The 115,343-nt window shown below is 54.1% G+C and carries 108 protein-coding genes and 1 pseudogene (2 of these 109 cut by a window edge); 52 read left to right on the top strand and 57 right to left on the bottom strand.

Annotated elements, in window-relative coordinates:
* Both bglF and G163CM_RS10125 read left to right on the top strand, forming a co-directional pair.
* On the top strand, positions 1-984 hold the 3' portion of the coding sequence (gene bglF / locus G163CM_RS10130) for a PTS beta-glucoside transporter subunit IIABC (RefSeq protein WP_231828357.1). Its footprint begins 885 nt before the window's first position; 984 of the gene's 1,869 nt are visible here — the last part of the coding sequence; the start codon falls outside the window, past its left edge; it ends in the stop codon at positions 982-984.
* 16 nt (positions 985-1,000) lie between these two features.
* The gene (locus tag G163CM_RS10125; RefSeq protein ID WP_231827959.1) at positions 1,001-2,398 is read left to right on the top strand and encodes a glycoside hydrolase family 1 protein; all 1,398 of its coding nucleotides are present in this window, start codon (positions 1,001-1,003) and stop codon (positions 2,396-2,398) included.
* A 66-nt stretch (positions 2,399-2,464) separates the two neighbouring features.
* Here the strand turns inward: G163CM_RS10125 and G163CM_RS10120 are convergent, their stop codons facing one another.
* The 4 genes from G163CM_RS10120 to G163CM_RS10105 form a co-directional block, all read right to left on the bottom strand.
* Positions 2,465-2,854 (bottom strand): DUF1090 domain-containing protein, encoded by a 390-nt coding sequence (locus tag G163CM_RS10120; protein ID WP_231827956.1) that lies wholly within the window; start codon positions 2,852-2,854, stop codon positions 2,465-2,467.
* Positions 2,855-2,866: 12 nt separating this feature from the next.
* Complete coding sequence (locus tag G163CM_RS10115) at positions 2,867-3,433, bottom strand: hypothetical protein (RefSeq protein WP_231827954.1); 567 nt, start codon at positions 3,431-3,433, stop codon at positions 2,867-2,869.
* A 402-nt stretch (positions 3,434-3,835) separates the two neighbouring features.
* Entirely contained in the window at positions 3,836-4,099 is a 264-nt protein-coding gene (gene mcbA / locus G163CM_RS10110) for a DUF1471 family periplasmic protein McbA (protein ID WP_231827953.1), read from the bottom strand.
* Positions 4,100-4,258: 159 nt separating this feature from the next.
* Positions 4,259-4,876 (bottom strand): flavin reductase family protein, encoded by a 618-nt coding sequence (locus G163CM_RS10105; RefSeq protein ID WP_231827947.1) that lies wholly within the window; start codon positions 4,874-4,876, stop codon positions 4,259-4,261.
* A gap of 94 nt (positions 4,877-4,970) precedes the next feature.
* On the opposite strand from G163CM_RS10105, the gene rlmF reads away from it, so the two are divergent.
* A complete protein-coding gene (rlmF, locus tag G163CM_RS10100) occupies positions 4,971-5,897 on the top strand; it encodes a 23S rRNA (adenine(1618)-N(6))-methyltransferase RlmF (RefSeq protein ID WP_231827945.1) in 927 nt (308 codons plus the stop codon).
* Here the strand turns inward: rlmF and ybiO are convergent.
* The 6 genes from ybiO to rhtA all read right to left on the bottom strand — a co-directional run bounded on the left by ybiO (position 5,894) and on the right by rhtA (position 12,501).
* Positions 5,894-8,113, bottom strand: coding sequence for a mechanosensitive channel protein (gene ybiO, locus G163CM_RS10095; protein WP_231827943.1), 2,220 nt, complete (start codon positions 8,111-8,113; stop codon positions 5,894-5,896). The two genes, rlmF and ybiO, sit on opposite strands and share 4 nt — an antisense overlap.
* A 160-nt stretch (positions 8,114-8,273) precedes the next feature.
* On the bottom strand, positions 8,274-8,996 hold the full coding sequence (gene glnQ, locus G163CM_RS10090) for a glutamine ABC transporter ATP-binding protein GlnQ (RefSeq protein ID WP_015965207.1): 723 nt from the start codon (positions 8,994-8,996) through the stop codon (positions 8,274-8,276).
* On the bottom strand, positions 8,993-9,652 hold the full coding sequence (gene glnP / locus G163CM_RS10085; RefSeq protein WP_015965206.1) for a glutamine ABC transporter permease GlnP: 660 nt from the start codon (positions 9,650-9,652) through the stop codon (positions 8,993-8,995). The genes glnQ and glnP overlap by 4 nt, the downstream gene beginning before the upstream one ends.
* Before the next feature lie 108 nt (positions 9,653-9,760).
* Entirely contained in the window at positions 9,761-10,507 is a 747-nt protein-coding gene (gene glnH / locus G163CM_RS10080) for a glutamine ABC transporter substrate-binding protein GlnH (RefSeq protein WP_015965205.1), read from the bottom strand.
* 362 nt (positions 10,508-10,869) lie between these two features.
* Entirely contained in the window at positions 10,870-11,373 is a 504-nt protein-coding gene (dps, locus tag G163CM_RS10075; RefSeq protein ID WP_015965204.1) for a DNA starvation/stationary phase protection protein Dps, read from the bottom strand.
* 240 nt (positions 11,374-11,613) lie between these two features.
* The gene (rhtA, locus tag G163CM_RS10070; protein ID WP_231827940.1) at positions 11,614-12,501 is read right to left on the bottom strand and encodes a threonine/homoserine exporter RhtA; all 888 of its coding nucleotides are present in this window, start codon (positions 12,499-12,501) and stop codon (positions 11,614-11,616) included.
* Positions 12,502-12,855: 354 nt separating this feature from the next.
* On the opposite strand from rhtA, the gene ompX reads away from it, so the two are divergent.
* Positions 12,856-13,368 (top strand): outer membrane protein OmpX, encoded by a 513-nt coding sequence (gene ompX, locus G163CM_RS10065; protein WP_015965202.1) that lies wholly within the window; start codon positions 12,856-12,858, stop codon positions 13,366-13,368.
* A 136-nt stretch (positions 13,369-13,504) separates the two neighbouring features.
* Here ompX and G163CM_RS10060 read toward each other — a convergent pair whose 3' ends face one another.
* A complete protein-coding gene (locus G163CM_RS10060) occupies positions 13,505-15,088 on the bottom strand; it encodes a phosphoethanolamine transferase (RefSeq protein WP_231828356.1) in 1,584 nt (527 codons plus the stop codon).
* Between the two features lie 281 nt (positions 15,089-15,369).
* Positions 15,370-15,495: a manganase accumulation protein MntS gene (mntS, locus tag G163CM_RS10055; RefSeq protein ID WP_015965200.1), complete on the bottom strand. Its 126-nt coding sequence runs from the start codon at positions 15,493-15,495 to the stop codon at positions 15,370-15,372.
* 181 nt (positions 15,496-15,676) lie between these two features.
* Here mntS and mntR point away from each other — a divergent pair, with 181 nt between their 5' ends.
* The 4 genes from mntR (at position 15,677) to G163CM_RS10035 (ending at position 19,486) form a co-directional block, all read left to right on the top strand.
* Positions 15,677-16,150 (top strand): manganese-binding transcriptional regulator MntR, encoded by a 474-nt coding sequence (gene mntR / locus G163CM_RS10050; RefSeq protein WP_015965199.1) that lies wholly within the window; start codon positions 15,677-15,679, stop codon positions 16,148-16,150.
* Positions 16,147-17,265 carry an anion transporter gene (locus tag G163CM_RS10045; protein ID WP_231827934.1) on the top strand — a complete coding sequence of 373 codons (1,119 nt, stop codon included), beginning with the start codon at positions 16,147-16,149 and terminating at the stop codon, positions 17,263-17,265. Before mntR ends, G163CM_RS10045 begins: the two co-directional genes overlap by 4 nt.
* Positions 17,266-17,372: 107 nt before the next feature.
* Entirely contained in the window at positions 17,373-18,749 is a 1,377-nt protein-coding gene (locus G163CM_RS10040; RefSeq protein WP_231827932.1) for a glycoside hydrolase family 1 protein, read from the top strand.
* Between the two features lie 20 nt (positions 18,750-18,769).
* The gene (locus tag G163CM_RS10035) at positions 18,770-19,486 is read left to right on the top strand and encodes a GntR family transcriptional regulator (protein WP_015965196.1); all 717 of its coding nucleotides are present in this window, start codon (positions 18,770-18,772) and stop codon (positions 19,484-19,486) included.
* Positions 19,487-19,546: 60 nt separating this feature from the next.
* Here the strand turns inward: G163CM_RS10035 and ldtB are convergent, their stop codons facing one another.
* A complete protein-coding gene (ldtB, locus tag G163CM_RS10030) occupies positions 19,547-20,467 on the bottom strand; it encodes a L,D-transpeptidase (RefSeq protein WP_231827931.1) in 921 nt (306 codons plus the stop codon).
* A 217-nt stretch (positions 20,468-20,684) separates the two neighbouring features.
* On the opposite strand from ldtB, the gene G163CM_RS10025 reads away from it, so the two are divergent.
* Positions 20,685-22,277 carry an ABC-F family ATPase gene (locus G163CM_RS10025; protein WP_231827929.1) on the top strand — a complete coding sequence of 531 codons (1,593 nt, stop codon included), beginning with the start codon at positions 20,685-20,687 and terminating at the stop codon, positions 22,275-22,277.
* A gap of 210 nt (positions 22,278-22,487) precedes the next feature.
* On the top strand, positions 22,488-24,398 hold the full coding sequence (locus G163CM_RS10020) for a M48 family metallopeptidase (protein ID WP_231827927.1): 1,911 nt from the start codon (positions 22,488-22,490) through the stop codon (positions 24,396-24,398).
* A 56-nt stretch (positions 24,399-24,454) separates the two neighbouring features.
* On the opposite strand, the gene G163CM_RS10015 is transcribed toward G163CM_RS10020, so the two are convergent.
* From G163CM_RS10015 to G163CM_RS10005, 3 genes are all read right to left on the bottom strand, one after another.
* A complete protein-coding gene (locus G163CM_RS10015; protein ID WP_231827916.1) occupies positions 24,455-24,979 on the bottom strand; it encodes a hypothetical protein in 525 nt (174 codons plus the stop codon).
* Positions 24,980-25,340: 361 nt separating this feature from the next.
* Positions 25,341-27,710, bottom strand: a complete 2,370-nt coding sequence (locus tag G163CM_RS10010; protein WP_231827914.1) for a glycoside hydrolase family 31 protein — start codon at positions 27,708-27,710, stop codon at positions 25,341-25,343.
* A 14-nt stretch (positions 27,711-27,724) separates the two neighbouring features.
* Positions 27,725-29,026 carry an MFS transporter gene (locus G163CM_RS10005; protein WP_231827910.1) on the bottom strand — a complete coding sequence of 434 codons (1,302 nt, stop codon included), beginning with the start codon at positions 29,024-29,026 and terminating at the stop codon, positions 27,725-27,727.
* 299 nt (positions 29,027-29,325) lie between these two features.
* On the opposite strand from G163CM_RS10005, the gene G163CM_RS10000 reads away from it, so the two are divergent.
* Positions 29,326-30,429 carry a LacI family DNA-binding transcriptional regulator gene (locus G163CM_RS10000; RefSeq protein WP_231827908.1) on the top strand — a complete coding sequence of 368 codons (1,104 nt, stop codon included), beginning with the start codon at positions 29,326-29,328 and terminating at the stop codon, positions 30,427-30,429.
* Here the strand turns inward: G163CM_RS10000 and G163CM_RS09995 are convergent.
* The 5 genes from G163CM_RS09995 to G163CM_RS09975 form a co-directional block, all read right to left on the bottom strand.
* Positions 30,396-31,661, bottom strand: coding sequence for a DUF1479 domain-containing protein (locus G163CM_RS09995; protein ID WP_231827905.1), 1,266 nt, complete (start codon positions 31,659-31,661; stop codon positions 30,396-30,398). The genes G163CM_RS10000 and G163CM_RS09995 overlap by 34 nt on opposite strands.
* A 163-nt stretch (positions 31,662-31,824) precedes the next feature.
* Positions 31,825-32,640, bottom strand: a complete 816-nt coding sequence (locus G163CM_RS09990) for a Cof-type HAD-IIB family hydrolase (RefSeq protein WP_231827903.1) — start codon at positions 32,638-32,640, stop codon at positions 31,825-31,827.
* 96 nt (positions 32,641-32,736) lie between these two features.
* A complete protein-coding gene (locus G163CM_RS09985) occupies positions 32,737-33,639 on the bottom strand; it encodes an Rpn family recombination-promoting nuclease/putative transposase (protein ID WP_231827902.1) in 903 nt (300 codons plus the stop codon).
* A 232-nt stretch (positions 33,640-33,871) separates the two neighbouring features.
* Positions 33,872-36,304 carry a formate C-acetyltransferase/glycerol dehydratase family glycyl radical enzyme gene (locus tag G163CM_RS09980; RefSeq protein ID WP_231827898.1) on the bottom strand — a complete coding sequence of 811 codons (2,433 nt, stop codon included), beginning with the start codon at positions 36,302-36,304 and terminating at the stop codon, positions 33,872-33,874.
* A gap of 4 nt (positions 36,305-36,308) precedes the next feature.
* On the bottom strand, positions 36,309-37,208 hold the full coding sequence (locus G163CM_RS09975) for a glycyl-radical enzyme activating protein (RefSeq protein WP_231827896.1): 900 nt from the start codon (positions 37,206-37,208) through the stop codon (positions 36,309-36,311).
* 133 nt (positions 37,209-37,341) lie between these two features.
* Here G163CM_RS09975 and fsa point away from each other — a divergent pair, with 133 nt between their 5' ends.
* A complete protein-coding gene (gene fsa, locus G163CM_RS09970) occupies positions 37,342-38,004 on the top strand; it encodes a fructose-6-phosphate aldolase (RefSeq protein ID WP_231827895.1) in 663 nt (220 codons plus the stop codon).
* A gap of 165 nt (positions 38,005-38,169) precedes the next feature.
* Positions 38,170-38,655 (top strand): hypothetical protein, encoded by a 486-nt coding sequence (locus G163CM_RS09965; RefSeq protein WP_231827894.1) that lies wholly within the window; start codon positions 38,170-38,172, stop codon positions 38,653-38,655.
* A 55-nt stretch (positions 38,656-38,710) separates the two neighbouring features.
* On the opposite strand, the gene G163CM_RS09960 is transcribed toward G163CM_RS09965, so the two are convergent.
* Positions 38,711-40,702, bottom strand: a complete 1,992-nt coding sequence (locus G163CM_RS09960) for a heparinase II/III domain-containing protein (protein WP_231827893.1) — start codon at positions 40,700-40,702, stop codon at positions 38,711-38,713.
* Between the two features lie 19 nt (positions 40,703-40,721).
* Entirely contained in the window at positions 40,722-41,951 is a 1,230-nt protein-coding gene (locus G163CM_RS09955) for an alginate lyase family protein (RefSeq protein ID WP_231827892.1), read from the bottom strand.
* 502 nt (positions 41,952-42,453) lie between these two features.
* On the opposite strand from G163CM_RS09955, the gene G163CM_RS09950 reads away from it, so the two are divergent.
* The 6 genes from G163CM_RS09950 to G163CM_RS09925 all read left to right on the top strand — a co-directional run bounded on the left by G163CM_RS09950 (position 42,454) and on the right by G163CM_RS09925 (position 48,862).
* A complete protein-coding gene (locus tag G163CM_RS09950) occupies positions 42,454-43,743 on the top strand; it encodes an ABC transporter substrate-binding protein (protein ID WP_231827891.1) in 1,290 nt (429 codons plus the stop codon).
* A gap of 110 nt (positions 43,744-43,853) precedes the next feature.
* Entirely contained in the window at positions 43,854-44,693 is an 840-nt protein-coding gene (locus G163CM_RS09945) for a carbohydrate ABC transporter permease (protein WP_420851440.1), read from the top strand.
* Positions 44,694-44,702: 9 nt separating this feature from the next.
* The gene (locus tag G163CM_RS09940) at positions 44,703-45,542 is read left to right on the top strand and encodes a carbohydrate ABC transporter permease (protein WP_231827889.1); all 840 of its coding nucleotides are present in this window, start codon (positions 44,703-44,705) and stop codon (positions 45,540-45,542) included.
* A 10-nt stretch (positions 45,543-45,552) separates the two neighbouring features.
* Positions 45,553-46,644, top strand: coding sequence for an ABC transporter ATP-binding protein (locus tag G163CM_RS09935; protein ID WP_231827888.1), 1,092 nt, complete (start codon positions 45,553-45,555; stop codon positions 46,642-46,644).
* 10 nt (positions 46,645-46,654) lie between these two features.
* Positions 46,655-47,806: an alginate lyase family protein gene (locus tag G163CM_RS09930; RefSeq protein ID WP_231827887.1), complete on the top strand. Its 1,152-nt coding sequence runs from the start codon at positions 46,655-46,657 to the stop codon at positions 47,804-47,806.
* Between the two features lie 375 nt (positions 47,807-48,181).
* Positions 48,182-48,862, top strand: coding sequence for an oligogalacturonate-specific porin KdgM family protein (locus tag G163CM_RS09925; RefSeq protein WP_231827886.1), 681 nt, complete (start codon positions 48,182-48,184; stop codon positions 48,860-48,862).
* A 156-nt stretch (positions 48,863-49,018) separates the two neighbouring features.
* Here G163CM_RS09925 and moeB read toward each other — a convergent pair whose 3' ends face one another.
* Both moeB and moeA read right to left on the bottom strand, forming a co-directional pair.
* Positions 49,019-49,768: a molybdopterin-synthase adenylyltransferase MoeB gene (gene moeB, locus G163CM_RS09920; RefSeq protein WP_231827885.1), complete on the bottom strand. Its 750-nt coding sequence runs from the start codon at positions 49,766-49,768 to the stop codon at positions 49,019-49,021.
* Positions 49,768-51,003: a molybdopterin molybdotransferase MoeA gene (gene moeA, locus G163CM_RS09915; protein ID WP_231827884.1), complete on the bottom strand. Its 1,236-nt coding sequence runs from the start codon at positions 51,001-51,003 to the stop codon at positions 49,768-49,770. Before moeA ends, moeB begins: the two co-directional genes overlap by 1 nt.
* Before the next feature lie 163 nt (positions 51,004-51,166).
* Here moeA and iaaA point away from each other — a divergent pair, with 163 nt between their 5' ends.
* From iaaA to G163CM_RS09885, 6 genes are all read left to right on the top strand, one after another.
* A complete protein-coding gene (gene iaaA / locus G163CM_RS09910; RefSeq protein WP_231827883.1) occupies positions 51,167-52,105 on the top strand; it encodes a beta-aspartyl-peptidase in 939 nt (312 codons plus the stop codon).
* Positions 52,106-52,116: 11 nt separating this feature from the next.
* A complete protein-coding gene (gsiA, locus tag G163CM_RS09905) occupies positions 52,117-53,964 on the top strand; it encodes a glutathione ABC transporter ATP-binding protein GsiA (protein ID WP_231827882.1) in 1,848 nt (615 codons plus the stop codon).
* Positions 53,965-53,996: 32 nt separating this feature from the next.
* Complete coding sequence (gene gsiB, locus G163CM_RS09900) at positions 53,997-55,535, top strand: glutathione ABC transporter substrate-binding protein GsiB (protein WP_231827881.1); 1,539 nt, start codon at positions 53,997-53,999, stop codon at positions 55,533-55,535.
* Between the two features lie 40 nt (positions 55,536-55,575).
* The gene (gene gsiC / locus G163CM_RS09895; RefSeq protein WP_015965178.1) at positions 55,576-56,496 is read left to right on the top strand and encodes a glutathione ABC transporter permease GsiC; all 921 of its coding nucleotides are present in this window, start codon (positions 55,576-55,578) and stop codon (positions 56,494-56,496) included.
* Positions 56,497-57,408 carry a glutathione ABC transporter permease GsiD gene (gene gsiD, locus G163CM_RS09890; protein ID WP_015965177.1) on the top strand — a complete coding sequence of 304 codons (912 nt, stop codon included), beginning with the start codon at positions 56,497-56,499 and terminating at the stop codon, positions 57,406-57,408.
* A 416-nt stretch (positions 57,409-57,824) separates the two neighbouring features.
* Positions 57,825-59,060 (top strand): hypothetical protein, encoded by a 1,236-nt coding sequence (locus G163CM_RS09885; protein ID WP_231827880.1) that lies wholly within the window; start codon positions 57,825-57,827, stop codon positions 59,058-59,060.
* Between the two features lie 132 nt (positions 59,061-59,192).
* Here the strand turns inward: G163CM_RS09885 and G163CM_RS09880 are convergent, their stop codons facing one another.
* The 3 genes from G163CM_RS09880 to G163CM_RS09870 form a co-directional block, all read right to left on the bottom strand.
* Positions 59,193-59,732, bottom strand: a complete 540-nt coding sequence (locus G163CM_RS09880) for a DUF2058 domain-containing protein (RefSeq protein ID WP_231827879.1) — start codon at positions 59,730-59,732, stop codon at positions 59,193-59,195.
* Positions 59,733-59,777: 45 nt separating this feature from the next.
* Entirely contained in the window at positions 59,778-60,260 is a 483-nt protein-coding gene (locus G163CM_RS09875; protein ID WP_231827878.1) for a cold-shock protein, read from the bottom strand.
* 157 nt (positions 60,261-60,417) lie between these two features.
* Entirely contained in the window at positions 60,418-61,401 is a 984-nt protein-coding gene (locus G163CM_RS09870; RefSeq protein ID WP_231827877.1) for a GlxA family transcriptional regulator, read from the bottom strand.
* A 111-nt stretch (positions 61,402-61,512) separates the two neighbouring features.
* Here G163CM_RS09870 and G163CM_RS09865 point away from each other — a divergent pair, with 111 nt between their 5' ends.
* Complete coding sequence (locus tag G163CM_RS09865; protein WP_231827876.1) at positions 61,513-62,154, top strand: HD domain-containing protein; 642 nt, start codon at positions 61,513-61,515, stop codon at positions 62,152-62,154.
* 93 nt (positions 62,155-62,247) lie between these two features.
* Here G163CM_RS09865 and G163CM_RS09860 read toward each other — a convergent pair whose 3' ends face one another.
* From G163CM_RS09860 to rimO, 3 genes are read right to left on the bottom strand one after another with little or no spacing between them, the layout of a single operon-like run.
* Complete coding sequence (locus G163CM_RS09860) at positions 62,248-63,180, bottom strand: zeta toxin family protein (RefSeq protein ID WP_231827875.1); 933 nt, start codon at positions 63,178-63,180, stop codon at positions 62,248-62,250.
* Positions 63,181-63,218: 38 nt separating this feature from the next.
* Positions 63,219-63,893: a HEAT repeat domain-containing protein gene (locus G163CM_RS09855; protein WP_231827874.1), complete on the bottom strand. Its 675-nt coding sequence runs from the start codon at positions 63,891-63,893 to the stop codon at positions 63,219-63,221.
* A gap of 46 nt (positions 63,894-63,939) precedes the next feature.
* Positions 63,940-65,247 (bottom strand): 30S ribosomal protein S12 methylthiotransferase RimO, encoded by a 1,308-nt coding sequence (gene rimO, locus G163CM_RS09850; protein WP_015965173.1) that lies wholly within the window; start codon positions 65,245-65,247, stop codon positions 63,940-63,942.
* Positions 65,248-65,475: 228 nt separating this feature from the next.
* Here rimO and G163CM_RS09845 point away from each other — a divergent pair, with 228 nt between their 5' ends.
* Together G163CM_RS09845 and G163CM_RS09840 are read left to right on the top strand one after the other, a co-directional pair.
* Positions 65,476-65,859, top strand: coding sequence for a biofilm formation regulator BssR (locus tag G163CM_RS09845; protein ID WP_015965172.1), 384 nt, complete (start codon positions 65,476-65,478; stop codon positions 65,857-65,859).
* 107 nt (positions 65,860-65,966) lie between these two features.
* The gene (locus tag G163CM_RS09840) at positions 65,967-67,079 is read left to right on the top strand and encodes a PQQ-dependent sugar dehydrogenase (RefSeq protein WP_231827873.1); all 1,113 of its coding nucleotides are present in this window, start codon (positions 65,967-65,969) and stop codon (positions 67,077-67,079) included.
* On the opposite strand, the pseudogene G163CM_RS09835 reads toward G163CM_RS09840, so the two are convergent.
* Positions 67,076-68,365: pseudogene (locus tag G163CM_RS09835) on the bottom strand (ABC transporter substrate-binding protein). The gene G163CM_RS09840 and the pseudogene G163CM_RS09835 sit on opposite strands and share 4 nt — an antisense overlap.
* Positions 68,366-68,390: 25 nt before the next feature.
* Complete coding sequence (locus G163CM_RS09830; RefSeq protein WP_231827872.1) at positions 68,391-69,479, bottom strand: glycoside hydrolase 5 family protein; 1,089 nt, start codon at positions 69,477-69,479, stop codon at positions 68,391-68,393.
* 142 nt (positions 69,480-69,621) lie between these two features.
* Between G163CM_RS09830 and G163CM_RS09825 the strand changes: the two genes are divergently transcribed.
* Positions 69,622-70,632: a LacI family DNA-binding transcriptional regulator gene (locus G163CM_RS09825; protein WP_231827871.1), complete on the top strand. Its 1,011-nt coding sequence runs from the start codon at positions 69,622-69,624 to the stop codon at positions 70,630-70,632.
* Positions 70,633-70,638: 6 nt separating this feature from the next.
* On the opposite strand, the gene G163CM_RS09820 is transcribed toward G163CM_RS09825, so the two are convergent.
* On the bottom strand, positions 70,639-71,265 hold the full coding sequence (locus G163CM_RS09820; protein WP_231827870.1) for a glutathione S-transferase family protein: 627 nt from the start codon (positions 71,263-71,265) through the stop codon (positions 70,639-70,641).
* Positions 71,266-71,506: 241 nt separating this feature from the next.
* Between G163CM_RS09820 and dacC the strand changes: the two genes are divergently transcribed.
* The 3 genes from dacC (at position 71,507) to G163CM_RS09805 (ending at position 73,308) form a co-directional block, all read left to right on the top strand.
* Positions 71,507-72,709 carry a serine-type D-Ala-D-Ala carboxypeptidase gene (gene dacC / locus G163CM_RS09815; RefSeq protein ID WP_015965166.1) on the top strand — a complete coding sequence of 401 codons (1,203 nt, stop codon included), beginning with the start codon at positions 71,507-71,509 and terminating at the stop codon, positions 72,707-72,709.
* Between the two features lie 177 nt (positions 72,710-72,886).
* Positions 72,887-73,099 (top strand): DUF4177 domain-containing protein, encoded by a 213-nt coding sequence (locus G163CM_RS09810; protein ID WP_015965165.1) that lies wholly within the window; start codon positions 72,887-72,889, stop codon positions 73,097-73,099.
* Positions 73,096-73,308: a hypothetical protein gene (locus G163CM_RS09805; RefSeq protein ID WP_015965164.1), complete on the top strand. Its 213-nt coding sequence runs from the start codon at positions 73,096-73,098 to the stop codon at positions 73,306-73,308. The genes G163CM_RS09810 and G163CM_RS09805 overlap by 4 nt, the downstream gene beginning before the upstream one ends.
* A gap of 71 nt (positions 73,309-73,379) precedes the next feature.
* On the opposite strand, the gene deoR is transcribed toward G163CM_RS09805, so the two are convergent.
* Together deoR and ybjG are read right to left on the bottom strand one after the other, a co-directional pair.
* Positions 73,380-74,138 carry a DNA-binding transcriptional repressor DeoR gene (gene deoR, locus G163CM_RS09800; RefSeq protein WP_231827869.1) on the bottom strand — a complete coding sequence of 253 codons (759 nt, stop codon included), beginning with the start codon at positions 74,136-74,138 and terminating at the stop codon, positions 73,380-73,382.
* Positions 74,139-74,207: 69 nt separating this feature from the next.
* Positions 74,208-74,816, bottom strand: a complete 609-nt coding sequence (gene ybjG / locus G163CM_RS09795; RefSeq protein WP_015965162.1) for an undecaprenyl-diphosphate phosphatase — start codon at positions 74,814-74,816, stop codon at positions 74,208-74,210.
* A gap of 267 nt (positions 74,817-75,083) precedes the next feature.
* On the opposite strand from ybjG, the gene G163CM_RS09790 reads away from it, so the two are divergent.
* On the top strand, positions 75,084-76,319 hold the full coding sequence (locus G163CM_RS09790) for an MFS transporter (protein ID WP_231827868.1): 1,236 nt from the start codon (positions 75,084-75,086) through the stop codon (positions 76,317-76,319).
* Positions 76,320-76,353: 34 nt separating this feature from the next.
* On the opposite strand, the gene G163CM_RS09785 is transcribed toward G163CM_RS09790, so the two are convergent.
* Positions 76,354-77,166 (bottom strand): Cof-type HAD-IIB family hydrolase, encoded by an 813-nt coding sequence (locus tag G163CM_RS09785; protein ID WP_231827867.1) that lies wholly within the window; start codon positions 77,164-77,166, stop codon positions 76,354-76,356.
* A complete protein-coding gene (locus G163CM_RS09780; protein ID WP_231827866.1) occupies positions 77,163-78,371 on the bottom strand; it encodes an MFS transporter in 1,209 nt (402 codons plus the stop codon). Before G163CM_RS09780 ends, G163CM_RS09785 begins: the two co-directional genes overlap by 4 nt.
* 75 nt (positions 78,372-78,446) lie before the next feature.
* Between G163CM_RS09780 and G163CM_RS09775 the strand changes: the two genes are divergently transcribed.
* Positions 78,447-78,989 carry a TetR/AcrR family transcriptional regulator gene (locus G163CM_RS09775; RefSeq protein WP_231827865.1) on the top strand — a complete coding sequence of 181 codons (543 nt, stop codon included), beginning with the start codon at positions 78,447-78,449 and terminating at the stop codon, positions 78,987-78,989.
* 2 nt (positions 78,990-78,991) lie between these two features.
* On the opposite strand, the gene G163CM_RS09770 is transcribed toward G163CM_RS09775, so the two are convergent.
* From G163CM_RS09770 to G163CM_RS09760, 3 genes are all read right to left on the bottom strand, one after another.
* Entirely contained in the window at positions 78,992-79,333 is a 342-nt protein-coding gene (locus G163CM_RS09770; RefSeq protein ID WP_231827864.1) for a HigA family addiction module antitoxin, read from the bottom strand.
* Between the two features lie 53 nt (positions 79,334-79,386).
* Complete coding sequence (locus G163CM_RS09765; RefSeq protein WP_231827863.1) at positions 79,387-79,692, bottom strand: type II toxin-antitoxin system RelE/ParE family toxin; 306 nt, start codon at positions 79,690-79,692, stop codon at positions 79,387-79,389.
* 284 nt (positions 79,693-79,976) lie between these two features.
* Positions 79,977-81,662: an aspartate:alanine antiporter gene (locus G163CM_RS09760; RefSeq protein WP_108474643.1), complete on the bottom strand. Its 1,686-nt coding sequence runs from the start codon at positions 81,660-81,662 to the stop codon at positions 79,977-79,979.
* A gap of 274 nt (positions 81,663-81,936) precedes the next feature.
* Between G163CM_RS09760 and G163CM_RS09755 the strand changes: the two genes are divergently transcribed.
* Positions 81,937-82,344 (top strand): inner membrane protein YbjM, encoded by a 408-nt coding sequence (locus G163CM_RS09755; RefSeq protein ID WP_015965156.1) that lies wholly within the window; start codon positions 81,937-81,939, stop codon positions 82,342-82,344.
* Here the strand turns inward: G163CM_RS09755 and G163CM_RS09750 are convergent.
* Positions 82,341-82,604, bottom strand: a complete 264-nt coding sequence (locus G163CM_RS09750; protein ID WP_015965155.1) for a GrxA family glutaredoxin — start codon at positions 82,602-82,604, stop codon at positions 82,341-82,343. The two genes, G163CM_RS09755 and G163CM_RS09750, sit on opposite strands and share 4 nt — an antisense overlap.
* Positions 82,605-82,786: 182 nt before the next feature.
* Here G163CM_RS09750 and G163CM_RS09745 point away from each other — a divergent pair, with 182 nt between their 5' ends.
* From G163CM_RS09745 to G163CM_RS09690, 12 genes are all read left to right on the top strand, one after another.
* A complete protein-coding gene (locus G163CM_RS09745; RefSeq protein ID WP_231827862.1) occupies positions 82,787-83,077 on the top strand; it encodes a DUF1418 family protein in 291 nt (96 codons plus the stop codon).
* Positions 83,061-83,783: an oxygen-insensitive NADPH nitroreductase gene (nfsA, locus tag G163CM_RS09740; RefSeq protein ID WP_231828354.1), complete on the top strand. Its 723-nt coding sequence runs from the start codon at positions 83,061-83,063 to the stop codon at positions 83,781-83,783. The genes G163CM_RS09745 and nfsA overlap by 17 nt, the downstream gene beginning before the upstream one ends.
* A 162-nt stretch (positions 83,784-83,945) precedes the next feature.
* Positions 83,946-84,848: a 30S ribosomal protein S6--L-glutamate ligase gene (gene rimK / locus G163CM_RS09735; protein WP_015965152.1), complete on the top strand. Its 903-nt coding sequence runs from the start codon at positions 83,946-83,948 to the stop codon at positions 84,846-84,848.
* A gap of 118 nt (positions 84,849-84,966) precedes the next feature.
* Positions 84,967-85,449: a type III secretion system chaperone family protein gene (locus tag G163CM_RS09730; RefSeq protein ID WP_231827861.1), complete on the top strand. Its 483-nt coding sequence runs from the start codon at positions 84,967-84,969 to the stop codon at positions 85,447-85,449.
* Positions 85,450-85,855: 406 nt separating this feature from the next.
* Positions 85,856-86,968, top strand: coding sequence for a spermidine/putrescine ABC transporter substrate-binding protein PotF (gene potF / locus G163CM_RS09725; protein WP_015965150.1), 1,113 nt, complete (start codon positions 85,856-85,858; stop codon positions 86,966-86,968).
* A gap of 106 nt (positions 86,969-87,074) precedes the next feature.
* Positions 87,075-88,208 (top strand): putrescine ABC transporter ATP-binding subunit PotG, encoded by a 1,134-nt coding sequence (potG, locus tag G163CM_RS09720; RefSeq protein WP_015965149.1) that lies wholly within the window; start codon positions 87,075-87,077, stop codon positions 88,206-88,208.
* A gap of 9 nt (positions 88,209-88,217) precedes the next feature.
* Positions 88,218-89,171 (top strand): putrescine ABC transporter permease PotH, encoded by a 954-nt coding sequence (potH, locus tag G163CM_RS09715; protein WP_015965148.1) that lies wholly within the window; start codon positions 88,218-88,220, stop codon positions 89,169-89,171.
* Positions 89,168-90,013, top strand: coding sequence for a putrescine ABC transporter permease PotI (potI, locus tag G163CM_RS09710; protein ID WP_231827860.1), 846 nt, complete (start codon positions 89,168-89,170; stop codon positions 90,011-90,013). The genes potH and potI overlap by 4 nt, the downstream gene beginning before the upstream one ends.
* Positions 90,014-90,034: 21 nt before the next feature.
* A complete protein-coding gene (locus G163CM_RS09705; protein WP_051051043.1) occupies positions 90,035-90,559 on the top strand; it encodes a YbjO family protein in 525 nt (174 codons plus the stop codon).
* A gap of 42 nt (positions 90,560-90,601) precedes the next feature.
* The gene (gene rlmC, locus G163CM_RS09700) at positions 90,602-91,735 is read left to right on the top strand and encodes a 23S rRNA (uracil(747)-C(5))-methyltransferase RlmC (protein WP_231827859.1); all 1,134 of its coding nucleotides are present in this window, start codon (positions 90,602-90,604) and stop codon (positions 91,733-91,735) included.
* Between the two features lie 73 nt (positions 91,736-91,808).
* Positions 91,809-92,516, top strand: a complete 708-nt coding sequence (locus G163CM_RS09695; RefSeq protein ID WP_015965144.1) for a response regulator transcription factor — start codon at positions 91,809-91,811, stop codon at positions 92,514-92,516.
* On the top strand, positions 92,513-93,991 hold the full coding sequence (locus G163CM_RS09690; RefSeq protein WP_231827858.1) for a sensor histidine kinase: 1,479 nt from the start codon (positions 92,513-92,515) through the stop codon (positions 93,989-93,991). Before G163CM_RS09695 ends, G163CM_RS09690 begins: the two co-directional genes overlap by 4 nt.
* An 89-nt stretch (positions 93,992-94,080) precedes the next feature.
* On the opposite strand, the gene artJ is transcribed toward G163CM_RS09690, so the two are convergent.
* The 6 genes from artJ to G163CM_RS09660 form a co-directional block, all read right to left on the bottom strand.
* A complete protein-coding gene (gene artJ, locus G163CM_RS09685) occupies positions 94,081-94,812 on the bottom strand; it encodes an arginine ABC transporter substrate-binding protein ArtJ (protein ID WP_108474629.1) in 732 nt (243 codons plus the stop codon).
* A gap of 181 nt (positions 94,813-94,993) precedes the next feature.
* Positions 94,994-95,662, bottom strand: a complete 669-nt coding sequence (artM, locus tag G163CM_RS09680) for an arginine ABC transporter permease ArtM (RefSeq protein ID WP_231827857.1) — start codon at positions 95,660-95,662, stop codon at positions 94,994-94,996.
* Positions 95,662-96,378, bottom strand: a complete 717-nt coding sequence (artQ, locus tag G163CM_RS09675) for an arginine ABC transporter permease ArtQ (RefSeq protein WP_015965140.1) — start codon at positions 96,376-96,378, stop codon at positions 95,662-95,664. Before artQ ends, artM begins: the two co-directional genes overlap by 1 nt.
* 6 nt (positions 96,379-96,384) lie before the next feature.
* Positions 96,385-97,116, bottom strand: coding sequence for an arginine ABC transporter substrate-binding protein ArtI (gene artI, locus G163CM_RS09670; RefSeq protein WP_041686492.1), 732 nt, complete (start codon positions 97,114-97,116; stop codon positions 96,385-96,387).
* A 20-nt stretch (positions 97,117-97,136) separates the two neighbouring features.
* Positions 97,137-97,865, bottom strand: a complete 729-nt coding sequence (gene artP / locus G163CM_RS09665) for an arginine ABC transporter ATP-binding protein ArtP (RefSeq protein ID WP_015965138.1) — start codon at positions 97,863-97,865, stop codon at positions 97,137-97,139.
* A gap of 362 nt (positions 97,866-98,227) precedes the next feature.
* A complete protein-coding gene (locus G163CM_RS09660) occupies positions 98,228-98,743 on the bottom strand; it encodes a lipoprotein (RefSeq protein WP_041686281.1) in 516 nt (171 codons plus the stop codon).
* A 181-nt stretch (positions 98,744-98,924) separates the two neighbouring features.
* Here G163CM_RS09660 and G163CM_RS09655 point away from each other — a divergent pair, with 181 nt between their 5' ends.
* Positions 98,925-99,248 (top strand): heavy metal-binding domain-containing protein, encoded by a 324-nt coding sequence (locus tag G163CM_RS09655; RefSeq protein ID WP_015965136.1) that lies wholly within the window; start codon positions 98,925-98,927, stop codon positions 99,246-99,248.
* Entirely contained in the window at positions 99,245-100,075 is an 831-nt protein-coding gene (locus G163CM_RS09650) for an N-acetylmuramoyl-L-alanine amidase (protein WP_231827856.1), read from the top strand. The genes G163CM_RS09655 and G163CM_RS09650 overlap by 4 nt, the downstream gene beginning before the upstream one ends.
* Positions 100,076-100,152: 77 nt before the next feature.
* Here G163CM_RS09650 and G163CM_RS09645 read toward each other — a convergent pair whose 3' ends face one another.
* The 8 genes from G163CM_RS09645 to aqpZ form a co-directional block, all read right to left on the bottom strand.
* Positions 100,153-101,172, bottom strand: coding sequence for an NAD-dependent epimerase/dehydratase family protein (locus G163CM_RS09645; protein WP_231827855.1), 1,020 nt, complete (start codon positions 101,170-101,172; stop codon positions 100,153-100,155).
* 85 nt (positions 101,173-101,257) lie between these two features.
* Positions 101,258-102,700 carry an SDR family oxidoreductase gene (locus tag G163CM_RS09640; protein WP_231827854.1) on the bottom strand — a complete coding sequence of 481 codons (1,443 nt, stop codon included), beginning with the start codon at positions 102,698-102,700 and terminating at the stop codon, positions 101,258-101,260.
* 10 nt (positions 102,701-102,710) lie between these two features.
* A complete protein-coding gene (gene ltaE, locus G163CM_RS09635; RefSeq protein WP_231827853.1) occupies positions 102,711-103,712 on the bottom strand; it encodes a low-specificity L-threonine aldolase in 1,002 nt (333 codons plus the stop codon).
* 36 nt (positions 103,713-103,748) lie between these two features.
* Entirely contained in the window at positions 103,749-105,467 is a 1,719-nt protein-coding gene (poxB, locus tag G163CM_RS09630) for a ubiquinone-dependent pyruvate dehydrogenase (protein WP_231827852.1), read from the bottom strand.
* A gap of 160 nt (positions 105,468-105,627) precedes the next feature.
* The gene (gene hcr / locus G163CM_RS09625) at positions 105,628-106,596 is read right to left on the bottom strand and encodes an NADH oxidoreductase (RefSeq protein WP_231827851.1); all 969 of its coding nucleotides are present in this window, start codon (positions 106,594-106,596) and stop codon (positions 105,628-105,630) included.
* A 10-nt stretch (positions 106,597-106,606) separates the two neighbouring features.
* Positions 106,607-108,259 (bottom strand): hydroxylamine reductase, encoded by a 1,653-nt coding sequence (gene hcp / locus G163CM_RS09620; RefSeq protein WP_231827850.1) that lies wholly within the window; start codon positions 108,257-108,259, stop codon positions 106,607-106,609.
* Between the two features lie 146 nt (positions 108,260-108,405).
* Positions 108,406-109,305, bottom strand: a complete 900-nt coding sequence (locus G163CM_RS09615) for a LysO family transporter (protein WP_015965128.1) — start codon at positions 109,303-109,305, stop codon at positions 108,406-108,408.
* A gap of 195 nt (positions 109,306-109,500) precedes the next feature.
* Positions 109,501-110,196, bottom strand: a complete 696-nt coding sequence (gene aqpZ / locus G163CM_RS09610) for an aquaporin Z (RefSeq protein WP_015965127.1) — start codon at positions 110,194-110,196, stop codon at positions 109,501-109,503.
* A 482-nt stretch (positions 110,197-110,678) separates the two neighbouring features.
* On the opposite strand from aqpZ, the gene G163CM_RS09605 reads away from it, so the two are divergent.
* Positions 110,679-112,337, top strand: a complete 1,659-nt coding sequence (locus G163CM_RS09605; RefSeq protein WP_231827849.1) for an ATP-dependent endonuclease — start codon at positions 110,679-110,681, stop codon at positions 112,335-112,337.
* Here the strand turns inward: G163CM_RS09605 and G163CM_RS09600 are convergent.
* The gene (locus tag G163CM_RS09600; RefSeq protein ID WP_015965125.1) at positions 112,334-113,284 is read right to left on the bottom strand and encodes a VirK/YbjX family protein; all 951 of its coding nucleotides are present in this window, start codon (positions 113,282-113,284) and stop codon (positions 112,334-112,336) included. The two genes, G163CM_RS09605 and G163CM_RS09600, sit on opposite strands and share 4 nt — an antisense overlap.
* A gap of 162 nt (positions 113,285-113,446) precedes the next feature.
* On the opposite strand from G163CM_RS09600, the gene macA reads away from it, so the two are divergent.
* Positions 113,447-114,562, top strand: coding sequence for a macrolide transporter subunit MacA (macA, locus tag G163CM_RS09595; RefSeq protein WP_015965124.1), 1,116 nt, complete (start codon positions 113,447-113,449; stop codon positions 114,560-114,562).
* Positions 114,559-115,343 carry the start of a macrolide ABC transporter ATP-binding protein/permease MacB gene (macB, locus tag G163CM_RS09590; protein WP_231827848.1) on the top strand. It continues 1,156 nt past the right edge of the window, so 785 of the gene's 1,941 nt are visible here — the first part of the coding sequence; the start codon lies at positions 114,559-114,561; its stop codon lies off the right edge, out of view. Before macA ends, macB begins: the two co-directional genes overlap by 4 nt.

The raw sequence follows: 115,343 nt of genomic DNA, 5'->3' as shown, positions 1-115,343 counted from the left end.
GGTCTGTGGCAGGTGTGCGTGATTTTTGGCCTGCACTGGGGGCTTATCCCGCTGATGATGAACAACATGGCGGTCTTCGGTCATGACCCGATGCTGGCGATTTTGCTGCCTGCGGTGTTTGGTCAGGTCGGTGCGGCGCTGGGCGTCTTCCTGAAAACACGCGAACAACGCCTGAAGGCGCTGTCCGGTTCGGCAACCATTGCCGGTATTTTCGGTATCACTGAACCTGCCGTTTACGGGGTAACACTCCCGTATCGTCGTCCCTTTATTTTTGGCTGCGTGGGCGGTGCCATCGGCGGCGCGGTTGTAGGCTTCAGCCTGAGCCAGGTTTACTCCTTCGGCCTGGCAAGCATCTTTACGGTGGCGCAGATCATTCCACCAACGGGAATCGACTTTACCGTCTGGGGCGCGATGATTGGCGTGGCCATCGCCTTTATCTTCAGCTGCGTGATGACATTTTTTGCGGGTCTTCCTGCGGTGAAAATCGCAGAGGATGCCAAACCGGTCAGCGTGAGCGCGGTTGTCGATGAAAACACCGTGCTGGCTCCGCTCAGCGGCGTAAGTCTGCCGCTTGATGAAGTGCCGGATGCCACATTCGCCAGCGGTTTGATGGGCGCAGGTGCTGCCATTATTCCATCGGAAGGGCGCGTCGTCGCACCTTTCAGCGGCGAAGTCGCCAGCCTTTTTGCCACTCGCCACGCGATTGGTTTACTCAGTGACTCGGGAATTGAAATTCTCATTCACGTTGGTATTGATACGGTAAAACTCAACGGTGAACACTTCACCGCACACATAAAAGAAGGGGACAAGATAGCGCCTGGCGATCTGCTTATTACCTTCGATCGTGATGCCATTCTGGCAAAAGGTTTTGACCTGTGTACGCCGGTCATTATGAGCAATAGCGATGACTATCAGGGGCTGGAGCAGAAGAACGAAACCCCTTATGTCAACGCGGGCGATCCTTTCCTCTCTGTGAAACGCTGAAATTAAGGTAGATAAAATGAACACAACATTTCCGGAAAAATTTTTATGGGGCGGTGCGCTGGCCGCTAATCAGGTTGAAGGTGCATGGCAGGAAGATGGCAAAGGTATTTCCACCTCTGACATGCTGCCGGAAGGCATTTTCGGCGAGCCGGTGAAAAGCCGCGAAGGTATCAGCAGCATTAAAGATGTCGCCATCGATTTTTATCATCGCTACCCGGAAGATATTTCCCTGTTCGCGGAAATGGGCTTTACCTGTTTGCGCGTGTCGATTGCCTGGACGCGTATTTTCCCGATGGGCGATGAAAATGAGCCGAATGAGGCGGGCCTGGCGTGGTATGACAAACTGTTCGATGAGCTACGGGCGCATAATATTCAACCGCTGGTCACGTTGTCGCATTATGAAATGCCGTGGGGGCTGGTGGAAAATTATGGCGGTTGGGGAAACCGTAAGGTTATTACGTTCTTCGAACGTTATGCCCGGACGGTATTTACCCGTTATCAGCATAAAGTCAAACTGTGGCTGACCTTTAATGAGATCAATATGTCGCTGCATGCACCGTTAACCGGTGTCGGCCTGCAAAAAGGTTGCAGCAAGGCGGAAGTCTATCAGGCGATTCATCATCAGCTGGTCGCCAGTGGCCTGGCGGTGAAAGCCTGCCACGAAATTATCCCTGACGCCAAAATCGGTAATATGCTGCTGGGCGGTTTAATGTATCCGCTTACCTGTAAACCTGAAGATGTCTTTGCCACATTACAGGATAATCGTCAGTGGCAGTTCTTCGGCGATGTGCAATGTCGTGGACGTTATCCGGGGTATATGCAGCGTTATTTCCGTGAAAATGACATCGCGCTAAATATCACCGAAGAAGATAATGCTGCGCTCAGCCATACGGTTGATTTTATCTCTTTCAGCTATTACATGACCGGCTGTGTCACGGCAGACAGCGAGCTGGTTGAAAAACTGAAAGGGAATATTCTGGATATGGTACCCAACCCGCATCTGGAGAGTTCGGAGTGGGGATGGCAAATTGATCCCATCGGTCTGCGTACGCTGCTTAATGTATTGTGGGATCGCTATCAGAAGCCGCTATTTATCGTGGAAAATGGGTTAGGTGCGCAGGATAAACCGGATGCCAACGGCGAAATCAACGACGATTACCGTATTAGTTATCTGAACGATCATCTGGTGCAGGTCCAGGAAGCTATTCAGGATGGTGTTGACGTCATGGGATACACCTCGTGGGGGCCGATTGATATCATCAGCGCTTCTAAAGCGGAAGTGACTAAACGCTACGGGTTTATCTACGTCGATTTAGCGCAGGACGGTTCCGGCACGCTTAACCGCAGTCGTAAGAAAAGTTTCTACTGGTATCAGAAAGTCATTGCGACGCGCGGTGGCGCTTTGCAGCGATAATCGTTGTTCGCAGAGATAATAAAATACCCCCTTCGTACTACGATGGGGGTATTTTTTTTGGGATGGTTATTTATTTAATGCTGCACGCGCTTCGGCAAGTTCAGCTTTCGCTTCTTCCAGTTTTTTACTTTTTTTGCCGATTTTTTCCTGGTTACCCGTTTCGCGGGCTTCCTTTAATTCCTCAGTGCGTTCTGCAACTTTTCGCTCTTTTTCCTGAATTTTATCTTCGCGATCTTTACGCAAAGAACTCTCGGTACAGTTACGATTAACCTCACTCAATGCTGTTTCAAGACCATTGACGCGGTGCTGGTTGCCGTGGGCTTTGGCGTAATCGATCTGTCTTTCAATTTCCTGTTTTTTGGCCGCACAACCGGTTTGCGCTGCGGCATGCGCGGTGGTAGCAAAAAGAGGTGCGATAAGAAGTAATGCAGGGATGAATTTTTGGGTAGAAAACATTGTTATGTGCCTTTATGACGTTGAATAAATAAATTCTTTGTGCAGGAAGTATATAAATTCTTTACCTGAACGTAAATGCAATCGCGAGGCGGCGGTACCCGCATGGTGATAAAGTTTTTTTTCATTAATGTTTAATTTACTGGCCGCTCTTTTTATCGTCTTTTCTCTGCGAATCGCATAGGTTAAATGGAGCTCTTCTCGGGTTAACTTTGTCAGGCTTAGGTGCTGAGCAATGTAACGTAATAAGCTTTCCGGCTGATAAATGACGGCGGTTAATTGTTTAATATTATTAATGGATTCTTTCAGGGAGAGGGTGCTGAGTTCTGAAAGTAGGCGGGAACAAAGATCATTACCGCTAAGAATAAGAATTCGGTAGTCCTGCGTGATCTCACTTTCAACAATGGCGGTGCGTATCGCTCTCAATGATGGATAAGAACTGGGATCTAAAATAGCTAAATGCTGGCTAAGCGTAGAGTGGGGGAAAATGGCTTTACAGGCAATGTGCAGATAGGCGTTATTGCTGAATACGAGCAACTTCATTGACTCTGGATCTCCATACTTTTCTTTTTCCAGCCTCATTTTGAGTAACCCCCCGTGTGGAAGACGCAGGAATTCTATGTCTCTGCTCAAAACCCTGCAATCAGAGGGGTTTGTCAACGCGTTATTCTGACGATGGCGTTTTGGCAGGATTAATAAACGTGAGGAGGTTAGAAGTTGCGTAGAATGTCTGCAATGGTGTTTTTCTGAACATAATTTAACATACGCAGATGCACATATTTTTGGATATCCTGGCGCGTAACACGAGATAAATACAGCTATGCGTTAAAACCAAAATACTTTCATGGAGTTAGCTTTATACTCATTTTATTTTTTTTTGCATACCAGGAATATCCTAATCAAAAGCCTCTCAATGGGGGTGATATGGAGATGAAACTGCCCGATGCGAACGCTACCGGGCAGGGAAGTGGATGTGTGAAGCCATTATTTATAAATGGTCGCTGTACCAAACATCTTGTTATTGCCGCTCGCGGATTCCACAACGAAACCTTTTGCCCCCTCTTTCTGGGCTTTTTCCGCGAGTTTTGCTTCCAGATCGTCTAGCGAGCTGGCACCTGAGGCAGAAACCGTACCGGCCGGGCGGAGTTGCCCGGTGTTATCACCATCAAGAGGTTGCGGAGCGGCGACGGCTGAGAAGGTAACGACGGCAAACGCGCCTGCCACAAGCAGGGCGAGACTCTTCTTCATAAGAACATCCTCCAGTTACGACGGGGTAACCCAGTAAGTGTAGGCGGTGGTGAAGAGGCGTTATCCGCAAAAAATCGCGCAAGACAGGTGGCTTTTTTGAATGAATTAAGTTGACGAAATACTGACAAATCAGCCACATACAAGTGGCTGATTTTAAAGCTATCGGCGAGCGTCCGGGCGGATGAGATCGAAGCGATGCGCTTCATCAATGGTGTAGTAGGCGGAGGGCCCGCCGGCGCGTAGCACCGGTTTTGCACGGGCTGTTTGATAGATGCCCTCTTCGAGCAGGGACTCAGCGATATGAATACCGACCACTTCGCCCAGCACCAGCCAGGTGTCAATGGCTGCGCCGTCGGCGGAGGTCAGCTGAATGCACTGTGATAACCGACACTCGAAATTGACCGGGCTTTCTGCCACGCGCGGGGCGTTAACGAGATGGCTGGGCGCGGCGGTTAAGCCCGCGCGAACAAATTCATCTTCCCCGTGCGGCAACGTGGCGGAGGTTTCATTCATGGCGACGGCGAGATCCTGCGTGGTCAGGTTCCAGACGAACTGTTTGGTTTCCATGATATTCTGCACGCTATCTTTCCAGCCGCTGCTGGCGAAGCCGATAATCGGCGGGCGATAGTTAAAGCAGTTGAAGAAACTATAAGGCGCGAGATTACGTTTTCCCTGCGCATCCTGCGAGGATATCCAGCCGATTGGGCGTGGCCCGACGATGGCGTTGAGCGGGTCATGCGGCAGCCCGTGTCCCTGTGAGGGTTCATAGAAATACATAGCGTACCTGTTATTTGCAAAGGTATTCCAGACTCCCTTATTTACCGCGCCGCCGTCAACGGGTATCTTACGCCGCTTAAGACAGGAGAAAGTCATGAATGCCCAAAAACCGGGTCTACACCCGCGTAACCGTCACCATAATCGCTACGACCTTACCGCACTGTGTCAATCGTGCCCGGAACTGCGTGAATTTATCACCCTGAATCCGGCTGGTGAGCAGACCATTAATTTCGCCGATCCGCAGGCGGTGAAGACCCTGAATAAAGCGCTGCTGGCGCATTTCTATGGCGTCAGTTCGTGGGATATTCCTGACGGTTTCCTGTGCCCGCCGGTTCCGGGGCGTGCGGATTACATCCACCACCTGGCCGATCTGCTGACAGATGAGAGCGGTAACGTGGTGCAGGGCGCGAACGTGCTGGATATCGGCGTGGGCGCAAATTGTATTTATCCGCTGATTGGCGCGCATGAGTACCGCTGGCGCTTTACCGGCAGCGAAACGCATCCCCAGGCGTTTGCCAGCGCCCAGGCGATTGTCAGCGCCAACCCGTCGCTGACCCGCATGATCCGCCTGCGCCGTCAGAAAGATAATGAATCCATGTTCAACGGCATTATCCATAAGAATGAGCAGTATGACGCCACGCTGTGCAACCCGCCGTTCCATGATTCCGCCGCAGCAGCGCGTGCAGGTGGCGAGCGTAAGCGCCGTAATCTCGGCCAGGATCGCAACGATGCGCTGAACTTCGGCGGTCAGCAGCAGGAGCTATGGTGTGAAGGCGGCGAAGTGGCGTTTATCAAGAAGATGATTGCCGAAAGCCGCGACTATGCCCGCCAGGTGATGTGGTTCACTTCGCTGGTGTCGAAAGGGGAAAACCTGCCGCCACTTTACCGCGCACTGACTGACGTCGGCGCGGTGAAAGTGGTGAAAAAAGAGATGGCTCAGGGGCAGAAGCAGAGCCGCTTCATTGCCTGGTCCTTTATGAACGACGAGCAGCGCCGCCGCTTCCTGACGCGTAAACGCTAGAGCGTCGGTTCAGCGGGCGGCAGCCCCGCATCCGGCGGGGCCGTGTTCGCGGGTGCGGGGAGCACCTGATAGGTCTGCACCGGCGGGCGCACGCCCGCCAGATCAAAGTGTTTTTTCACCATGCTGTCCAGCGCGAAGCGCACCGACCACTGTTTCAACGGCAGCGTGGTAAAGGTGACGCGCAGCGTAAAGGCGGTATTGGTGAGCCCGACGATCCCGGCAAACGACGGCTCGCCAATAATCAGACCGCGAATATCCTCCATCTGCATTAACTCATCCACCGCATCCTTCAGGGCCTGATTGGCTTTCTCAGTTTCTTCATGGCGGTCAACATCGTAGTTCGCTACCACGGATCCAATGCCGCGCACAAAGTTGGCGAAGGTAGTGATAGAGGACCACGGAATAATGTGATACGCCCCGGTATCCTGACGCACGCCCACAGAACGAATCGACATGCGTTCAACGGTGCCGGTAAGCGGCCCGATGGTCACCAGGTCGCCGGTGTTCATGCCATTTTCAAACTGAATAAATACCCCGGTAATAATATCCTTCACCAGGGTTTGCGCACCGAACGAAATAGCCAGGCCCAGTGCCCCGGCACCGGCTAATAGCGGTGCGATGTTAACGCCTATCTCAGAGAGCAGGATCATCACCGTGATGGTGCTGATTACTACCGCCAGCGCGTTACGGAACAGCGTCAGCAGTGTACGCGTGCGCGCGCTGGGCAGCGGACGACCATGAATATCCGAGGCCAGTCGGTTCTCAATCAGGCTGGCAAGCACCGTCCAGCCGACTGCCGAGAAGAAGAGAATTAAGGCGATGCGGATCAGCACATCCACCGTTTTCTCGCCTGTGCCCTGATGCAGCCAGCTCCAGAAATCGAACAAGCCCCAGGCGCTGAGCAGCAGCATGACTGCCACACAGACAACCAGCGTGCGCGCGGTTTTCAGCGCGCCGGATAACCAGCCGTTAAGCCGCTTTTGCAGTTCCGGATAATTTCGCTGTGTCTCCGGCGAGAGGGTGATGGTTTTGGCTATCCAGCGCGACAGAATGCCAGAAATAAAAGCCGCAATGCCCATGATTGCCAGGCTTTTCACCGATGCGCCCATCATAAATTTCAGGCTGTTGCCCGGATCGAACAGGGAAAAGAAGAACAGCACAATGAAGTAAGCGCTCGCCAGCCAGTGCCAGACCAGCGCAAACGCGCGAATGAACAGGCTGAAAAACGCCAGCGAGCGGTCGGCAACTTGTAGTAAGCCGTCGGTAATTGCTTTTTTGTTATGAAAAATCAGATACAACGCCCACAGCGTAATGGTCAGCATAATCACCACGTTCGCCATCGCGCCCGCCTGTACATTGACCTGGTTGGAGATAATCGGCACGGCGACCACCAGCCCGTAACCAATTAAACTGCTCAGCGCGCTAAGGCGTAAGTTCCAGTAATGCGCGGTTTGGTCGGTGATGGCAAAAGGGCGAAGATCCGGCACGCGCGGGCAGAAAATGAGGCGCAGCAAGGCTTTGAAAAACTCAATCAGCGCAAAGGCGTTGAGGAACAGACTCTGCTGGAAAGCGATGGTGCTGTTTCCGCCATTTAAATTGTCGCTCAGTAGCTGACCGATAAACAGCGTCAGCGCCAGCAGCAGTAAATCGATAATCAGCGCGCCGGTGATCATCGCCGGAAGCTGCAACCAGTTGCTGCGGTCACGGTTCTTGTGCCGCCCCCAGCGCCCCATTTTGCGATACAGCGGCAAGGCGCACAGACGCACCAGGCCATAAAAAGCAAAGACCAGCGCCGCCAGCATCAGAAAATGGGTGACGGCATTGAAGAAGGTCGCCGTGTGAAACGGTTTATGTGGCGCGGTCGAGATGTTGCGCCATAGCTGGGCGAAACGGGTCGAGAACTCGCCGCCGTAGTGACGCGTTATATCGGTCACGTTCTCCAGCACCGTTTTTTCCTCTTTCACATCGGGTGGCGTCAGGGTCGGCGCGGCTTCCGGAGGGGGCGTGGCGGCAGCGTGGCGTAGCTGTTCAATCAGCTCTTTGCGCGACGCGTCGTTTTCCAGTACATCGGCAAGCGCAGAATAGGCCGCTTTTTTCTGCGCGGCGTCGGGCTCGCTGGCGGTAGTATCGCTGGTGGTCGATGTTACGCCGGGGATGGTTACCGCATGCAGCGGTGCGCTGATAAGAGCGAGCAAAAACAGCAGGATGTATGGCACGAGTCCCTCCGAAAGCAACAATCACAAAGGGTTAAGTATAGATTGCGAGGGGAAGGGGGAGGGATTTTGAGAGAAATACGGGGCTCGGACAGTTCCCTCTCCCTTGAGGGAGAGGGCCAGATGAGGGGGAAAAGCCCGCACGCTTGCGCGAGCTTAAGCCTCAAGAAACGTGCTGCAAAAACTCCTGCAAACGCTGGCTCGGTGGATTTTTCACCAACACCTGCGGGTCGCCATCTTCGGCAATACGGCCTTTATCGATAAAGATCAATCGCGATGCCACTTTCTCGGCAAAGCCGATTTCATGGGTCACGATAACCATCGTCATGCCTTCTTCCGCCAGATCCTGCATTACTTTCAGCACTTCATGACGCAGTTCCGGGTCAAGGGCCGAGGTCGGCTCATCAAACAGCATCATCTTCGGTTTCACCGCCAGCGCACGGGCAATCGCCACGCGCTGCTGCTGGCCGCCGGAGAGCTCAGACGGGTAGTGATGCGCGCGTTCCGCGAGGCCCACTTTCGCCAGCAGCTCTTTCGCCAGTTTTTCCGCCTCTGCCTTTTGTGTACCGCGTACGCGCAGTGGGCCGAACATCACGTTCTCCAGCGCCGTCAGGTGCGGGAAGAGATAGAACTGCTGGAACACCATCCCGGCTTCCTGACGAATCAGGCGCTCATCCACTTTCGGGTCGTTGACCTTCAGCCCATCGACAATCAGATCGCCGCTGGTGATCTCTTCGAGCTTATTAATGCAGCGCAGCAGCGTGGATTTACCGGAACCGGACGGCCCGATAATCACCACCACTTCGCCCTGTTTCACGTTGAGGTCGATATTGTGCAGCACCTGGGTTTTGCCAAAGTGCTTGGAAACGTTTTTAAATTCAATCACAGGATTTTCATCCTTCTTTCAAGAATGCGAAGCACGATGTTCAGTACCTGAGTAATGATCAGGTAAATCACACCGACGGCGGTCCAGATTTCCAGCGCGCGGAAGTTACCGGCGATAATTTCCTGGCCGCTGCGGGTCAATTCGGCCGCGCCGATAACGATAAACAGCGAGGTATCTTTGATGCTGATAATCAGCTGGTTACCCAGCGCAGGCAGCATGCGGCGAACCGCCAGCGGCATAATCACATGGCGAATGGTCTCGCGACGAGACAGGCCCAGCGCCAGCCCGGCTTCGCTGAAGCCCTTATGAATCGACAGCACGGAACCACGGGTAATTTCCGCGATATAGGCGCCGGAGTTGATCATGATGGTGATCACGGCGGCGGAGAAGGTATCGATGCGAATATCCGGGAAGGCCATCGGCAGGGCGAAGTAGATATACATCACCTGTACGACGATTGGCGTGCCGCGAATCACTTCGATAAAAACAAGGGCAATGTGGTTTGAAATCCAGCCGCCATAGGTACGGGCTAAACCGGCCAGCAGACCGATAACAATACCCCCGGCGAGGCCAAGGACCGAAATCCACAGAGTCATTTTGGCGCCATCCAGCAAAATTGGAATGGCCGGCCAGATGACGCTCCAGTCAAACTGCATAATGTGTTCCTGTTACCGTGGTGGAAGAACAATAGCTCACTAAAAGGGTGCGCTAAAAAACGTGCCCGGTGCGCAGTGCGCAACCGGGCACGGTAATCTCAGTCAATCTTATTTAGGCTCAGTACCGAACCATTTTTTGTAGATTTCGTTATAGGTGCCGTTTTCACGCAGGGTTTTCAGCGCGCCGTTCACTTTTTCACGCAGTTCGTCATTGCCTTTGGAGAAGGCAATGCCGTAGTCCTGTGCTTCCAGTGAGTCACCTACCGCTTTAAACTGGCCGTTGCCTGCGGTTTTGATGAAGTAAAGAATATTCGGGGTATCGTGCAGCACGGCGTCAGCGCGGTTGGTGCCGAGTTCCATGTACGCGTTATCGATGTTCGGGAACTGACGCAGATCTTTGGTTTTGATATTGGCTTTCGCGTAATCCACGGAGCCGGTACCGCTCTTCACGGCAACCACTTTACCGTCCAGATCTTTCACGCTTTTCACGTCGTTGTTGTTGGCTTTGACCATCACCAGCAGGCCGCTTTTGTAGTAACCGTCAGAGAAGTCGACCGCTTTTTTGCGCTCTTCCGTGATGGTGATACCGGCCAGCGCCAGGTCAACGTTTTTGGTTTGCAGTGCCGGGATGATGCCGCTGAAATCCATTGGTTTCAGGGTGTAGTCCAGTTTCAACTCTTTGGCGACAGCGGCCCACAGGTCAACGTCGAAACCGACGTATTTATCGCCCTGTTTGAACTCAAACGGAACGAACGCCGTATCGGTTGCCACAACCAGTTTCTTCTCAGCAGCCTGAGAGGAGACGGCAAACGCCAGGGTAAGTGCAGCCAGGGAAACTTTAAACAAAGACTTCATAACATTTCCTTTTATATCCACGGGGCAATCCCCTGCGAGAACGTACGAGCTATGAAAGAATCATGCCAACTTTTCAACTTATTGTTTTTCAACAAAAGAGAAAGCCAGTGATGCACGATTTCGGCGACTGACAGACCCGATTGCACCATGATGGGGCTTTGTGATGGTGCAGTATGCCTGTTTCGCAATTCATGCTGTTTTTTAACGCAAGTGGCGGTGATAAAACAATCTTTTATTAACGATTGTGTGAAGTGATTATTACAAATAGTTTACTTAGGCGAGGGTTTTTAACAGAAGGGCGCACCCGGATGGTGCAAACCCCCTCATCTCCCCGATGAGGGGGTAATAAGAATAACCTATGGTTATTCGATGTTAGCTTCGATGAACCACAGGAATTTATCCAGATCGCGTGAAGCCGCAGTTAAGATATCCGCAGTGTCTTCATCTTTCGCTTCTTCGATGGCTTTACGCACGTCGTTAGCGACGATTGCGTAACGGTCAGCCAGCTCTTTCAGGTGATCCTGAACGGTGTGGATGTCCAGCGGGTAGCTTTTCAGCGGGGTTTTGCTGTTGATGACCTGGGTTGTACCCAGCGCCACGCCGCCCAGCTGTACGGCACGTTCAGCCATGGTATCCAGATGATCGGTAAGCGCAGTCCTGAAGCCATCCAACATTTCATGAACGGCAATAAAGTTAGCTCCGCGCATATTCCAGTGGGCCTGTTTGGTAATCAGAGACAGGTCAATGAACTGGATCACCTGGCGATTCAGCAACTCGACAGTGGCTTTTTTCTCGCTGTCAGCGACATCGTTGCGGGTATAAAGCAGATTGGATGCTTTTGATTTGACCAGTTTAGCGGTACTCATAATCTCATATCCTCTTGATGTTGTGCGTTCCAGTATTAACTGGCAATAAGTATAGCACCGACTTCCGGATAGAAAATTCTGACTCTGCCTATCGGTCTAATAGCGACATTAAGCTTTAACTTACATACCCGTCATACTTCAAGTTGCAGATGCGTTGGCTGCGTTCGTTCACCCCAGTCACTTACTTGAGTAAGCTCCTGGGGATTCTCTCACTTGCCGCCTTCCTGCAACTCGAATTATTTAGGGTACATCTACTTTCTGAATTTTTGTTTCGCGACGCATGGTGAGCGTTGACCCCATCGACGCGGCAATAATGGCCGCCAGCGCCAACGTCTGCGTGCCCGTCAGCGTTTCGCCGAGGAAGATCATCCCTGAAATAGCAGCCAGGCCGGGTTCGAGGCTCATCAGGGTGCCGAAGGTGCGCGTCGGTAAGCGGGTCAGGGCCAGCATTTCGAGTGAATAGGGCAGGGCAGTTGACAGCACGGCAATGGCCAGGCCGACCGGCAGAATAGACCAGTGCCAGCTCACATCAACAGACTGCAATACGCCAAGCGGCACAAAAATGACGGCTGCAATTAAAGAACCCATCGCCACCGTCGCCGGGCCATGTTCCGCACCGGCGCGTTGGCCGCTTAATATATAGATGGCCCAGCCTGCGCCTGCGCCAAGCGCCAGCAGCGCGCCGGTAAGATCGACATGCGCCACGTCCTGACCCAACGGCAGCAGGAACCAGAGGCCGAGCACGGCGAGGATAACCCAGATAAAGTCCACCGCGCGGCGAGAGGCGAACAGCGCAACGGCCAGCGGCCCGGTGAACTCCAGGGCAACGGCAATCCCCAGCGGAATGCGCTGAATAGAGAGATAGAACATATAGTTCATTGCGCCCAGCGATAGCCCGTAGAAAAGCAGCGGCAGACGTTGCTCTTTAGCAAAACGCAGTCGCCACGGCTTAAAGACGATAACCAGAATCAGCGTGCCAAGCGCCAGACGCAGGGCGGTGACACCCGGTGCGCCAATTAACGGAAACAGCGACTTAGCGAGTGATGCGCCGCTCTGGATGGAGAGCATCGACACGATGAGAACAAACACGGGCATCCATGCGGGAGATTTGCGGAGCAAGCCAGACATCTTTTTCCTGTCAATTTGTGTCAAACGGAGTAAAAAAAGCAGTGTAAATGAAATACCAGGCTACGGTTGAGGAATTGTTGAAAAAAATCCGCCCGCGAAACGTTAGAATGTCCTTAGTCGATGGATTATTAATCTGTCAAACTAGGAATTATCTGGAATAATGTGATGAAATCACTGTGTGATACTAGTCTGGTATTCCGGGAAAACCTGTGATGTTTGAAAGAGATAACCCTGCCCGGAAATTTTTAGTTACATCAAAGGCAGGTTTAGACATCACAAGTTCGAAAGAGTTTCCTAACAATTTTTGATATATTTAAAACTTACGGATTTACTTGAAGCACATTTGAGGTGGTTATGAAAAAAATTGCATGTCTTTCAGCACTGGCCGCTGTTCTGGCTGTATCCGCAGGTACCGCAGTAGCTGCAACTTCTACCGTTACTGGCGGTTACGCTCAGAGCGATATGCAGGGCGTTGCTAACAAAGCTAACGGTTTCAACCTGAAATACCGCTATGAAATGGACGACCAACCGCTGGGCGTTATCGGTTCCTTTACTTACACCGAAAAAGACCGTAGCTCCAGCGACAACAACTACCATAAATCACAGTACTACGGCATCACCGCAGGTCCTGCTTACCGTCTGAACGACTGGGCAAGCATCTACGGCGTAGTAGGTGTTGGTTACGGTAAATTCCAGACTGCTGATCTGCCGAACAAACACGACACCAGCGATTACGGTTTCTCTTACGGTGCGGGCCTGCAGTTCAACCCGATCGAAAACGTTGCTCTGGACTTCTCTTACGAGCAGTCTCGCATTCGTAGCGTTGACGTCGGCACCTGGATTGCCGGTGTTGGTTACCGCTTCTAATCACTTCGGTGATATGAAAAATCCGCCCTTGTGGCGGATTTTTTTTGCCTGTTTTTTTGCCGGGGGCGCTGCGCTTGCCCGGCCTACAACCGCATCGATTCGTAGGCCTGATAAGCGAAGCGCCATCAGGCATGGGTTAACGACTCTTCGTTGTAAACAGGTCCGTCCCCAGATGGTTGTAATCTACCTTCTGCAACTGGAAGTTGGTGATGTACACCGGCCCTGCCTTCTGTTCTGAGATAAAACGATAGCGCTGGCTAATTTCTTTCGCTTTGATGCCCGTCCATTGGGCGAAGAACCCAAGGAAATCATTCGCTGAACGTCGCGCCTTAATGACCTTATGCGCCTTGTCATCGCTCGACAGCACCATAAAGGGCACCTGGAAATTCTGCTGGAATTTATCGTCGTGCGCCAGGTACTGCACCTCTTTTCCGCGCTCTTTAAACGCCAGCCCGTGATCGGAGAAGTACACCAGCGAGAAGCTGTCGCCGCTGTTGCGTAGCTGATCGTACAACTGGCGCAGCAAGTCGTCGGTTTGCGTCATGGTATAGAGATAGCAAGACGTCTCTTTCGATTGCACAAACACATCATACTTGCCGTGCGTGCGGTCGCAGGCCTGCGGGTGAGAACCCATCAAATGCAGCACGATGAGCTGCGGCTGAGTACGCTGCGACGCGAAGACCTGCGCGGTCATCTTCAACAGCGCCGTGTCCTGGGTGTTTTTATCCGCTTCAAAGTCGCCGCTTTTGAGGAACTGCACTTCATCTGCGCGTTTGGCGATGCTGGCGATGGCGGTGTCATACTCACCGATTTGCCCCTGGTTGGAGAACCACCAGGTCTGGAAACCTGCGCGGTTAGCGAGGGTAACAAAGTTATCCTGATACTGCGGTTTACCATCGACGACGCGGTTAAGGGTCAGCCCCAGCGATTTCTGCGTTGAACCGCTGGCGGCGATGTAATCGTTAAACAGATAGCCATTCACCGAACTGGCAAACGGCGTGTTGTCCCAGTGGCCGCCAAATGCGCCCATCGCATCGCGACGCGCGCTTTCACCAATCACCACCACATAGGTGTGATATTTCGGCTTCACGGCGGTCACCGTCCAGGTATCCTTCATTTGCGCGAACTGCGCCATGCGCTGCTGCTCGTCAATCACTTCGTTATTGTTAACGATGACGTCTTTCACGAAGCGAAATGCCGGGTAGCCGGTATCTTTGAGCTTAAAGACACCGCCCCACGCCAGGTTTTGAATCGGCTGCACGAAGAAGGTGCCGACGCTGAAGATCAGGCACAGGGTTTCCATTTTACCCCAGCGTTTTACCGGGCTTGCCTTGCGGCGCACGGCAATGACGCCAAGGGCAAAAATAAACAGCGCCACCAGATAGCTGTACCACGGGAAGATGGTAAACATCTCGGTGGATTCTTCGACGTTTGTCGAATGCAGCGCCAGCAGGGTATTAAAGTTCGGCGCGCCGTAAGCCTGGCTGAACGGAAAATAGAGCGCGGCCACCAGAGAATAAAGACCCAGCACCACTTTCTGGACTTTTGGCGCGGCTCGCCACACTAAATGGAGCACGCAGGTAAATGCCACCGCATACAACAGGCTGAAGGGGTAGCCCAGCGCCAGGTTGATCAGCAGTGATTGCAGGAAATAGAGTCCCGTCCACGGGCTCAGGGTGATTCCACGGGCGGCGAGAGTTTCTTTCAGCGTGACATTCATAAATCGCAACTATAAAAACGCCATGTGCGTCCCCTGGCGTCAAGGGGCTTTTTTGCCGGACATTATTGCGTAAAGAGAAGGGGAAGCTCCGCAACTGCGAGCCGCAAAAGTGCAGGGCCGCACGAAGATAAAGCGCGCGCTGTTTTTGGTCAACTACCCATAACGAAATGTTTTGCGAAGGCGATTACAAAAGCGGAAAAAATGTGGGGTTTTTGAGCATGACAGGGAAGTCTGCCAGAGAAAAATGACAGAAAAATGAAGCGGCGTACCGCGACGCCGCATTAGTTAGGTTTGTTGTCCTGCTGGGGTTTGCTGTTGATCATGTCGCACAGCATGTTAACCAGCATTAAGCGGACTTTAAAAGGAGAGTGACTAAACACGCGTAAACACCTCTTGAATTCGTTCATGGTAACCTCCTGCTTTTGCGCTCGTCGTTCCGTGATGAGTGATTGCATTACATACAGATATAGCACAGGCTATATTTTATAGCTATGGCTAAACGTTAAATTTTTGTACTCAGAGCACGATCCATTACAATGGGGGCAATTTATAAGATGCTTTGACGCGTCACACCGATGAGGAAGTGCTATGAACCGCCGCGCAGGTAAGCCAACAACAAAAAAAGTGACGCAGCTGGTGAATGTGGAAGAACACGTTGAAGGCTTCCGTCAGGTGCGGGAAGCGCATCGCCGCGAGCTGATTGATGACTATGTTGAGCTGATTTCCGATTTGATCCGCGAAGTGGGCGAGGCGCGTCAGGTGGATATGGCCGCGCGGCTCGGCGTGTCACAGCCAACTGTCGCGAAAATGTTAAAACGTTTGGCAGGCGTGGGACTTATCGAGCAGATCCCGTGGCGCGGCGTTTTCTTAACGCCTGAAGGCGAGAAGCTGGCTCAGGAGAGCCGCGAGCGTCATCAGGTCGTCGAGAGCTTTTTACTCGCGCTGGGCGTCAGCCAGGACACCGCCCGCCGTGATGCCGAAGGCATTGAACACCATGTCAGCGAAGAGACGCTGGACATGTTCCGCCAGTTTACCCAAAAACATGGGCAGTACGTTGAATGACACCTCCTTTTATTCGGTCGCTGGCGCGCGATCGTTTTCTGCATCTGTTGCTGCTCATCGGCGTCATCCTCACTTTTCTGGTTCCGTTTGCGCCGGCGCGTTGGCCCGCAGCGATTGACTGGCACACCATCATCACCCTGAGCGGTTTAATGCTGCTCACCAAAGGCGTTGAACAGAGCGGCTATTTTGATGTGCTCGGGCGTAAGATGGCGCGGCGTTTCGTTACCGAACGACAGCTGGCTATCTTTATGGTGCTGGCAGCGGCGCTGCTATCGACCTTTCTGACCAACGATGTGGCGCTGTTTATCATTGTGCCGCTCACCCTGACGCTAAAAAAATGGTGCGCCATTCCGGTTAACCGGTTGATTATTTTCGAGGCCCTGGCGGTGAACGCCGGTTCACTGCTGACGCCCATCGGCAACCCGCAGAATATTTTGCTGTGGGGCCGATCCGGCCTGAGCTTCCCGGCCTTTACGTTGCAAATGTTGCCGCTGGCGCTGGCGATGATGGCGACGCTGCTCGTGCTGTGCTGGTGCTGTTTCCCGGCGAAAAAACTGCAATTTCAAAGCAGCGATGCCACACCGTCATGGCGGCCAAAGCTGGTGTGGTGCTGCCTGGCCTTCTATCTGGTTTTTCTCGCGGCGCTGGAGATGAAGCTCGAACTATGGGGGCTTGTGTGCGTGGCCGTGGGCTTCCTGCTGCTGGAGCGGCGTGTGGTTTATAGCGTCGACTGGACCCTGCTGCTGGTCTTTATGGCGATGTTTATTGATGTGCATCTGCTGACGCAACTGCCGGCATTGCAGCATTCGCTGCATGGCGTCGGGCAACTGTCGGACGGTTCTTTGTGGCTTACGGCGATCGGCCTCTCGCAGGTGATCAGCAACGTGCCGTCAACGATTTTGCTGCTGAACTATGTGCCGCCTTCTGTTCTGCTCGCCTGGGCGGTGAACGTCGGCGGTTTTGGCCTGTTGCCCGGATCGCTTGCCAACCTGATTGCGCTACGTATGGCGAACGATCGCCGTATCTGGTGGCGCTTCCATCTCTATTCTCTGCCCATGCTGCTGTGGGCGGCGTTGACAGGTTACGGCCTGCTGCATCTCCTCGGTCACCTTTAATCTTTCGGACAGGCTCACAAAACGTGAGCCTTTTCGTTGCGCCGCGCGCCGCTTTCTAATATGACTAGTCATATATGTTATTTGACTAGTCATATTTTGAGGGCGTCATGATGAATACACTGCCAGCTAATTTTCTTTGGGGAAACTCTGTTTCCAGCATGCAAACTGAAGGCGCATGGAATGAGGGCGGGAAGGGGATGTCGGTGTATGACATTCGCGAGCCGAAAGAGAACGCCTCTGACTGGAAGGTTGCCACCGATAGCTACCATCGCTTCGAAGAAGATTTTGATTTAATGCAGGATTTGGGCATGAACTGCTATCGCTTCCAGATCGCCTGGAGCCGCGTTTGCCCGGACGGCGACGGTGAGTTTAATGAAGAAGGTATCGCGTTTTATCAACGCTTTATCGATGGGCTTATGGCGCGCGGCATCGCGCCGATGATTTGCCTCTATCACTTCGACATGCCGCTGGCGCTGGCGGAAAAATACAACGGCTTTACCGATCGTCGGGTGATGGACGCATTCATCCGCTACGGCAAAAAAATGATCGACTGCTTTGGCGACCAGGTGACCTGGTGGCTCACCTTCAATGAACAGAACCTTTACCATATGCCGGAAGCGTTTTTGATTTCCGGTTATATGCAGGGTGAGAAAACGTTGCGCGAGCTTTACCAGATTCAGCACCACGTGATGATGGCGCACGCGCATCTCACGCACTATCTGCATGAAACCAAACCCGGAAAACTGATGGGCGGCATGTTGGCGCACGCCCAGGTGTACCCGGCAACCTGCAAACCGCGCGATGTGTTCTGCGCCCGTCAACTCGACGAATTCTTCAACCAGAATCTGCTACGCGCGTTTGCGGGGCAGGGCTACAGCCCGGAAGTGATGGCGTTTGTCGAACGCGAAGGTCTGCGTGATATCTATCGCGAGGAAGACCTCGCCGCGCTTGCGACGCTCAAAAATGATTATATGGCCTTCAGTTACTACGCCAGCCGTACGCTGAGCAGCGATCCCATCCCGCAAGGTACTGCCGTCAATAACTATATGCTGTTTGGCGATACGCCCAACCCACACCTCAAAGCCACTGAATGGAACTGGCAAATCGATCCGCTTGGGTTCCGCAGCATCATTACGCGATACTATAACGACTGGCGTCTGCCGGTCTTCCCGATAGAGAACGGCATCGGGGTGATTGAATCCTGGGACGGCGAAACGCCCGTCGCCGATGATTACCGCATCGCCTATCATCGCGACCACATCAATGCTATGAAAGAGGCCATTTTTGAGGATGGCGCACAGGTGATAGGCTATCTGGGCTGGGGGTTAATTGATATTCTCAGCTCCCAGGGCGACATGCGTAAGCGTTATGGCGTGGTGTATGTGAACCGGGAAAACCATGATTTGAAAGATTTGCGCCGCGTGCCGAAGAAAAGCTACGCGTGGTTGAAGCGGGTGATTCACAGCAACGGCGAAGAGATGTAACACCCATTAAGGAGCGGAAGATGGCGGCGAAGTACCTCTCCATCGCACAGGAAATTAAGCAGCGTATTCAGAGCCAGCGTTATCCGGCGACGGAGCCGCTGCCCGATCAGCTGGCGCTGGCGGCTGAATTCAACACCAGCCGCATGACCATTCAGCAGGCGATGCGCCAGCTGATTGTTGAAGGCATTATCTACGCGCGTCAGGGGCAGGGGACGTTTGTGCGTAAAAACTTCCGCCAGCTTTCGCAGTGGGATGTCGCGGGCAGCGACTACTTCGGCGCAACGGAAACCTGGCGGCACCTCGGCGAGGTGACAAGCCAGGTGATTGCCTTTGAGGTGCGCTTCCCGAATGAAAAAGAGCAAGCCTCGCTGCTGATGAGTGCCGATGCGCCGGTCTATGATTTTATTCGCTTGCGTTTAGTGAACGGTGAACCGATTTCGCTGGATATGACGGTGATGCCGGTTGCGCTGGTGCCGGGGCTCAATAAATCACATCTGGAAAGTTCGGTATTCCGCTACGTGCGCGAGACGCTGGGCTTGAAGATGATGGGCTCTTATCGCGTGGTGCGAGCCTGTAAGCCGGATGCTCGCGACAGAGAGTATCTCAACTGCGACGAGACCGATCCGGTGCTGGAGCTGGAGCAGGTTATTTATCTGGAAGACGGTACGCCGCTGGAGTATGCGCACTGCCATTATCGCTATGACCACGGCGGGTTTGTGATGGTGAATAATGGGTGAGGGTATTACCCCAAAAAAATGGCGAAGCATCAGCTTCGCCATTTTTGCATCTGAACCGAATCAGTTCAGACGAATCGGAATACCGGCACGGCTCTGAATCGCCTGGTTCAGCACGTCCTGGTCTACGTCAGACTGAGAGGTCACTTTCTGCACAGAAGAGTTCAGCGTAACCGGAACAGTTTCACCGCCTTCGAACTGTGCTTCGGTCGTAGACAGTGGGTTGTGAACTTCGATGAAGCGGCTGCCATCCGGTTCGGTGGTCGCTTTCACCGGCTCATCAATAAACTGAACGCGGGTGCCGACCGGCACACTTTCGAACAGGAATTTGATGTCTTCGTTACGCAGACGCACACAACCGTGGCTCACACGCAGGCCGATACCAAAGTTGGCGTTGGTGCCGTGAATCGCATACAGGCGGCCAATATACAGCGCGTAAAGGCCCATCGGGTTATCCGGGCCAGCCGGAACCACTGCCGGCAGCGGGTTGCCTGCTGCGGCATATTCTGCGTGCATTTTTGCCGTCGGCGTCCATGTCGGGCCTGCTTTCTTACGCTCTACTTTGGTGGTCCAGTTGATCGGGGTGTCTTTCCCCAACTGGCCAATACCGATTGGCAGCACGATCACGGTATTCGTGCCTTTCGGATAGTAGTACAGACGCATTTCCGCGCTGTTGATGACGATACCCTCATGCACGGTATCCGGCAGAATCAGCTGCTGCGGAATGGTCAGCACGGTGCCGCCTTTCGGCAGATACGTATCCACGCCTGGGTTCGCTTCCAGCATATTGGAAAGACCCATCTGATACTGCGCCGCAAAGTATTCCAGCGGCTGCTTGTTATTTTCAGGGATGGTGATCACCTGATTCTGACCAATGACACGACTACCATCCGTCGGTAACGGATATGTCACTGCGGATGCGGTTTTACAGAAGCCAACGACTGCAAGCGCCGCAGCGAAAAGTGTTGTTAATTTCATGTTCATGTTGTTCGAGATATCAGTGCCACTCAGGCTGTGGTTGGAAAATCGGATGTATGATGGAAGCGCATTATATGTGCATTCCCGGCAACAGGGAATTCGGATGTGTACGAAATCACATTTTTTTCACTTAGGTGACAGTTTAGCGCGTTACGAAGGCGGGCGATTTTAATTCGGAATTGTGGCATAATAGGCGGTTTGTCACATTCCTCAGGATACTTCCGTGTTAGTTACCAGCAACGTTACCATGCAGTTTGGCAGTAAGCCGCTGTTCGAAAACATCTCCGTCAAATTTGGCGGCGGCAACCGTTACGGCCTGATTGGCGCTAACGGGAGCGGCAAATCCACCTTTATGAAAATCCTCGGCGGCGACCTTGAGCCGACGCTGGGCAACGTCTCTCTCGACCCGAACGAGCGCATCGGTAAGCTGCGTCAGGATCAGTTCGCCTTCGAAGAGTTCAGCGTTCTGGATACGGTCATCATGGGACACGGTGAACTGTGGGAAGTTAAACAAGAACGCGATCGCATCTACGCGCTGCCGGAAATGAGCGAAGAAGATGGCTATAAAGTGGCCGACCTCGAAGTGCTCTACGGCGAAATGGACGGTTATTCCGCCGAAGCGCGTGCCGGTGAACTGCTGCTGGGCGTGGGGATTCCGCTGGAACAGCATTACGGCCCGATGAGCGAAGTCGCACCTGGCTGGAAACTGCGTGTGCTTCTGGCGCAGGCGCTGTTCTCTAACCCGGATATTCTGCTGCTCGATGAACCGACCAACAACCTGGACATCGACACCATTCGCTGGCTGGAGCAGGTGCTGAACGAGCGCGACAGCACCATGATCATCATTTCGCACGACCGTCACTTCCTGAACATGGTCTGTACCCACATGGCGGATCTCGACTACGGTGAGCTGCGCGTCTACGCCGGTAACTATGACGAATACATGACTGCCGCGACCCAGGCGCGTGAGCGTCTGCTGGCCGATAACGCCAAGAAAAAAGCGCAGATTGCTGACCTGCAATCCTTCGTCAGCCGCTTTAGCGCCAACGCCTCTAAATCTCGCCAGGCAACGTCCCGCGCGCGCCAGATTGATAAAATCAAACTCGACGAAGTCAAAGCGTCCAGCCGTCAGAACCCGTTCATTCGTTTTGAGCAGGATAAGAAGCTGTTCCGTAACGCGCTGGAAGTGGAAGCGCTCAGCAAAGGCTTTGATAACGGCCCGCTGTTTAAAGGCGTTAACCTGCTGCTGGAAGTGGGCGAGAAGCTGGCGATTTTGGGGACCAACGGCGTCGGTAAATCCACGCTGATGAAAACCCTGATGGGCGATTTAACGCCGGATCACGGTACGGTGAAATGGTCCGAAAACGCGCAAATCGGCTACTACGCGCAGGATCATGAATTCGAATTTGAAAATGACCTGACCGTCTTCGAATGGATGAGCCAGTGGAAACAGGAAGGCGACGACGAACAGGCGGTGCGCAGCATTCTTGGTCGCCTGCTGTTCAGCCAGGACGATATCAAGAAACCAGCGAAAGTACTTTCCGGTGGTGAGAAAGGTCGCATGCTGTTCGGTAAACTGATGATGGAAAAACCGAACGTGCTGGTCATGGATGAACCGACCAACCACCTGGATATGGAATCCATTGAATCGCTGAACATGGCGCTGGAAATGTATCCGGGCACGCTGATCTTTGTTTCCCACGACCGTGAATTTGTGAGCTCACTGGCGACGCGCGTGATTGAAATTACGCCGGAGCGCGTGATTGACTTCACCGGTAATTACGAAGATTACCTGCGTAGTAAGGGTATCGAGTAATATAAGGGCTGGAAGCGCAGAGAGTTATTTGTGTTTCCAGCCACTTTTTTTCTTCCGTTTCAACTCTTTTTTATTATAGAAAACAAAGTTTAATTTTAATCTATTGCTGATATACAATGAATTTTGCAAGGTGGTTTATTTATTAAATACATAAAGCACTGCAATTAAATTGATCAATAATATTCTTAATTTAAATGGATGACGTTTTCTATGGAAAGAAAAAGAGTGCTTAATCTTTTTTATACCCCTCTGTTTCTCTTTATATATGGATTATGGAAATGCTGGCGGGCAAGTGATAATGCTGACGATATAGAAATTATCCAGTTTGGATTAGCCATGCTGGCGCTTCTCTTAAGTCTGGTGGCGATGTTTATTCTGGGAAGCGCGGTGATGGTATGTAAGGCCAGTGCACGCACTTCGCGACGTTCCCAGGATGTACTCATCCAAAAGTTTAATTTCTGCCGACGACTACTACCCTTCATGATGGTTGGCGAAATTCTTTTTTGCGGCCTCGCGACCGTTGCCTTAGTGCTCTCAGAAATTATCTGGACTATGGGTCACGTAGAGATGAATGGTGGCGGTCTGAAATTGCTGTTCGCCATGGTGATAGCGGTATTTGCCATATTCTGGATGATCATTAAAAGTTTCTTTTCTGTGCGTAGATGCTTTGCCCTGTTTAATCCTGAAGATTCGCGGGTGATAGGTGTCAATCTGCCGGAAATGCAGGCGCCCGAACTCTGGCAGTGGGTTCGGGGCCTTACCTCTCAGGCGCAGCTTACGCCACCGGATAACATTGTCGCGGGGTTTTTTGACTGCTTTTATGTCACGGCCAACCCCGTCCAAATTGAAAAGGGCGAGCGCTTAACGGGGAATACACTCTATTTACCGCTGACGTATCTGTCACTCCTTAACGAAGCGGAGATTGCCGCTGTCGTGGGGCATGAATTAGGTCATTTTACCGGTGAGGATACGCAGTATAGCCTGCGTTTCGCGCCCCTCTACGCGGGCATGCAAAATAGCCTGCAACAGATGGCCAAAAACATGCAGGATGCCTGGATAGACCGCCTGGTACTCTATTCCGCTCTGGATATGGCGATGTGGTTTTTACAAACCTTCCATGAGACGGTGAACCACTGGAGTCGCATCCGGGAACTCGCCGCCGATGAAACCGGGGCTCGCGTATCCTCCTCTTCGGCCTTTGCCTGCGCATTGCTGAGAATATCGGCGCTGAGTGAGCCCGTTGAGCACTTTCTGGAGGACGTTCTTCGCGGGCGAAAGAGCAGTGACAATTGGACAGAAGGTCTGATCTCTGCGTTGCAAAAGCTGGGGCCGCTTGATGTCCTTGCCAGCATCGACAGTGAAATTGCACATCCCATGGATAGCCATCCCACGACCCGCACGCGTATCACAGCCCTTAATCTTTCACTCGATGAAGGACTGCTGATACAGGCCTCTCGTGCCGTTGCGCCAGAAGAGAACCTCTTCTTCCCCGCGTTATTCGCGCCCGTTGCCAGCGCATTATCTTGTGAGATATCTCAGGAGATTGAACCAGTGCGCGCCGAGATACGCGAGGAAATCGAGGCAGAAGCAGCACTGGCGACAGAAACTAAGGCTATATGGTCTTCCTCATCGATGGCATGGACCATGATGATCGTGGGTATTGTGTTGATGTTTGGTGGGGGCTATCTGGTGCTCTTTCAACACCTTAGCGGGATATGCTGGCTGTTTACGCTGATTGGTCTCCCGCTGGGTATGCTGGGGAACGTGGCATTACAACGGTCTCGTCAGTCGTTGTTCACATTGACATCGCAAAGCATCACCAGCATCTATCTTCCGCAGCCACTCCCGCTCGAATACGTTGAACGTTATGAGGTAGTCGTCATCTCCGGCGTCGCGATGCTCCATCTTTATGTGCGCAATGGCGATAGGCTGAATATCACCACCAAACGCTGTATGCAGGTATTCCGTTATGAACCTCAGGAAAGCCGGGTCGTCGTCGTTGTCAGCAGCCCTTGCTGCGAAGAAGAGGGGAAAAAAGTTAAACTCGATGCTGTAACGATGTCACAGATCGTTGGGCAATATATTTCATCTGCACATGCGCGCGCGGAATTGAGTAAATAGAAGATTTGTTGTTGCTATGATGCCGGACTGAGTCCGGCAATTTTTTTAATTTGTCATTAATGATACGCAGACCAGCTAGCGATTGTGATTTTAATGTTATGCGCTTTTGCAAATTTTTCTTGTTCTTTACTTAACATATCGGCTGGCTGACTGATTTCCTCAAAAGATTGTGTGAGTTGTTCTTTTTTTGTCTGGAATTCATCATCTTTAATATTTTTATCACCTGCCAGTACAGTGAGCGCCTCCAGGCTTTCATCTGTTTTAACGACTTGTTCTAAATAACGATAAGTTGCATTTTGGAGATCTTTAGCATCATCGGGTACACCCTTTTTTTCTTCCATTTCATGCCATATCTTCAGACGGTCCTGGACACCTTTTTTATGGCGAAGCACATTATCATTGTAATCCGCAAGAAACTCGCGCGAGTCATTGCTTGATATTTGCGTAATCATGTTTTCAATATCACTAATGGTCGTATTCCACATTGCAATGTTTTCGCCAAGATAGGCTTTCGGATCGGGCCCGCATCCTGTCAACCACAGACATGACAGGCTAATTAATAATATTTTTAGGTATTTCATTAAAATAAATTTCTTTTATTTATGGGTTGATTAAAATAGCAGCATGATAAAGTGATAGATGTTATCCTGATAAAGATAAATTTTTTAAATATTAACTGCGTTGATGAATTATAACTTTCCGTTTTTTATTTTCAATTTCTATTTTACCCGCCATGCTTGAGATAAAGAGGAGTAATTAGTGTTATTGTTTGTATTGTTTTTTTATATAACTTTGTCCCTGACCAGGGCAAATCACTACCCCCGTGCCTTATCTCCAGAAAGATGGTGAGCGTTAGTTAATACCTGAGATTATGGGTGGGGAAAAATGAAGGGTAGTGATAAGAGAACGACCCATCATCGGGCCGCGCTCTCTTTTACAGCTTTATTCCGCGAATTTCCATGCGTCAATTAACTGGCCGTTGATACGCAGGTGACGTTTCTCATCCTTCGGCAGAGAAATTGTTAACGTTTTCCATGCCGGGCGATAGTCGCCGCGGGTGTTAATCGTGAGATCGATGGTGGTGCCATTGCACGTCATTTCCCATTCTACCCACAGCGCATTCCCGTTCTGATAACCCCACGACTCACCGTCATCTTCGAACAACAGGCCGGATGTGGTGCCCACACCTTTTACCGGGAAGAGTTTCAGTTCACGTGTATCATCGTCTTTGGCGCTGACAAAAGTGATGCGCTCGCTCACCGGCAGGGCGGCCCCGGCGCGGACCAGCAGCGGCAGTTTTTCCAGCGGCGCATCGCGGGTTATCCACTGCCCGCCGGAGAACCACTCTTCGGTGTAAAAATCGTACCAGCCGGTTTCGTTATCAGGCAGCCAGACGCGGCGCTCGCGCTGTCCGGGTTCAACCACGCTTGCGACCAGTAAATCGCGCCCCAGCAGGAAGTCATCGCACTCCTCGAAAGTTTGCGCGTCGTGCTCGTGGTCGAGGAAGGTCGGGCGCAGCATCGGTTCGTCATCTGCGTGAGATTGCCACAGCAGGGTGTAGAAGTACGGCAGCAGGCGATAGCGCAGTTCAATGGCGCTGCGAATCGCCGGGGTAACTGCCGGATACATCCACGGTTCGTTGACCGTGTGATCGTCATTCCATGAGTGAATGGTAAAGCGTGGGTGCATCACCCCGTTCTGGACCCAGCGGACAAACAGCTCCGGGTCTGGTTTATCGCCGGAGAAGCCGCCGACGTCATGGCCCAGGTTATAGAGGCCAGAGAGGCTCATCCCAAGGCCCATCCGCGTGTTATAGCGTAGGGTGTCCCAGTTGGTGCGGTTATCGCCGCTCCAGGTTTGTACGTAACGCTGCATCCCTGCGCAGCCGGAGCGAGAGATAAGGTAAGGGCGCTTGTTCGGCGCAAACTGCTGCTGCGCTTCCAGCGAGGCGCGCATCATCAGCAGCGGCATCACCGGGCGGATGTGTTTGATGGCGATTTGCTGGCCGAAACCGTGGCAGCGCGCTTCCCCGTCCCACACTTCAAATTCGTTGTTGTCATTCCAGGTGGAGTCGATCCCCATCTCCAGCAGCTGTGTGGTGACGCCGTCTTTCCACCAGTTAACGGTTTGTGGGTTGGTGAAATCGAGGTGGGAACCTTCGTCATCCCAGAAACTGGAGCGTTCCGGCGCATCGCTTTCAGAATCACCAATGAACAACCCTTTTGCCGCCACCTCTTCATAACGCGGATGATCCTGCAACAGACACGGTTTGATGTTGGCCGCCAGATGCAGCCCGGCATCGTGAAACGCCTGGCTCATCACTTTCGGCTGCGGCACCTTGTCATAGTTCCAGTTGAAGACGTAGCGCTTACCGTTGATCGAGGTATAGCCGGACGAAAGCTGGAACGAGTCACACGGAATAGCGTGCTCGTTGCACAGGCGGATAAAGTTCATCAGCTGATTTTGCGCATCCGGCGCATCGGTGTAGTGCATAGTGGAACCGCTGTAACCCAGGCTCCATTTCGGCCCGAACAGGGTTTTGCCAGTCAGGCGCACAAACGCTTTGGTGACGTCGAGCACGCGCTCGCCGGTAAAGATGTAGTAATCGATATCGCCCGCTTCCGCCTGCCAGCGACGGTACGCGGTGTGGTAGTTATCGATCTCATTACCAAGGTCCAGCCAGCAGCTGCTCAGGTTGTCGTAAAACAGGCCGAAACTGATATCGTCGCGGCGCGTAATGGTGAACGGAATATGTTTGTAGAGCGGGTCGGTGCTGACGGCGTTGTAGCCCATCGCGTCCAGGTTACGCATCTCATAGCGTTTACCGTTGCGTTGCAGGTCGCCCGCTTTATCGCCCAGGCCATAAAAACGCTCATCTTTGCGACGGCTTTGATAGTGCGCCACGCCGTCGCCGTGGGCGTTCAACAGATAGGCGCTGGTGGGGCGATCGTTGACTAACGGCTGCCATTCGCCTTCGGCATTGCGATAGTGCCACTCCAGCCACAGCGGCTGGTGGACGGTCGCGCGCAGGGAGTCGGTGGCGACGATGACGGTGCCATCCTGCTCGGTCAGCGTCCAGCCGGGCAGGGTAAAGCCGCTGAGATCTTCGCGATGTCGCCCTTCCCACGGTACATCCTGCTGGGGAGCGATGCTCCAGGTTCTGTCCAGCGCCAGCTCGCCTTTGCGTTTAATCAGCACGCGGAACAGATTCTCTTCCAGCACGTACACACACAGGGTGTGCTGGCTATCGACCAGCAGTTCAACGTGGTGGTCAGATTGCTTTTGCAGGGTCCAGTTTTTCAACGTTTTCATTTTTACATCCACTCTCAGGCGCGTTTAGCGCGACGTTCAGCAATAAATGCCACCAGGAAACAGGCGCCGATCAGGTCGAAGATACCCATGGCGACAAACAGCGGGTTAAAGCCGATTTTGTCGGCGGTCACCCCGATAATCAGGGAAAAGAGGAAGCTGGCGATCCAGGCCGCCGAGCCGCGCATGCCGTTAACGGTTGCCATCTGGCCTTTATCGAAAGACTCGACCACCAGGGCGCTGAGCATGCAGGAGATGATCTGGTGACCGAAGCCGCCGATGGACATCAGCACCACGGCTATAATTGGATCTTTCGTGATGGCGACTACCGCCAGCGAAATCATCATGAATGCGCCGGTGACGGAGCTGGCGACGGTGGAGTTGACGCGGGAGAAGCCAAACAGACGCTTATAAAGCCGGGTTAAATAGCCGCTCGCCACGCTGCCGAGATCTGCCGCCAGAAACGGCAGCCAGGCGAAGAGGGCGATCTGCTTGAGATCCATGTTGTACTGTTTTGCGAAGTAGAGCGGCATCCAGAAGCTGAACACCGCCCAGGCCGGTTCGGCCATAAATGCAGGGATGGCGATACCGTAAAAGCGTTTGTTTTTGCCGACAGTTTTCAGCGCGGTAAAGAACGGGAGTTTGACCGGCGGCGCTTCGTTATCCTGACGGATATACTCCAGCTCGCTTTTACTCAGATTCGGATGTTTTTCCGGGTTATGGTAGAACGCCCACCACAGCACCACCCACAGCATCGCCAGCACGCCGGTAAACATAAACGCGCCCTGCCAGCCAAACGACGCGTGCGCAAAATAGATAATCGGCGGCGCCAGCATCGCGCCAATGGAGAAGCCCACGCCAGCCCAGCCAGAGGCAATCGGGCGCTCGGTTTTCGGGAACCATTCGCCAATCGTTTTGGCGTTGGCGGGCGTCGCTGCCGCTTCCGCGCCACCCATAAAGAAACGCAGTATCGCCAGATGCAGCCAGCTTCCGGCCCCGGCGTGCAGCAGGCAGGCCAACGCCCAGAGGGATGCGCAAATCATAAAGCCGAGCTTCAGGCCGATAACGTCGATTAACCATCCGCACAGTGGCTGGAAGAGGGTATAGGCAATTTGGAATGCGCCGACTATCCAGGAGTATTGCTCGGTGGTGATGCCGAGGCTGGTTTTCAGTTCAGGCGCCAGAATACCCAGCGAATTACGGGTGATGTAGTTGACGGTTACGCCAAGTAAAAACAGGATCAGCATCCACCAGCGCAGGTTTTTCACCACCCGACGGGTTTTGCTGACGGTCATATCGTTATTGATGCCCTGACTCATAGGGATCTCCACAGAATTTTGTAGGGTAAGGTGGGGCAACTCCGTGGAGAGTTGTCACACCAATCTAATTAACCGTTTGATATACTTATTATTTAGTTTTAGACACTTCCGCTATGCTTGTATGGAAGTTGTTCTACCAATTCAGACTAAGAGACAAAAAAAGCCAGGGAAAGCGGGTTTTGTGCACGTTTTTTCATGAGTGGCTGAGATACATTATGAATGCCTGTCTCAGGCCTTATTACATAGGGTTTCTGCCCTATGAAAATTCTTTCATTCGCGAATTTGAGTCGGATCACAAAATGGAAAAGAAGCTGAAAATTGCCGAAATTGCCCGGCGCACCGGGCTTTCTGCCAGTACCGTTTCGCGTGTGCTGGCAGGAAAAGCCAACACCAGCCCGCGCGCGCGTGAGCTGGTACTGAACGCGGCGCGCGAACTGGGGGTGATGGACGGCATGGCTGCGGGGCGTTTGCTGCTCAACAGTCTGATGGTCTTTGCGCCGCCGCGCGCTTTCGACGAACGTTCGGATATCTTTTACTACCGCGTGATCCAGAGCATCAGCAAAGCGCTTGCCCCGCACGAAGTCCGCCTGCGCTACTGTCCGCTGGAAGAAAATGACAGCGACCCGACGCTGTTTCTCTCGCGGATGAACGAAGCGGAAACCCAGGCGGCGATCCTGCTCGGTATTGACGATCCGCATATCCACGATCTGGCCGCCGATCTTGGCAAACCTTGTGTGTTGATCAACTGTCGCGATGAGCGCATGCGTTTGCCGGCGATCGCGCCGGATCACCGCATGATTGGCGCATTTGCTGCCCGCTATTTGTTTGAAATGGGCCATAGGGAAGTGCTGAATGTGATGTGCCTGCGCCGTTACACCATGGAACAGCGGCTGGCGGGCATTCGTGAATCCTGGGCGCAGCATAATCTGCATTTTCAGCACGACAGAGACCTGCTGAACATCAACAGCTTCAGTGCCAAAGCCACGGAAGAGCGAGTAGGTGAGTGGCTGGATACGCGTAAAGGGCAAAACCTGCCGACAGCGTTGCTGGTGGGGAGTGATTTTATGGCGGCCGGGGCCATTAACGCCCTGCGTCAGCGCGGCCTGCGTGTGCCGCAGGACATCTCGGTGATGAGCATTGATGGTTTTAATCTGGCGGCCATCGAAGATGTTCCGCTGACCGCAGTACATGTTCCGCGCGATGAGTTGGGCAGTGAAGCAGTGCAGATGCTGCAACAACGGCTGATTCGCCCGGATGCACCGGTTGGTTCGCTGCTGCTGCATGGGCGCTTAGCCGTGCGGGAATCGGTACGACGAGTGCGCCCCGGCAAAGGGCACACCGCCGTCGATCGTGAAGGGCTATATGACAATCAATCTGCCATGCCCAGCGCGCGTTTGCCGTGAATATTCAGGTCGTTAAGGGTAAAGCGGCCTTCCCAGCTAACTTCGTAGTCTTCGCGCGGGAAGTCACCCGGCGAAGCACCTTTCTCCAGCGCAGCCCGCACTTTGTGGGCGTAGGCGAGGTTTTTCTCACACATTGGCGCGGCGGGGATATACATCACGTTGCCCCAGCCTTGCTGATTTTCCACCGGTGCGACGGCGTGAATAACATCGCAGTGCCACCATACGGAATCACCGGCTTCCACCGCCGGAATTGAAGTCAGCGCCTTGATAAGCAAGGGATGCCACTTTTCGGAAATTGGCAATACTCTGCCTGGCGCAACGCCGCACAGCTCATCTTCCGGCACATCATCAAGCAGCGGACGCAACAACACGTAAGCCATCGCTTCCGGGATTGGCACCACGTGGAGCAGGCCTTGATCGGCAATCATATCCGAGAGCGCGGTCCAGCCCTGGAAGGTGCGGAAGACGGAGCATTTGGTGGTGTTATCGACGGTGTACTCTTCCACGTCGGTGCGGTGCGCCGCATTCCAGGGATCGTATTCGTCAATCCTGCCGTTGAACACATTGGCAAAAACCTGTTGATAGGCGGGCAGCAGCCAGCGCTCCAGCGCGCCGGAATCCGTATGTGCGCCCAGGCCTTTCGAGGTGGTGCCCGGCGGGCGGCGGCGAATACGATCGGGATAAATCACGCTGACGTCCGGGTTAAACCACTGTTTGCCGTTGCTCTCGACCTGCCACAGACGGTTCAGGAACGATTGCACGGCGGCCATATTGTCGCTCTGTCGGGCCTGCATCTGTGCCTGTGACCAGTAGATCGGGTAGATTTCCGGGCGCGACGCCTCCAGCGAGCCAAAGAAGCTGTCGCCAGGGCCTTTGTAGACATCATCAAAGCGGTTGGCATCCAGGTAATCCAGCATGGCGCGATCCCACGCCAACGCCTGCTCGCGCGGGAAGTGGCCTTTGATTACCGCACAACCGCGTCGCTTGATCTCTTCGCGAGTGGCGTCGCTGATGTTGCCCGATGCAATTTCATTAAATGGGATCTCCGGCCATATCGGCAGACCCTGCGCTTTTCGTGCCTCAATGTCGGCAACGCGGGCTTCAATTTTTGCGGTCAGCTTATCGAAAACCTGCTGCACATCACCAAGTTGCGCGCGCAGTGCGGCCTTCATCTGGCGAATCGCTAATTTCGGATCGGCAGGCAGCGTGTCGTGGGTAAAGGTAAGAGCCATATCAACCTCGCAATCTTTCATTCGAAAGTAAAAGTGATTACAAGTGATACTTTAAGTTAAAAATAAGTTAATGCAAGTTTAAAATGTTGCTGGTTGATTCGGCAGGGATCGGTAGGCCGGATAAGGCAAAGCCGCCATCCGGCACTATACGGGTGGGACAGGCTTACGCCTGGAAGGGGCCGGTTTTATCCAGCACGGCCTGAATAACATTTAACGCGCCGTGATGATTGTTGTCATCCGTTTGATAATCGGCAATCGATTTAATGCTCTCGGCAGCATTTTCCATCGCAAACGCGTATTTCACCAGCTTCAGCATCTCGGCATCGTTGCCGCTGTCGCCAATCGCCACGCACGCCTGCGGTGAGACATCCCAGCGCTTGAGCAGACGGCTGATGCCGTTGGCTTTATGCAGGCCAGGAATAATCAGATCGATAAAACCAAAGCCGCTGGTGACCGGCTTCATCACGCCGTCGAGGGAGACACGCAGTTTATCAATCAACAGAGGAATCTGTTCATCGGGTAAGTTGAGCGAGAATTTAAACAGCTTATCGTCGATATCCGTATAACGGGCGACGCGCTTGAGGCGGTAGTAGTGCTTTGACATCAGCGCCACAAACTCATCGGGCGCGTTTTCGCTGACATACGCGCTTTCCAGACCGCAGGCCACAAAGTTGAGCGTTTTATCCTTCAGCAGCTCGCCAATCACTGTTTGCGATTCGTGATGGGTCAGTTCACCGTGGAAAAGCTGTTGCCCGTGCTCATACACCAGCGCGCCGTTTTCAGCGACGAAGGAGATGCGGTTCTGGATTTCCGGGAAGAAGGTGATGAGCTGGTAATACTGATTCCCGCTGGCAACGACGAACTCAATGCCACGCTGTTGAAGCTGTTCAAACTGCGCCAGAAAACGGTCACGATCGTACTTTTTGGCGTCATTAAGAAAAGTTCCGTCCATATCGGTGACGATAACTTTAACGGTCATACTCAGTGCTCCTGATGTAACTGCGACCAGAAACATTCTAATTACAATGTGACCGAAACCACAAATTTATTTCATATGAAAGTATGAGGGCGTGGGTTAATGTGCTGTTGTTTGCAATTCTTCCACCGCTACGCCGGTGATCGCGCTGACTTTTTCACGATCAAGGCCTTCTTTGAGCAACGTTTGCGCGATGCGCTGCGCGGCGATACGCTGGCCTTCAGATAGACCTTCTTCACGCCCCTTTTGATGTAACTGTTCCGCAATTGTCATCAGAGTCTCCCTGTGCTTTGGCGCGCGCTGCGCCAGTTTCTCAAGCAATGCGCTACAGTTCTCGGTGTTGCCTTCTACGAACATATAGCTCACTAACGCTTTTAGCTGCGTTTCCGTAGTGTATCCCAACAGTAACAGGGTCACCAGTTGCTCAAGCAAACCTGAGAGGTCGCGCTGGCGAATATGCTTTTGTAGCAACTCGAGCAGCGCCATTCTGCGATGCTGCATGATGTCGTCATCCGGTGTGACGGTGATATCCACCAGCGGGAAGGCATTATAGAAAACCTGGCGAGCCAGCTCCGGATCGTCAAACTCGTCAATCCAGTCCATTGAATGGGGATAGGGGCTTTCCTCGCCGTGATAAAACAGGATCGGAATGACCAGTGGAATGGTTTTATGACCGATATCCAGATGACGTTGCATCGCCGCGATGGCGTAGCGCATCAGGCGAAAAGCCATATGATCGTCCGGCGAGCTTTGGTGTTCGATGATGACGTAAATATAGCCTGCACCGTTACCGGTTTGCAGAGAGTAGAGCACATCGGAATAGCGTGAGCGCAGTTTTTCATCGAGAAAACTTTCGGGCTCGAGCTTAAGCGTATCGAGGTTGCAGTGGGGGCGTAAAAAGGGTGGCAGATGCGCTTCAAGAAAGTCGCGCGCGGTTTCACCGTGGCGCAAAAACGTTTTGAAAATCGCATCATGAGGCGTGGCAGGAAATTTGGTTTTCATGGCGGTCCGTGCCGGTTGTTGAAGATGGGCGGACTGTAGCACTCATAAAATGATATGTGTTTTTGGCGTGATTATCCTGCGAGGCGACTCGGAAAACGGCCCCTAAGACGTAAAAAAAGCCGGGTTTCCCCGGCTTGAAACCTTGCCTGATGCGCTGCGCTTATCAGGCCTACATGACCTGTGCCATGTTTGGTAGGCCGGATAAGGCGTTTACGCCGCATCCGGCAAGGGCTTACAGCGTATGCTCCGTACGCGCGATGATATCGTCCTGCGCATCCGGCGACAGGGCAGTGAAGAACGCCGAGTAACCTGCCACGCGCACCACCAGGTCGCGGTACTGATCCGGGTGTTTTTTTGCTTCCAGCAACGTTTCGCGGGAGACGATGTTGTACTGAATATGCCAGCCTTTATGCACTTCGAAGAAGGTCCGCAGCAGCATCATCAACTTCTGTTTATCGCTCTCATTATCCAGCGTCGCCGGGTTCAGCTTCTGGTTCAGCAGCACGCCGCCAAGGATTGCGGAGGTCGGCAGCTTGCCTACGGAGCTAATAACCGCGGTCGGACCCAGATGGTCAGTACCCGAAGCCGGGCTTGCGCCTTCCGCCAGCGGCGTTTTGGATTTACGGCCATCCGGCGTTGCCATGGTTTGTGCGCCAAACGGCACGTTTGCCGAGATGGACGAGGTGCCCGCATAGTAATTGCCGCCAATCGGGCCACGGCCATAGCGCGGGTTGTGATACTGCTTCAGTTCGTCGATATAGGTCTGGTAAGCGCGCGTCAGCAGCGTATCGACGCTGTCGTCGTCGTTGCCGTACTTCGGCGCGCCGTTGATCAGGCGTTGACGAAGCTGTTCATGCGTCAGCCCTTCGTAATCTTCCGCCAGCGCTTTCGCCAGTTCCTGCTGCCCAATCAGCCCCTGATCGAAGACCAGTTTTTTCACCGCCGCCAGGCTGTTGCCGAGGTTAGCGATACCGACCTGAAGCCCGGAAACCCAGTCGTATTTCGCGCCGCCTTGCTTGATGCTTTTCGCGCGCTCGATGCAGTCATCAACCAGCGCCGAGCAGAGAATATCGTGCACGTTCTCTTCAAGCATAGTGTCGACCACATACTCAATCTCAATCGATTTACGGGTGTAGTAGCGAATCTGCGTATCCCATGCTTCCAGCACCTCATCGAAGTTACTGAAGTTACCGGAAGAAAGCGCTTTTTCCTGAGCAAGGAACACCTGCTGGCTGGTGGCATCGCGGCCGCCTTCCATCGCCGCCAGCATCACGCGGGCGAAGTTGATAAAGCTCATACCGGTGCAGCGATAACCCCATTTGCCGCCGACGGCGGTTTCGATGCAGCCGATGGCGGCATAGTCATAAGCGTCCTCTTTTTCGACGCCGAGTTTAATAAATTCCGGAATAACAATTTCATCGTTGTTAAACGCTGGCATGCCGAAGCCGCAGCGAATCACCTGCACGCAGGCGTCGAGGAAGTCGTTGCTCATGCCCGCGTGATAACGCACGCTCAGGTTCGGCTGAGTGGAACGCAGACGGCCGCAGGACTCCAGAATAGCGTAAGAGAGCGGGTTCACCGCATCCTGCGCTTCACCGTTGACCAGCGTCTGCCCGCCGATGGTGACGTTCTGATACAGCGGGCTACCGGCAGAGGCTTTGGAGTGTGAGCCGGAGCGGATCTTGTTCACTTCCAGCAGCTTCAGCCAGCAGCTGTGCAGCAGTTCAATGGCGTGCTCGCGGTCCAGCGTCTGTTCCAGCTCGACGTCGCGGCGATAGTACGGATAGAGGTACTGGTCCATACGGGCGAACGACACCGAGTGGCCGTTGGACTCAATTTGCAGAATCAGCTGAATGAAGTAGCACAGCTGCAGCGCCTGCCAGAAGGTTTTCGGTGGCTCATGCGCAATGACATCGCAGTTTTCTGCCATCGCCAGCAGCTCATCGCGACGGTTTTCGCGCGTCTCTTCGGCAGCCATTTTACGCGCCAGTGCGGCGAAACGTTCAATGTGCAGGCTTACCGCGTTGAGCACGATATCAATCGCTTTCAGGAACTGTTCGCCGTGCAGATCGTCGAGCACGGTCAGGTTAATGCGCGTGCGGCGTTCGGCCACTTTGGCACGCATACCGTCGAGGCCTTTTTCCAGCAGCAGCGGGAAGTTCACCGCCAGGTGCGCGTCGCCGGAGGTCATATTCCCTTCGGCTTTGATGATCCCGGTCGCCAGCAGCGCTTTTTGTTCATCGGTAAACATACCGTAGCAGCGATCCTGCACGGTCTGGCCGCGCCACCATGGGCACACTTCGTGCAGCACGCGCTTGTTCTCTTCGCTCACCGCAAAACCAGCGCCCGGGCGATCCGCCAGGTCGTCAATCTCTTTCTCAATCCAGCTCACGGTATATTCCGGGAAGATTGGGGCGGCGCGGACTTCGCTTGCCTGGTTGCCGATGATCAGCTCGTCGTGCTTGATCCAGATAGTGCGTTCCGCCAGGTGATGCGCCAGCGCCAGCGCGCGGCGAACCGGAATCGGTTTATCCAGATGCTGCTGATAGGCTTCGGTGTAGTGACGTGCGCGTTCAGTACAGACTGGTGGCTTAACGATATTTATCAGCGCGGATTTATGCGCTGTGATGCGGTCGGTTAATTTATCGAGCGTCAGAGTGGTCATCAGATTATCCTCGTAGGGTCGCCGTTAAGCCTTTTTCGCGCGCATACTGCTGGGCAAAATCCAGCAATTCCGGGTCGTCGAGCGGCTTGTCGGGGGCATTGTAGGGTTGGCCAAGCAGCGAATATTTATTGATGCCCAGCGTGTGATACGGCAAAAAGTGAATCTCCTGCACGCCCAGTTTGTCGGCAGCAAATTCGGTAATCGCTTTGATGGAATCAACATCCGCGTTAAAGCCCTGAATCAACGGCACGCGAATGGTCATCTTTTTACCGGCATGTGCAAGACGTTGCAGGTTATCGAGCACGCGTTTGGCTGAGCCATCGGTCCAGCTTTTAAAGCGCGCATCGTCAACGTGTTTCAGGTCGGCCAGAAAGAGGTCGATATAGGGCAGCGCAGGCTCCAGATAGCGCCACGGTACGTGCAGACAGGTTTCCACCGCCGTGTGAATACCTTGCTGATGGGCATTTTTCAGCAGCGCCAGCGCCAGTTCCGGGTTCATAAACGGCTCGCCGCCGGAGAGCGTCAGCCCGCCGCCGCTGCGATCGTAAAAGGGCTTATCGCGTAGCACCGTCGCCATAATGTCCTCGACGCTTTTCTCCTCTCCGCAGACGGTAAGCGCCTGAGTGGGGCAACAATCGCTAAGCGCCGCGAGATGCGTTTCGTTAAGCTTCTCGCGGTGAATAAGCAGACCATTCAGCGCGCGTTCAATCACCTCGGGCGCCGCCTGATGGCAAAGGTCGCATCCTTCCAGGCACAGACGCGGATCGAACAAGAGATCCTGCTCGCGGGAGCGGCTTTCCGGGTTCTGACACCAGCGACAGCCGAGCGAGCACCCTTTAAGAAACACTACGGTGCGAATGCCTGGGCCGTCATGGGTGGAATAGCGCTGAATATTGAAAATCATAGGTTGCCCTCATCTTTCGTATAAAGATTTAAATACTTTCGAATGAAAGTTATTTTGACGCAAATCAACCAAACGTGAGGTTTGTCCGTGGTAGTGTTAAAGCATGCTCAATCTCACGGTTTAAGGAACGGCGATGGAACTCTATCTCGACACATCTGATGTAGCGGCAGTGAAAAAGCTGGCGCGGATTTTCCCTCTGGCGGGCGTGACCACCAACCCGAGTATCGTTGCCGCAGGTAAGAAACGTCTCGACGTTTTACTGCCTGAGCTGTACGAAGCCATGGGCGGGAAAGGTCGCCTGTTTGCGCAGGTGATGGCCACCACTGCCGACGGTATGGTGAACGATGCGCACACGCTTCGCGCGATTATTCCCGATCTGGTGGTGAAAATTCCGGTTACCGCGGAAGGGCTTGCGGCTATCAAGCTGCTGAAAGAGGAAGGTATTCCCACGCTGGGTACCGCAGTTTACGGTGCTGCGCAAGGTTTGCTGTCGGCGCTAGCTGGTGCAGAGTATGTTGCGCCCTATGTGAACCGCGTAGATGCCCAGGGCGGAAACGGTATTCAGACCGTATGTGAATTGCAGGAACTGCTGACGCTGCACGCGCCGCGTGCCAAAGTGTTGGCCGCAAGCTTCAAGACGCCGCGTCAGGCGCTGGACTGCCTGCTGGCGGGCTGTAAATCGATTACGTTGCCGCTGGATGTTGCGCAGCAGCTGATTAGCTATCCGGCGGTGGACGCCGCGGTGGCGAAATTCGAGCAGGACTGGCAATCGGCATTTGGCCGTACTTCGCTATAATATTATTCTTCCCGACAGCGGACGCTGTCGGGACTCCCTGAGCACTATTCCTGGTTTTCTTCGCTTCCCTATCAAACACTAGCTGCTGCATTCCTATTCGTTATCTAATGGATCTGTTCTGTTTTTAGTATTCACGAAAGGCGTTTAAAGATAAGGAATATCTATATGGAGAAGGCGTACGCGTTTGTAGAGACTTTTATGCAGCAACGAGACATTGAACTGATACACGCAAAAGATTGCCCAGCTTTTTGGGTCGACTGGCGGGAGTTTGATGAAGATATTGCTGACTACTGTCACATCGACGGCCTGACCGCTGAGACTTGTGATGCGGACAACGATCTGGGCTATGACCTGTTTTTTAGCTACAAAGGTAGAAAAACCCAGGTGCTCTTCGAGGAAGAAGAAATTACCCGAGATCCAGCATTGCAGGCGATCAACCGGGTCATTATGCCTGATTACGAACTCCGTTTTATGACGGATACGTTGGGTGGCGATGTTCTGGCGTTTATTGTCCTGGATGGACAAGGGTGGCAGACATTAGCGGCTAAGTACGGTAAAGATGCGCTGGACTCACGCTTTTTGCCTATTACCGATGATACAACCATGTTTGGGCTGTCGTTTGGTGAAGTGATCCAGTCAATTAACGCGTGAATGTTTTAGGCAGAATAGAATGCCACCTCTTTTCAGAGAGGTGGCATTAAGAAAATCATGTCCGAATTGGTAACACGCCCGTTGACGCTGGCAGGGTAATTCGGCTGACCGTCTCACCTCGCCAGCAGGTAAAATAGATACCTTCTGCGTCATGCGTGAGCTGGATATCGGTAATCGGGCTGGCGGCGTCAAAATCCCACACACAAACAAACTGCGCGGCGATTTGCTGGCTGCGTAATATTACGTAGCTCAGGTCGCTAACTGCCGGATTGCCTGGCGCATTGCCTTGCCACAACTCCCCATTGCCCGCGAACCATAGCGCGATTTCACCCCGTGGATGGCGGAACTGACGGCGCTGAAAATCAATCAGCGGCGAAACCACGCTATTACGCAGGATGCTAAGCGGGCCGGTGGTCGAGAAGATGGCCGACTGCCCTTGCATATCCACGGCCTGCGCATCCAGATGCAGCGTCCAGTCAAGCTGTTGCTCATGTGGATTCACGACATCGGAAACGTCGAGCAACACGTCATCCGCCCACAGCACTCTGCGGCGAAACTGAATGTCCTTCCAGGCATCGACATCCCACTCCACGCGCGTGTGGCTGTTCAACTGCGGAGCGGGCTTTCGCCAGTCGACGTAGCTGTCGAGCCAGAAATAATCTTTCCCCTGATGCCAGCCGGAAACTTGTGGTGTGGCGGGAGGCTGATTGGTCTGATTGACGCTAAGCGTGTTATGCGTCGCGCTATTTTTGTAATACGCATAATGCATTGCCGCGCCGTAGCCGGTGGTGCCGAGATCCGGCAGGATGGGGAAGTGTTTATCCCAGATCAACACGCTCAGGCGATCGTAGTGATCGTGCTCGCCACCATAGGGCGAGTGTTTGATCAGCACCGCCTGGCCGTTTTGCGGCTTGCGCCACAGGCTTAGGCCCGCGCCCGGCGCGTACAGCGACGTTTCTGGAATAAGCGATGCGTGAGTCTCCGGCAGGGCATTATCGCGCCACAGCACCGTTTCCATATCCTGAGTCTCTTCACCGAGGAAATGCAGCACCTGGGCATAGCGCGGTTCATGATACAAAAACCATGCGAATTCATAGACATCGCGATGATGCAGCGTTTCCTGCCCGGCGATGCAATCATTCAGGCGCGGGAAAGTGCCGTCCGGCATCAGCAGGGAAAGCGGAAAATCGAGCATTTGCCGGTAGTAAGGAAGATGCCGCAGGCTCCAGTACGTGCCGTACGCCAGTTTTTCAAAGGCCATAAAGCCCTGTAGCGCATAGTAGTGATAATGTACCGAACCTTCGAACCATAAGCCTTCTTCCAGCAGGCCGTGCTCCAGTTGCCAGCGAAGCCCGTAAGGCTGATTGACGGCAAAATCAAGCAGCGTATCGTCTTCCAGAATAAAGCCGATGACCGCAATTGCTGCGCTAATCTTAACCTCATGGTTATGAATTTGCGGGCTGCGGTGGGCCATCAAAAACGTGGCGGCCTCGCGCAGCAGGCGCTGGCTGATTGAGTGCTGCTCGGCGGGCGATAACGCATCAGCGATAAAATCGTAGCCTAACGCCATATCCAGGATACAGTTGGCTTCGCACAGGGTTTGTGCGTTCATCTTTCCCGGCCCGTTATGCGGAATGTTGCCGTGCTCCTGATAGCCGGGGTAGTACTCGGCGTAGCGGGTTAATATTTCCGCCGCTTTATCGGCATAACGCTTCTCCCCGGTCAGTTGCCACAGCAGGCCCAACTGATAGCAGGCCTGCGCGTTGCGCCCGTTCATCTCGCGCCACCACGCGCTGTCGTAGGGCTCGCCGCTGAACATCTGGTTATCAATCGGGCAGTGATGCTGCGTCGGCGAGTGGCGATCCCACATCAGCCGCACGCCGTGTTCGGGGCAAAAGTAGTAGAGATTCCAGCTGGCGATCCCCGTCTCAGGCACCCTGGCAGGGGTGCTGAGAACGGGTTCCAGCCCACGGATTAACGCTTCAACCTGGGAACCGCGTAAGGCACGTTCGCGAATCGCATCCCAGCGATGAATAAATTGCTTCATGGTCTGCTTATCCTTTACATCAATGCGCGAGCGGCAGTGGGCTGATGAGTGTGGTGATGTCATCCGGGTATTTTGCCTGCAACCAGCGTGCTTTTTGCGTGAAGGCTGCATCATCAGGCCAGGCGTGGGCGGCGGAAGAGACGTTGAACAGCGCCTTTTTGTCATCCCATTTATCGATGTCTTTCCACGGCCAGGCGGTTTTGCCGTCGACGAACTGCGTAATATAGGCGTAGCCGTTACGCAGGCTGTGTTCGTCGAGTGTGAAGTTCCAGATATCAACGCCCACCTTCTCGCCCAGACGCCCTAAACGGCTATAGGCTTCAAGGTTAAAGTTGCTGTAGTGCCACGGGCGGGTACGTTCCAACTCCGCGGTCTGACGGCCCTGAATATCAAAATGCCCGGCAATGCGGCGAAGTTGGGTTATTTGCAGCTGTTTTTTCGCTTCTTCCGGTTTTCCGCTAAACCAGGCAAACGTCGCGGCCTGTAGATCAAACCAGGAGCCGTGGTTGTTATGCCAGTTCTGCTCTTCAAAGCCGTTCTGGCTAGTCATCATCCAGTGCCAGAAATCGCCATACCACGCCTGAAGTTTCTGATAATCGCTATCGGAAAGCTGCTGCGTGCCGTGCAGCAGTTCGATGGCGTCCACTACGTCAACCAGCGCGCGGCTGTCGATGATGCCGATGCCGCGGCCATCGTTGATACCCGGAATCGCTTGCGCATATTGCAGGTTAGCGTTCATTTTGGTTTGCGGATTCAGGAACCAGCTGTTGATTTGCGCCACAGCTTTTTCGGCATAGCGTTTGTCCTGCGTGAAGTACCAGGCCAGCGATAGCGTATAGACATCGTTGCTCATTTTGACCAGACGGTTTTTATCCGTGGCGTCACTGTTCGCTGCCGGGTTGGTTTCGCCATCTTTGCGGATGTAAGGCAGACCATCTTTTTTGTCTGGATCGGGCCACCAGTAGGGCGGAAAACTGTAGTAGTCATGTTTATCACCGCTGACGGCGACCAGCGTTTTATCCATCACTGAAAACAGCGGGTGTTTCAGTGCCGCGTCGGCGCGTTTCACCAGCGCATCGCGCGCCTGAACGAACGCGGGCGCTTTTGCCGTAATTTGCTGTTGGCTGAACGCCAGATCGTCTGGTGAGAGAATGGCGGGTTTCAGCGGGGTTGCTGCGTACAACGAGGCGCTAATGCTCAGGGAGAGCATCGTCAAACATAATGCCCCACTATATTTCGCAATTTTCATATTTTATACCCTTGGTTAATGTCGGGATGCCTGCCGAAAATATGTTCCTGGCGCCACCGATGTGTTTTGTATTGAGAATACAAATAAACACCCTGCGGTATTTAAATACCGCCTAAAACAATGTTTCGGATTTAATTTGTCGCAGTGTAAAAGAGCTTGCAGGAAAAAATGTGATGCAGATCGTTCCAGAAGTCAGAGCGAAAAATTAGGCGTAAAAATGTGTGCTTCGTCACGAAAAATCGCAAAATTCAAAAAAAGTGGAAAACATAAATAAAAACTATAATTTGGTAATTGCATGAAATTTATATGAATTTTCATTGTGTATAAAATTTAATCATTTTTTAATGTGATCCAAAGCGGATTTTTCCATTTCGAAACGCTATTTCTATTTTGCCCCGTTGTATTTGAAAAATGCATTCTATTAAATGAAGGTTAATATTGGTTTGGTCTGTTTTAACAGAACCGGTAATACCACGATACCCTACAAAAAAAGGATATGAAAATGTCTGGAAATAAATTTCGCTCGTTACTTTTGTTAACAGCATTAGGACTGGGATGCGGGCAAAGCTTTGCCAGCACAACGCTGAATGTCTGGATTCGTGCGAGCAATGACTCAAAAAATATCTATAAAAATGAGGCGGAAGCCTTCGAGAAGAAAACGGGCATTAAGATTGAGTACTTCAACGCGACGACCGATTTCGAACAGCGTCTGGCGCGTGCGGCGGCGGGTAATGCATTGCCTGATTTGATCTTCAACGACGCCACGGCGCTGGGGCAGTTCATCCAGCTCGGCATTGTTGATGAGATTAAACCTGAGTCGATTACCGGCAGTCAGGACATCTATCCAACCGCGTGGGAAAGTACCCGCTACGCCGATGGAAAATACTACGGCGTACCCACCTCCGCACAAACTTTTGCTCTGTTTGTGCGTAAAGACTGGCGCGAAAAACTGGGCCTGCCGCAGCCGAAAACCTGGGACGATATTCTGGCGATGGCGAAAGCGTTCACCACGCAGGACCCGGACGGCAACGGTAAGCAGGATACCTACGGGTTTATCGTTCCGGGCTCAACCACGCGCGGTTACGCCAGTTGGTTTATGAGCAGCTTTATCTGGCAGGCAGGCGGCGACTATGTCGAGAAGAAAGGCGATAAATTTACCGCCACGCTGAATACGCCGGAAGTTGCGCAGGCAACGCAGTTTGTCCGCTCGCTGCTGTGTGAAAAAGTGGCCCAGCCGGGGGCGATCAACGCCACCACCGCCGATGTTATTCCCTCTTTCCGTTCCGGTCAGTCCGGGATGTTCTTCACTGGGCCATATCACATTGCGCTGATGGACAAAGATCCCGGCAAAGATAAGTTCGAAATCGTCAACATTCAGGGGCCTAAAAGCGAAGCGACGTTGGCGGAAGGCACCACGGTATTCCTGATGAAGGGCAGCAAGCAGAAAGAGGACGCGCGTAAATTCATCGAATTTATGATCTCCAAAGAAGGGCAGGAGATCGGCATGGGTAAAGGCAGCAAAAACATTCCCGTCGTGCGTCTGCCGGTGAATAAAAACGTCAATGTTGAGCAGGTTTATCAGGACGCTCGCTGGAATACTTTCGCGGCGCTGTATAACAGCCATGGCCGCTACGTTCCACAAATCCCGAACTGGACGCCAGCGCGTCAGGTCACGGCTGACGGGTTTAACCGCATATTCGCCGATTGTTCCAGCGACATTCCTAAAGAACTGAACGCCATGAACGAGAAGCTTAATCAGGAACTGGCGAAGCAAAACGTGCTGGCTAATTGAGGTCCCGGTTAATGACACTACACGAAAGTAAGATTGCAACACCGCAACGCAAAGAGGCCGAGGGCGTTCGCTGGTTGACGCCCGCGCGTAAGCGCGCGCTGATCCCGTGGATGTTCCTCGCTCCGGCGCTGATCATTTTTACCTGGTTCAAATTCATCCCCATGATTCAGGGGCTAATCATGAGTTTCTACAAGGTGAACTTTAACCAGCCCAATGAGTGGGTGGGCGGCGCAAACTTTGCGCGCGCGTTTGCCGATGCGGAATTACATTCGGCGGTGGCGAATACCTTCCTGTACGTGCTGGTCACGATGGTGGTTGCTGCCGTACTGGCTTTTTTCCTTGCGATGCTGCTCGAAGGCCCTGCGCGCCATTTGCGGTTCATTCGAACCGCTATCTTTTTGCCTGCGGTCACCAGTGCGGCGATCGTGGCAGAAATGTGGCGCATTCTGTTTAACCCCACGCCGAACGGGGTGGTGAACCACATCCTGAGCTGGTTTGGGGTGGCGGATCAGGGCTTCCTTGCCAGCAGCGACCAGGCGCTGTGGGTCATTATGCTGCTGCATATCTGGAAAGCGGTGCCGTACAACATGGTGATATTTATCGCCGGTCTCGCCGGGATCAGCCGCGACCTGTACGACGCGGCGAATGTCGACGGCGCGAACTGGTGGAACCGCCTGCGCTACGTCACGTTACCGGGGATGATTCCGGCGCTGTCCGTGGTGTTGATGCTGTCATTTATCCGTGGTTTTCGCGTGTTTGCCGAAGTCTACGCCACGACCGGTGGAGGGCCGTCTAACGCCACCGAGATGATCATGACGCATATCTACAAACTGGGCTTTGAGCAGTTCGATTATGGCTATGCTTCTGCCGTGTCGTTCCTGCTGTTTGCCTTCACCGTGGTGCTGACGATTTGCCACCTGACGTTGAAAAAGCGCATTGCGCGTTACTAAGGAGACAACATGTTGAGTAAACGTTGGGACACGGCAGGACGCTGGTGTATCTATCTGTTGCTGTTAATTGTATTTGTTGGCCCGTTCTGGGGCATTGTCGCCACCGCATTCAGCGGCGCGCCGGTTAAACCCGGTGAACTGCTGGCCTGGCCGAAATCCTTCTCGCTGGATAACTTTATCTTCGCCTGGCAGGATATTGGCGTCTGGCAGTACCTGCTGAACTCCATTCTGGTGGTGTTTTTCGGCACCATTTTGCAGGTATCGGTCAGCGCGCTGGCTGCCTATGCGCTGGCGCGGAAGAAGTTTCGCGGCGTCGCGCTGGTGAGCCTGATTATTCTTTCAACCATGATGCTGCCGGAAGAGGTAATCGCCATTCCGTTGTACATGATCATCAACTGGCGCTTACCGTTGATCGATACCTCGCTGTACAACAGCTACCTCGGCATGATCCTGCCCGTGGTGGGCTGGGCGTTCTCTATCTTTGTGCTGACCGAGTTTATGTCGGCTATTCCGAAAGAGCTGGAAGAAGCCGCGCGTATTGATGGTGCAAACGAATGGCAAATCTTCTTCCACGTTATTCTGCCGCTGGTGAAACCGGCGCTGGGAACGGTGGTGACCTTCGGTTTCATCATGATTTGGGACCAGTATCTGCTGCCGCTGATTGTCATTAACCAGGACAGCCTGAACACCATTCCGGTGATTCTGGGGACGCTGCGTACCGATGAAAGCATCACGCCGAATATTTTCATCGCCATCACGCTGCTGGCCATGCTGCCAAGCATCATCGTTTACCTGGGTCTGCAAAAACATTTCAATCGCGGGATTATGTCCGGCGCGGTTAAAGGATAAGGAGTCTGCTATGGGATCTGTTGTACTGAACAATGTCCGTAAATCATACGGCGACGCGCACGTGATTAAAAATGTCTCATTGACGATTCCGGATGGCGAGTTCTGCGTGCTGGTGGGGCCAAGCGGCTGCGGGAAATCGACGCTGTTGCGCATGATTGCCGGGCTGGAGGAGATCTCCGAAGGTGATATCCATATCAATGAGCGTGTGGTGACGGACGTCGAACCCAAGCTGCGCGATATTGCGATGGTGTTCCAGAGCTATGCGCTTTATCCGCAAATGACGGTACGTGAAAACATGGGCTTCGCGCTGAAAATGGCGAAGCTGCCGAAAACGGAAATTAATCAGAAGGTGGAAGAGGCGGCGGAATTATTAAACCTGACGCCGCTGCTGGAACGTCTGCCGAAGGATCTCTCCGGCGGCCAGCGCCAGCGCGTGGCGATGGGGCGCGCCATTGTGCGTAAGCCGCAGGTTTTTCTGTTCGATGAACCGCTCTCTAACCTTGACGCTAAGCTGCGTACTCAGGTGCGCGGCGAAATTCGTGAACTGCACCGTCGACTGAAAACCACCTCGGTGTATGTCACCCACGATCAAATTGAAGCGATGACCATGGGGCAAATGATTGTTGTGTTGCGCGATGGTCGTATTGAGCAAGCCGGCACGCCGCTCGAACTCTACGATAGCCCGGCCAATCTGTTCGTCGCCGGGTTTATCGGTTCGCCGGAAATCAACCAGCTTAAGGGCGAAATTGTGCTGGATGGCACTATTGCTCAGCTGCGGCTGCGCGACGGTTCACTGCTGCGCTTGCCGGATGACGTTAATGTCGTCGATGGGCAGCAGGTGATTTACGCCATTCGCCCCGAGCAGGTCAACGTGGTAAGTCAGGCTCAGGAAGATGCGCTGGGCGCGGTGATCACCGCCATCGAAAATACCGGCTCCGATATGCAGCTGTTTTGCGATACCGGCGGCGGGGCGTTTACCTCGGTGTTTAAGCAGCGTCTGGCGGTGAAAGAGGGCGAGAAAGTGTGGCTGCAACCGAAACTTTCCGGCGTGCATTTGTTTGATGCCGCAACTGGCGAGCGTATTGCCAGCAAGGGGGAGTAGCGGCGTGGCGATGAAACTCTACACCCTCGATGAAACCTGTCTGGAGAATGCCCGGCTGGGGCTGAAGCAGCCATTTTCACCGCTTCAGCTGGCGCTGAGTCGCCTGGTGAACGATGCCGACGGTTTAAAGCGGACGCCGCCTGAAAGCGTGGTGCATAAAAAGCTGCGTCCGGCGAGCGGCGATGCGCACGATTACTACAGCCTGGGCACCTACTGGTGGCCGAATCCGCGCAGGCCCAACGGCCTGCCGTACATTCGTCGCGACGGGCATACTAACCCGCAGTGCGAAAATAACGATACGGACACCACGCGGATTATCCGCATGTGCGAACGCTGCCTGACGCTGGGGCTGGCATGGTATTTCACCGGGCAAAAGCAGTACGCTCAGGCGGCGGCGGTGCAAATTCGCTGCTGGTTCCTTGATGGCGATACGCGGATGAATCCGCATCTGAACTATGGTCAGGCAATCCCCGGCGTGGTGTCTGGCAGAGGCACCGGGCTGATTGATACGCGTCTACTGTGGATGGTTATCGATACGATCGGCCTGATTTCGCCTGCGGGGGTACTGGACACCGACGATATCATTGGCCTGCATCAGTGGTTCCGCGATTTTAACCACTGGATGTACTACAGCGATATTGGCCATTCAGAATATGTCTGGCACAACAACCACGGAACCTGGTATGACGTGCAGCGGACGGTGAACGCGCTGTTTTACGGCGACAAAGGGCTGGCGGCGCGGATTATCGAGCAAGGATTCACCCAGCGAATGGCGGCGCAGATTGATCAGGACGGTAAACAGACCATGGAGCTGGAACGCACCATGCCTTTTCACTATTCCCTGTTTAATCTGGAGGCGCATTTATTATTAAATCGATACGCCGAACATGTTGAAATCGACCGCTGGAATCATATTCGTGATGGGCGAGGAGTAAAAAAAGGTATCGATTATCTGGTGCCTTTTATCCGCGAACCCGATTTATGGCCATACAGTGATTTGCAGGGGATTGTCTGGGATAGCGCTACACGCGTGTTATTACAAACATTGCGTGGCTATCATAAATATTCCGAGCAATATCGCGATTTATTAACGACCTTCCCGCAGGAAACAATGAGTCTGAAAGAACAGTTGATGTGGTGCCCGCCGCTGCGCAGAGTCTGACAGACCTTTTTACAGGCCGGGTGTGGCGTTAATGCCGCACCCGGCCTGCTGCTGCGCGCAATTCGATGTTGATGTAAGGCCCGGTTATTCCGGGCTTTTTTGTATTTGTTGTTTATTATGCTAATAATTATAAATATCTGGGGGTTATATATTTTTTAATAAAAATAAAATCAAAACAATATTTCAATTTAAGTTGATAATGATCTCATTTTTATTTCCAGGTGAATGACAAGGCTATTTTTTATATTTACTATTTTACCTGTAGTACAGGATGAAGGTCTGCGGCATGCTTAATGTTCATAGCATTAAGTAACAGGGAGCTATTAATTCTAAAAATACTTCTGCCGCCTTTTTGTCATATCAGAGGAAAACAGCGTGAAAAAAATAGCTACCTTTATTGCACTTGCCCTGGTCAGTGCATCGGCAAGTGCTGTCACTATCGACCTGCGTCACGAATATACCGATGACAGCCAGGTTCAGAAAGAGCGTTTATTGATTTCTCACCGCTTTGCCAACGGCTTCGGTATTTCGATTGAAGGCAAGGTGAAGTCTGGCGGGGACGATCAGGATAAGGTGTTTCATGATGTTGTAGATAACGGCGATGAATATGTCGTGAGCTACCAGTTTACCGCAGCACCGGGGTTCACGGTACAACCTGGCTTTGCGCTGGAAACATCATCTTCTAAAGCGATTTATAAACCTTATATTCGTGGCCAATATACATTTGATAACGGCATTTATGTTGCGGCTCGTTATCGCTATGAATATACCCGCGATACGTCAGCGGATAAGGACGATGAACACATCAACCGTGGCGACCTGTGGCTGGGTTATAAGATCAAACAGTGGGCTTTTGAAGGCAACTATTTGTATAAGAAGAGCGAAGACTACGATCGCTTTAATAACGGCAAAGACGATTACGAGTTGAACTTAAAAGTTGCCTACAGCATTGATAAAAACTGGAAGCCATACGTAGAGCTGGGGAACGTCTCTGTTCGTTCGACAACAGACGAACGCCAGACGCGTTATCGTGTTGGGTTACAGTATACATTCTAAAGCTGAAGAGGTTGCCTGATGGCGCTGCGCTTATCAGGCCTACCCGCACCTAACCCGTAGGCCGGGTAAGGCGCAGCCGCCACCCGGCAAAGATGCACAGTCGCTAACCGTAGGCCGGGTAAGCGTAGCGCCACCCGGCAAACAGGCCGCTCCGTATTACCCGCAAACCTCACACCCAGGGTTGCGCATCAACTTCATTTCGCGGAACTGGCAGGTCATCGCGTCGTACATCACGATTTTTCCGGCGGCAGGCGTGCCGTAGTGGGCGAGCACCTTGATTGCCTCCATCGCCTGTAATGAGCCAATCACGCCAATCAGCGGCGACATCACGCCCGCCTCTACGCAGGTCAGCGCATTTTCACCGAACAGACGGCTCAGGCAGCGGTAGCACGGCTCGCCGTCCTGCCAGGTGAAGACGCTGATTTGCCCCTCCATACGAATGGCAGCGCCGGAAACCAGCGGCGTTTTATGGCGGAAGCAGCCGGCATTCAACTGATTACGCACCGCGACGTTATCGGTGCAATCCAGCACCAGATCGTGCTGTGCAATCAGCGCCCACAGCGCCTCGTCGTCGAGCATTGCGTTATGCGTCACCAGGTGGGTATGCGGGTTTATCCGCGCCAGTGCATCCCGCGCGGAATCCACTTTAGGCTGGCCGATAGTGGCGTCGCTATGCAGCGTCTGGCGCTGAAGGTTAGAGAGCGCCACGGTGTCGAAATCGACCAGTGACAGTTGCCCGATACCGGCGGCAGCCAGATACTGCGTGGCCGCGCAGCCCAGCCCGCCGAGGCCGACGACCAGCACTTTCGCCTCTTTCAGCCGCTCCTGTCCGTCGAAATCAAAGCCGCGCAGAATGATTTGCCGGTTATAGCGCATCATCTCCGCATCGCTGAGTTCCGCTGCCATTACAGGCCTCCCAGCAGATGATTAAATGGTTCCACTTCGACCCATTCGCCTGCTTCCACATGACCGCGTTCGCGTTCCAGCACGATAAAACAGTTGCCCTGGCTGAAGGAGCTGAAAATATGCGAGCCCTGATGGCCGGTGGTGCTGACGGTCAGTTCGCCGTTAGCGTCCCGCTGCAAAATACCGCGCTGGAAATCGAGGCGGCCCGGTGATTTTTTCAGACGCGAGGCGGCACGCACGCGCAGGCGCGGCGCTTGCGTAGAACCGGTGAAACCGCTCAGTTTCGCCAGCAGCGGCTGCACCAGTTGGTAGAAGGTGAGCGCCGCAGAGACCGGGTTGCCCGGCAGGCCGCAGAACCAGCTGTCGCTCAGTTTGCCAAACGCGAACGGTTTGCCCGGTTTAATCGCCAGCTTCCAGAAGCCGATTTCGCCCAGTTCGTCGAGAATAGTTTTGGTGTAGTCTGCTTCGCCGACGGAGACGCCGCCGGAGCTGATGACCACGTCGGCTTCGCTATCGGCTTTGATAAACGTCTGACGCAGCTCTTCCGGGTCATCGCGAATAATGCCAAGGTTAATCACCTCGCAGCCCAGTTGTTCCAGCATCAGATGTACCGCCAGGCGGTTAGTGTCATATATCTGACCATCACCCAGCGGCTGACCCGGCAGTTGCAGCTCGTCACCGGTAGAGAACAGCGCCACGCGGACTTTACGCACCACCTCAACCTCTGGAATACCCAGCGAGGCCAGCACCGGTAGTTCAGCCACCGTCAGGCGCGTACCGGCTGGAAAAACCACCGCGCCGTTGGCGATATCTTCCCCGCGACGGCGGATGTTCTGGCCCGCTTTCACCGGGGCAGTGAAGCGCACGCCTGCGTCTGTTTGTTCGGTTTGTTCCTGCATCACGACTGCGTCGCAGCCCGCAGGAACCGGCGCACCGGTCATAATGCGGATGCAGCTTCCGGCAGGCCATTCGCCGTGATACGGCTGACCGGCGAAGGCTTTCCCCGCGACCATCAGCGGTGCGTCGGTGGCGATATCGCTCAGGCGCACGGCGTAACCGTCCATCGCCGAGTTATCAAAACCGGGTACGTCCAGCGGCGAAACCACATCGCGCGCCGTGATACGGCCAAACGCCTGCACAAGCGGAAGCGATTCTGAAATATTGAGCGGGGTGATTCTTCCGAGCATCTGGCTCAGCGCATCGTCAAGCGGGATCAGGCCGGCGGTAAAATCCATGGGTAAACTCCTGGGAAAACATCGAATCCGCCCATTATGGCAGAAAAGCGCCGCCCGCTGTATTCCACCAGAGGCGTATCTTTATTCAAAAATCGAATAGGTTTGACGCCACGATAATGATATTTATAGATAAAGTTATTTAATGACAGGCAATGAAGAATCCATGGGAAAAGCAGTGATTGCGATTCATGGCGGTGCGGGGGCGATTTCCCGCACGCAGCTCTCGGCGCAGAAGGAACTGGAGTACGTTGAGGCACTTTCCGCGATTGTGGAACAGGCGCAGCAGATGCTGGAAGCGGGCGCGAGCGCGCTCGACGTCGTTACCGAAGCGGTGCGCCAGCTGGAAGAGTGCCCGCTATTTAACGCCGGGATGGGCTCGGTCTTTACCGCCGATGAAACTCATGAACTGGACGCCTGCGTGATGGACGGTTATTCGCTGAACGCGGGGGCGGTGGCGGGCGTGAAGCATCTGCGTAACCCGGTGCTGGCGGCGCGGCAGGTGCTGGAGAACAGCCCGCACGTACTGTTGATTGGCGATGGCGCTGAAACCTTTGCGCAGCAGCAGGGTATTGAGTTGGTGAATAACGATATTTTTTCCACACCCGAACGTTTTCACCAGTTACAGGAAGCCAGAGCGCAGGGCGCGGTTAGCCTCGATCATGACGCCCCGCTCGATGAACGCACCAAAATGGGCACCGTGGGCGCGGTGGCGCTCGACAAACACGGCAATCTGGCGGCGGCGACCTCGACCGGCGGCATGACCAACAAACTGCCAGGCCGCGTGGGCGATAGCCCGCTGGTTGGCGCGGGATGCTACGCGAATAATGCCAACGTGGCGGTCTCCTGCACCGGGACGGGGGAAGTGTTTATCCGTGCGCTGGCGGCTTACGATATCGCGGCGCTGATGGAGTATGGCCACCTGAGCCTGCACGAAGCCTGCGAACGCGTGGTGATGGAAAAACTGCCCGCATTAGGCGGCAGCGGCGGCCTGATTGCTATCGACAGTGAAGGCAATGTGGCACTGCCGTTTAACAGCGAAGGGATGTATCGCGCCTGGGCCTATGCAGGCGACACGCCAACCATCGGCATTTATCGGGAATAAGGAGACGTTGCTTGCCGCACTCTGAACACCTCGATCCACAGAATGTCCTGAGCGTTCAGGATCTCTGTGTGACTTTCGGCCAGCAGCAGGCCGTTCGCCAGCTTAGTTTTAGCCTCAAGCGGGGCGAGACGCTGGCGATCGTCGGCGAATCGGGTTCCGGGAAATCGGTGACCGCGCTGGCGCTGATGCGTCTGCTGGATAAGGAAAACGCCCGCGTGCGCAGTCAACAGATGCTGTTGCGCCGCCGCAGCCGCGATGTCATCGAGATAACAGAGCAGTCGTCCACGCAGATGCGCAACGTGCGCGGTGCGGATATCGCGATGATTTTTCAGGAGCCGATGACCTCGCTGAACCCGGTGTTTACCATCGGTGAGCAAATTGCGGAATCAATTCGTCTGCATCAGGGCATGGGCCGCGAAGAGGCGCTGGCGGAAGCGAAGAAAATGCTGGAACGCGTGCGCATTCCTGAAGCGCAGGCAATGCTGGCGCGTTATCCGCACCAGCTTTCCGGCGGCATGCGTCAGCGGGTGATGATTGCGATGGCGCTCTCCTGTCGCCCGGCGGTGCTGATTGCCGATGAACCCACGACGGCGCTGGATGTCACCATTCAGGCGCAAATCTTACAGCTTATCGACGTGCTGCAAAAAGAGATGTCGATGGGCGTGATTTTCATTACCCACGATATGGGCGTGGTGGCGGAAATCGCCGACCGTGTGCTGGTGATGTATCAGGGCGAAGCGGTCGAGACGGGCAGCGTCGAGGCGATTTTCAACACCCCTGAACATCCTTATACCCGCAAACTGCTGGCGGCGGTGCCGACACTTGGCGAAATGCGCGGCAGCGATTTGCCGCGCCACTTTCCGGAATTTGATTCGCCCGCGTCTGACATTGAAGAACAAAATACCGTGGTTGCCGGTGAGCCTGTGCTTCAGGTGCGCAATCTGGTTGCGCGCTTCGATATACGCAGCGGCTGGTTGAATCGCGTGACCCGCGAAGTGCACGCCGTCGAAGACGTCAGCTTTGACATCTGGCCCGGCGAAACGCTGGCGCTGGTGGGCGAATCGGGCTGCGGAAAATCGACGACCGGACGCGCGCTGCTGCGGCTGGTCGAGGCGCAGAGCGGCACCATCACCTTTAACGGCGAGCGCATTGATACGCTCTCCGCCCATCAGCTTCAACCGCTGCGCCGCGATATTCAGTTTATCTTTCAGGACCCTTATGCGTCGCTCGACCCGCGTCATACGGTGGGTTACTCGATTATGGAGCCGTTGCGCATTCACAAGAAGCTGGAAGGCGAGGCCGCGCAGCAACGCGTGGCCTGGCTGCTGGAACGTGTGGGCTTGCAGCCGGAGCACGCCTGGCGTTATCCGCATGAGTTTTCCGGCGGTCAGCGTCAGCGCATCTGCATTGCCCGCGCGCTGGCGCTGGAGCCGAAAGTCGTGATTGCCGATGAATCGGTTTCGGCGCTGGATGTGTCGATCCGCGCGCAAATTATTAATCTTCTGCTTTCCTTACAGCGGGAGATGGGCATTGCGTTTCTGTTTATTTCACACGATATGGCGGTGGTGGAGCGCATCAGCCACCGCGTGGCGGTGATGTACCGTGGGCGAATTGTTGAAATTGGCCCCCGGCGCGCCGTCTTTGAAAACCCGCAGCACCCTTACACCCGCAAATTACTGGATGCCGTACCGGTAGCCGATCCCGCGCATCGTCGGCCGCAGCGCGTGCTGCTCTCTGACGAACTGCCGGGCAATATTTATAAGCGGGGAGAAGCGGTGGTGAGCGTCCCGTTGCAGCAGGTTTCACCGGGGCATTATGTGGCCCGCGAACCGATGGCAAACGCGCTCTTGCGAGAATAATAATGACAGGCAGGGTACTTCAGGAGAACAACATGACACAACGCGTATCAGGAAAATGGCTTCTGGCGCTGGGCGTGGCCTCCGCGCTGGCGGCGTCCCCGGCGTTTGCCGCCAAAGATGTGGTGGTGGCGGTCGGCTCGAACTTCACCACGCTCGACCCGTATGACGCCAACGACACCCTGTCGCAGGCGGTGGCGAAGTCGTTCTATCAGGGGCTGTTTGGCCTTGATAAAGAGATGAAATTGCAGAACGTGCTGGCAGAGAGCTACACGGTGTCTGACGATGGGCTGAACTATACGCTCAAGCTACGTGAAGGCGTGAAGTTCCAGGACGGTACCGATTTCAACGCCGAAGCGGTGAAGGCTAACCTCGACCGCGCCAGCAATCCGGAAAATCATCTCAAGCGTTATAACCTGTATAAAAATATCGCCAAAACCGAGGTGGTTGATGCCAGTACCGTCAAAATCACCCTGAAACAGCCGTTCTCGGCGTTTATCAATATTCTGGCTCACCCGGCGACGGCGATGATCTCTCCGGCGGCGCTGAAAAAATATGGTAATGAAATCGGCTTCCATCCAGTGGGAACCGGGCCGTATACGCTTGAAACCTGGAATCAGACCGATTTTGTGAAGGTGAAGAAGTTTGACGGCTACTGGCAAAAAGGGCTGCCGAAGCTCGATACCATCACCTGGCGTCCGGTTGTCGATAACAATACTCGCGCGGCGATGCTGCAAACGGGCGAAGCGCAGTTTGCCTTCCCGATCCCTTACGAACAAGCGCCATTGCTTTCGAAAAACGCCAACCTGGAGCTGGTCGCCAGCCCGTCAATCATGCAGCGTTACATCAGCATGAACGTGACGCAAAAGCCGTTCGATAACCCGAAAGTACGCGAAGCCATTAACTATGCCATCAACCGCCAGGCGCTGGTGAAGGTGGCATTCGCGGGTTATGCCACGCCGGCGACGGGCATCGTCCCGCCGTCAATTGCCTATGCGCAAAGTTACCCTGCGTGGAAGTACGACCCGGCGAAAGCGCGTGAACTGCTGAAAGAGGCGGGCTACCCGAACGGCTTCAGCACCACGCTGTGGTCATCGCATAATCACAGCACCGCGCAGAAAGTGTTGCAGTTTACGCAGCAGCAACTGGCGCAGGTCGGTATTAAAGCGCAGGTGACGGCGATGGACGCCGGGCAGCGCGCGGCAGAGGTTGAGGGCAAAGGGCAAAAAGAGAGCGGCGTGCGTATGTTCTATACCGGCTGGTCCGCCTCGACGGGCGAAGCGGACTGGGCGCTGTCGCCACTGTTTGCTTCGCAGAATTGGCCGCCAACCCTGTTTAACACCGCGTTTTACAGCAACCCGCAGGTGGATAAAGACCTGACCGAGGCGCTGAAAACCACCGACAGTAAACAGAAAGCCAGCCTCTACAAAGCGGCGCAGGATACGCTCTGGAAAGAGTCACCGTGGGTGCCGCTGGTGGTTGAGAAACTGGTTTCCGCACACAGCAAAAAACTGACTGGCTTCTACATCATGCCGGATACCGGTTTTAGCTTCGACGAGGCGGATCTGAAGTAAGGTTCAGCCCCCTGCGCGGGGGCGGAACACAAGGAGAGTCATGCTCAACTATGTGATTAAACGCCTGCTGGGGCTTATCCCGACGCTGCTGATTGTGGCGGTGCTGGTGTTTCTGTTTGTTCATATGCTGCCGGGCGACCCGGCGCGTCTGATTGCCGGGCCGGAGGCCGACGCTGAGGTTATCGCGCTGGTGCGTCAGCAACTGGGGCTCGATCAGCCGCTGTACGTGCAGTTCTGGCACTATATTACCAACGCGATTCAGGGTGATTTCGGCCTGTCGATGGTCTCGCGTCGCCCGGTCTCGGAAGAGATCGCCAGCCGTTTTATGCCAACCCTGTGGCTGACGCTTGCCAGCATGGTCTGGGCGGTGATTTTCGGTATGGCGATGGGGATTGTCGCCGCCGTCTGGCGTAACCGCTGGCCGGACCGCCTCGGCATGGCGATTGCCGTCACCGGCATCTCGTTCCCGGCTTTCGCGCTGGGCATGCTGCTGATGCAGGTTTTTTCCGTTGAGCTTGGCTGGTTGCCGACGGTAGGCGCGGACAGCTGGAAGCACTACATTTTGCCGTCGCTGACGCTGGGTGCGGCGGTGGCCGCCGTCATGGCGCGTTTCACCCGCGCGTCGTTTGTTGATGTGCTTAACGAAGACTATATGCGTACCGCGCGGGCGAAAGGCGTTAGCGAGCGTCTGGTAGTGCTTAAGCACGGCCTGCGGAACGCGATGATCCCGGTGGTCACCATGATGGGCTTACAGTTTGGTTTTCTGCTGGGCGGCTCGATTGTGGTGGAGAAAGTGTTCAACTGGCCTGGGCTGGGCCGGTTACTGGTCGATTCGGTCGAGATGCGCGACTATCCGGTGATTCAGGCGGAAGTACTGCTCTTTTCGCTGGAGTTTATTCTTATCAACTTAGTGGTGGATGTGCTCTACGCTGCCATTAACCCGGCTATCAGGTATAAATAAGTGCGACTACTTAACTGGCGACGCCAGGCCGCTCTCGATGCGATGCCGACGATTCACAGTACGCAACCGCGCACGCCGTGGCGCGAGTTCTGGCGTCGATTCCGTCATCAGCCGGTGGCGATGGCGGCAGGCATATTCATTCTTCTGCTGATTGCGGTGGCGCTGGTCGCACCGTGGATTGCACCGTTCGATGCGGAAAACTATTTCGACTATGACCGGCTTAATGAAGGGCCGTCATTAATACATTGGTTTGGCGTCGATTCGCTGGGCCGCGATATCTTCAGCCGCGTGCTGGTGGGGGCGCAAATCTCGCTGGCGGCGGGGGTCTTTGCCGTACTGATCGGCGCGGCGATCGGCACAGTGCTTGGGCTGCTGGCGGGGTATTATGAAGGCTGGTGGGATCGCATTATCATGCGTATCTGCGATGTGCTGTTCGCCTTTCCGGGGATCCTGCTGGCGATTGCCGTGGTGGCGGTGATGGGCAGCGGCATGACCAACGTGATTATCGCGGTGGCGATTTTCTCGGTGCCAGCCTTTGCACGCCTGGTGCGCGGTAATACGCTGGTGCTCAAGCAGCAAACCTTTATTGAATCGGCGCGCAGCATTGGCGCGAACGACATAACGATTATCTTTCACCACATTTTACCGGGAACCGTGTCGTCGATTGTGGTCTATTTCACCATGCGTATCGGGGTGTCGATTATCTCGGCGGCGAGTCTCTCTTTCCTCGGCCTTGGCGCACAACCGCCGACGCCGGAGTGGGGCGCGATGCTCAACGAAGCGCGCGCGGATATGGTGATGTCGCCGCACGTCGCGCTCTTCCCGGCGATCGCGATATTCCTGACGGTGCTGGCGTTTAACCTGCTGGGCGACGGTCTGCGCGATGCGCTTGATCCGAAAATTAAAGGCTAGATATCTGTTTGCGTGTTTTAGCGTTAAATAAAACATGCAAACAGAACGAAACCCTTTATTAGAGGGATAGTTTCGCATGGGATAAAACTTATATGGTTATTATTTAAGTGCGTATATTAACGCATGGTGAGTTATTTATATGTATATTTCATTCTTGATTTAAAATAAGGTTTTTGATGATGGCGTTATAAGTCGCATCTTTTGCAAAGATAAGTTGAATAAATAAGCGTTTACAGATTCGTAGTTGTATATTTCATTATTATATTGTTACAAGATATAGAGCATTAATTGTCTATTTTTAAGCACGTTTCGCAAATATTTCCTCGTCTCGCTAAGCCACCATTATATCAAGACTAAGTATTATCTGAATTATGATGTCGCTAAGCGGCTTTTACGTTGAAAAAAGGAAGTACAAAATGAAACGTTCAACACTCGCTCTATTCATTTCATGCGCAATGTTTTCTACGGCGAGCTTTGCCACGCCGGTACAATTAGCCTCGGTAAAAAATCTCTCTACCGATACGGAAGTCAACGGCTTCCAGAGCTCCCTGTTTTACAGCGATACCGGCACGGTAAATGGCTTTGATCTGCCGATTCTCGGCTATACGGAAATGGACCAGGTTAACGGTTTCCAGCTTGGCGCTGTGGCGGGTTCTCATGTGCGTAACGGCGTCAACGGGGCGGCGATTGGCTTATTCAACTGGCACGGTGGCGAAGACAACGGCCTGAACATCAGCCTGGCAAACCAGGTTGGTGTTATGAACGGTGCCAGCGTCGGTATTTACAGCGCTGCTGACGAACTTAACGGCCTGAATATTGGCGCAGCCACCGCCGTTGGTAACCTGAACGGTACCGGTGATATTAATGGTATGAACGTTGCGGGTCTGGGCAATTATAACAAAGGCCGGATGTACGGTTTGAATGTAGCCGGTCTGGGTAACTATACCGAAGGCACTATGCGCGGCATGAACGTTGCGGGCATTGGTAACTATATTGGCGGCGACATGAAGGGGTTCAACGTCAGCCCGTTCAGCTGGGTTGAAAAAGATATTACCGGTGCCAACGTCACTCTTGCCAACCATAGCCGAAATGTTGAAGGCCTGAACGTCGGCGGTATTGCAAACTGGAGCGAAGGCGATATCAAAGGCATGAACGTGGCGGTCGTTAACGTTTCAGAAAATATGACTGGCCTGAACGTTGCGCCATTTAACAAATCAAAAGAGACGGTGGGTGCCAATATTTCCGCATTCAACTGGTCTGAAAATACCACCGGTTTTAATATGGCGGCATTTAACCGTACTAACGATATGACCGGTTTCAACCTGGGTGCTTTCAACGTGGCGAATAATGTCACCGGTATGAACCTCGGCGCGGTGAACTTCAACGGTGGTAATGTTGACGGGCTGAACATGGGGGCGGTGAACGTAACGTCTGAAAATGTTACCGGTTCAAACATCGGGGCGATCAACGTGACGTCTGGCAGCAGCTCCAGCGACTTTGGTGCCTTTAACTATGCCGATACCACCAACTTCCAGTTTGGCCTGATTAACGCCACTAAACACCTGGAAGGCTTGCAGATTGGTGTGATCAACGTTGCGATGAACGCTACGGTGCCGGTATTACCGCTGGTTAACTTCCACCGCTCATTCTGATTCGGAGCCTGTGTGCCTGATGGCGCTTCGCTTATCAGGCCTACCGGATTTTTGCAATATTTTGTAGGCCGGATAAGGCGTTTACGCCGCATCCGGCAGGAAAGCCCGAAAGGGCTTTCTTTCACTGCGCCATCACCACATCAAATCATCCGGCACTTTAAAATCAGCGTACGGATCGTCTTCGTCCTGCTCTTCCTGGCTCAATGTGCTGTTTAATACAATGCTGGCCGCATCACGCTGGGCGATTTTATCTGCCACACTTGCCGGGATAATGGCGTATTGCGCATCGCCATTTGCATCGACCAGCAAACGGGCGATAGCGAGACGGCCATTAATCAGCTGGGTCTGCGTCACTTTATCGACCACCACTTTTTTGATGAGGTTATTGTCGGTAAAGTTAAAATCGATATTGCCTTTGCTGATGGTGATGCGGTTCATCTCAATCAGCTGTTTTACCTGCGCCTTCAGCTCTTTTGATAAAACGGCCTGTTTTTGCTGCTCGCTCAGTTGCTTATCACGCTCAAGCTGCGCTTTTTTGTTTTCTTCAACCGCTTCGCGCGCCTCACGAGCCTGTACGCGTGATTTCTTTGCTGTTCTCTGGACTTTGGCCACTTTTTTGCTGGTCACTAAGCCCGCTTTGAGCATCTGCTCTTGTAAGGTAAGTTTTGTCATCTTGCTTATCAGTCCGTTAAGAGTGTCAGGGGGAAAATGTCAGGTTTAAACCTTCAGCATTTTCACCGTGACATCGATATCAATTTCGTCTTCCGAGAAGATATGCGTTGTGCCCTGGAAGGTGGTGATAGCCAGCTTTTTCAGCGTGCGTGTCGCGCCCGGTTTGGCCTCACTTTTTGGACGAATACTGTTCATTAGCACGCCGACAGAAAGCACCGCGTTCTCTTTGTCGATACGCGTATCGGCAGGCACATCTTCGCTGAATACCACGTAAGACTTAATTGAGGTAAGCTTCAGGCGCTCGCCCGCAATGTAGATATATTTGCTTTCCGGCAGCACTTTTACCGCATACGCCGAGAGCCCTTTGTTGTTGGTGGTGGGCTCAAAAGTTACGGCTGCATCTTTCTTGATAAGATCAGGATTGGCGACCTTAATCACATGAAAATAGCGATTGTCGCCGTTCTCGTCTTTGATAAATCCAAAACCTTTATCTTTAAACCACGTTGTGATTGTTCCGTTCATCGCCATTACCGCCTGATTGTTTATCTACTCAGTTTTTGCAGCGCGCAGTTTAATGCACAATGCCTGCGCAGACCATGCCTTTGACTGAAGTTTGGCTGAGAAAATGTGGGTTTGCGAGGGCAGGGGCGAAAGCGTAACGTGCGCCATTCCACCCTGACCACGGTTATGCGCGTTCTTTCGCCCAGGGCCGTGCTACATTCAGACGACGATAAACGGAAGGGGTGATCCCGACGCGTTTTACGAACGCCCTGCGTAGCACATCACCGCTGGAATAACCGCACTGGCTTGCGATTGCCTTTAAAGGCAACGCATCTTTTTCCAACAGCATTTTTGCTTTATCGATGCGGCAGGCTTCCAACCATTCGCCAGCCGCCATCTGCATTTCCTGCTGAAACAGCCGCCCAAGATGGCGAATGCTCAGGCCAATATGATCAGACATCTCCTTCAGGCTTAATACGGTGTCGAGATTCGCGAGCGTCCAGCGCTGTAAATCCTGAAAGACGCTCCGGGCTGAAGGGGAAATCTCACTATGGCGGATAAAATGCCCCTGGTTAACCGGTCGGCGGAAAAACATCACCAGATTGCATGCTACCTCCTGAGCCACTTCGCTTCCCAGATCCTCCTCTATCAGGCGCAGCGCTAAATCCATGCCTGATGTGACGCCTGCCGCCGTTCTTACCGGGCCATCACAGACATACAGGGCATCGATATCCACCTCCGTTTGTGGAAATGCGTTGGCAAAACGGGCGGCAATTGCCCAGTGTGTGGTGACTTTTCGTTGGGCCAGTAATCCGGTTTGCGCCAGTAAAAATGCGCCAGTACAGATAGAACCATAGCGATCGCTTTTTTCACAAAGCGCGCGAATATGACTCTTTTGTTGTTCCGTTAACGCCTGCTGCCAGACCTGCGGCGCGCCTGCGATTAAGAAGGTATTCGGGCTGAGCGTTTCGGTTTGTTCAAGAAGAGAGTTTGCCAGCAACGTGATACCTGAGGAGGCATTGATCGTCAATGTATCAACGGCAATGACAGCCGGTTCATAGACCTGCCGATGAAGAAGGCGATTGGCTTCAGCGAAGACATCTAATGGCCCGGAAACGTCCAGAAGTTGCACGCCGGGAACGGCAAGAATGGCGATAACGCGTTTCATGAAAGATGGGTGTCCTGATTCACTGTAATGTCTTAAATCGTCGTAACTGGATTATTTAAGACAAACAGAATGCCTTGTAAACTTCCTCTCATCAACCCACTGGAGGTAAATATGACTTTTAATGTACAAGGTATTCGAATCCCTGATAGCAAACTGGCTCGCGAAGCGACTGAATTCGTTCGTGATACGGAAAACGACCTGCTGTTTCATCACTCCAGCCGAGTCTATTACTGGGGAGCTCTGGCGGGCCAGCGACGCGGGTTAAACGTGGACTACGAGCTGCTCTATGTTGGCTGCATGTTCCACGACGTTGGCCTGACGCACGAACACTGTAGCTGCGATAAACGCTTTGAAGTGGATGGTGCGAATGCCGCGCGCGCTTTCCTTGAAGGTCACGGCGTTGATGCCCATGATGTCGACAAAGTCTGGGCGGCAATCGCGCTTCACACCACGCCCGGTATTCCTGAATTTATGGCGCCGGAGATCGCATTATTAACGGCTGGCGTTGAAATGGATGTTCTGGGTATTGAGTATGAAAAGGTAAGTGATGAGAGCCGTGAAGCGGTGGTACATCAGCATCCGCGAGTCGGGAATTTTAAAGAAAACATTATTGATGCGTTTTATCAGGGAATTAAAGACAGGCCGCAAACCACTTTCGGTAATGTTAAAGCTGATGTGATTTGCGATAAAGATCCCCAGTTTGTTCGTGGTAATTTTTGTAGCGTGATTCGAAACTCGCTCTGGAAGGCGTAATAAGTGAATGAATAATTTTTTGTTCTATGTTTGAGATTTATCCCGTTTGAGGATATCAGTTAAATTGATCGCTGATATCCTCTACTTTGGAAATTAAGCTGTTACAGCTTTGCCAATCTCATCGCGGATTTTGTCCTCAATATCGGTTGCTGACCCTGCCTGCGAGTCAAAAATCTTGCCCTCGCAGGACCAGACAGAAAAAGCCTCCGTGAGGCCTGAGTCGAATACCTTCTTCGCATTTTCCGCAAGCACAGCAATCACCAGGTCATGATGGTTTTTATCGACTTTTCGGGCGATGTTGCCTGCTAATTTATCGTTATCATATCTCTCATTGGTTTGACGCCAGCTTTTTATGGCAGAGGTTGTTTTTATCATCACCTCTGTCCGGTAGCCCGCCTCGTTGAGGCGTTCTAATGTTTGCATGGGGGTATCGGCGTTACGAAAGGTACCTTCTATGACGATATTTAATTTGTTTTCAATGGCTTTTTTGAGCACTCGCTCGACCATTTCACCGGAAAACTGCGCCGTGTTGCTCACAAAATCATCGCCATAGGTAGCATAAATTGCCTGGAAATCAGGATGGTGGAAGCGAAAATCATCACCATTAATAACCAGCGCATTAAAGTCAGTCTGCGCCAGCGCGCGCTTAATGAGTAACGACTTTCCGGCGCCAGGTTGTCCGCCTAACACAAAACCGACAGGCTGTGCCTGAGGCGTGAGTTCTCGTTTCGTCAGACGACGCCATATCGACTCTAAAGGGTCATCATTTATATCGATATTATGGCGAGCATTATTTGCGCTATAATATTTGTCTCTTAAATATTTAAACCGCGCAATCCCTTCGTTAAAGTTAACATCTTCGGCGTCAGTGGAATAAAGATAATCTCGATAAATAATACTTTGGTTAATATCCTGACTTAAATCCAATGCTTCAGAATTATCTCTATTTCCACATGCTGCGGATAAAAATGCAATACACTGACTTGCGCCATTCAATAGCGCATCTTTTTCCATTAACGTTGCCATTTACGACTCCTGTAAAGAATATCTTTCCTGAAACAATGCTACTCGCTATGCTCTTCAAACCACATCTCTGCCTCATATCTTGCGCCACCGTGTTCGTCTGTGAGCATTTCCCGAAATATTTCATGCAGTTCTGGTAAATCGTAACCGTTGCCGTTAATCGCACAGCCCGCCCAACTGCGGACTTCGCCATGCTTATCGCGGAGTAATCTGATAAGAAGAGGCAAAATGCTGTTATCAGCCTGGTAAATAAGTGCGCATGCGACGGCATGACGGACGGTGACAAAAGGAGAATCGGCAGCCTGAGTACAGCGATTTTTAAGCGTCACCCAAAGTGCTTCATCCGCATAATGATGTGAAAATAAGTGGCCCATCGCAATAATGGCGCTGGCGCGCACGATGGCGGTGATATCATTGGCCGCGCAGGAATCCAGAAAGGCCATAATATCGGGAACGTTACTTTTCGCGGTTTTTATTTGCCCAAGAATAAAACAGGCAACTTCACGAGTACGGTAGTTTTTATCATGGCAGCGTTGTTTCGCCTGGGCCAGAATCTGGTCGGAACCCATGAGTTGTAGACGTCTCGCTGCGGCATAGCGAAGTGAATGGTCTTTATTTTCTAAAAAGGCATACAGCTCATCTTCACTGAGCTGTTCACAAAAAAGCCAGGTTCTATGTTCTTTGGCGTCCTGGCGGCGTTGATATTCCGTTCTCATAGTGACTCATCCTGAGTACACGCCGCACAGGGTGCGGTGCGAGTTTTTAAACCCGGCTACCCCACAGGTCATACTCGTCGGCGTTATCCACTTTCACGCGGATAATGTCGCCCGGTTTGACGTTGGTTTCGCCATTCAGATACACCGCGCCGTCGATTTCCGGGGCGTCGGCCATGCTGCGGCCAATTGCACCTTCTTCATCCACTTCGTCGATGATGACCATCACTTCACGGCCCACTTTCTCCTGCAAACGCTCGGCGGAGATCTGCTGTTGCAGCTGCATGAAGCGGTTCCAGCGATCTTCTTTCACATCGTCCGGTACCTGATCCGGCAGATCGTTGGCGCTGGCGCCTTCAACCGGGCTGTACTGGAAACAACCGACGCGATCGAGACGCGCTTCTTTCAGGAAATCGAGCAGCATCTGGAAATCTTCTTCCGTTTCACCTGGGAAGCCGACGATAAAGGTCGAGCGCAGGGTCAGTTCCGGGCAGATTTCACGCCACTGTTTGATGCGCGCCAGCTGGCGGTCAACGGAGCCAGGGCGTTTCATCAGTTTCAGAATACGCGGGCTGGCATGCTGCATCGGGATGTCGAGGTACGGCAGAATTTTGCCTTCCGCCATCAGCGGAATGACGTCATCGACATGCGGATACGGATAGACGTAGTGCAGACGCACCCAGACGCCCAGTTTTGCCAGCTCTTCACACAGGCTGACCATGCTGGTTTTGACCGGGGAACCGTTATGGAAACCGGTGCGGTGTTTTACATCGACGCCGTAAGCGGAAGTATCCTGCGAGATAACCAGCAGCTCTTTTACGCCAGCGTCGGCCAGGCGTTTCGCTTCAGAGAGCACATCGCCAATCGGGCGGCTGTCGAGGTCGCCACGCATGGACGGAATGATGCAGAAGGTGCAGCGGTGGTTGCAGCCTTCGGAAATTTTTAAATAGGCGTAATGACGCGGCGTCAGTTTCACACCCTGTTCCGGCACCAGGCTGGTAAACGGGTTGTGCTGTGGCTTCGGCGCATAGTGATGGACGTGTTCCAGCACCTGCTCGTAGCTGTGTGGGCCGGTAATTTCCAGCACTTTCGGGTGCACTTCGCGAATCTGATCTTCTTTGGCACCCAGGCAGCCGGTGACAATCACCTTGCCGTTTTCTTTTAAGGCTTCGCCAATCGCTTCCAGGGACTCCTGGACGGCGCTGTCGATAAAACCGCAGGTGTTGACGATAACCATATCGGCATCATCGTAGCTCGGGACCACGTCGTAACCTTCAGTACGCAGCTCCGTTAAAATACGTTCGGAGTCCACCAGGTTTTTCGGGCAGCCCAACGATACAAAACCAATTTTGCTCATTTTATATACTATTCATTGCTCGGAATCGGGAGATTATACATACGGCGCGGCATGACAGCCAGATACGTTAATCACCATTTTTCAGGCCGGGAGACGGGGATTCGTGTCAGTGTAGAAAAAGTGTTTCTGGTTCGTTTCAGTTGTTGAATTATTGACCTTACGCATCGTTTTGTACAAAAAATGACCTTATAATAAATGTGCCAAATGGATGAGGAGGGAGGAAATCACATGAGTGGAATGACGCTGAAACGCAACATGATGAATAAAATCATCAATGCGCGCATCGATCTCGACGCTTACCTGCAACTGAGAAAAGCGAAGGGATATATGTCGATCAGCGATAACGAGCATCTGCGTACTAACTTGTTTGATTTATGTGGTGAATTGCGTAGCAAAGCGCCACAGCTGATACAGTCCGCAACGCCGAAAGAAAGGGACGCTTTGCGGCAGGCAGGCGAAGCAATCGCTTCTGCGGCTGTGTGTTTGATGACCGGGCACCATGACTGCCCGACTTCCATCGCCGTTAACGTGGCATCGCTCGAACGCTGTCTGACGACGTTGAGTGAAAGCATTTATAGTATGAATGCCCACATCGACACTTTGCACGCCTGACCTCAGGGGGAGTTCACTCCCCCTGTTAAAGGTTTTGTAAAATCCCCCGCGTTATCAATGACGTTGTCTACCCTTAAGCCAAACACTGGTGGCTTCCGGAGTGGGCTATGCGTCGCACGTTTCTAACCCTTACTTTAAGTTCTCTGCTGTATGTCGCTTCCGCCCAGTCGGCGGAGGTTAACGTTCAGGTGTTGCAGGATAAACTCGAGCACCCCTGGTCGCTGGCTTTTCTGCCGGATGATCGCGGCATGCTGATTACGCTTCGTGGCGGTGAACTGCGTCACTGGCAACAAGGTAAAGGGCTCTCAGCGCCCATTTCGGGCGTGCCGAAGGTATGGGCAAACGGGCAGGGCGGTTTGCTGGATGTCGCCCTGGCCCCGGATTTTGCCCAGTCGCGCCGCGTGTGGCTGAGCTTTGCGGAAGCGGGCGACGACGGTAAAGCCGGAACGGCGGTCGGCTATGGGACATTAAGTGACGATAACCAAACGTTAAAGAACTTTACTGTGGTGTTCCGGCAGATGCCGAAGCTCTCTACCGGTAATCACTTTGGCGGCAGGCTGGTGTTTGATGGCAAAGGGCATCTCTATATTGGCCTGGGTGAAAACAATCAGCGCAGCACCGCGCAGGATCTCGACAAACTTCAGGGTAAAGTTGTGCGTCTGACCGAGGAAGGCAAGGTGCCGGACGATAACCCGTGGCTGAATAAATCGGGCGTGCGCCCGGAAATCTGGTCCTACGGTATTCGTAATCCGCAGGGGATGGCGATGAATCCGTGGAGCGAGACATTGTGGCTGAACGAGCATGGCCCGCGCGGCGGCGATGAAATCAACATTCCGCAAGCGGGCAAAAACTACGGCTGGCCGCTGGCGACGCACGGCATCAACTACAGCGGGCTGCCGATCCCGGAAGCGAAAGGGAAAACCGCGCCGGGTACTGAACCACCACTGTATGTCTGGGAAAAATCCCCGGCTCTAAGCGGCATGGCGTTCTACGATGCGAAGACGTTCCCACAGTGGCAGCACAAACTGTTTATCGGCGCGTTGAAGGATGAATCGGTGATTGTGATGCAGGTAGACGGCGATAAGGTGATGGAAGAAGCAAGAATTCTCGGCGATCGCAAACAGCGTATCCGCGATGTACGCGTCGGACCCGACGGTTATCTGTATGTCTTAACCGATGAGTCCGACGGCGAGTTGCTGAAGGTCAGCCCTAAAAATTAACGCATAATGCGACGTAAAATACGGTTCGCCTGCTCCTCGAAGGTGGTTGCAGCTTCGTCGATGGAGGCTTTACCGTGGTCGATGCTTTCTCTGGCGGCGGTGAACAGTGCGCCAAATTGTGGATCTTCCAGGTATGGCGAGGCTGTTGATTTGTTTGGCATTGACGTCGATTGAATCAGACCCGCGATCACCGGATCTTCATCTTTCAGAATATCCGCGTCGCGGAGGATTTTTTCACCGTCCCGGCTCAGCGGTGCGCCGCGTTCAAGGCCGACCGGAAGTACACCCTCAGATTCGCTCATCAGGAAATGCAGTAATTGTGCGGCCTCCTGCGGATGTTTTGTGTTGCGGCTGATGGAGTACATCAGTGCGGTTTTCCTGAACTGCCCGGCGTCTTTTGCGTCTTTATGCATCGGATAGGGGCCCATCACCAGGTCTGACGGGTTTTTCAGGTTCTGCGATTCGGCGGTGTAGAGCACGTTCCAGTTATAAACGCCGCCCCATTCACCGTTGATCCACGGCTTCATTTCGTAGTTCACGCCTTTACCAAACGAGGCCATCGCTTTGGTGTCCGGAATAACGTGGTTATCCGCCAGCTTGCGATAGAAGGTTAACGCCTCAACCAGTTCTTCATGTGACCAGGCGATTTTCTTCGTTTTCTCGTCGATCATCTCTTTCTGGTTCTTCTGGTACATATAAGAACGCAGCATCAGCAAGGCATCCTGCTCGGAGAGGATCAGCGGATAATAGTTATCGCCCAATTTCTCTTTAAATACCGGGCCGGTCGCCAGCAGTTCATCCCAGGTTTTTGGAAACTCGACGCCCGCTTTTTTCCAGGTAGCGGCGTTGTAGAAGAACAGCATCACGTTAGAGGAAATAGGAATAGCGTTGATTTTGCCATTCACGGTGGTGGTTGCCAGCGCTTCAGGCGGGTATTGATCCAGACCCAACGGTTGACTCAGTTTGTTGAGATCGTAAAAACCATCGCCTTTCTTCGACAGCAGCGTCAGCCAGTTTCAGTTGGTCTGCATAACGTCAGCTTCGGTGTTGCTGTTCATCTGGGTGGTCAGGCGAGGATAAAAACCGTCCCAGCCGGTGTATTCCGCTTTCACCTTGATGTTCGGATATTTGGCCTGGAAGGCTTCCAGCGCTTTCATGGTGGCCTGGTTACGGGCTTTACCGCCCCACCAGGCAAAACGCAGTTCAACCTGTTCGGCGCTGTGTGCAAGGATTGGCATTGCGCTGAAACTGCAACAGGCCAGCATCAGCAGAAGTGATTTTTTCATTGAATAACCCCTCCGTGTTAAAGGATCAGCGGCGATCTCTGCGCTGTTGATGATATGTGGATAGCGCTTTCACCATCTTCATTTCTTGTTCACACCACGGTTTGCCGTCGGCGTGGAGTACATCGTGGAACCACAGCGACTGCGGGTCGGGATGCGTTTTTTGCACGCCAGGCCAGGGGATCCAAGTTTGGGTTTTTCCGGCGACCAGGCCCCAGTGGTAGCAGCCCGTTTCGAACGCGCTGAACAGTGGAAGTTGTTCGCTAAAGTTGCAGTCGACGTGGCGGGCAAGCCACTCGGTGCACAGCACCGGGCGGTTGCGCTGGGCCAGTTTTGCCAGAATATCCAGCTGACGGGCGGCGGTATTGTAGTTGTGGTAGCTGACGATATCAGACAGCGCCAGCGCGGCGGCATCAATTGGATGCTCGAAGGTGGCGTACTCATCGTGATCGACATGCCATGCGCCAACGGTCAGCGGTTGGCTCGGGCGAACGTCGTGCGCCCAGCTGAATACGGAGACCATGAGGGTTAACGCGAACTCTTCCAGCGCGTCGTCCACTTCGCCAGACTCGCCGGGGCCGATAAACACGCCGCGGTTGCCGGGTTCGTTGTAGAGATCCCAGATAGCCACACGTTTGTCATTTTTAAAGTGGGTTAACACGTCACGCACATAGGCTTCAACGCGAGGCCACAGGCTTGGGCTCATCACAATGGCGCGCCCTGGGCTGGCTGCCGCCTGGCTGTTATGCAGGTTGGGTACGGGATCTTTTTGCGGGCCAAGATAGGGCTCGTCGCCGGAGAATCCGCAGTCATCCATCAGGGTTAGCATTACCTGAATTTCATGTTTCGCGGCAAGCGTCAGAAAAGTGTCGATGCGCGCCAGAAGGCCATCGCGATCGTCTTCCCAGACAATAAACGGCAGGTTGGTGCGCAGGGCGTTGTAGCCATAGTTGTGCGCCCATTCCAGCTCTTGATCGATAGTGTGGGCGTCGAAGGTTTCGGCCTGCCACATTTCCGTCCAGTTCACCGCCGTGCGCGGTAAATAGTTAAATCCACAGGCCCATCCATGATGCTTGTACCACTCCTGCGCCTGTGACTTACTCCACTGAGATTGCATGAGTATTCTCCATTGGTAATAATATTAGCTAATATTTATTACCTGCGTAGTGCACGCAATAAAATTCCTGGCATTTTGCCGTTTTGTTCACAAAAAAGTCGTAGATGTTTTGTGCTATAGTCGGCAGCGATAAGGAGCCGAAATGCAAAAGAAAAATAAGATAACCATGAGCGATATTGCCAGGGAAGCGGGGGTGTCACAGGCCACCGTATCGCTGGTGCTGAACAATAGTCGGGCGGTGCGTTTGAGCGACGATACGCGTGAGCGCGTCTTCGTGGCGGCGCAGAAGCTGGGCTATAAGAAAATCGCCGTGGCGCACCGCCAGGAAGGGCAGGAAGAGATTGCATTACTGCTTTGCGGTATGGACGGTTATGATCCCTTTATCGACGCACTAAGCGAAGCCAGCAGTACGGCCTGGCAGCGGGATACGTTGCTGACTGTTTATGACTATGGCGATGATTTTGAAATGGCGCGGCAAATCATCCAGCAGCTGGCGGGGCGTAAGTGCGCGGGCGTGATTCTGGCGAGCCCAACGACACGGGCGTTTGATTTTTCTCCGTTTGAGCCGCTGCTCAATGTCCCGGTCGTGCTCCTGAATCAGTACGACCCAGCGCGGCCACTGTTACCGACATTTCTGCCGGACGATCGCGCGAATGCCTGTCAGATAGTGAATCATCTGCTGGAGCAGGGCGTGACGCGTATCGCACACATTACCGGGGATGAATGGATGGACGCCAGCGTTCTGCGTCTGGAAGGCTATCGTCAGACGCTGGAGCAGGCGGGAATCGCCATTGATGAGGCGTTAATTAAGCCGACGGACTGGTCATTGAATGCGACATTTAACGCTACGCTTGAGCTAATGAAATTACCGCAGCCGCCGCAGGCGATATTTTGCGCCAGCGACTGGATGACGCTTGGCTGCTATCAGGCGCTGGCGACGCTCAATATTAAGGTGCCCGATGACATTCTGGTGTGCGGCTATGACGATCAGCGAATTGCACATCAGTTAACGCCGAGACTCACCAGCGTACAGTTAGCCTACAGCGAGCTTGGCAGAATGGCGGTGGCATATTTATGTGACGGCGATGATGTCGCCACGCACGTCCGGCTGGTGGGGAAATTACAGGTACGCGGCAGCAGCCAGCGTACCTGAATGGCATCAGGTGACGGGGATCATCACCACGTTCTGGAAGGCCGGGCGATCCGCAAGCTGCTGATACCAGCGCGTCAGATGCGGATGCGGCTGCCAGGTTTTTACTGTTTCCAGCAGGTTGTAGATGAACGGCGCGACCGCAATATCGCCGGGGCCAAATTCCTCGCCCGATAACCAACGTTGTTTCGCCAGTTCGGCATCAAGAATCGTCAGCAGGGGTTCGCACTGGGCGATGGCTTTTTCAATCGCCGCGTGGTCGCGCTTTTCCGGCGGCGTTCTGACCAGCCCCATCAGGATCAGGCGATGGCTCGGGGCGAGGGTATCATTGGCCCAGTCCATCCATTTCTCGCCCTGCGCGCGCGTTGCCGGTGAATCCTGCCACAGGCGTCCCTGGCCGTACTGGGCTAGCAGATAACGCACGATAGTATTTGACTCCCACAGCACAACACCGGCTTCGTCATCTTTCAGCAGCGGCACCAGGCCATTGGGATTGAGCGCCAGAAATTCGGCGTCGTGGTTCAAACCAAACTCCATGCCCGCCATGATCTGCTGATAAGGTAATTCCAGCTCTTCCAGCGTCCAGCGGACCTTTTTCACGTTCGTTGAGTTATTGCGTCCCCACAGCGTAATCATAATCACCCCAGTGTTTCGTATCAGTACGTATCAGCATGGTGATTCAATCCTGGGCATTAGGCAATCTTGATCAAAAAATTGTTCAGGATTTTCGCACATCCCTGGGATCTTGCGTAAACTTAACAAACTTTACCAACTCACTGTTTCTTTGAGAGAGTTTATACGTTATTACTCACCGCCTGGTGCAGCACGGTTACGGTAGTGGCGTGTTTTTTTTGGAATGGATACTTGGGTGGCTTTTATGACGCGTGATGCTTTTTCCCTTCGAAGCCTGGTTGCGGGCTCTGCTCTTTTACTTCTTGTCGCACCTGCTGTGCAGGCGGCGGAACAACTTCCTGATGCGCCGTCTATTGACGCACGTGCGTGGATCCTGATGGATTACTCCAGCGGTAAAGTGTTAACCGAAGGGAATGCGGACGAAAAACTGGACCCGGCCAGCCTGACCAAAATCATGACCAGCTACGTGGTGGGCCAGGCGCTGAAAGCGGGCAAAATTAAGCCGACCGACATGGTCACCATCGGAAAAGATGCGTGGGCGACCGGCAACCCGGCGCTGCGCGGCTCTTCCGTCATGTTCCTGAAGCCAGGCGAGCAGGTTTCCGTCGAGAACCTGAATAAAGGTGTGATTATCCAGTCCGGTAACGACGCCAGTATCGCCATTGCGGACTACGTTGCAGGCAGCCAGGACTCCTTCGTGAGTCTGATGAACGGCTACGCGCAGAAAATTGGCCTCACCAATACCACCTTCAAAACCGTCCACGGCCTTGATGCGCCGGGGCAGTTCAGTACTGCGCGCGATATGGCCTTGTTGACCAAAGCCATGATCCACGATGTGCCGGACGAGTACGCGATTCACAAAGAGAAAGAGTTCACCTTTAACAACATCCGCCAGCCAAACCGTAACCGTCTGTTGTGGAGCTCCAGCCTGAACGTTGATGGCGTGAAAACGGGCACTACCGCAGGGGCGGGCTATAACCTGGTGGCGTCTGCCAGTCAGGGAGAAATGCGCCTGATTTCCGTGGTACTCGGCACCAAAACGGACCGCATCCGCTTTGGCGAATCAGAAAAACTGCTGACCTGGGGCTTCCGCTTCTTCGAAACCGTGACCCCGATTAAACCGGACGCCACCTTTGTGACGCAGCGCGTCTGGTTTGGTGATACCAGCGAAGCGAAGCTTGGCGCGGGCGAAGCGGGTTCAATTACCATTCCGAAAGGGCAACTGAAAAACCTGAAAGCCAGCTATACCCTGACGCAGCCGCAGCTTACCGCGCCGCTGAAAAAAGGCCAGGTTGTCGGGACCATCGACTTTAAACTGAATGACAAAACTATCGAACAGCGTCCGCTGATCGTGATGGAAGCCGTGGAAGAGGGCGGGTTCTTTAACCGGATGCTCGATTTCGTGCTGATGAAATTCCACGAATGGTTTGGTAGCTGGTTCTCTTAATCCCTTCCAAACGGGCGAAATCCTTCGCCCGCTTTTTCTTAAAATGTCATTAAGATTTTCTAAATTGTCTCTCGTTGACTCACCCCGATAATAGTACGGCCATTCGATTGGCTCATTCTTATTTTTAGTGAATAAGAGAATTTCTAACTATTATTTATTTTTATTAGAGATACGCTCGTGAAGGAATATAAAGCCGTTATATATCAAGAAGGTATGCTGGGAAGCCTGCTTCTGGGGGGATCCAAAGTCAATCCTGTTAAGTTAAGTGATTTTCTGAATAAAAATGCCAAAGAGGGTTGGCGAGTTGTGACGATGGAAAAGGATAATCGCCGCATGCTGCTGTTTTTTATGCGCGAAGCCTACGTCATTGTCCTTGAAAGAGACATATGAAAACAACCATCATTGTCTGTCTGATTATTCTGGTGGCATGGTCATGTCTGGCGTTGATTCAGCTGTGGTTTGTCCCACTTAATGGCTGGACATTTATTAAAATATCTATTACCGCTGGCGTACTGGATGTTGTGGTATTGGTTGTCGGTTTATGTCGACGAGAATATTGCGAAAACACCAAAATGAAGGACGATGGATATATAGACTAAATATATATTTATCGCCACGAAGAGTGATTAACATCATACGGGAATCATCCGTATGATGTTAATTCTTATACTTACCACACCATTTCAATATTCTTTTCTTTGCAGTAATCCAGTAAAGCCCGTTCCGGGGCTGTATCACTGACCAGTACATCAAACTTGTCCAGCGCGCCCATTCTTGCAGGGCGTATCTTGCCAAATTTACTGTGATCCGCCACCAGCACATGGTAGCGCGCCTGGCGCATCGCCCAGTGTTTTACCGGTAACTCTTCGAGGTTAAAGCAGGTTGCACCCTGAACAATGTCGATACCAGCCGCCGAATAAAAGGCGATATCCGGGCAGATATGGGCCAGCGTGTCGTGCTCGCTTAACGGTTTAAAGATGGCGTTGCTGGCGTGAAACTCACCGCCGCAGAGGATCACGTGACAGTGGGGTTTTTCCTGTAACGCCAGGAAGGTGTTAAGCGAATAGCAAACCCCGGTAAAGGGCAGATCATTATCAATAGCGTCAATGATCCACGGCGTCGTTGTGCCACAATCAAAAAAGGCCATCTGATGCGCTTTCAGCAACTGCGCAGCATGCTGGGCCGCGCGCTTCTTTTCATCCACCAGGCGCGTTTTTTGATCGCTTAAGAGATAATGCGAGGCACTACGCGGTTCGAGAACGATGTAGCCGCCGAGCAGCACCACCGGCCCGCTCTGGCTATTCAGGTCACGGCGAACCGTCATTTCTGAAACGCCCAACAGCGCCGCGGCTTCTTTAAGATGCAGTTTATCGCTGCGCTTTAATGCCTGAATGAGTTGACCAATCCGATCGTCGCGTCGTGTTTCCATGTTTCCTCTACCGGGCCAGCTCCGGCAGGGCGCCGGAGTCAGCCTGTCATATTACCTGTGCCTGACGGCTTAGTCACGCACCCAACCCTTGCGGATGGGAAGGGAGAAAAGCATACGGTAGAGTGATTGCAGGCGCTGATAGACCTGAGAGCCAAAGCGATGCCAGAGCATCTGTGAAGTCAGGCAGCCGATAAGGCCGCTCAGGAAACCGCCGAGCATATCGATGGGCCAGTGTACGCCAAGGTACACGCGTGACCAGGCGATCGCGCAGGCGATAACCATTAATATCGCGCCGGACCACAAACGGTGCCAGAACAGGAAGGCGAGGGCGAAGGTGAAAATCACCGTGCCGTGATCGCTTGGGAAGGAATCGTCTGCGGCATGCGGCAGGAAGTTGTAACCCACGCCATCGACAAACGGACGATCGTGCGGGAAAAGATGGCCCACAACCCATGAAAGCGTCAGGGCGACGACAATCGCCAGCGCAGTTTTGACTACCAGCTGACGCTGGGCGCAAACCTGCTGTTTCGGTCCCCAAAGCCAGAGCGCAGCCGCCAGGAAGGGAACGATAGAGATAAGGTCGCGGGCGATAAAGGTCGCCAGGGTGATTAACCACTGCGCCGAAGCGGGGGTGGCGTTCAACAGCGCGAAGAGTTGGTGGTTCAGGATTTCCAGCATAACATCCAGACTTTTATGACAGATTAATGACCGATACCTTAAAAAGCTTAACCGCAGCGGTAAAGAGGGATTGTCTTAATTCCGCTCTCACGCGCACGTGCTCATCAGGCTAACTCGTTGAATTCAGCACACTATACCTGTTCAAGGTTAAGCAAACCTTAAACGAGTAAAATTGTGCGGAAATATTACATCCAGGCGATAATTTACTATCGTCACTACGACCTGTGGATTAAACTTGCGCGTTTTTACACTGAGTTAGTTTTGGTAATGAGTAATCCCTCTCTTTCCGGCAAACGTCTGGGCCGTCAGGCGCTGCTTTTTCCGCTCTGTCTGGTGCTGTACGAATTCTCCACCTATATCGGCAACGATATGATTCAGCCGGGTATGCTGGCGGTGGTGGAACAATTCAACGCGGGCAACGAGTGGGTTCCCACCTCGATGACGGCTTATATGGCAGGCGGCATGTTTTTACAGTGGCTGCTGGGGCCGCTGTCGGATCGTATTGGCCGCCGCCCGGTGATGTTGACCGGCGTGGTGTGGTTTATCGTCACCTGTCTGGCCACGCTGCTGGTGCACAATATCGAACAGTTTATTTTCCTGCGTTTCCTGCAAGGGGTCAGCCTGTGCTTTATCGGCGCGGTGGGCTATGCGGCGATTCAGGAATCTTTCGACGAAGCCACCTGCATTAAAATTACCGCGCTGATGGCAAACGTTGCGCTGATTGCGCCATTGCTCGGCCCGTTGGTCGGTGCGGCCTGGGTCCATGTTGCGCCGTGGGAAGGTATGTTTGTGCTGTTCGCCTTGCTCTCGGTTGTCGCTTTCGGCGGCCTGTTCCGCGCAATGCCGGAAACCGCCACGCGTATCGGCGAAAAGCTCTCGCTCGGTGAGTTAGGCCGTGATTACGCGCTGGTGCTTAAAAATGGGCGTTTCCTGGCGGGGGCGCTGGCGACAGGTTTTGTTAGCCTGCCGTTACTGGCATGGATTGCCCAATCGCCGGTGATTATTATCAGCGGTGAGCAGGCCAGCAGCTATGAATATGGCCTGTTACAGGTGCCTATCTTCGGCGCGCTGATCGCCGGTAACCTGACGCTGGCGCGCCTGACCTCTCGCCGTTCCGTGCGTTCACTGATTATCATGGGCGGTTGGCCGATTGTGGCTGGTTTAGTACTGGCGGCGGCAGCGACGGTCGTTTCCTCACACGCCTATCTGTGGATGACGGCGGGATTGAGCGTTTATGCTTTTGGTATTGGTGTGGCGAATGCCGGCCTGGTGCGACTGACGCTGTTTGCCAGCGATATGAGCAAAGGCACCGTTTCGGCGGCGATGGGCATGTTGCAGATGCTGATTTTTACCGTCGGTATCGAAGTGAGCAAACACATGTACCTGCAGGGCGGGAACGGGCTGTTCAGCCTCTTCAACCTGGCGAACGGTGTGCTGTGGCTGGTGGCGGTTGTCTTCTTCCTGAAAGACAAATCGGTAGGCAGCAGCAACCAACCGCAATAATGTGTGCGCCCGGCAATATCTGCCGGGCAGTCATTCAGGCGAACGGGGCTTCGCCGTTCAACGCTTTCTCAATAATGTTCAGCACGCCTTCTTCGTTATTATGCGGTGCGCGATACTTCGCCACTGACTTCACCACGTCCGACGCATTCGCCATCGCGAAACCGTAGCCCGCCTGCTGGAGCATTTCGATATCGTTGCCGCTGTCGCCAAAGGCCAGAACTTCGCTGTCGTCAATCCCCCAACGCGCCTGTAGCAAGCGCAGACCGTTCGCTTTATGAACGCCGGGAACGATAAGGTCGATGCTGCCATGGCCGGTCGTGACGGCGGTGAGCATATCGCCTACTTCTTCATGAATCAGTTTTTGCATCTCGGGTACCAGAGTATCCGGAACGTTGAGACCAAACTTCAGGAAGGTATCTTCAATATTCTCGAAATTATCCACTTCTTCCAGGCGATGATAGTAGCGGATGGCAATATCTTTGAATGCCCGATCGTAGTGTTTTAGCGTGTAAGCGCTCTGTTTCCCGCAGGCGATGATCTCCAGTTCGGTTCGGGTTTGCAGATAACGCACCACGTCCATGAAATGCTGCTTCGGAATACTGCAGTTGAAGATATCTTCTCCGGCATCCACCACCCAGCCGCCGTTTTCGGCAACAAATGCGATTTCATCAACAATCTCCGGGAAGAAGGAGATGAGCTGATAATACTGGTTGCCGCTGGCGACCGCGAAGCGGATACCTTGCTGCTTCATGCGCTGGTACTGAGCCAGGAAGCGCTCGCGATTATAGGTTTTCGCATCGCTGAGGAAGGTGCCATCCATGTCGACTGCAATCAGTTTGATACTCATCCATTACTCTCCATCACAACGTTGGGTTCAGGTTTAGCCACCGCTCGCGCCACCAGCGCAGCGACCAGCACCAGCGCCAGCACGGCAAGCATGGCGCTGCGCAGACCATAATGTTCGCCGAGGAAGCCCAGCAGCGGCGGCCCGACAAGAAAAGCAAGATATCCGGTGGTGGCGACCACGCTCACGCGGGTCGGCGCATCCGGGCCGGTATCGCTGGCGGCGGAAATGGTTAACGGGAAGCCCAGCGACGCGCCCAGCCCCCATAAAATCACGGATACGCCAGCAACCCAGTCGACATCGACAAAGATAATCAGCGCGATACCCAGCGCGCCCATCAGCGCACTGGCGCGAACTACCGTCACGCGGCTGTAGCGGTCAATGAACCAGCCACCGGTAAAGCGGCCAAGGGTCATGCCCAGAGTGAAACCGGCGTAAATCAACGCCCCGGACTTCGCGCTAAACCCGTGACCGTCAACCATCAGCAGCGGCAACCAGTCATTGGCCGACCCTTCGGCAAAGGCCATTGCCAGTACCACGACGCCTATCAGCATCAGTTGCATATCGCGCCAGAAGGGAACGCCTTTCTCGTTATGTTGTGTGCCGTCTGTGGTGTTTTTGCCAGTACCTTCGGGGATTGCCCGAATGGCAATGGCGATAGGCGCGATGCCCACCAGCGCCGCAAGGGCAATATGCCACATTGCGGGTAGACCAAACGCGGTTAACGCCATTCCAACGCCCGCGCCTATCAGGGTGCCGAAGCTGTAAAAACCGTGCATCATCGGCAGCACGGTTTTTTTCATCTCTTGCTCAACGGCGGCGCCTTCAACATTAATGGCCACTTCCGCCGCGCCAAAGCTGCCGCCAAACACCGCCAGCCCGGCGGCAAAAATCCACGCTGAGCTGAACCAAAGTGCGATGCTTAAAATTAGCATTCCGACCAACGCGCAGGACATGGTGGTGCGAATGACCGTGCGCGTACCAAAACGTTTCACCAGCGGAGCCGAGCAAAGAATACCGCTCATTGAGCCTACCGATAGCCCGAACAGCACAATGCCCATCTCCGCCGTCGAGACCGATAAAATATCGCGGATGGCCGGCGTGCGTGTCGCCCACGAGGCCATCAGCAATCCCGGTAAAAAGAAGAACATAAACAGCGCATACATGCGCAACTGTAGGGCTTTGCGGGGCGTCACTTTCGCATCCATTAGTGAAGTTGAAGAAATAATGCGACAACACTAGCAAGGCTGTGTACATTTGTACATAAACAAACGAGGAGAAATATGGCCCGTCGACCCAACGATCCGCAGCGCCGGGAGCGCATCCTGGACGCCACGCTGGAAACCATCGCCGCCCACGGCATCAGCGCCGTTACGCACCGCAAAATCGCCAGTTGTGCCGATGTCCCGCTGGGTTCGATGACCTATTACTTTGACGGCATTGAAGCATTACTGGTGGAGGCGTTCACGGTATTCACCGAACGGATGTCTCAGGAGTATCGCGACTTTTTCTGTGAGGTTGAAGCCCCCACAGCCGCCTGCGATGCAATCACTCAGCTTATCTTTAGCAGTGAAGTCACCACGCCGCGTAACATGACGCTGATGTATCAGTTATATGCCTTTGCCAGCAATCGCCCGGCGCTGAAAGGCGTGATGCAAAACTGGATGCAGCGTAGCCAGCAAACGCTGGAACAGTGGTTTGACCCGGCAACCGCCCGCGCGCTGGATGCGTTTATTGAAGGGATGACGCTACATTTTGTCACCGACCGCCAGCCGCTGACCAAGGCGCAGATACGGGAAACGGTGGGGAGGATTGCGGGTTTATAACGTCAAGCAACATCCTTCGCCTGTTGTTTACGCGCAGCAATGAAGTCCTCTGCCGTGATGATGCGGCTCAACTCAAGCTGAGTACGCGGATTGTTTTCAATCTTCCAGATATCGATGGCAGATTGCAGATTTAGCCAGAATTCAGCAGAAGTATTAAAAACAATCGCCAACCTGAAGGCCATGTCTGTTGTCAGCTTACGGTTGTTATTGACCAGCGCGCTGACCGTATTGCGGTGTACCTGGAGCATCTCTGCAAGATCGTTAATCTTAAGATTTAACGGCTCCAGAAATTCATACAGCAGGATATCACCGGGAGTGGTCGGTTTACGGGTTGCCTGGTTCATCTGTTTAATCCATCTCGTATGTCGGCTAACGGTATGTTGCCGCTCGTTATTCGTTAATATTCATGAGGATCGAGGTAAAGATCGTATGCCTTGCCATCAGTCCATTTGAAAATTACACGATACTGCTTGTTCACTCTGATAGAAGAATAACCCTTAAGTTTCCCCTGAAGCCGCTCGTAACGATTTCCCGGAGGTGACTTGAGATCCTGCCAGCAGGTAGCCGCGTTGATGATATCGAGTTTGCGAGCCAGCCCGGAATGAATTTCGCCTGGGATTAATTTGTGCGGGGCCGCGTAGTTAAAAAAGTCGGCTAGCCAACGATCCCGAAAACTTCCAATGTTGAATAATTTTTGCGGCATTCCATGCAGCCTCATGGGGATATCTGTAGATGATCGTAATGCACTCTTGCACTGTGATCAAGTGCGTTTATTAACAAATAGTGCGAGGTCGAAAGCGTGGGGGATTAAAGTTGAAGAGCCGTAGAAAACAAAAAACCCATCAACCTTGAACCAAATCTGGCGGGGTTGATGGGCTCCACAAAATGGGGACATCAAAGAAAAGCAGTGGCATAAGTTATGACTGATGCTTATGCGAAAAGTTCTCTGTATCCCTAAAAATTTTTCTAAACATTTAAGACTAAGAATTATCCTAGCCCAGGCCAAATGATGATAATCAGCGTACCGGCCAATGTTAACAACACGTTAGCAATCGCGTAGGTGCCTGCATAGCCCAGCGCGGGAATGTTGCTTCGTGCAGTATCGCTAATGATTTCCATCGCCGGTGCGCAGGTACGTGCGCCCATGATGGCTCCGAACAGCAGCGCGCGGTTCATGCGCAGAATGTACGCGCCGAACAGGAAGCTAATCACCACCGGCACCAGGCTGACAATCAGCCCCGCGACCAGCATCTGGCCGCCGACCGCGCCGAGGCTATTGCCGATGCCGCTGCCTGCGCTTAAACCCACGCCCGCCATAAATACCATCAGACCGAACTCTTTCACCATGTTCAGCGCGCCCTGCGGGATATAGCCGAAGGTCGGGTGGTTTGCACGCAAGAAGCCGAGCATGATGCCAGCAAACAGCAGACCCGCCGCGTTACCGACGCCAAAACTAAAGTTGCTGAACTGGAAGGTGATCATGCCAATCATCAGGCCGACGATAAAGAAGGCGCAGAAGGCCAGCAGATCGGTAACCTGACTGTGAATAGAGACGAAGCCGATGCGATCGGCGACGGTTTTCACGCGTCGTGCGTCACCGCTGACCTGAAGCACATCACCTTTATTCAGCACCACGTTGTCATCGATAGGCATTTCGATCTGGCTGCGAATGACGCGGTTGAGGAAGCAACCGTGATCGGTGAGTTTCAGCTGCGCCAGGCGGCGGCCCACGGCATTGTGGTTTTTGACCACGATTTCTTCGGTGACGATGCGCATGTCGAGCAGGTCGCGGTCGAACACTTCTTTACCGTTACGGAAGCTTGGGTCGAGACGGGCATGGGCGTCCGGATATCCCACCAGCGCAATTTCATCGCCCATTTGCAGTACCGCGTCGCCGTCCGGGTTCGCCAGAATGCCATTACGGCGAATACGCTCGATGTAGCATCCGGTCTGGCGATAAATTCCCAGCTCGCGCAGGTTTTTACCGTCGGCCCACGCCACCAGTTCCGGGCCAACGCGGTAAGCGCGAATCACCGGCAGGTAGACTTTACGATTAGTGTCGGTATCCAGACCACGTTCGCGGGCGATTTGCTGGGCGCTGGTTTGCAGATCCTGATGTTGCAGTTTTGGCAGATAGCGCGCGCCGACAATCAGGCTGACCAGACCAATCAAATAGGTGAGGGCGTAGCCGAGGCTTAAGTGATCCTGGGCGATAGCCAGCAAGCCGGGTTCCATTCCCGAGTGGCGAAGGGTATCGCCTGCGCCAACCAGCACCGGGGTGGATGTCATCGAGCCCGCAAGCATACCGGCCGTCAGGCCGATGTCCCAGCCGAACAGCTTACCGAGGCCCAGGGCAATCAGCAGAGCGCTGCCCACCATCACCAGCGCCAGCATCAGATAATTTTTGCCGTCGCGGAAGAAAATTGAAAAAAAGTTAGGCCCGGCTTCCACGCCAACGCAGAAAATAAACAGCATAAAGCCGAGATTGAGCGCCTCCGTGTTAATACTGAAATGCTGCTGGCCTAGTAACAGGGAGACGACTAAAACGCCAATAGAATTACCGAGTTGAACGGAACCCAGACGTAATTTTCCCAGGCAAAGGCCAAGTGCCAGCACCACGAATAATAACAGGATGTAATTCCCATTTAACAAATCTGCGACGTTTATATTCACGGAGACTAACTTCTTGTTTACCAGTAACTTGTTGAAAGAGTTGGTTATTTAGTCTAAGGTTTTGGTTCAGACAGCCGCGTAATCGCCTCTGTTCTGTACCTACAAAATAACCAAAAAATTGAAGCCGTTAGTTTAATCGTTCCTTATCGCTTCGGCTAGCAACAATCGCTTTTTGTACTTAAGTGTTTTGGCACGGATGGCCAGATGCTTTATCTGACTGGGCGCCCAATGGGTGAAATGTTGAGTTTGATAGAGAATTTTTCAGGAGGATCCTTTGAGATCTGAACGCGGCTGGACCGGCGTGATCTGCTGTTTCCTGCTTTTTATCGTGGTTTTCTTTTCGTTGCTGCTGCATATGAAGGGCGCATTTCGTGCGTCTGGCGCGCCTGAGCTGGGGTTATTGTTCTTTTTGATCCCCGGAGCGGTCGCCAGCTTTATCTCGCCAAGACGTCGCTTGTTACGCCCACTGGTCGGCGCGATTCTGGCAGCGCCATTGTGTATGGTGCTGATGCGGTTGTTTTTTTATTCTGAGCGTTCGTTCTGGCAGGAGCTGGCGTGGCTGTTTAGCGCGGTGTTCTGGTGTGCGCTGGGGGCGTTGTGCTTCTTGTTTGTGACGACCTTATTACGGCTAAAAAACCGTGATGCCGATGCCCACCCGCTGGATGGGCATCCGAAGGATTAAGCGTACAGGCCGAGGGTCTCTTTGGCCCAGGCTTCAAAATCCGTGCATCCGCCGATGTGCTGCTGATCGACAAAAATCTGCGGCACCGTCTCAACCGGCTTACCGACCGTTTTTTCCAGGTCAGCTTTGCTGATGCCTTCCGCGTGAATATCAACGTAGCGATAGTTGAAGTCGTCACGTTCCTGCGTCAGTTTTTCAGCCAGTTCTTTTGCACGAACACAGTACGGGCAACCCGGGCGACCAAAAATTACGGTGAACATCGTTTCTCTCCTCAACCTTAAAATAAGGCGCTTATCATGACCTTATTCCCTCTGGCGCGAAAGAAGGTTCTGCCTGTTGCTTCAATTCATTATGGCTATGTGTGGCGAATTGCCCTGCAACAATCGCGGCGGCTGAGATAAACTTGAGGTCTGATAAAGCAGCACGGTTTAGCGGAGGACGCATGCGTTCGCTCGGGGCGTTACCCAAAAGCGTTTTGATTCTGGAAGCAATAGGCATGGTGTTGTTGGGGGCCGCCTGGCTCTCGCTCAACGGCTATGTCGCATTGCCTGCGCCTGTCGCCAGCCAGGGGGCGGCGGTGGTGATGATTTTCGCCGGGATAATCCTGATGCTCCCCGCCGCCTTTGCCCTGTTTTGGGGCATGGCGCAAACCGTTGCACCACAACTGATGGGGCGTAATGCCAAAACGCCCCCAAAGCAAGATAAGGAAAAACATGATGACGCCGACCATTGATCTGCTTCTCAGCCACCGTTCTATTCGCCAGTTTACCGATAAGCCCATCAGTGACGAGCAACGCGCGGCGATTATCGCCTGCGCCCAGGCGGCATCCAGTTCGAGTTTTTTACAGTGCAGTTCGATAATCCGCATTACCGATAAAGCGATGCGCGCGCAGCTGGTTGAGATGACCGGCGGTCAACAGCACGTCGCGCAGGCGGCGGAGTTCTGGGTTTTCTGCGCCGATTTTAATCGCCATCTGCAAATTTGCCCTGACGCGCAGCTCGGGCTGGCCGAGCAACTGCTGCTGGGCGTGGTCGATACCGCGTTGATGGCGCAGAATGCCTTTACCGCCGCAGAATCTCTTGGGCTCGGCGGTGTTTACATTGGCGGAATTCGTAACAGCATTGAGGCGGTGACCGAGCTGCTGAAGCTGCCTAAACACGTGCTGCCGCTGTTTGGTCTGTGCCTGGGCTGGCCGGACAGCAACCCGGATATCAAACCGCGCCTGCCTGCCTCTATCGTGGTGCATGAAAACCACTATCAGCCGCTGGATGCCGATGAGCTGGCAAAATACGACGAACAGCTCGCGGAATATTACCTCTCTCGCGGCAGCAATAACCGTCGTGACACCTGGAGCGATCATATCCGCCGTACCATTATCAAAGAGAATCGTCCGTTTATTCTCGATTATCTCCACAAGCAGGGCTGGGCGACCCGCTAATAATCTTCATCCTTCGAATTGTCTCTGCGTTGGCTGCGCGCGTTGATACGATTCGAATGATTTGATTATTAGATAGAAAAAAAGGCCGCCGGACGCCATTTTTCTTCCGGCGGTACGTGTATCATACCCGGGCTTTTTTCAGGTTTTTTAGCGAGGTAAAAGGTGAAAATTGCCATTTTGTCCCGGGATGGAACGCTCTATTCCTGTAAGCGTCTGCGTGAAGCGGCCATGCGCCGTGGTCATATCGTCGAAGTCCTTGACCCGCTCTCCTGTTATATGAACATCAGCCCGTCTGCATCGTCCATTCACTATAAAGGGCGCAAACTCCCGCATTTTGACGCGGTGATCCCGCGTATCGGCTCGGCGATTACCTTTTATGGCACAGCGGCGCTGCGTCAGTTTGAACTGCTGGGCAGCTATCCGCTTAATGAATCCGTTGCCATCACCCGCGCGCGTGACAAGCTGCGCTCGCTGCAACTGCTGGCGCGTCAGGGCATCGACCTGCCGGTGACCGGTATCGCCCATTCGCCCGATGACACCAGTGATTTAATTGATATGGTTGGCGGTGCGCCGCTGGTGGTGAAGCTGGTGGAAGGCACGCAGGGCATTGGCGTCGTGCTTGCCGAGACGCGTCAGGCGGCGGAAAGCGTCATTGACGCCTTTCGCGGCTTAAACGCGCATATCCTGGTGCAGGAATATATTGAAGAGGCAAAAGGGTGCGACATTCGCTGCCTGGTGGTCGGCGATCGTGTGGTGGCGGCGATTGAGCGGCGAGCGAAAGAGGGTGATTTCCGCTCTAACTTACACCGCGGCGGCGTGGCGACGGTGGCGGAAATTACGCTGCGCGAGCGCGAAATTGCCGTGCAGGCCGCGCAAACGCTGGGGCTTGATGTCGCCGGTGTGGATATTCTGCGCGCCACGCGCGGCCCGCTGGTGATGGAAGTGAACGCCTCGCCGGGGCTGGAAGGCATCGAGAAAACCACCGGTATTGATATCGCGGGCAAAATGATCGAGTGGATTGAGCGCCAGGCGCATCCTGGTTTTTGCCTGAAAATCGGCGGCTAAGACTGTTTTTTCGGCTTTCGTGGTATACGCGTGCAATTTTGCGTAAGCTATAGCGATCGAATGCCGGGCGCAGTGCCCGGTTTTGTTCTGTTTTAACCCGCATGAGGTCATAGGTCATATGGATTCACTCGTCGTCCCGAGTCTGGATACGTTACGTCAGTGGCTCGACGAATCAGGCATCAGCTTCTATGAGTGCGATACCTGTCAGGCGTTGCACCTGCCGCATATGCAAAATTTTGATGGCGTGTTTGACGCTAAAATCGACCTTATTGATAACACTATTCTCTTCTCTGCGCTGGCGGAAATTCGGCCAACCGCACTGTTAGCGATGGCGGCGGATCTCTCTGCGATTAATGCCAGCTCGCTGACCGTGAAGGCGTTCATCGATATACAGGATGATAATCTGCCAAAACTGGTGGTTTGCCAGTCTTTATCTGCCTCTGTTGGCGTGGCCTATGAGCAGTTCGTGGCCTTCATGCGTCAAAGCGAAGAGCAGGTGTCGATGGTGATTCTGGAGGCTTTCGCTCAGCAGCTGCTGTTTAAAGCGGAAGAAGAGGAAGAGCAGCCATCTGAAGAGATTCAATACCACTTTCTTCACTGATCCCACCCCCTGAATAGCGCAGCCACTGCCAGAGCGGCTGCGTATCACGTTCGTTTATTCCGTATTTAACCTATTTTTAAAGATTCATTCACTACCTGAAAGACCCTTTTGGCCTATCACATAGAGTGATCTTGCATAAAAAATTGATAAAAGGCGTTTTTAACACTGAGCTATAGCCTCTATCTCTGGCTACAGTTATTCTTGCGATACCCGGATGATCCCCCTCAATTGCCAGACCTTTAGCAGATTTGGCGAGGTTTTTGCATCCGTTAAGCAAGCAACGGCTGCGGCGAGAGGAACCATTTCTTCTTCAATGCGGTACGACAAAAATATGCATGAATATTGCATACCTCCGACTGCGTGTATTTGGTCCAAATGTTAACGGACGTTGAGAAGGAAAAGAGATATGGCCGCTTTCAGTAAAAAATGGTTAACGGGTCTGGTGACGGGTGTGCTGATGGCCACCTCGGCAAGCGTGCTCGCGGCGGAGCAAAAAACGCTGCATATCTATAACTGGTCTGATTATATCGCGCCGGATACGGTGGCGAATTTTGAAAAAGAGACCGGCATAAAAGTGGTGTATGACGTTTTCGATTCCAACGAAGTGCTGGAAGGAAAACTGATGGCGGGCAGCACCGGGTTTGACCTTGTCGTACCCTCGGCGAGCTTCCTGGAGCGCCAGTTAACGGCGGGCGTGTTCCAGCCGCTTGATAAAAGCAAACTGCCTAACTGGAAAAATCTCGACCCGGAAGTGCTGAAGCTGGTGGCGAAACACGATCCGGATAATAAGTACGCGATGCCCTATATGTGGGCAACCACCGGCATTGGCTATAACGTTGATAAAGTGAAAGCGGTGCTCGGCGCTGATGCGCCCGTGAACAGCTGGGATCTTATCTTCAAACCTGAAAATCTGGAGAAGCTGAAAAGCTGCGGCGTCTCCTTCCTTGATGCCCCGGAAGAAGTGTTCGCCACCGTGCTGAATTATCTGGGCAAAGACCCGAACAGCACCAAAGCGGATGATTACACCGGCCCGGCGACGGACCTGCTGCTTAAGCTGCGTCCGAACGTGCGTTACTTCCACTCCTCGCAATATATCAACGACCTGGCGAACGGCGATATCTGCGTGGCCATCGGCTGGGCGGGCGATGTGTGGCAGGCGGCGAACCGCGCGAAAGAAGCGAAAAACGGCGTGAATGTTTCCTTCAGCATTCCGAAAGAGGGGGCGATGGCGTTCTTTGATGTCTTCGCTATGCCTGCCGATGCGAAAAACAAAGATGAAGCCTATCAGTTCCTCAACTACCTGATGAAACCTGAGGTGGTGGCGCATATCAGCGATCACGTCTTCTACGCTAACGCCAACAAAGCATCGACCCCGCTGGTCAGCGAAGCGATTCGCAATAACCCTGGCATTTATCCGCCGCCGGATGTCTTCGCCAAACTCTTCACCCTGAAAGTGCAGGATCCGAAGATTGACCGCGTGCGTACCCGCGCGTGGACCAAAGTCAAAAGCGGTAAATAACTGACGCAATCCGCCCGGCGCGCGCTGCCGGGCGGATTTGCCAATGCAGTTTTTCGTATGGCAACCGGGCCATATCGAGTGTGTTTTTTTGCCGGAGAGCACCCCATTGAACGACGCGACCCCCCGCCCACAGGCGAAAATCCGTAAAGCGCTCACCCCGCTGCTGGAGATCCGTAACCTGACCAAATCCTATGACGGCCAGCATGCCGTGGATGATGTCAGCCTCACCATTTATAAAGGCGAAATTTTTGCGTTGCTTGGCGCATCCGGCTGCGGAAAATCCACGCTGCTGCGTATGCTGGCGGGCTTTGAACAGCCCAGCACCGGGCAGATTATGCTCGACGGCGTTGACCTGGCGCATGTCCCGCCCTATCAGCGGCCGATCAACATGATGTTTCAGTCCTACGCCTTGTTCCCCCATATGACCGTGGAACAAAACATTGCTTTTGGCCTGAAGCAGGACAAGCTGCCGAAGGCGGAAATTAGCGCCCGCGTCGCTGAAATGCTGGCGCTGGTGCATATGCAGGAGTTTGCCAAACGTAAACCGCATCAGCTTTCCGGCGGCCAGCGGCAGCGTGTGGCGCTGGCGAGAAGCCTGGCGAAACGACCAAAGCTATTGCTGCTGGATGAGCCAATGGGGGCGCTGGATAAGAAACTGCGCGACCGGATGCAGCTGGAAGTGGTCGATATTCTGGAGCGCGTCGGCGCGACCTGCGTGATGGTGACACACGACCAGGAAGAGGCGATGACCATGGCCGGGCGCATCGCCATTATGAATCGCGGCAAGTTCGTGCAGATTGGTGAGCCGGAAGAGATTTACGAGCACCCGACCACCCGCTACAGCGCGGAGTTTATTGGTTCAGTGAATGTCTTTGAAGGGCTGCTGAAATCGCGCGAAGAAGATGGCCTGGTGATTGATTCTCCGGGGCTGGTGCATCCATTGAAAGTCGATGCCGATGCGTCGGTGGTGGATAACGTCCCGGTGTATGTCGCGCTGCGACCGGAAAAAATCATGCTCTGCGACGCGCCGCCTGAGAATGGCTATAACTTTGCCGTGGGCGAAGTGGTGCATATCGCTTATCTCGGCGATTTGTCGATTTATCACGTGCGCTTAAAAAGCGGGCAGATGATCAGCGCGCAGCTACAGAACGAACATCGCTACCGAAAAGGACTACCCACCTGGGGCGATGAAGTGCGTCTGTGCTGGGATGCCGACAGCTGCGTTGTTCTGACGGTGTAAGGAGGGCGAATGAGTGCTTTAGAATCGCCAGCCCGCGTCGCGAAACCGGCGGGCTTTGCCCAGTGGCTTACGCGTATGAACGTTGCGCACGGGCGTAAATTGGTTATCGCGCTGCCGTTTATCTGGCTCATTTTGCTATTTTTGCTGCCATTTCTAACGGTATTCAAAATCAGCCTCGCCGAGATGGCGCGCGCGATCCCGCCGTATACGGATCTCATGTCGTGGGACGACGGGCAGCTTACGCTGTCGCTTAATTTCGGCAACTTCCTGCAATTGACCGACGATCCCTTATACATCGAGGCCTATTTCCAGTCGTTGCAGGTGGCGGCTATTTCGACGATCTTCTGCCTGCTGCTGGGCTACCCGCTGGCGTGGGCGGTCGCGCACAGTAAACCGTCGACGCGCAATATTCTGTTATTGCTGGTGATCCTGCCATCGTGGACGTCGTTTTTGATTCGCGTTTATGCCTGGATGGGCATCCTGAAAGGCAACGGCGTGCTGAGTAATTTTCTGCAATGGGCGGGCATTATCGACCAGCCGCTGGAGATCCTGCACACCAATCTCGCGGTGTATATCGGCATTGTGTACGCCTATCTGCCGTTTATGGTGCTGCCTATCTACACGGCGTTGACGCGGATTGATTACTCGCTGGTGGAAGCCTCGCTGGATCTTGGCGCAAGGCCGCTGAAAACCTTCTTCAGCGTGATTGTGCCGTTAACCAAAGGCGGAATTATTGCCGGATCGATGCTGGTGTTTATTCCGGCGGTGGGGGAGTTTGTTATCCCGGAACTGCTCGGTGGCCCGGACAGCATCATGATTGGCCGCGTGCTGTGGCAGGAGTTCTTTAACAACCGAGACTGGCCGGTGGCGTCGGCGGTGGCGATCGTCATGCTCCTGCTGCTGATTGTGCCGATTATGTGGTTCCACAAACATCAGCAAAAACAGATGGGAGAACACGGATGAACAACTTACCGGTCGTCCGCTCACCATGGCGAATTCTGATTCTGGTGTTCGGGTTCACGTTTCTGTATGCGCCGATGCTGATGCTGGTGATTTACTCCTTCAACAGCTCAAAGCTGGTGACGGTGTGGGCGGGGTGGTCAACGCGCTGGTACGGTGAACTGTTCCGCGATGATGCGATGATGAGCGCGGTCGGGCTTAGCCTGACCATTGCCGCCTGCGCGGCAACGATGGCGGCAATTCTGGGCACGATTGCGGCGGTGGTAATGGTGCGTTTTGGTCGTTTTCGTGGGTCCAACGGCTTTGCCTTTATGATAACCGCGCCGCTGGTGATGCCGGATGTGATCACCGGTTTATCGTTATTGCTGCTGTTTGTTTCGCTCGGTCACGCCATCGGCTGGCCGTCCGATCGCGGTATGCTCACCATTTGGCTGGCGCACGTCACGTTCTGTACGGCTTATGTGGCGGTGGTGATTTCGTCGCGGCTGCGCGAGCTTGACCGCTCGATTGAAGAAGCGGCGATGGACCTCGGGGCGACGCCGCTGAAAGTGTTCTTTATTATTACTTTGCCGATGATAATGCCAGCGGTGATCTCGGGCTGGCTGCTGGCGTTTACGCTCTCGCTGGACGATCTGGTGATTGCCAGCTTCGTCTCCGGGCCGGGGGCGACCACGCTGCCGATGCTGGTCTTCTCCAACGTGCGTATGGGCGTCAACCCGGAAATCAACGCCCTGGCGACGCTCATTCTCGCGGTAGTAGGAATTGTCGGATTTATCGCCTGGTACCTGATGGCGCGCGCAGAAAAACAGCGTACGCGTGATATCCAGCGTGCAAGACAAGGATAATCCTCTTAAAATTACGGAAGGTTGTATTCGGTTCCCTGCCAGTGGGGAACCGTTTTCACGGAAGACGACATCTTGGGATTCTTTGCTAAAACCAGCCGTTCACATGCCAGCTTAAACGTTCCTGCTCTGGTGCAGGTGGCGGCGCTCGCCATTATTTTGATCCGCTGCCTCGATCTGCTGATGATCTTCAACCTGCTGGGCCTGCGCGGGATCCTCGATTTTATCCATCGCAGCGTGCAAACCTGGAACCTGACGCTGGTGTTTCTGGCGAGTCTGATGCTGGTGTTCGTTGAAATCTGGTGCGCGTTTTCCGTAGTGAAAGGACGCAACTGGGCGCGCTGGCTCTATCTACTGACGCAAGTTATCGCTGCCAGCTACTTATGGGCCGCGTCGCTGGGTTATGGCTACCCGGAACTGTTCAGCATTGCCGGGGAATCAAAACGCGAAATATTTCGTTCGCTGGTGATGCAGAAAATGCCGGATATGCTGGTCCTGTTCCTGCTTTTTGTTCCGGCACACAGTCGGCGGTTTTTCCGCTTTCAATAACGGTGATACAATCGCCGCCCCTGAATTTCTGAAGGTCTTTGTATGCAGTGCGCACTTTATGACGCGGGTCGCTGTCGCTCCTGTCAGTGGATTGAACAGCCGGTAACCGATCAACTCACCGCTAAAATGAACGATCTCCACACGCTGCTGGCCGGGCAGGCGGTGGAGGCGTGGTGCGCACCCGTCAGCGGGCCGGAGCAGGGTTTTCGTAATAAAGCCAAAATGGTGGTCAGCGGCAGCGTGGAAAAACCGCTGCTGGGCATGCTGCACCGCGACGGCACGCCGGTTGACCTGACCGATTGCCCGCTGTATCCCGACTCGTTCGCGCCGGTTTTTGCCGCGCTCAAACCGTTCATCGCCCGCGCCGGGCTCACGCCCTATAACGTCGCGCGTAAACGCGGCGAGCTGAAGTATTTGCTGCTGACCGAAAGCCAGCGCGATGGCGGCATGATGCTGCGCTTTGTGCTGCGCTCAGAAAGCAAACTTGAACAGCTGCGCGCCGCGCTGCCTGCGTTGCAGGCGCAGTTGCCGCAGCTGAAAGTGATCACCGCCAATATTCAGCCGGTACACATGGCGATTATGGAAGGTGAGCAGGAGATCTTCTTTACCGAACAGCAGGCGCTGGCAGAAACGTTTAATGGCGTACCGTTGTGGATCCGTCCGCAAAGTTTCTTCCAGACCAACCCGACCGTGGCCAGCGCCTTATACGCGACGGCGCGCGACTGGGTGCGCGCGCTGCCGGTCACGCACATGTGGGATCTCTTCTGTGGCGTCGGCGGTTTTGGTCTGCACTGCGCGACACCGGAGATGACCCTCACTGGTATCGAAATTGCCCCGGAAGCCATCGCCTGTGCGAAGCAGTCTGCGGCACAACTGGGGCTCACTAAGCTCCAGTTTCAGGCGCTTGATTCCACGCAGTTTGCCACCGCCCAGGGCGACGTGCCCGAGCTGGTGCTGGTCAATCCGCCGCGTCGGGGTATTGGTAAAGCGCTGTGCGATTACTTAAGCCAGATGGCCCCGCCGTTTATTATCTACTCCAGCTGTAACGCCCAGACGATGGCGAAAGATATTGCCAGCCTGCCGGGCTACCGCATCGCGCGGGTTCAGCTGTTCGACATGTTCCCGCATACCGCCCACTACGAAGTGCTTACGCTGCTGGTAAAAAGCGGAAGTTAAACAAAATGTGAACTTTTGCCGGGCGGAAATCAGGTAAGCTTTATCTCAGAAGAGATGGAAAAGGCACTGATTGATGACGGCAAAACAGATCCTGCTGGTGGAAGACGATCGCGATATCGCCACGCTGCTGCAACTTAACCTTGAAGATGAAGGCTATACCATCGTCCATGAAGAGGACGGCGGCAGGGCGTTGCAGCGCCTGGAGCAGACGCAATGGGATATGGTTATCCTTGATTTAATGCTACCCAACGTCGATGGGCTGACCATTTGCCAGCGCATTCGCGAGCGCGGGCGCTATCTGCCGGTGATTATCATCAGCGCGCGCAGCAGCGAAACTGAACGCATTCTGGGCCTTGAAACCGGGGCCGATGATTATCTGGCAAAACCTTTCTCGGTGCAGGAGCTGGTGGCGCGGATTAAAGCGCTGTTCCGTCGTCAGCAGGCAATGGGGCAGGATGTGCAGCAAACCAGCGGCACTATTACCGCCCATGGGCTGGCGATCGACCCGCTTGCCCGTAGCGTGCGTTTACGCGGTAATCTGGTCGATCTTACTCCACGCGAATTTGATTTGCTGTGGTTCTTCGCCCGCCATCCGGGGCAAATTTTCTCGCGCCTTGATCTGCTGGAGCAGGTGTGGGGCTATCAGCATGAAGGCTACGAACACACGGTAAATACGCACATCAACCGCCTGCGCGTCAAAATCGAACATAACGCCGCCGAGCCGGAAATCATTCTGACCGTCTGGGGCAAAGGCTATCGTTTTGTTGGAGGCCCGGCATGAAAGCGAAACTGAGCCTCAGCCAGCGCTTAACGCTACTGTTTATTCTGCTGCTGGTACTGTGCGCAACCATCGCCGGGGCGGTGCAACTCTACAGCAGCATGCAGTTTGGTAACGCGATGGTGCAGCGGCTGTCGGCGAATCTGGCGCAGCAAATTGTGCGCAGCGAGCCGCTAATGGATGCGCAGGGCAGGGTGGATCGCAACACGTTAAAACCGCTATTTGACCGTCTGATGACCTTTAACCCCAGCGTGGAGCTCTATGTTATCTCGCCAGACGGCGAGATACTGGCCGATGCCGCGCCGCCAGGGCATATCAAACGCCAGCACGTCGCGCTCGCCCCCGTCGAACAGTTCCTGAATCAGGGTACGATGCCGGTGTATGGCGACGACCCGCGCAGCCCCGATAAACACAAAGTCTTCAGCGCCGCGCCGCTCCGTCAGGACGGTGAACTGCGCGGGTATCTGTACATCATTTTGCAGGGTGAAGAACTCAACGCGCTGGCGGAAAACGCCTGGCATAAAACCCTGTGGAGCACGCTGCTGTGGGCGCTGTTGTTGGTTGCAGGCGTCGGTGTATTGGTGGCGGTGCTGGTGCGTCAGTGGGTGACGCGCCCGGTGAATGCCTTAACGCGCGAGGCCAGCCGCATCGATCAGGACAGCATTAGCGCGATTAAACATCTGGCAGCCCAGCCAACGGTCGAAAAGCCGGGCGATGAAGTGGCGTTGCTGCGCAATACGTTTATCGAGCTGGCGCGCAAAATTGCCTCGCAGTGGGATGAACTGGCCGACAGCGATCGCCAGCGCCGTGAGTTTATCGCCAATATCTCACACGACCTGCGCACGCCGCTCACCTCGCTTTTAGGTTATCTCGAAACCCTGTCAATGAAAGCCGCTACGCTGACGCCAGAAGAATCCCGACATTATCTGGAGATCGCCCTGCGTCAGGGGCATAAAGTGCGTCACCTTTCGCAGGAGCTGTTTGAGCTGGCCCGGCTGGAGCATGGGGCGATTAAACCGCAGCGGGAGCGCTTTGCGCTGAGTGAACTGGTTTCCGATGTGGTGCAGAAATTTGATCTCTCCCTTGAGACGCGCCAAATCACCTTACAAACGGAGATCCCTGGGCATTTACCGTTGATCAACGCCGATCTCTCGATGGTGGAGCGGGTGGTGACCAATTTGCTTGATAACGCGATTCGTCATACGCCGCTGGGGGGAACGATCCGCCTGAAAATCTGGCAGCAGGAGGAACGGTTGCAGATGGAAGTGGCCGACAGCGGGCCGGGCATTGATGCGGCGGTGCGGGAACAGCTTTTTGTTCGCCCTTCGGCGCTCAGTCAGCAGGCGACGCGCGAGAAGCGCGGTGGGTTAGGTTTGCTAATCGTCAAAAAAATGCTGGAACTGCACGGTGGGGGTATTGGGCTGGAAGAATCGACGGGCGGGGCGTGTTTCCGGTTTTGGCTTCCGTGCGGGCGATAATTACCGGATGGTGGGGTTGTCTTATCCAGCCTACGGATGTGAATCCTTTGTAGGCCGGATAAGGCGCAGCCGCCATCCGGGGAGGAGCATTACTCAGGGAACCACTGATTGCTGATTTTCTGGTACGTACCGTCAGCTTTAATCGCTTTCAGCGCGCCGTTCAGTTTTTCCAGCAGGGCTTTGTTATCCGGACGAACCGCGATGCCAAGGCCCGTGCCAAAGTATTGCGGATCGGTCACTTTTTCGGTCGCCGCACCCAACTGTGGGTTGGTTTTCAGCCACTCGTTCACCACCGCGGTATCACCAAACACGCCATCGATACGGCCATTTTTCAGGTCGATAATCGCGTTCTGGTAGCTGTCATACGCCACGGTTTTCACTTCCGGATGCTTATCCATCAGGTATTTCTGGTGGGTGGTGCCGTTTTCCATCCCGATGCGTTTGCCTTTCAGGTCAGCGAAGGTTTTATAGGTATCTTTCTTCGCGATCACCAGTGCGGAGTTGGCGTAGTACGGCTCGGTGAATGCTACCTGCTTGCTACGTTCCGGGGTGATATCCATCCCGGAAATCACGGCGTCATATTTTTTGAATTTCAGCGCCGGGATCAGGCTGTCAAACGCGTGGTTAGTGAAGGTGCACTCTGCCTGCATCTGTTTGCACAGCGCTTTCGCCAGGTCGATATCAAAGCCGACAATCTGATTGCTGGCATCCATCGACTCAAACGGTGGGTAGGTTGCGGAGACGCCAAAGTTGATTTTATCTGCGGCGCTTGCGCCGGCGGCAAAGGTGGCAAGTAATGCGGCCAGAACTAACTTTTTCATCGGTAAGGCTCCCGTCTGTCAAAATTAAAAGATGCTGCCCTGCGTGTGGCATGAATATATCCTGCCTGTTTTTGAATTTATATGCAATAAAAATGATTTTTTATTTTATTGGTTACAAAAAAAAGCGGACAACTTATAAGGTTGCCCGCTCTATGATTGTGCCTTTATGCAATCACCGCCATCAATTTCTGCGCTCGAATGCCAGTGCTTTACGCTCAATCAGACGCATCAGCAACGTCAGCAGACCGTTGACGATAAGATAGACTACGCCCGCCGCGCCAAAGACCATCACGTCGTAGGTGCGACCATACAGCAACTGCCCGTGGCCCATCACTTCCATCAGCGTGATGGTGTAGGCCAGAGAAGTACTTTTGAAGACCAGCACCACTTCGTTCGAGTAGGAAGAGAGTGCGCGTTTCAGCGCGTACGGCAGCAGAATCGCCAGCGTATCTTTCTTGCTCATTCCCAACGCGCTACAGGATTGCCATTGCCCATCAGGAATGGCGCGGATCGCCCCGTAGAACAACTGAGTGGTATACGCGGCGCTGTTCAGCGACAGGGCGATTAACGCGCACAGCCACGGTTCAGAAAGTAAATGCCACAGCCCCGGATAATCCTGCAACGACGGGAACTGGCCCGGACCGTAGTAAATCAGGAAGATCTGCACCAGCAGCGGCGTGCCGGTAAACAGGGTGATATAACCGCGTACGATCCAGACCAGCACCGGCGTTTTCAGCGTCAGGATGATGGTAAAAATCAGCGACAGGATCAGCGCCACCGCAATTGACGCCACGGTCAGCGTCAGGCTGGTGTGCAGCCCTTTCATCAGTTCCGGTAAATACTCGAGCATCAGCCTGGTCTCCGTTCGAAGCGAGTGGTACGCAGGTCAATGCGTTTGAGGATGTACTGGCTGAGGAGGGTGATCACCAGATAAATCGCCGCCGCGACGATGTACCAGGTAAACGGCTCCTGCGTACGCGTGGCGATACTTTTGGTTTGCAGCATTAAATCGTTCACGCTAATCAGCGACACCAGCGCGGTATCTTTCAGCAGCACCAGCCACTGGTTACCAAGCCCCGGCAGCGCATGACGCCACATTTGCGGCATCACCAGACGGAAGAAAATCGCCGCTTTCGACAGCCCCAGCGCCTGGCCGGATTCCCATTGTCCAATCGGCACCGCTTTCAGCGCGCCGCGCAGGGTTTGCGAGGCATAGGCCGCATAAAGCAGCGACAGCGCAATCACGCCGCACAGGAACGGGCTAACGTCGAAGTTTTCGATCTGCATCTGCACCGGAATTTGTACCACGCCAAGGTTAAGCGTGAAGCCGTCCGACAGCATCAGCAGCAGCTGTGAGGAACCGAAATAGATAAACAGGACCACCAGAATTTCCGGCAGCCCACGCAAAATGGTCACGATAGCCGAGCCAATCCACGCGACAGGACGCCATTTTGCAGACTCCCATACCGCGAAGAACATCGCCAGCGCCAGCCCGATAACCAGAGCACAAACGGCAAGGCCGACGGTCATCCCGGCGGCGCTTGCTAATGGAAAAAATTCGTTCATCAGATCTTACTTCTGGAACCATTTGCTATAGATGGTTTGATAAGTGCCATCTTTTTTCACTTTTTCCAGGGCTGCGTTGAATTTCTGCTGCAGCTCGGTGTTGCCCTGACGAACCGCGATGCCAAGGCCGGTGCCGAAGTAGTCTTTATCCGTCACTTTATCGCCTATGGCCGCCAGTTTGTCGTTGGCTTTCAGCCATTCGTTCACCACCGCAGAATCACCGAAGACCGCATCAATACGACCGTTTTGCAGATCCAGCTTCGCATTCTGGTAGCTATCGTAAGGCACGGTGGTGATTTCCGGGTGTTTATCCATGATGAATTTCTGGTGAGTGGTGCCGTTCTGCACGCCCACTTTCTTGCCTTTCAGCGCATCAATGCTGGCGACTTTACCCTGCTGGCCAATAAACAGCGCTGAGTTGTCATAGTACGGAGTGGTGAAGAGAACCTGTTTTTCACGCTCTGGCGTGATGTCCATCCCGGCCATTACCGCGTCAACGCGACGGAATTTCAGGCTCGGGATCAGGCTATCGAAAGACTGGTTGGAGAAGGTGCAGGTGGCATCGATCTCTTTACACAGCGCGTTCGCCAGGTCGACGTCAAAACCCACAATCTTGTTGTTCGCATCCATCGATTCGAACGGAGGGTAGGACGCTTCGGTCGCGAAACGGATGGTCTGAGCTGCGCCAGCAGAAAGGCTTACGCTTGCGAGAAGTGCGGCAATCAGTACTTTTTTCATGGTCATTGTCCCGGGTCTCTTCAGTGAGAAAGGTAATTCTTAAACGCTTCAGTCTGTGGCTGGGTGAAGCAGCTGTTATCGCCCTGTTCGACGATATAGCCGTTTTCCATATACACCACGCGGCTGGCGGTTTTACGCGCCACTTCCACTTCGTGAGTGACGATCACCTGTGTAATGTTGGTTTCCGCCAGTTCGCGAATAATGCTGACGATCTGGGCGGTGATTTCCGGGTCGAGGGCCGCGGTCGGTTCATCAAACAGCAGAACCTGCGGTTCCATCATCAGCGCGCGGGCAATCGCCACACGCTGTTGCTGACCACCCGAAAGGTGCAGCGGATAACGATCGCTGTAAGGCTTCAGGCGTAAACGCTCGAGCAGTTTCTCGGCGCGCGCCATCGCGTTTTCTTTACTCAGGCCCAGCACGCGGCAGGGCGCTTCAATCAGGTTTTGCACAACGGTGAGATGCGGCCAGAGGTTGTACTGCTGGAACACCATACCGACGTTCTGACGCAGTTCGCGAATGGCTTTATCCGACGGCGCTTTCGCGAAATCAAAGTGATTACCGGCGATGTTCAGCGTGCCGGAGCGCGGCATCTCAAGGAGATTCAGCACGCGCAGCAGCGAGCTCTTACCCGCGCCGCTTGGCCCCAGCAGTACCAGTGTTTCACCCTGCGGGCACTCAAGCGTGATGTCGAACAGCGCCTGGTGCGCGCCGTAGAAGCAGTTAATGCCGTTTAATTTAATGCTCATCGATACTCGTCAAGATGCGTTAGCTGTAGGTACTTACCCTGAACGTGCGTTCAGCGGCTCACTCAGTTGCTGCGGTATCCGGAGGCTTAGGCAGAATAACCTTCTGCTCAACCCGGCTTTGCCCGCTCATTATGTAACGAAAATGTTGCTAAATTCTCGAAGGTTTTCAGCAATTGAGGCCGCAAATAGTACCTTTGACAGAATAGTTATGCAATATTTGTGCGTTAAAACTTAAATATAAACCAGCGTTACACTTAAAGTTAGCACAAAATGTTGGGTGGGCGAGGCGGGAGGCAGAAATGTCGGCATTCCTCACGGAATGCCAGACAATTTACCCATGTGACGGTTGATGCACGGGAGGGTTAGCGTTTTTCCAACGACTGGCGCAGCGTACCGGCTGGCGCATGTACGCTGCCGCCAAGGTAACGCACATCATCAATGGCCCAGCACTGGCCTTCGCGGATCATCAGCACTTCGTCCTGCCAGCTTTGCGTGCCCTGTTTGAGGCTGACGCGCAGAGGAATATTGCGCGCATCGGTATTAGGGATGGTCGATGCACTGGCGACGGTGGCGCTGTCTGCCGGCGTGGTGCGGCTGGAGAACGGATCGGACTGCAGCAGGGCGCTATGGCTGGCATCACTGCGGCTGTCATTTAGCACTTTCGCCAGATCGTCGCTCAGGTAAGGGCGCAGCGCCGCGAGGTCATTATTACGGTGCTGAATGCGATAATCGTAAAACTTTTGTGCCACGGCGTCCGGCCCGCCTTCCACGCAGGGCCCGCTTCGTGTACCAATATCTTTAAAGGCTGGCGTCACGGTGGTACAGGCGCTCAGCAGCATGACGCCAGGGAGAAGGAGTGCAAGAGTGGAGTAGCGCATAATTTTTCCTTTTAAGCAGCTCAACACATCCTCCTTCAAACGTGTCGTTTGTCCGATGCAGTCTGAAGGATTTGTGTATACGATTATGATGGAATCCCTTTCCAAGCATAGCGCATCGGTCCGATAATGGGAGAGGACAGTTTGCGCTAAGGCATTGAACGTTAAAAGAAGGAGTACAACGATGCAATTCTCAACCACCCCGACGCTGGAAGGCCAGACCATTGTGGAATATTGCGGCGTGGTCACCGGTGAGGCGATTCTCGGTGCCAATATCTTCCGCGATTTCTTCGCCGGCATTCGCGACATTGTGGGCGGTCGTTCCGGTGCCTATGAAAAAGAGCTGCGTAAAGCGCGTGAAATCGCGTTTCAGGAGCTGGGCGAGCAGGCAAAAGCGCTGGGCGCAGACGCCATTGTCGGCATCGACATCGATTATGAAACCGTCGGCAAAGACAGCAGCATGCTGATGGTGAGCGTCAGCGGTACAGCGGTGAAAACGCGCCGATGAAACGCTTCCTGACGCTGGCTTTACTCGCGGGGCTGCTGGTGGGCTGCGCGGGCGAAAAGGGCGTGATAGACAAAACCGGGTATCAGCTTGATACCCGTCACCCGGCGCAGGCCGCGTATCCGCGTGTGAAAGTGCTGGTGATTCACTACACGGCGGATGACTTTGACGTCTCTCTGGCGACGCTCACCGATAAACACGTCAGTTCGCATTATCTCATTCCTGACGTGCCGCCCGTGCACAACGGGAAACCGCGCATCTGGCAGCTAGTGCCGGAAGATAAACTCGCCTGGCACGCCGGTATCAGCTTCTGGCGCGGCGCAACGCGAATTAACGATACTTCCGTGGGTATTGAGCTTGAGAATCGCGGCTGGCAGAAAACGGCGGACGTGAAGCATTTTGCGCCGTTCTCACCCTCGCAAATTGAGGCGCTGATCCCGCTGGCGAAAGATATTATCGCCCGATACGACATCCAGCCGCAGAACGTGGTGGCGCACGCGGATATCGCCCCGCAGCGCAAAGATGACCCCGGCCCACTTTTCCCGTGGCAGCAGCTTGCCGCGCAGGGTATTGGTGCCTGGCCGGATTCGCAACGGGTCGCGTTTTACCTGAACGGACGCTCGCCGTATCAGCCCGTTGATACCGCCGGGTTGCTCGATCTGTTGTCGCGCTACGGTTACGAAGTGACGCCGGATATGACGCCAGCGCAGCAGAAAAGGGTAATTATGGCGTTCCAGATGCACTTCCGTCCGGCGTTGTGGAACGGCGTAGCAGATGCGCAAACTCAGGCGATAGCGGAAGCGTTGCTGGAGAAATATGGGCAGGGGTGATGGTTTTGCCGGGGGGGCTGCGCTTGCCCGGCCTACATTTACTGCACGTTGCAGGCCCGATGCGCCATCGGGCATTTTCACTTCTGGCGGTGCAGCTTCCCGTGATCTTCCAGCCACTCGGCGGTGCGCACGATACCTTCGTTCAGCGTCACAATCGGCGCGTAACCCAGCTCTTCTTTCGCGCGGGTGATATCCAGCGTGAAATCAAAGTTCAGCTTCGAAACGCCATAATGGGTGAGAGCAGGCTCTTTGGCAGATTTATTGCCAAAGCGTTCCATGCTGCGCGCCACCATATCCAGCATCGGGTAGGGCACGGAACGGATCCGGCACTTGATATCCAGCTCGTCAATTAAACGCTCAACGATGCTGCGCAGGGTGCGCGGTTCATCGTTGGTGATGTTATACGCGCGGCCAGAAGGCAGGCCGTCGCACTGCGGCTGGCTTGCCAGCCACATGGCATGCACCACGTTTTCGTAATAGGTCATATCGACCATCGCATGGCCGCCGCGCGGCAGCAGCACGCTGCCATAGTGGTGCATCATTTGCGCCAGACGCGGGATAAACACTTTATCGTGCGGCCCAAAAATGCTTTGCGGACGCAGAATGGTAAAGCGCGTGTTCGGGTTAGCCTGCGCCAGCAGTTGCACGACTTCTTCACCTGCCGCCTTGCTGCGGGCAAATTCGCAGGCAAAGCGGTGCGGACGAAAATCTTCTTTGATATCGCGATGGTGGTGATAATCGAAATAGAGCGATGGGGAAGAGATATGAATAAAGTTGCGCACGCCCCAGGCCACGGCCCATTCGCCCAGACGGCGCGTGGCGCGCACGTTAGCGAGGTCAAACGCTTCCTGGGTTCCCCACGGAGACGTAAAACTGGAGCAGTGCCACAGCGTGTCGACACCGGCGAGCATCACCTTTGCCTGAGAAGAGACCAGTTCCGTTAAATCGGCGTGGACGAACTCCGCACCCATTTTCTCCAGCAGTTTGCCCATCGCCTCATTGCGACCGCTCGCTCTGACGCTGATGCCCTTGTTGCGCAAATACTCGACGGCATTTCTGCCGAGCCCGCTGGTCGCGCCGGTAACCAGTACCTTCATATCAATCCACTGTATAAAAAGAATTTCGTGCGCATTTTTCCGTGAATTTCACTCTCATGCAATGGGAAACTAAGAAGAAATGAGCTTATGCCTCTTTTTTGCCCGTGATTTCTTCTGCAAGCCTGGCAATTCGCCGCGCCATACCGCGAAAAATGAACAGATGCGCGGGGATCATTAACAGCCAGTAGAGTAATCCTGGCATACCGTGTGGATGCCACCAGGCGCGAACGTCAAGTTCACGATGGTCGCCTTTATCCACCAGCGTAAAACTGAGTCGCCCCAAACCCGGCGCTTTCATACCAAACAGCAGTGAGAGTTGTTTCTCCGGCTCGACGATAATCACTTTCCAGCTATCGACATTATCACCCGTTTTCAGCCGCGCGTGCGCCGGGCGGCCTTTCGCCAGTTTATGACCCACCAGTAAATCCATCGCTGCACGGGTCTTCCACAGAATATTGCCAAAGAAATAGCCTTCGCGACCGCCCAGTCGATTCACCACCTGCCACAGTGCCGCCAGGCTTGCCGGGGTTTTTACCGTATAACCCGCCTGTTTGGCGAAATAGCCGTATTCGGGCCGCCAGCGGGCAAACGCATGTTCGTCGTAGCCCCAGTCACTAGAGTTCACCAGCTTCTTTTCCTCTTCCAGCGTCTGGCGCACGGCTTCATCAAACGTAATCAATTTTTGCGGGATCAACGCGCGAAGATCGCGATCGTCAGCCAGAAGATCGTGCTTTAAGCCCTGGATCAGCGCTTTTGCAATCGTTGGCGGCACAGAGGTGATCACATTTAAGAACCACACTGAGATCCAGCTTGTCGGGAAAGGGATAGGGATTAATGGGCGATGTCGGCCGCTCACCGCCATAAAGTGCTCAAACTGCTGCTGATAGGTCAGCTCTTCCGGGCCCGCCGCTTCTAAGACGCGATGCTCGGAGGCCGGATGCTCCAGCAACCCCGCCAGATAGACCAGCAGGTTTTCCAGCGCAATCGGCGTCGTGCGCGAGCGCACCCAGCGCGGCGGCGTCAGCACGGGCAGGTTGTAAACCATATCGCGCATCACTTCGAAAGCGGCAGAGCCCGCGCCGACGATGATCCCGGCGCGCAGTTCGGTCAGCGGAATGCCCGCTTCACGCAGAATATCTCCGGTCGCCTGACGAGCGCGCAGATGCTCCGATTGTTCGTGTGCGGGGGCCTGTAATGAGCTTAAAAAGATAATCTGCTTAACCGGAACCTGACGAAGCGCATCGCGCACGTTCAGCGCTACCTGACGCTCATGGGCGAGAAAATCACGGCTTTCGCCCATGCCGTGCACCAGGTAATAGAGCGTCTCCACGCCCTCAAGCAGGGCGGGAAGGGTAACGGGCCATTCCAGATCGAGCGAATGACAGCTCACGCCGGGAAGCTGCTGCTTTTCCAGACGTTCGATATGCCGTGCCGCCGCCCGCACGGTATAGCCGCGCGCGCTCAGTTCCGCCACCAGATGCTGGCCGATATACCCACTTGCACCGAGGACTAAAACGGTTTGCGGCACGTCACTCTCCTTATTGGGCTAAAAACGCTTTCCAGTGGCTGACCACGTCACTGAGTTGCTCACGGCTGACGTCGAGATGCGTCACCAGACGCACTACCGGCGAGGCGTTAATCAGCACATCACGTTCACGCATATACGCGCCCAGCGCCGCAGCCTGCGCGTCGCCCACGCGGACAAACAGCATGTTGGTGTCATGGCGCATCACGTCCGCGCCGATTTCTCGCAGTTGCTCTGCCAGCCAGGCAGCATTGTCGTGATCGTCCTGCAAACGTGCGACGTTATTTTTCAACGCATAAAGCCCGGCGGCGGCCAGAATCCCGGCCTGACGCATTCCGCCGCCGGTCATTTTACGCCAGCGCGTCGCACGCTTGATGTAGTCATGACTGCCGACCAGCAATGAACCGACGGGCGTGCCGAGACCTTTCGAGAGACAAATAGTGAACGAATCGCAATACTGTGCGATCTCTTTCAGTTCACAGCCGTATTCCACCACGGCGTTGAAAATGCGCGCGCCGTCGACGTGTAGCCCCAGCTTGCGCTCGCGGGTGAATTCCCACGCCTGGCGCAGATAGTCGCGCGGCAGCACTTTGCCGTTATGGGTGTTTTCAATGCTCAGCAGTTTGGTGCGTGCAAAGTGAATATCATCGGCTTTAATTTTCGCCGCGACTTTATCGAGCGGCAGTGTGCCATCTGCAGCGGCGTCAATCGGCTGCGGCTGAATACTACCCAGCACCGCAGCACCACCTGCTTCATACAGATAGTTATGCGCGCCCTGACCGACGATGTACTCCTCGCCGCGCTCGCAGTGGCTGAGCAGCGCCACCAGGTTCGCCTGGGTGCCGGTGGGTAAAAAGAGGGCGGCGTCCTTTCCGGCAAGACCGGCAGCGTAGCGCTGGAGTTCATTGACGGTAGGGTCGTCGCCATAAACGTCATCCCCGACCGGGGCGACCATCATCTCTTCGAGCATGGCACGGCTCGGCCGGGTAACGGTATCACTGCGTAAATCGATCATGACATTTCCTTGTAACTGAGGAGAATGTCGATAGTTTTACCTGAGCCAGTTGGTTTTCGCCAGTTCCATCACTTCATCGCCTCGCCCGTTAATAATGGCGCGCAGCATATAGAGGCTGAAGCCTTTGGCCTGCTCCAGTTTAATCTGCGGCGGCATCGCCAGCTCTTCTTTGGCGACCACCACATCGACCAGCACCGGGCCGTCGATACTGAACGCTTTCTGAATGGCTTCATCGACGTCAGCCGATTTTTCCACGCGGATACCCGGAATACCGCAGGCTTCGGCGATACGGGCGAAGTTAGTGTCGTGCAGCTCGGTGCCGTCGGTGAGGTAACCGCCCGCTTTCATTTCCATCGCCACAAAGCCGAGTACGCTGTTGTTAAAGACGAAAATCTTCACCGGCAGTTTCATCTGCACAACGGAGAGAAAATCGCCCATCAGCATGCTGAAGCCACCGTCGCCGCACATCGCCACCACCTGGCGGCCTGGGTGAGTTGCCTGTGCGCCCAGCGCCTGCGGCATAGCGTTTGCCATCGAACCGTGGTTAAACGAACCGATCAGGCGGCGCTTGCCGTTCATTTTCAGATAACGCGCGGCCCAGACGGTTGGTGTGCCGACATCGCAGGTGAAGATGGCATCATCGGCAGCGAAATGGCTGATTTGCTGCGCCAGATATTGCGGGTGAATGGCTTTATCGCTGGGGTTGGCGAGGTCATCAAGGCCTTTGCGCGCATCGCGATAGTGCTCCAGCGCTTTATCGAGGAAGCGGCGATCGGTTTTCTCTTCCAGCTTCGGCAGCAGGGCGCGGAGTGTCGATTTAATATCGCCAACCAGCGCCATATCAACCTTACTGTGCGCGCCAATGCTGGCGGGGTTAATATCAATCTGGATGATTTTGGCATCTGTTGGGTAGAACGGGCGATACGGGAACTGTGTGCCGAGCAGGATCAGCGTGTCGGCGTTCATCATAGCGTGGAAGCCCGATGAGAAGCCAATCAGCCCGGTCATGCCCACATCGTAAGGGTTGTCGTACTCGACGTGCTCTTTACCGCGCAGGGCGTGAACAATCGGCGCTTTCAGCCTGGCCGCGAATTCGACCAGCTCTTTATGCGCCCCGGCACAGCCGCTGCCGCACAGGAAGGCGATATTGCTGGAGTAGCGCAGCAGTTGCGCCAGTTTATCGAGTTCTTCTTCAGCGGGTGTCACCACCGGAAGCGGGGCGTGATACCAGTGGCTGCTGGCGCTTTCTGGCGCGGCTTTCAGCGCCACGTCGCCCGGAAGCACAACCACCGATACGCCGCGATTAAGCACCGCTTTGCGCATAGCAATGGCCAGCACTTGAGGAATTTGTTCGGGTGACGAAACCAGTTCGCAGTAGTGGCTGCATTCGCGGAAAAGTTCTTGCGGATGTGTTTCCTGGAAATAGCCGCTGCCGATTTCGCTCGACGGAATATGTGCGGCAATCGCCAGCACCGGCACGTGGTTGCGGTGGCAATCAAACAAGCCGTTGATTAAATGCAGGTTACCTGGCCCGCATGACCCGGCGCAGACGGCGAGTTCGCCCGTAAGTTGCGCTTCTGCGCCTGCGGCAAAGGCGGCGACTTCTTCGTGGCGGGTGGGCATCCAGTCGATAGTGCCCATTCTGTTGAGGCTGTCACTCAGACCGTTTAACGAGTCTCCGGTGACGCCCCAGATGCGTTTAACGCCAGCCTGTTCAAGGGTTTTGGCAATGTAAGCGGCAACGGTTTGCTTCATGGTTTTCCATCTCCTGAAATGTGATATCGCTAACAAGTTTAGTCAAAGATGGCGGTTGTGCTTTTTATTTTCCCTTTGATTTGTATGGTTTTATGTCGAGCACAAAAAAACGGCCACCGTTTCCGATGGCCGTTTCTGTTTATTGGTCTGCAAGCCAGACTTACGCCAGCACTAAATCACCCTGCGGATGACAAGAGCATGCCAGCACGTAGCCGTCGGCGATTTCCTGTTCGCTAAGCGTCATGGTGCTGGTGACGGTGTAATCGCCAGACACCACTTTGGTTTTGCAGCAACCGCATACGCCTGCGCGACAGGCCGCCTGTACCGGCACCTTGTTGCTTTCCATTGCTTCCAAAAGCGTCGTGCCTACCGGGCCGTAGAATTCCTGCGCCGGTTGCAGTTTGGTGAATTTCAGCCCGCTGTTAACGGCGTCAGCCACTGGCGTGAAGAACTTCTCTTTAAAGAAGCGGGTCACGCCGAGCGCTTTCACCTCTTTTTCCACCATCTCCATGTACGGCGCGGGGCCGCAGGTCATCACGGTGCGAGAGGCAATATCCGGCACGCTTTGCAGCAGTTCGCGGCTTAAACGGCCAGAGACAAACCCGTGGGTGGCATTATTTTCCGCCACCAGCGTGACCGGGTAGTTACGCCATTCATCAGCGAAAATCACATCCTGCGGCGAGCGAATGTTGAAGATAACCTGCACGTCAGCCTGCGGGCGATATTTTGCCAACCAGCGACGCATCGACATGATCGGCGTCACCCCGCAACCGGCTGCCAGCAGCAGGAAACGGTCGTTCGGCTCATTGTCACAGGTAAACTCGCCCATCGCATCAGACAGCCAGATGTAATCGCCGCGTTTGACATCGCGGGTCAGCCACTGGGAGCCTGTGCCATCGTCAATACGACGAACGGTCAGCGTAATGTATTCGCTCACGCCCGGCGTCGACGAGAGGGTATACGCGCGCAGGGTGTCGGCAGAGTTACCCACGCTCACCAGCGCATGCTGGCCAGGGCGGTACGGATAGTAGTCGTGGCACAGCAGCGACAGCGTCCACACATCCGGCGTTTCCTGGTGGATGTGGTGGACCTGCATCCGCCACGGACATTGAGGGGTTGGCATCGTCATCGTTTACTCCTTACGCGCTCAGCAGCTGCTTCATATCTTCTTCAACGGTGGTCACCGAACGCAGACCAAACTTCTCGTTGAGGATTGCCAGCAGGTCCGGCGTGAAGAAGCCCGGTGCGGTTGGGCCAGTAACGATGTTTTTCACGCCGAGCGACAGCAGAGTCAGCAGAATCACAATCGCTTTCTGTTCGAACCAGGAGAGCACCAGAGAGAGCGGCAGGTCATTGACGCCACAGCCCAGTTTTTCCGCCAGCGTTACCGCCAGGATAATTGCGGAGTACGCATCGTTACACTGACCGGCATCCACCAGACGCGGCAGACCTTCGATATCGCCGAAGTCCAGTTTGTTGAAGCGATATTTCCCGCACGCCAGGGTCAGGATCAGGCAATCATCCGGCACGCTGGTGGCGAAATCGGTGAAGTAGTTACGTTCGCCGCGCGCGCCATCGCAACCGCCGACCAGGAAGATGTGACGCAGTTTTTCACGGCTCACCAGATCAATCAGGGTATCTGCAGCGCCCAGCAGCGTCTGGCGACCGAAACCAACGGTGATCAGGTGTGGGATTTCGCTGTACGGGAAGCCCGCCATTTGCTGCGCCTGCGCGATAACCGGGCCGAAGTTGTCGCCTTCGAGGTGGCTCACGCCCGGCCAACCGACGATGCTGCGGGTCCAGATACGGTCATCGTATGCGCCAACGGTTGGGTCGATGATGCAGTTAGAGGTCATCACGATCGGGCCAGGGAAGCGGGCGAATTCCACCTGCTGATTCTGCCAGCCGCTGCCGTAGTTGCCGATCAGGTGTTTGAATTTACGCAGTTCCGGGTAGCCGTGTGCCGGCAGCATTTCACCGTGGGTATAGACGTTAACGCCGGTGCCTTCGGTTTGTTCCAGCAGATTGTAGAGATCTTTCAGGTCGTGACCGGAAATCAGAATACATTTCCCTTCGGTTGCTTTGACGTTGACCTGAGTCGGCGTCGGGTGGCCATATTTGGTGGTTTCACCGGCGTCCAGAATGCTCATTACTTTGAAGTTCATCTGGCCGATTTCCATTGAGCACTCCAGCAGAGCGTTCATATCGGAAGGCCAGGTACCCAGCCATGCCATGATTTTGTGGTACTGCGCGTAGATGTCGTTGTCGTACTGACCGAGAACGTGCGCGTGCTCCATGTAAGCTGCCGCACCTTTCAGGCCGTACAGGCACAGCAGACGCAGGCCGAGGATATTCTCGCCAATCGCGGCTTTGTCTTTGTTCGGTGTAAATTCGGCAGCCTGCTGTTGCAGTGCGCCCAGGTCGTCGCTCGCCAGTTGCAGGTCAGCCATCGGGTTGGTCACGGTCGCTGCCGGATTGGCACTCAGCACCTGCGCTTTCAGCGCTTCGCGAAGGGCAATCGCTTCGCGGGCATACGCCACGATGCGCGGGGAATCGAAGTTAACGTTGGTCAGCGTGGAGAAGAAGGCGCGCGGCGCAAAGTTATCAATCGCATGATCGATAATGCCGTATTCACGCGCTTTCACCGCCCAGGCGGAGAGGCCTTGCAGAGCGGCAATCAACAGGTCCTGAAGATCGGACGTTTCGGCGGTTTTACCGCACATACCCTGCGAGTACGCGCAGCCGTTTCCTGCCGGAGTACGGATGGTTTGTTCACATTGCACACAAAACATGGTCACACCTTTTAAAGTTATATTTAATATACATGTTTAAGGGTAAGCCTGTGCCATGTGCTTGAAAAGCGGTTTTTATGGCTAGTTAAAGGGAGGTTGATTTAGCGCAATTTTGGCGGCAGCGAAGGCTACCGCCATGGGGGTAGTCAGGCGGTGAAGAAGGCCATCAGCAGGGGAACCAGCAGGCTCAACACAAAGCCGTGAACGATGGCGGGTGGCACCATTTCCACGCCGCCGGAGCGCTGGAGAACGGGGAGCGTGAAGTCCATTGACGTCGCACCGCACAAACCGAGTGCCGTAGAACGACTACGCTGCACCAGCGCCGGAATGAGCATAATCGCAATGAGTTCGCGCGCCAGATCGTTAAAGAAAGTGGCGCTGCCAATCACCGGGCCAAAAGCATCGGTGGTCATAATGCCGGAAAGGGAGTACCAGCCAAATCCGGACGCCATCGCCAGCCCGGTTTTTAACGGCAGACCGAGGATCAGGGAATTAATCGCTCCGCCAATTAAAGAACTCACCATCACCACCACGGAAATAATCATCCCACGGCGATTGAGGACAATCTGTTTTAGCGTCATTCCGCTATTGCGCAGTTGAATACCCACAAGGAACAAAAGGAAAATTAGCGTATATTCACTGGCGGCAGTCGCATGTTGTAAAAATGAGAGACCAGTTAAACCCAGGACAAATCCACCGACCACCACAAAGCACAGTTTTAATGATTCCAGCGCCATCGCCAGGCGTGAAGGTAATTTTTCCTGCTGATGATGGTGACGCCAGGGTAGAGACTTTTCGAGCCAGAAAAGTGCTGCAATATTACACAGTAAAATAACCACAATACTGATAGAGGAATAGTAGAAAATAGCCAACAGATTGCTGGCCAGATTATCGAGAAACGCCAGGCTCACGCCCATCAAAAAGAGAATCACGTAAACAATCCAGCTAAGCAGTCGATTAATCAGCTGAAGCGTGGGGCGATGGGTGAGGGGGATCAGGTAACCCAGAATCAGGGGTACGAGAATGATCAGCAGTCCCGACAACATGAGCGGTCTATTCCTTGCAGTGTGTATTGAGCGGCAATGACACTACCGAAATTGGCTTCAAATATCAAACGTGCCCGGTGGCGCTGCGCTTACCGGGCCTACGGAAGGCAGTGAACACGTAGGTCGGATAAGCGTAGCGCCATCCGACACAAAAAAAGGCCCGCATTGCGGGCCTTTCGTGGAACAACGCGAAAATTAGTCGCGTTTTTCCAGCAGGGTACGGTAGATGAGGCCACCGAGGATACCGCCGATAATCGGCATGACCCAGAACAGCCACAGCTGTTGCAGCGCCCAGCCGCCCTGGAAGATAGCGACCGCGGTGCTACGTGCCGGGTTAACAGAGGTGTTGGTAACCGGGATGCTGATCAGGTGGATAAGGGTCAGCGCCAGGCCGATAGCGATCGGTGCAAAGCCTGCCGGTGCATGTTTGTCGGTCGCACCGTGGATGACCAGCAGGAAGCCACAGGTCAGCACGATTTCAATGACGATAGCGGAAAGCATAGAGAAGCCGCCCGGTGAATGTTCGCCATAGCCGTTAGACGCGAAGCCGCTTGCCGCAGCGTCGAAGCCTGCTTTACCGCTGGCCACCAGATACAGCACTGCCGCAGCGACGATACCGCCGATAACCTGCGCCACGATGTAGCCGATAACGTCTTTCGCCGGGAAACGACCGCCCGCCCACAGGCCCAGCGTGACTGCCGGGTTAAAGTGACCGCCGGAGATATGGCCGACAGCGAACGCCATGGTCAGCACGGTCAGACCGAATGCCAGCGCCACGCCCGCGAAACCGATACCCAGTTCCGGGAATGCCGCAGCCAGAACGGCGCTACCGCAACCACCAAACACCAGCCAGAAAGTACCGAAGAACTCTGCAGCTAATTTTCTAAACATAACCACCTCAATAAAAAAGCACGTACAGGATGAGAAAATTCTCTCTGTACATTATTTATCGTCAGAAAGGGGTGACGACACAATTTATACCCACGACTTTACTGCTGGCAGGAAAAGTGAGCAGAATCACCGCAATGCCAACAGAATAAAGCCGAGTATAGAAGTCGTTATTTTAAAAACGTTGCCATCCCTTCACCAGTTAAATTTGTACGTTAAATTTGATGTAAGGCAATGTGATGTTATTCCTTAAACAATCTGGCTGGTTGAATAGAGTGTAGTGCATTCTTTTAAGAATATTCATTGGTAGCATTATCTGTTTACTATTCCATTTTTGTGCTAGCCGAAAACAGGGTTGTGTCGTGCCCGCGTTGTCCGAATCCGTATCAATGCCGCACTCTCTTAACGGCTTGACGCAACTTGAATGTTTTTGCGTATATACTGCCGATAACAGAAGGAAAAGGCGGTAGCTAAACGGAGGGGACATGCTTCTTGAACGCGTAGAAATTGTCGGTTTTCGTGGCATTAATCGATTGTCATTAATGCTTGAGCAAAACAACGTCCTGATTGGCGAGAACGCCTGGGGCAAATCGAGCCTGCTGGACGCGTTAACCCTGCTGTTATCTCCTCGTGATGAGCTCTATCACTTTGTGCGCAACGATTTCTGGTTCCCGCCGGGTGATGTGAAGGGCCGCGAACATCATCTGCATATTATTCTGACCTTCCGTGAATCTGAGCCGGGACGTTATCGTGGGCGGCGCTACCGGCCGCTGGCCGAGTGCTGGTCGCGCGGCGAAGATGGTTATCATCGCCTGTTTTATCGTCTGGAAGGTGAACTGGGCGCGGATGACAGCGTCATGACCCTGCGCAGTTTTATCGACAGCAACGGGCATGCGCTGGAGCTGGATGATATCGATGCGATGGCGCGCCATTTGATTCGCCTGATGCCAGTGCTCCGCCTGCGCGACGCGCGCTTTATGCGCCGCATTCGCAACGGCACCGTACCCAACACGCCAGACGTCGAAGTGACCGCGCAACAGCTTGATTTTCTCTCCCGCGAGCTGGTCTCCAGCCCGCAAAACCTGAGCGATGCACAGATTCGTCAGGGGCTGTCGGCGATGGTGCAACTGCTGGAGCACTACTTCTCTGAACAAGGCTCGGATGAAGCGCGAAATCGCCTGATGCGTCAGCGCTCTCACGACGAACAGCGAAGCTGGCGTTATCTCGATATCATCAACCGAATGATTGATAAACCTGGCGCACGCAGCCACCGGATGATCCTTCTCGCGCTCTTTTCCACGTTATTGCAGGCAAAAGGCACCGTCCGCCTCGATAAAGACGCGCGTCCGTTGCTGTTAATTGAAGACCCGGAAACGCGACTACATCCGATTATGCTGTCGGTGGCTTGGAATTTACTTAATCTGCTGCCGCTTCAGCGCGTCACCACCACAAATTCCGGCGAGCTGTTATCGTTGACGCCGATGGAGCACGTTTGTCGCCTGGTGCGTGAATCTTCCCGCGTGGCGGCGTGGCGTTTAGGGCCGGGCGGCATGAACCCCGACGACAGCCGCCGCATTTCGTTTCACATTCGCTTCAATCGCGCATCCTCGTTGTTTGCCCGCTGTTGGCTGTTGGTGGAGGGCGAAACCGAAACCTGGGTCATTAACGAACTGGCGCGCCAGTGTGGTCATCACTTTGATGCGGAAGGCGTTAAAGTTATCGAATTTGCCCAGTCAGGCCTGAAGCCGTTGATTAAATTCGCCCGGCGAATGGGGATTGAGTGGCACGTGCTGGTGGATGGTGATGAAGCCGGTAAGAAATACGCCGCGACCGTGCGCGGCCTGCTCAACAATGACAGAGAGCAGGAGCGTCACTACCTGACGACGCTCCCGGCGCTGGATATGGAACACTTTATGTATCGTCAGGGGTTCTCTGATGTCTACCATCGGGTGGCGCAACTGCCGGAGAATATTCCCATGAACATGCGCCGGGTGATCACCAAAGCGATTCATCGCTCCTCAAAACCTGACCTGGCCATTGAGGTGGCGATGGAAGCAGGGCGGCGCGGCGTGGATGCCGTACCGACGCTGCTGCGAAAAATGTTCTCGCGGGTTATCTGGCTGGCGCGCGGGAAAGCAGACTAAATATTGAAGCGCTGCTGGATCTGGCTGGTGATGCTGTCCAGCAGCGCGTAACGGCGGCGATATTCCGCGCGTTTTTTACTGGCGATATCCGCTTCGTCTTTACGGGCGACGGAGAGCGGTAAATGGTAATAACCGCGCTCATCATTCACCCCGCCGACAGCTTCCCAGAAATTGTCATAATCCGCGTGGATTTTTTTCTCTTTATCGCGATAACGCAGGCTGCGGTAGATGTGCGCCTGATTGCTCACTGCGAGAATTTGCTCCATCTGCCAGCGCTGGGCAAAGCTGCACACCGCTTCCATCACCACGCGTTTTGGAAAGAGACCGTGACAGGCTTTGGTCGCCTGATGAATATCCTGCTGTGACTGCTCGGTTTTCCCGCCCTGCAAGCCGCCAATAAACAGCGTGCGCTTACCTTCATATTCGCAAATGGTGAAGGTGATTTCCGCCAGCATTTCATTGCGTGCATTGCGCAGCAGAATCGTGCTTTCTCCCTCTTTATCGAGCGAGATAACGGACGCAAAATGGAGGGTAAAGATTTCGCCCTCTTTGCCTTCGATTTCTGCCAGCGGAATGCCCGCGTGGGCGAAGTAGCGCTGCAACTCATCCGTGGTCAGCGCCTGGCGCAGCGTGCGGTAGTGATAGCGCAGCGCATCCAGCAACTGTTGGCGATCAAGATTAACGGCCAGATAAGGACGATGCAGGCGAACGGGCAGGCGCGGCTGAATTAATAACAGGCGTTCGAGGTCGGGCCATTTTGCCATTTCTGCCATCCATTGGCGGGATAAACGCGGCATCCACAGCGAACGCAGCATAAACTTTCTCCGAAAGCTGCGCTGGTGCCAGAACTTACCGGGGCGCCACAGCCCGCTCCATAAGCAGAAAAACAGGCCAACGCTGGAGGTGGGTAGGGTCGGGTAATGGGAGTTTTCAGTGGTTTGCAACATATCAGCAATCCGCGTAATGGATGATGCGTTGATTTCACCACTGGCAAACTTAACCAATTCTCAATAACTCTGTTACCCTGTTCACCTTTACTTATTTGTTTAGTAACGGTTGATGTTGACGCTCTCACTCTGGCTGAAACAACGAAAAATATCAGGATAGGTATGCGTATTAAGGGAAAAATAAAAAAACGATATGTGCTGCTCGCGGTGGTGGTCATCGTGGGGCTGATTGCCGTCTGGCGCACGCTGAATGCGCCATTGCCGCAGTATCAAACGCTGATTGTCCGTCCTGGCGAGCTGGAACAAAGCGTGCTGGCGACAGGCAAGCTTGATGCGCTGCGTAAAGTTGACGTCGGCGCGCAGGTGAGCGGGCAATTGAAAACGCTCTCCGTGGAGATTGGCGACAAAGTCAAAAAAGGGCAACTGCTGGGAGTGATTGACCCGGAGCAGGCCGAAAACCAGATTAAAGAAGTTGAAGCGACGCTGATGGAACTGCGCGCGCAACGTGCTCAGGCGGAGGCCGAACGTAAACTGGCGCAGGTGACGCTGGCTCGTCAACAGCAACTGGCGAAAACGCAGGCCATTTCGCGCCAGGATCTCGACACCGCGACGACCGAGTTGGCAGTGAAACAGGCGCAAATCGGCACGATTGACGCGCAAATTAAGCGCAATCAGGCCTCGCTCGATACGGCAAAAACCAACCTCGACTATACGCGGATCGTCGCGCCAATGGCCGGTGAAGTCACGCAAATTACGACTCTGCAAGGGCAGACGGTGATTGCGGCGCAGCAAGCGCCAAACATCCTGACGCTGGCGGATCTCAGCACTATGCTGGTGAAAGCACAGGTTTCTGAAGCCGACGTCATTAACCTGAAACCGGGGCAAAAAGCCTGGTTCACTGTTCTCGGCGATCCGCTGACGCGGTATGAAGGCACGCTGAAAGATATTCTGCCAACGCCGGAAAAAGTGAACGATGCCATTTTCTATCATGCGCGTTTTGAAGTGCCTAACCCGCAGGGCGTATTGCGTCTGGAGATGACCGCGCAGGTACATATTCAGCTCACCGGCGTGAAGAACGTGCTAACCATCCCGTTGAGCGCGCTGGGCGACAGCGTGGGCGATAACCGCTATACCGTGCGTCTGCTGCGTAACGGTGAAGTGAAACCGCGCGAAGTGTCTATTGGTTCGCGCAACGACACGGAAGTGGAAATTGCGAAAGGTCTGGAAGCGGGCGATGAAGTGATTATTGGTGAGGGCAAAGCGGGAGCCGCGAAATGACGGCGCTGCTGCAGCTCACGGACATTCGCCGTAGTTATCCTTCCGGTGACGGGAGCGTCGAGGTCCTGAAAGGCATTACGCTGGAGATCAACGCCGGGGAGATGGTGGCGATTGTCGGCGCGTCCGGCTCCGGGAAATCCACGCTGATGAATATCATCGGCTGCCTCGATAAACCGTCCAGCGGCACCTATCGGGTGGCGGGCGTTGACGTCGCCACGCTCGATAGCGACGCGCTGGCGCAACTGCGGCGCGAACACTTTGGTTTTATCTTCCAGCGCTATCATTTGCTCTCACATTTGACGGCGGTGCAGAACGTGGAAGTGCCCGCGGTGTATGCGGGTATGGAACGCAAAGCGCGCCTTACGCGTGCGGCGGAATTACTTAAACGTTTGGGGCTGGAGGAGCGTGTTGATTACGCGCCTTCACAGCTTTCCGGCGGCCAGCAGCAGCGCGTGAGTATTGCTCGTGCGCTGATGAACGGCGGGCAGGTGATCCTCGCGGATGAACCGACCGGCGCGCTGGATAGCCGTTCCGGCGAAGAGGTGATGGCGATTCTGCACCAGCTCAAAGAGCAGGGGCACACGATTATTATCGTCACCCACGACCCGCAGGTGGCCGCGCAGGCCGAGCGGGTGATTGAAATTCATGACGGTGAGATTTTACGTAACCCTCCGGCAAAAGCGGCGATGGGCGAAGCGCGACGCCTGAGCGGCGAACACGTCTCCGGCTGGCGGCAGTTCAGCAACAGTTTCCGTGAAGCGCTATCGATGGCGTGGCGCGC

This window comes from Pseudocitrobacter corydidari, assembly GCF_021172065.1.
In the GTDB taxonomy this organism is placed as follows: Bacteria; Pseudomonadota; Gammaproteobacteria; order Enterobacterales; family Enterobacteriaceae; genus Pseudocitrobacter; species Pseudocitrobacter corydidari.
The sequence above is the reverse complement of the archived record's forward strand: the minus strand, read 5'-3'. Positions and strand labels throughout refer to the sequence as shown.

Excerpts from the sequence above, each read along its gene's own strand:
- mntR (WP_015965199.1), top strand. The coding sequence starts at position 15,677 with ATGAACCGCCGCGCAGGTAAGCCAACAACAAAAAAAGTGACGCAGCTG.
- G163CM_RS09780 (WP_231827866.1), bottom strand. The coding sequence starts at position 78,371 with ATGGATGCGAAAGTGACGCCCCGCAAAGCCCTACAGTTGCGCATGTAT.
- G163CM_RS10035 (WP_015965196.1), top strand. The coding sequence starts at position 18,770 with ATGGCGGCGAAGTACCTCTCCATCGCACAGGAAATTAAGCAGCGTATT.
- G163CM_RS09600 (WP_015965125.1), bottom strand. The coding sequence starts at position 113,284 with ATGTTGCAAACCACTGAAAACTCCCATTACCCGACCCTACCCACCTCC.
- G163CM_RS09830 (WP_231827872.1), bottom strand. The coding sequence starts at position 69,479 with ATGCAATCTCAGTGGAGTAAGTCACAGGCGCAGGAGTGGTACAAGCAT.
- G163CM_RS09790 (WP_231827868.1), top strand. The coding sequence starts at position 75,084 with ATGAGTAATCCCTCTCTTTCCGGCAAACGTCTGGGCCGTCAGGCGCTG.
- G163CM_RS09750 (WP_015965155.1), bottom strand. The coding sequence starts at position 82,604 with ATGTTCACCGTAATTTTTGGTCGCCCGGGTTGCCCGTACTGTGTTCGT.
- G163CM_RS09855 (WP_231827874.1), bottom strand. The coding sequence starts at position 63,893 with ATGAGAACGGAATATCAACGCCGCCAGGACGCCAAAGAACATAGAACC.
- G163CM_RS09955 (WP_231827892.1), bottom strand. The coding sequence starts at position 41,951 with ATGAAAATTGCGAAATATAGTGGGGCATTATGTTTGACGATGCTCTCC.
- G163CM_RS09765 (WP_231827863.1), bottom strand. The coding sequence starts at position 79,692 with ATGCCGCAAAAATTATTCAACATTGGAAGTTTTCGGGATCGTTGGCTA.
- ybjG (WP_015965162.1), bottom strand. The coding sequence starts at position 74,816 with ATGCTGGAAATCCTGAACCACCAACTCTTCGCGCTGTTGAACGCCACC.
- G163CM_RS10125 (WP_231827959.1), top strand. The coding sequence starts at position 1,001 with ATGAACACAACATTTCCGGAAAAATTTTTATGGGGCGGTGCGCTGGCC.
- artQ (WP_015965140.1), bottom strand. The coding sequence starts at position 96,378 with ATGAACGAATTTTTTCCATTAGCAAGCGCCGCCGGGATGACCGTCGGC.
- ldtB (WP_231827931.1), bottom strand. The coding sequence starts at position 20,467 with ATGAACATGAAATTAACAACACTTTTCGCTGCGGCGCTTGCAGTCGTT.
- G163CM_RS09985 (WP_231827902.1), bottom strand. The coding sequence starts at position 33,639 with ATGAAAACCAAATTTCCTGCCACGCCTCATGATGCGATTTTCAAAACG.
- G163CM_RS10120 (WP_231827956.1), bottom strand. The coding sequence starts at position 2,854 with ATGTTTTCTACCCAAAAATTCATCCCTGCATTACTTCTTATCGCACCT.
- fsa (WP_231827895.1), top strand. The coding sequence starts at position 37,342 with ATGGAACTCTATCTCGACACATCTGATGTAGCGGCAGTGAAAAAGCTG.
- ompX (WP_015965202.1), top strand. The coding sequence starts at position 12,856 with ATGAAAAAAATTGCATGTCTTTCAGCACTGGCCGCTGTTCTGGCTGTA.
- G163CM_RS09965 (WP_231827894.1), top strand. The coding sequence starts at position 38,170 with ATGGAGAAGGCGTACGCGTTTGTAGAGACTTTTATGCAGCAACGAGAC.
- artM (WP_231827857.1), bottom strand. The coding sequence starts at position 95,662 with ATGCTCGAGTATTTACCGGAACTGATGAAAGGGCTGCACACCAGCCTG.
- G163CM_RS09820 (WP_231827870.1), bottom strand. The coding sequence starts at position 71,265 with ATGATTACGCTGTGGGGACGCAATAACTCAACGAACGTGAAAAAGGTC.
- G163CM_RS09660 (WP_041686281.1), bottom strand. The coding sequence starts at position 98,743 with ATGCGCTACTCCACTCTTGCACTCCTTCTCCCTGGCGTCATGCTGCTG.
- G163CM_RS09655 (WP_015965136.1), top strand. The coding sequence starts at position 98,925 with ATGCAATTCTCAACCACCCCGACGCTGGAAGGCCAGACCATTGTGGAA.
- nfsA (WP_231828354.1), top strand. The coding sequence starts at position 83,061 with ATGACGCCGACCATTGATCTGCTTCTCAGCCACCGTTCTATTCGCCAG.
- potI (WP_231827860.1), top strand. The coding sequence starts at position 89,168 with ATGAACAACTTACCGGTCGTCCGCTCACCATGGCGAATTCTGATTCTG.
- rlmF (WP_231827945.1), top strand. The coding sequence starts at position 4,971 with ATGAATGCCCAAAAACCGGGTCTACACCCGCGTAACCGTCACCATAAT.
- G163CM_RS09945 (WP_420851440.1), top strand. The coding sequence starts at position 43,854 with ATGTTCCTCGCTCCGGCGCTGATCATTTTTACCTGGTTCAAATTCATC.
- G163CM_RS10010 (WP_231827914.1), bottom strand. The coding sequence starts at position 27,710 with ATGAAAACGTTGAAAAACTGGACCCTGCAAAAGCAATCTGACCACCAC.
- G163CM_RS09845 (WP_015965172.1), top strand. The coding sequence starts at position 65,476 with ATGAGTGGAATGACGCTGAAACGCAACATGATGAATAAAATCATCAAT.
- G163CM_RS09840 (WP_231827873.1), top strand. The coding sequence starts at position 65,967 with ATGCGTCGCACGTTTCTAACCCTTACTTTAAGTTCTCTGCTGTATGTC.
- G163CM_RS09645 (WP_231827855.1), bottom strand. The coding sequence starts at position 101,172 with ATGAAGGTACTGGTTACCGGCGCGACCAGCGGGCTCGGCAGAAATGCC.
- G163CM_RS09935 (WP_231827888.1), top strand. The coding sequence starts at position 45,553 with ATGGGATCTGTTGTACTGAACAATGTCCGTAAATCATACGGCGACGCG.
- G163CM_RS09695 (WP_015965144.1), top strand. The coding sequence starts at position 91,809 with ATGACGGCAAAACAGATCCTGCTGGTGGAAGACGATCGCGATATCGCC.
- G163CM_RS09745 (WP_231827862.1), top strand. The coding sequence starts at position 82,787 with ATGCGTTCGCTCGGGGCGTTACCCAAAAGCGTTTTGATTCTGGAAGCA.
- G163CM_RS10015 (WP_231827916.1), bottom strand. The coding sequence starts at position 24,979 with ATGAAATACCTAAAAATATTATTAATTAGCCTGTCATGTCTGTGGTTG.
- G163CM_RS09785 (WP_231827867.1), bottom strand. The coding sequence starts at position 77,166 with ATGAGTATCAAACTGATTGCAGTCGACATGGATGGCACCTTCCTCAGC.
- G163CM_RS09980 (WP_231827898.1), bottom strand. The coding sequence starts at position 36,304 with ATGACCACTCTGACGCTCGATAAATTAACCGACCGCATCACAGCGCAT.
- G163CM_RS09990 (WP_231827903.1), bottom strand. The coding sequence starts at position 32,640 with ATGACCGTTAAAGTTATCGTCACCGATATGGACGGAACTTTTCTTAAT.
- G163CM_RS09770 (WP_231827864.1), bottom strand. The coding sequence starts at position 79,333 with ATGAACCAGGCAACCCGTAAACCGACCACTCCCGGTGATATCCTGCTG.
- potF (WP_015965150.1), top strand. The coding sequence starts at position 85,856 with ATGGCCGCTTTCAGTAAAAAATGGTTAACGGGTCTGGTGACGGGTGTG.
- G163CM_RS09690 (WP_231827858.1), top strand. The coding sequence starts at position 92,513 with ATGAAAGCGAAACTGAGCCTCAGCCAGCGCTTAACGCTACTGTTTATT.
- G163CM_RS10115 (WP_231827954.1), bottom strand. The coding sequence starts at position 3,433 with ATGAGGCTGGAAAAAGAAAAGTATGGAGATCCAGAGTCAATGAAGTTG.
- G163CM_RS10020 (WP_231827927.1), top strand. The coding sequence starts at position 22,488 with ATGGAAAGAAAAAGAGTGCTTAATCTTTTTTATACCCCTCTGTTTCTC.
- poxB (WP_231827852.1), bottom strand. The coding sequence starts at position 105,467 with ATGAAGCAAACCGTTGCCGCTTACATTGCCAAAACCCTTGAACAGGCT.
- G163CM_RS09605 (WP_231827849.1), top strand. The coding sequence starts at position 110,679 with ATGCTTCTTGAACGCGTAGAAATTGTCGGTTTTCGTGGCATTAATCGA.
- hcp (WP_231827850.1), bottom strand. The coding sequence starts at position 108,259 with ATGTTTTGTGTGCAATGTGAACAAACCATCCGTACTCCGGCAGGAAAC.
- G163CM_RS09775 (WP_231827865.1), top strand. The coding sequence starts at position 78,447 with ATGGCCCGTCGACCCAACGATCCGCAGCGCCGGGAGCGCATCCTGGAC.
- ltaE (WP_231827853.1), bottom strand. The coding sequence starts at position 103,712 with ATGATCGATTTACGCAGTGATACCGTTACCCGGCCGAGCCGTGCCATG.
- glnP (WP_015965206.1), bottom strand. The coding sequence starts at position 9,652 with ATGCAGTTTGACTGGAGCGTCATCTGGCCGGCCATTCCAATTTTGCTG.
- aqpZ (WP_015965127.1), bottom strand. The coding sequence starts at position 110,196 with ATGTTTAGAAAATTAGCTGCAGAGTTCTTCGGTACTTTCTGGCTGGTG.
- rhtA (WP_231827940.1), bottom strand. The coding sequence starts at position 12,501 with ATGTCTGGCTTGCTCCGCAAATCTCCCGCATGGATGCCCGTGTTTGTT.
- dacC (WP_015965166.1), top strand. The coding sequence starts at position 71,507 with ATGACGCGTGATGCTTTTTCCCTTCGAAGCCTGGTTGCGGGCTCTGCT.
- rimO (WP_015965173.1), bottom strand. The coding sequence starts at position 65,247 with ATGAGCAAAATTGGTTTTGTATCGTTGGGCTGCCCGAAAAACCTGGTG.
- G163CM_RS09805 (WP_015965164.1), top strand. The coding sequence starts at position 73,096 with ATGAAAACAACCATCATTGTCTGTCTGATTATTCTGGTGGCATGGTCA.
- dps (WP_015965204.1), bottom strand. The coding sequence starts at position 11,373 with ATGAGTACCGCTAAACTGGTCAAATCAAAAGCATCCAATCTGCTTTAT.
- artI (WP_041686492.1), bottom strand. The coding sequence starts at position 97,116 with ATGAAAAAAGTACTGATTGCCGCACTTCTCGCAAGCGTAAGCCTTTCT.
- G163CM_RS09975 (WP_231827896.1), bottom strand. The coding sequence starts at position 37,208 with ATGATTTTCAATATTCAGCGCTATTCCACCCATGACGGCCCAGGCATT.
- G163CM_RS09995 (WP_231827905.1), bottom strand. The coding sequence starts at position 31,661 with ATGGCTCTTACCTTTACCCACGACACGCTGCCTGCCGATCCGAAATTA.
- G163CM_RS09940 (WP_231827889.1), top strand. The coding sequence starts at position 44,703 with ATGTTGAGTAAACGTTGGGACACGGCAGGACGCTGGTGTATCTATCTG.
- artJ (WP_108474629.1), bottom strand. The coding sequence starts at position 94,812 with ATGAAAAAGTTAGTTCTGGCCGCATTACTTGCCACCTTTGCCGCCGGC.
- G163CM_RS09870 (WP_231827877.1), bottom strand. The coding sequence starts at position 61,401 with ATGAAACGCGTTATCGCCATTCTTGCCGTTCCCGGCGTGCAACTTCTG.
- G163CM_RS09865 (WP_231827876.1), top strand. The coding sequence starts at position 61,513 with ATGACTTTTAATGTACAAGGTATTCGAATCCCTGATAGCAAACTGGCT.
- macA (WP_015965124.1), top strand. The coding sequence starts at position 113,447 with ATGCGTATTAAGGGAAAAATAAAAAAACGATATGTGCTGCTCGCGGTG.
- potH (WP_015965148.1), top strand. The coding sequence starts at position 88,218 with ATGAGTGCTTTAGAATCGCCAGCCCGCGTCGCGAAACCGGCGGGCTTT.
- G163CM_RS09875 (WP_231827878.1), bottom strand. The coding sequence starts at position 60,260 with ATGGCGATGAACGGAACAATCACAACGTGGTTTAAAGATAAAGGTTTT.
- mntS (WP_015965200.1), bottom strand. The coding sequence starts at position 15,495 with ATGAACGAATTCAAGAGGTGTTTACGCGTGTTTAGTCACTCTCCTTTT.
- glnH (WP_015965205.1), bottom strand. The coding sequence starts at position 10,507 with ATGAAGTCTTTGTTTAAAGTTTCCCTGGCTGCACTTACCCTGGCGTTT.
- G163CM_RS09650 (WP_231827856.1), top strand. The coding sequence starts at position 99,245 with ATGAAACGCTTCCTGACGCTGGCTTTACTCGCGGGGCTGCTGGTGGGC.
- G163CM_RS09930 (WP_231827887.1), top strand. The coding sequence starts at position 46,655 with ATGAAACTCTACACCCTCGATGAAACCTGTCTGGAGAATGCCCGGCTG.
- G163CM_RS10105 (WP_231827947.1), bottom strand. The coding sequence starts at position 4,876 with ATGTATTTCTATGAACCCTCACAGGGACACGGGCTGCCGCATGACCCG.
- iaaA (WP_231827883.1), top strand. The coding sequence starts at position 51,167 with ATGGGAAAAGCAGTGATTGCGATTCATGGCGGTGCGGGGGCGATTTCC.
- G163CM_RS10005 (WP_231827910.1), bottom strand. The coding sequence starts at position 29,026 with ATGAGTCAGGGCATCAATAACGATATGACCGTCAGCAAAACCCGTCGG.
- deoR (WP_231827869.1), bottom strand. The coding sequence starts at position 74,138 with ATGGAAACACGACGCGACGATCGGATTGGTCAACTCATTCAGGCATTA.
- G163CM_RS10040 (WP_231827932.1), top strand. The coding sequence starts at position 17,373 with ATGATGAATACACTGCCAGCTAATTTTCTTTGGGGAAACTCTGTTTCC.
- artP (WP_015965138.1), bottom strand. The coding sequence starts at position 97,865 with ATGAGCATTAAATTAAACGGCATTAACTGCTTCTACGGCGCGCACCAG.
- mcbA (WP_231827953.1), bottom strand. The coding sequence starts at position 4,099 with ATGAAGAAGAGTCTCGCCCTGCTTGTGGCAGGCGCGTTTGCCGTCGTT.
- G163CM_RS09730 (WP_231827861.1), top strand. The coding sequence starts at position 84,967 with ATGGATTCACTCGTCGTCCCGAGTCTGGATACGTTACGTCAGTGGCTC.
- G163CM_RS09950 (WP_231827891.1), top strand. The coding sequence starts at position 42,454 with ATGTCTGGAAATAAATTTCGCTCGTTACTTTTGTTAACAGCATTAGGA.
- G163CM_RS10060 (WP_231828356.1), bottom strand. The coding sequence starts at position 15,088 with ATGAATGTCACGCTGAAAGAAACTCTCGCCGCCCGTGGAATCACCCTG.
- gsiB (WP_231827881.1), top strand. The coding sequence starts at position 53,997 with ATGACACAACGCGTATCAGGAAAATGGCTTCTGGCGCTGGGCGTGGCC.
- G163CM_RS09960 (WP_231827893.1), bottom strand. The coding sequence starts at position 40,702 with ATGAAGCAATTTATTCATCGCTGGGATGCGATTCGCGAACGTGCCTTA.
- hcr (WP_231827851.1), bottom strand. The coding sequence starts at position 106,596 with ATGACGATGCCAACCCCTCAATGTCCGTGGCGGATGCAGGTCCACCAC.
- G163CM_RS09885 (WP_231827880.1), top strand. The coding sequence starts at position 57,825 with ATGAAACGTTCAACACTCGCTCTATTCATTTCATGCGCAATGTTTTCT.
- G163CM_RS09880 (WP_231827879.1), bottom strand. The coding sequence starts at position 59,732 with ATGACAAAACTTACCTTACAAGAGCAGATGCTCAAAGCGGGCTTAGTG.
- G163CM_RS09825 (WP_231827871.1), top strand. The coding sequence starts at position 69,622 with ATGCAAAAGAAAAATAAGATAACCATGAGCGATATTGCCAGGGAAGCG.
- moeB (WP_231827885.1), bottom strand. The coding sequence starts at position 49,768 with ATGGCAGCGGAACTCAGCGATGCGGAGATGATGCGCTATAACCGGCAA.
- gsiC (WP_015965178.1), top strand. The coding sequence starts at position 55,576 with ATGCTCAACTATGTGATTAAACGCCTGCTGGGGCTTATCCCGACGCTG.
- G163CM_RS09860 (WP_231827875.1), bottom strand. The coding sequence starts at position 63,180 with ATGGCAACGTTAATGGAAAAAGATGCGCTATTGAATGGCGCAAGTCAG.
- G163CM_RS10000 (WP_231827908.1), top strand. The coding sequence starts at position 29,326 with ATGGAAAAGAAGCTGAAAATTGCCGAAATTGCCCGGCGCACCGGGCTT.
- G163CM_RS10045 (WP_231827934.1), top strand. The coding sequence starts at position 16,147 with ATGACACCTCCTTTTATTCGGTCGCTGGCGCGCGATCGTTTTCTGCAT.
- rlmC (WP_231827859.1), top strand. The coding sequence starts at position 90,602 with ATGCAGTGCGCACTTTATGACGCGGGTCGCTGTCGCTCCTGTCAGTGG.
- G163CM_RS09615 (WP_015965128.1), bottom strand. The coding sequence starts at position 109,305 with ATGTTGTCGGGACTGCTGATCATTCTCGTACCCCTGATTCTGGGTTAC.
- moeA (WP_231827884.1), bottom strand. The coding sequence starts at position 51,003 with ATGGATTTTACCGCCGGCCTGATCCCGCTTGACGATGCGCTGAGCCAG.